This is a genomic window from Spongorhabdus nitratireducens, from assembly GCA_947387575.1.
In the GTDB taxonomy this organism is placed as follows: domain Bacteria; phylum Pseudomonadota; class Gammaproteobacteria; order Pseudomonadales; family Endozoicomonadaceae; genus CANDOC01.
Genome location: CANDOC010000010.1, coordinates 1 through 115,343 on the forward strand (window position 1 = coordinate 1; position 115,343 = coordinate 115,343).

General features: G+C 51.1%; 74 protein-coding genes and 2 tRNA genes (1 of these 76 running past the window's edge). 22 read left to right on the forward strand and 54 right to left on the reverse strand.

Going from position 1 to position 115,343, the window contains the following annotated elements; translation table 11 throughout:
• Positions 1-170 precede the first annotated feature (170 nt).
• From ACYZZ0_RS17540 to ACYZZ0_RS17590, 11 genes are all read right to left on the reverse strand, one after another.
• Positions 171-247 (reverse strand) — tRNA-Arg (locus ACYZZ0_RS17540).
• A gap of 66 nt (positions 248-313) precedes the next feature.
• Positions 314-406 (reverse strand) — tRNA-Ser (locus ACYZZ0_RS17545).
• A 424-nt stretch (positions 407-830) separates the two neighbouring features.
• Positions 831-1,025 (reverse strand): carbon storage regulator CsrA, encoded by a 195-nt coding sequence (gene csrA, locus ACYZZ0_RS17550; protein ID WP_461537948.1) that lies wholly within the window; start codon positions 1,023-1,025, stop codon positions 831-833.
• A gap of 603 nt (positions 1,026-1,628) precedes the next feature.
• Complete coding sequence (locus ACYZZ0_RS17555) at positions 1,629-2,858, reverse strand: aspartate kinase (RefSeq protein WP_461537949.1); 1,230 nt, start codon at positions 2,856-2,858, stop codon at positions 1,629-1,631.
• 177 nt (positions 2,859-3,035) lie between these two features.
• The gene (gene alaS / locus ACYZZ0_RS17560; RefSeq protein WP_461537950.1) at positions 3,036-5,657 is read right to left on the reverse strand and encodes an alanine--tRNA ligase; all 2,622 of its coding nucleotides are present in this window, start codon (positions 5,655-5,657) and stop codon (positions 3,036-3,038) included.
• 158 nt (positions 5,658-5,815) lie between these two features.
• Entirely contained in the window at positions 5,816-6,709 is an 894-nt protein-coding gene (locus tag ACYZZ0_RS17565) for an NAD(P)-dependent oxidoreductase (RefSeq protein WP_461537951.1), read from the reverse strand.
• A 98-nt stretch (positions 6,710-6,807) separates the two neighbouring features.
• Entirely contained in the window at positions 6,808-7,773 is a 966-nt protein-coding gene (nudC, locus tag ACYZZ0_RS17570; protein ID WP_461537952.1) for an NAD(+) diphosphatase, read from the reverse strand.
• A 146-nt stretch (positions 7,774-7,919) separates the two neighbouring features.
• Complete coding sequence (locus ACYZZ0_RS17575; protein WP_461537953.1) at positions 7,920-28,844, reverse strand: tandem-95 repeat protein; 20,925 nt, start codon at positions 28,842-28,844, stop codon at positions 7,920-7,922.
• A 362-nt stretch (positions 28,845-29,206) separates the two neighbouring features.
• Complete coding sequence (locus ACYZZ0_RS17580) at positions 29,207-29,701, reverse strand: regulatory protein RecX (RefSeq protein WP_461537954.1); 495 nt, start codon at positions 29,699-29,701, stop codon at positions 29,207-29,209.
• A 102-nt stretch (positions 29,702-29,803) separates the two neighbouring features.
• A complete protein-coding gene (recA, locus tag ACYZZ0_RS17585) occupies positions 29,804-30,850 on the reverse strand; it encodes a recombinase RecA (protein WP_461537955.1) in 1,047 nt (348 codons plus the stop codon).
• Positions 30,851-30,973: 123 nt separating this feature from the next.
• The gene (locus tag ACYZZ0_RS17590) at positions 30,974-31,462 is read right to left on the reverse strand and encodes a CinA family protein (RefSeq protein WP_461537956.1); all 489 of its coding nucleotides are present in this window, start codon (positions 31,460-31,462) and stop codon (positions 30,974-30,976) included.
• Between the two features lie 194 nt (positions 31,463-31,656).
• Here ACYZZ0_RS17590 and ACYZZ0_RS17595 point away from each other — a divergent pair, with 194 nt between their 5' ends.
• From ACYZZ0_RS17595 to fdxA, 4 genes are all read left to right on the forward strand, one after another.
• A complete protein-coding gene (locus ACYZZ0_RS17595; RefSeq protein ID WP_461537957.1) occupies positions 31,657-33,141 on the forward strand; it encodes a class II fumarate hydratase in 1,485 nt (494 codons plus the stop codon).
• 166 nt (positions 33,142-33,307) lie between these two features.
• A complete protein-coding gene (locus ACYZZ0_RS17600) occupies positions 33,308-35,563 on the forward strand; it encodes a cytochrome-c peroxidase (RefSeq protein WP_461537958.1) in 2,256 nt (751 codons plus the stop codon).
• A 409-nt stretch (positions 35,564-35,972) separates the two neighbouring features.
• Entirely contained in the window at positions 35,973-38,519 is a 2,547-nt protein-coding gene (mutS, locus tag ACYZZ0_RS17605) for a DNA mismatch repair protein MutS (protein ID WP_461538110.1), read from the forward strand.
• A gap of 293 nt (positions 38,520-38,812) precedes the next feature.
• The gene (fdxA, locus tag ACYZZ0_RS17610; protein ID WP_461537959.1) at positions 38,813-39,136 is read left to right on the forward strand and encodes a ferredoxin FdxA; all 324 of its coding nucleotides are present in this window, start codon (positions 38,813-38,815) and stop codon (positions 39,134-39,136) included.
• A 78-nt stretch (positions 39,137-39,214) separates the two neighbouring features.
• Here fdxA and rpoS read toward each other — a convergent pair whose 3' ends face one another.
• The 11 genes from rpoS to ACYZZ0_RS17665 all read right to left on the reverse strand — a co-directional run bounded on the left by rpoS (position 39,215) and on the right by ACYZZ0_RS17665 (position 49,959).
• The gene (gene rpoS, locus ACYZZ0_RS17615) at positions 39,215-40,249 is read right to left on the reverse strand and encodes an RNA polymerase sigma factor RpoS (RefSeq protein ID WP_461537960.1); all 1,035 of its coding nucleotides are present in this window, start codon (positions 40,247-40,249) and stop codon (positions 39,215-39,217) included.
• A 107-nt stretch (positions 40,250-40,356) separates the two neighbouring features.
• A complete protein-coding gene (locus tag ACYZZ0_RS17620) occupies positions 40,357-41,142 on the reverse strand; it encodes a peptidoglycan DD-metalloendopeptidase family protein (protein WP_461537961.1) in 786 nt (261 codons plus the stop codon).
• A gap of 252 nt (positions 41,143-41,394) precedes the next feature.
• A complete protein-coding gene (locus tag ACYZZ0_RS17625; protein WP_461537962.1) occupies positions 41,395-42,333 on the reverse strand; it encodes a DUF368 domain-containing protein in 939 nt (312 codons plus the stop codon).
• Between the two features lie 10 nt (positions 42,334-42,343).
• Positions 42,344-43,033 (reverse strand): protein-L-isoaspartate(D-aspartate) O-methyltransferase, encoded by a 690-nt coding sequence (locus ACYZZ0_RS17630; protein WP_461537963.1) that lies wholly within the window; start codon positions 43,031-43,033, stop codon positions 42,344-42,346.
• 8 nt (positions 43,034-43,041) lie between these two features.
• Positions 43,042-44,118, reverse strand: coding sequence for a tRNA pseudouridine(13) synthase TruD (truD, locus tag ACYZZ0_RS17635; RefSeq protein WP_461537964.1), 1,077 nt, complete (start codon positions 44,116-44,118; stop codon positions 43,042-43,044).
• 75 nt (positions 44,119-44,193) lie between these two features.
• A complete protein-coding gene (ispF, locus tag ACYZZ0_RS17640) occupies positions 44,194-44,673 on the reverse strand; it encodes a 2-C-methyl-D-erythritol 2,4-cyclodiphosphate synthase (protein WP_461537965.1) in 480 nt (159 codons plus the stop codon).
• Complete coding sequence (ispD, locus tag ACYZZ0_RS17645) at positions 44,670-45,485, reverse strand: 2-C-methyl-D-erythritol 4-phosphate cytidylyltransferase (RefSeq protein WP_461537966.1); 816 nt, start codon at positions 45,483-45,485, stop codon at positions 44,670-44,672. Before ispD ends, ispF begins: the two co-directional genes overlap by 4 nt.
• On the reverse strand, positions 45,482-45,760 hold the full coding sequence (locus ACYZZ0_RS17650) for a septum formation initiator family protein (protein WP_461537967.1): 279 nt from the start codon (positions 45,758-45,760) through the stop codon (positions 45,482-45,484). The genes ispD and ACYZZ0_RS17650 overlap by 4 nt, the downstream gene beginning before the upstream one ends.
• Positions 45,761-45,927: 167 nt before the next feature.
• The gene (gene eno, locus ACYZZ0_RS17655) at positions 45,928-47,214 is read right to left on the reverse strand and encodes a phosphopyruvate hydratase (protein WP_461537968.1); all 1,287 of its coding nucleotides are present in this window, start codon (positions 47,212-47,214) and stop codon (positions 45,928-45,930) included.
• 109 nt (positions 47,215-47,323) lie between these two features.
• Positions 47,324-48,175, reverse strand: coding sequence for a 3-deoxy-8-phosphooctulonate synthase (gene kdsA / locus ACYZZ0_RS17660; RefSeq protein ID WP_461537969.1), 852 nt, complete (start codon positions 48,173-48,175; stop codon positions 47,324-47,326).
• A 155-nt stretch (positions 48,176-48,330) separates the two neighbouring features.
• Positions 48,331-49,959 carry a CTP synthase gene (locus tag ACYZZ0_RS17665; protein ID WP_461537970.1) on the reverse strand — a complete coding sequence of 543 codons (1,629 nt, stop codon included), beginning with the start codon at positions 49,957-49,959 and terminating at the stop codon, positions 48,331-48,333.
• Positions 49,960-50,153: 194 nt separating this feature from the next.
• Between ACYZZ0_RS17665 and ACYZZ0_RS17670 the strand changes: the two genes are divergently transcribed.
• The gene (locus ACYZZ0_RS17670) at positions 50,154-51,614 is read left to right on the forward strand and encodes a diacylglycerol/lipid kinase family protein (protein ID WP_461537971.1); all 1,461 of its coding nucleotides are present in this window, start codon (positions 50,154-50,156) and stop codon (positions 51,612-51,614) included.
• Here ACYZZ0_RS17670 and tilS read toward each other — a convergent pair.
• The 19 genes from tilS to rpsB all read right to left on the reverse strand — a co-directional run bounded on the left by tilS (position 51,592) and on the right by rpsB (position 74,149).
• Positions 51,592-52,956, reverse strand: a complete 1,365-nt coding sequence (gene tilS, locus ACYZZ0_RS17675) for a tRNA lysidine(34) synthetase TilS (protein ID WP_461537972.1) — start codon at positions 52,954-52,956, stop codon at positions 51,592-51,594. The genes ACYZZ0_RS17670 and tilS overlap by 23 nt on opposite strands.
• 142 nt (positions 52,957-53,098) lie before the next feature.
• A complete protein-coding gene (gene accA, locus ACYZZ0_RS17680; protein WP_461537973.1) occupies positions 53,099-54,049 on the reverse strand; it encodes an acetyl-CoA carboxylase carboxyl transferase subunit alpha in 951 nt (316 codons plus the stop codon).
• A 119-nt stretch (positions 54,050-54,168) separates the two neighbouring features.
• Complete coding sequence (gene dnaE / locus ACYZZ0_RS17685) at positions 54,169-57,675, reverse strand: DNA polymerase III subunit alpha (RefSeq protein WP_461537974.1); 3,507 nt, start codon at positions 57,673-57,675, stop codon at positions 54,169-54,171.
• Positions 57,676-57,797: 122 nt separating this feature from the next.
• Entirely contained in the window at positions 57,798-58,205 is a 408-nt protein-coding gene (locus ACYZZ0_RS17690; RefSeq protein ID WP_461537975.1) for an acyl-CoA thioesterase, read from the reverse strand.
• 76 nt (positions 58,206-58,281) lie between these two features.
• The gene (gene rnhB, locus ACYZZ0_RS17695; protein WP_461537976.1) at positions 58,282-58,905 is read right to left on the reverse strand and encodes a ribonuclease HII; all 624 of its coding nucleotides are present in this window, start codon (positions 58,903-58,905) and stop codon (positions 58,282-58,284) included.
• Positions 58,895-60,121: a lipid-A-disaccharide synthase gene (gene lpxB / locus ACYZZ0_RS17700; protein ID WP_461537977.1), complete on the reverse strand. Its 1,227-nt coding sequence runs from the start codon at positions 60,119-60,121 to the stop codon at positions 58,895-58,897. The genes rnhB and lpxB overlap by 11 nt, the downstream gene beginning before the upstream one ends.
• Positions 60,122-60,137: 16 nt before the next feature.
• Complete coding sequence (gene lpxA / locus ACYZZ0_RS17705) at positions 60,138-60,908, reverse strand: acyl-ACP--UDP-N-acetylglucosamine O-acyltransferase (protein ID WP_461538111.1); 771 nt, start codon at positions 60,906-60,908, stop codon at positions 60,138-60,140.
• Between the two features lie 17 nt (positions 60,909-60,925).
• Positions 60,926-61,366, reverse strand: a complete 441-nt coding sequence (gene fabZ / locus ACYZZ0_RS17710; RefSeq protein ID WP_461537978.1) for a 3-hydroxyacyl-ACP dehydratase FabZ — start codon at positions 61,364-61,366, stop codon at positions 60,926-60,928.
• Between the two features lie 322 nt (positions 61,367-61,688).
• The gene (lpxD, locus tag ACYZZ0_RS17715) at positions 61,689-62,732 is read right to left on the reverse strand and encodes a UDP-3-O-(3-hydroxymyristoyl)glucosamine N-acyltransferase (RefSeq protein ID WP_461537979.1); all 1,044 of its coding nucleotides are present in this window, start codon (positions 62,730-62,732) and stop codon (positions 61,689-61,691) included.
• 115 nt (positions 62,733-62,847) lie between these two features.
• Positions 62,848-63,360, reverse strand: a complete 513-nt coding sequence (locus ACYZZ0_RS17720) for an OmpH/Skp family outer membrane protein (protein ID WP_461537980.1) — start codon at positions 63,358-63,360, stop codon at positions 62,848-62,850.
• Between the two features lie 62 nt (positions 63,361-63,422).
• Entirely contained in the window at positions 63,423-65,762 is a 2,340-nt protein-coding gene (bamA, locus tag ACYZZ0_RS17725; protein ID WP_461537981.1) for an outer membrane protein assembly factor BamA, read from the reverse strand.
• A 139-nt stretch (positions 65,763-65,901) separates the two neighbouring features.
• A complete protein-coding gene (gene rseP, locus ACYZZ0_RS17730; protein WP_461538112.1) occupies positions 65,902-67,263 on the reverse strand; it encodes a sigma E protease regulator RseP in 1,362 nt (453 codons plus the stop codon).
• Between the two features lie 117 nt (positions 67,264-67,380).
• A complete protein-coding gene (ispC, locus tag ACYZZ0_RS17735) occupies positions 67,381-68,559 on the reverse strand; it encodes a 1-deoxy-D-xylulose-5-phosphate reductoisomerase (protein WP_461537982.1) in 1,179 nt (392 codons plus the stop codon).
• Entirely contained in the window at positions 68,559-69,365 is an 807-nt protein-coding gene (locus tag ACYZZ0_RS17740) for a phosphatidate cytidylyltransferase (protein WP_461537983.1), read from the reverse strand. The genes ispC and ACYZZ0_RS17740 overlap by 1 nt, the downstream gene beginning before the upstream one ends.
• The gene (locus ACYZZ0_RS17745; protein ID WP_461537984.1) at positions 69,359-70,135 is read right to left on the reverse strand and encodes an isoprenyl transferase; all 777 of its coding nucleotides are present in this window, start codon (positions 70,133-70,135) and stop codon (positions 69,359-69,361) included. Before ACYZZ0_RS17745 ends, ACYZZ0_RS17740 begins: the two co-directional genes overlap by 7 nt.
• Positions 70,136-70,418: 283 nt before the next feature.
• Positions 70,419-70,976, reverse strand: a complete 558-nt coding sequence (frr, locus tag ACYZZ0_RS17750; RefSeq protein ID WP_461537985.1) for a ribosome recycling factor — start codon at positions 70,974-70,976, stop codon at positions 70,419-70,421.
• A 275-nt stretch (positions 70,977-71,251) separates the two neighbouring features.
• Positions 71,252-71,977, reverse strand: a complete 726-nt coding sequence (pyrH, locus tag ACYZZ0_RS17755; RefSeq protein ID WP_461537986.1) for a UMP kinase — start codon at positions 71,975-71,977, stop codon at positions 71,252-71,254.
• A 217-nt stretch (positions 71,978-72,194) separates the two neighbouring features.
• Complete coding sequence (gene tsf, locus ACYZZ0_RS17760; protein WP_461537987.1) at positions 72,195-73,052, reverse strand: translation elongation factor Ts; 858 nt, start codon at positions 73,050-73,052, stop codon at positions 72,195-72,197.
• A 326-nt stretch (positions 73,053-73,378) separates the two neighbouring features.
• Positions 73,379-74,149, reverse strand: a complete 771-nt coding sequence (gene rpsB, locus ACYZZ0_RS17765) for a 30S ribosomal protein S2 (RefSeq protein ID WP_461538113.1) — start codon at positions 74,147-74,149, stop codon at positions 73,379-73,381.
• Between the two features lie 322 nt (positions 74,150-74,471).
• Here rpsB and map point away from each other — a divergent pair, with 322 nt between their 5' ends.
• The 4 genes from map (at position 74,472) to ACYZZ0_RS17785 (ending at position 78,966) form a co-directional block, all read left to right on the forward strand.
• The gene (gene map / locus ACYZZ0_RS17770; RefSeq protein WP_461538114.1) at positions 74,472-75,275 is read left to right on the forward strand and encodes a type I methionyl aminopeptidase; all 804 of its coding nucleotides are present in this window, start codon (positions 74,472-74,474) and stop codon (positions 75,273-75,275) included.
• 166 nt (positions 75,276-75,441) lie between these two features.
• Positions 75,442-78,195, forward strand: a complete 2,754-nt coding sequence (glnD, locus tag ACYZZ0_RS17775; protein ID WP_461537988.1) for a [protein-PII] uridylyltransferase — start codon at positions 75,442-75,444, stop codon at positions 78,193-78,195.
• 77 nt (positions 78,196-78,272) lie between these two features.
• Complete coding sequence (locus ACYZZ0_RS17780; protein ID WP_461537989.1) at positions 78,273-78,725, forward strand: DUF3429 domain-containing protein; 453 nt, start codon at positions 78,273-78,275, stop codon at positions 78,723-78,725.
• Positions 78,709-78,966 (forward strand): DUF3081 family protein, encoded by a 258-nt coding sequence (locus tag ACYZZ0_RS17785; protein ID WP_461537990.1) that lies wholly within the window; start codon positions 78,709-78,711, stop codon positions 78,964-78,966. The genes ACYZZ0_RS17780 and ACYZZ0_RS17785 overlap by 17 nt, the downstream gene beginning before the upstream one ends.
• Before the next feature lie 57 nt (positions 78,967-79,023).
• Here the strand turns inward: ACYZZ0_RS17785 and ACYZZ0_RS17790 are convergent, their stop codons facing one another.
• Positions 79,024-79,365, reverse strand: coding sequence for a hypothetical protein (locus ACYZZ0_RS17790; protein ID WP_461537991.1), 342 nt, complete (start codon positions 79,363-79,365; stop codon positions 79,024-79,026).
• Positions 79,366-79,532: 167 nt separating this feature from the next.
• On the reverse strand, positions 79,533-80,120 hold the full coding sequence (locus ACYZZ0_RS17795) for a flavodoxin family protein (protein WP_461537992.1): 588 nt from the start codon (positions 80,118-80,120) through the stop codon (positions 79,533-79,535).
• Between the two features lie 103 nt (positions 80,121-80,223).
• On the opposite strand from ACYZZ0_RS17795, the gene ACYZZ0_RS17800 reads away from it, so the two are divergent.
• The gene (locus ACYZZ0_RS17800) at positions 80,224-81,144 is read left to right on the forward strand and encodes a LysR family transcriptional regulator (protein ID WP_461537993.1); all 921 of its coding nucleotides are present in this window, start codon (positions 80,224-80,226) and stop codon (positions 81,142-81,144) included.
• Positions 81,145-81,185: 41 nt separating this feature from the next.
• Here ACYZZ0_RS17800 and ACYZZ0_RS17805 read toward each other — a convergent pair whose 3' ends face one another.
• The 3 genes from ACYZZ0_RS17805 to ACYZZ0_RS17815 form a co-directional block, all read right to left on the reverse strand.
• On the reverse strand, positions 81,186-81,983 hold the full coding sequence (locus ACYZZ0_RS17805; RefSeq protein WP_461537994.1) for an SDR family NAD(P)-dependent oxidoreductase: 798 nt from the start codon (positions 81,981-81,983) through the stop codon (positions 81,186-81,188).
• Positions 81,984-82,153: 170 nt separating this feature from the next.
• On the reverse strand, positions 82,154-83,716 hold the full coding sequence (locus ACYZZ0_RS17810) for a DHA2 family efflux MFS transporter permease subunit (protein ID WP_461537995.1): 1,563 nt from the start codon (positions 83,714-83,716) through the stop codon (positions 82,154-82,156).
• A gap of 1 nt (position 83,717) precedes the next feature.
• Positions 83,718-84,824, reverse strand: coding sequence for an HlyD family secretion protein (locus ACYZZ0_RS17815; RefSeq protein WP_461537996.1), 1,107 nt, complete (start codon positions 84,822-84,824; stop codon positions 83,718-83,720).
• A gap of 236 nt (positions 84,825-85,060) precedes the next feature.
• On the opposite strand from ACYZZ0_RS17815, the gene ACYZZ0_RS17820 reads away from it, so the two are divergent.
• Positions 85,061-86,008 (forward strand): LysR family transcriptional regulator, encoded by a 948-nt coding sequence (locus tag ACYZZ0_RS17820; RefSeq protein WP_461537997.1) that lies wholly within the window; start codon positions 85,061-85,063, stop codon positions 86,006-86,008.
• Between the two features lie 53 nt (positions 86,009-86,061).
• On the opposite strand, the gene ACYZZ0_RS17825 is transcribed toward ACYZZ0_RS17820, so the two are convergent.
• Positions 86,062-86,883 carry a M48 family metallopeptidase gene (locus tag ACYZZ0_RS17825; protein WP_461537998.1) on the reverse strand — a complete coding sequence of 274 codons (822 nt, stop codon included), beginning with the start codon at positions 86,881-86,883 and terminating at the stop codon, positions 86,062-86,064.
• Positions 86,884-87,134: 251 nt separating this feature from the next.
• On the opposite strand from ACYZZ0_RS17825, the gene ACYZZ0_RS17830 reads away from it, so the two are divergent.
• Positions 87,135-87,899 carry a DeoR/GlpR family DNA-binding transcription regulator gene (locus tag ACYZZ0_RS17830; protein WP_461537999.1) on the forward strand — a complete coding sequence of 255 codons (765 nt, stop codon included), beginning with the start codon at positions 87,135-87,137 and terminating at the stop codon, positions 87,897-87,899.
• A gap of 218 nt (positions 87,900-88,117) precedes the next feature.
• Entirely contained in the window at positions 88,118-89,716 is a 1,599-nt protein-coding gene (gene glpD / locus ACYZZ0_RS17835; RefSeq protein ID WP_461538000.1) for a glycerol-3-phosphate dehydrogenase, read from the forward strand.
• A gap of 47 nt (positions 89,717-89,763) precedes the next feature.
• Here the strand turns inward: glpD and ACYZZ0_RS17840 are convergent, their stop codons facing one another.
• Together ACYZZ0_RS17840 and metE are read right to left on the reverse strand one after the other, a co-directional pair.
• Positions 89,764-91,053, reverse strand: a complete 1,290-nt coding sequence (locus ACYZZ0_RS17840; RefSeq protein WP_461538001.1) for an amino acid permease — start codon at positions 91,051-91,053, stop codon at positions 89,764-89,766.
• A 230-nt stretch (positions 91,054-91,283) separates the two neighbouring features.
• The gene (gene metE, locus ACYZZ0_RS17845) at positions 91,284-93,569 is read right to left on the reverse strand and encodes a 5-methyltetrahydropteroyltriglutamate--homocysteine S-methyltransferase (RefSeq protein ID WP_461538002.1); all 2,286 of its coding nucleotides are present in this window, start codon (positions 93,567-93,569) and stop codon (positions 91,284-91,286) included.
• Positions 93,570-93,686: 117 nt separating this feature from the next.
• On the opposite strand from metE, the gene ACYZZ0_RS17850 reads away from it, so the two are divergent.
• Positions 93,687-94,613: a LysR family transcriptional regulator gene (locus ACYZZ0_RS17850; RefSeq protein WP_461538003.1), complete on the forward strand. Its 927-nt coding sequence runs from the start codon at positions 93,687-93,689 to the stop codon at positions 94,611-94,613.
• A 91-nt stretch (positions 94,614-94,704) separates the two neighbouring features.
• On the opposite strand, the gene ACYZZ0_RS17855 is transcribed toward ACYZZ0_RS17850, so the two are convergent.
• From ACYZZ0_RS17855 to ACYZZ0_RS17870, 4 genes are all read right to left on the reverse strand, one after another.
• On the reverse strand, positions 94,705-97,308 hold the full coding sequence (locus tag ACYZZ0_RS17855) for a TRAP transporter permease (protein ID WP_461538004.1): 2,604 nt from the start codon (positions 97,306-97,308) through the stop codon (positions 94,705-94,707).
• 205 nt (positions 97,309-97,513) lie between these two features.
• Positions 97,514-98,497 (reverse strand): TAXI family TRAP transporter solute-binding subunit, encoded by a 984-nt coding sequence (locus ACYZZ0_RS17860; RefSeq protein WP_461538005.1) that lies wholly within the window; start codon positions 98,495-98,497, stop codon positions 97,514-97,516.
• A 562-nt stretch (positions 98,498-99,059) separates the two neighbouring features.
• Positions 99,060-100,640: an ATP-binding protein gene (locus ACYZZ0_RS17865; protein ID WP_461538006.1), complete on the reverse strand. Its 1,581-nt coding sequence runs from the start codon at positions 100,638-100,640 to the stop codon at positions 99,060-99,062.
• A gap of 17 nt (positions 100,641-100,657) precedes the next feature.
• The gene (locus tag ACYZZ0_RS17870) at positions 100,658-101,407 is read right to left on the reverse strand and encodes a winged helix-turn-helix domain-containing protein (RefSeq protein WP_461538007.1); all 750 of its coding nucleotides are present in this window, start codon (positions 101,405-101,407) and stop codon (positions 100,658-100,660) included.
• Positions 101,408-102,087: 680 nt separating this feature from the next.
• Here ACYZZ0_RS17870 and nrdA point away from each other — a divergent pair.
• The 4 genes from nrdA (at position 102,088) to ygfZ (ending at position 107,138) form a co-directional block, all read left to right on the forward strand.
• On the forward strand, positions 102,088-104,358 hold the full coding sequence (gene nrdA / locus ACYZZ0_RS17875; protein ID WP_461538008.1) for a class 1a ribonucleoside-diphosphate reductase subunit alpha: 2,271 nt from the start codon (positions 102,088-102,090) through the stop codon (positions 104,356-104,358).
• 119 nt (positions 104,359-104,477) lie between these two features.
• Positions 104,478-105,608: a class Ia ribonucleoside-diphosphate reductase subunit beta gene (gene nrdB / locus ACYZZ0_RS17880; protein WP_461538009.1), complete on the forward strand. Its 1,131-nt coding sequence runs from the start codon at positions 104,478-104,480 to the stop codon at positions 105,606-105,608.
• An 81-nt stretch (positions 105,609-105,689) separates the two neighbouring features.
• Positions 105,690-105,980: a class I ribonucleotide reductase maintenance protein YfaE gene (gene yfaE, locus ACYZZ0_RS17885; RefSeq protein ID WP_461538010.1), complete on the forward strand. Its 291-nt coding sequence runs from the start codon at positions 105,690-105,692 to the stop codon at positions 105,978-105,980.
• Between the two features lie 126 nt (positions 105,981-106,106).
• Positions 106,107-107,138, forward strand: coding sequence for a CAF17-like 4Fe-4S cluster assembly/insertion protein YgfZ (gene ygfZ / locus ACYZZ0_RS17890; RefSeq protein WP_461538011.1), 1,032 nt, complete (start codon positions 106,107-106,109; stop codon positions 107,136-107,138).
• 64 nt (positions 107,139-107,202) lie between these two features.
• On the opposite strand, the gene ACYZZ0_RS17895 is transcribed toward ygfZ, so the two are convergent.
• On the reverse strand, positions 107,203-112,917 hold the full coding sequence (locus tag ACYZZ0_RS17895; RefSeq protein WP_461538012.1) for a transporter substrate-binding domain-containing protein: 5,715 nt from the start codon (positions 112,915-112,917) through the stop codon (positions 107,203-107,205).
• Positions 112,918-113,300: 383 nt separating this feature from the next.
• Here ACYZZ0_RS17895 and ACYZZ0_RS17900 point away from each other — a divergent pair, with 383 nt between their 5' ends.
• The 4 genes from ACYZZ0_RS17900 to recC all read left to right on the forward strand — a co-directional run.
• Positions 113,301-113,606: a hypothetical protein gene (locus tag ACYZZ0_RS17900; RefSeq protein WP_461538013.1), complete on the forward strand. Its 306-nt coding sequence runs from the start codon at positions 113,301-113,303 to the stop codon at positions 113,604-113,606.
• 14 nt (positions 113,607-113,620) lie between these two features.
• A complete protein-coding gene (locus ACYZZ0_RS17905) occupies positions 113,621-114,745 on the forward strand; it encodes a DUF1521 domain-containing protein (protein WP_461538014.1) in 1,125 nt (374 codons plus the stop codon).
• Positions 114,746-114,749: 4 nt separating this feature from the next.
• The gene (locus tag ACYZZ0_RS17910) at positions 114,750-115,043 is read left to right on the forward strand and encodes a hypothetical protein (protein ID WP_461538015.1); all 294 of its coding nucleotides are present in this window, start codon (positions 114,750-114,752) and stop codon (positions 115,041-115,043) included.
• Positions 115,044-115,124: 81 nt separating this feature from the next.
• A protein-coding gene (gene recC, locus ACYZZ0_RS17915; protein ID WP_461538016.1) for an exodeoxyribonuclease V subunit gamma crosses the window boundary here: on the forward strand, positions 115,125-115,343 show its 5' end (the start). It continues 3,045 nt past the right edge of the window; the window shows 219 of its 3,264 coding nt (coding positions 1-219); its start codon is at positions 115,125-115,127; its stop codon lies off the right edge, out of view.

A 115,343-nucleotide genomic window follows, 5' to 3' on the forward strand; every position in this document is an offset into this window, starting at 1 on the left:
TCGAACCTCCGACCGCCTGGTTCGTAGCCAGGTACTCTATCCAGCTGAGCTACGAGCGCGCAAAACTTTTTACTTACTAGCTACTGAATCATCCAAATGCACTTTGGCAAGAAGAGATTCAAAGCCCACCACTATATTCTTTAGCAAGGCTATAGCGGTGAGCCCAAAAATGGCGCGCTCGGGAGGATTCGAACCTCCGACCGCCTGGTTCGTAGCCAGGTACTCTATCCAGCTGAGCTACGAGCGCGCTATAGGTTCCGAAGAATAATGTTTTTCGCCATCAAAGCAAGCAGTGAAAACCGAAAGCAATAAATGGCGGTGAGGGAGGGATTCGAACCCTCGATACGGCTACAAACCGTATACTCCCTTAGCAGGGGAGCGCCTTCAGCCACTCGGCCACCTCACCGGAACGGCGCACATAATATACAGAATCAGCCTGAATGCAAAGACTTTTTTCCCGGATCCGAATACCACAGCCAGCCTGCAGCCCTGATCCGTACTCTCTGGATACACCAGCAATTAACAAGCCAGGCTCTCACCACTACAAGACAAGTGACTTATTAATAACAACGACTAACAAATTATTTTAATGGGTGCGCCACAGGACGAGAAAATAAAAAGTGACGATTGATTTCAGCAGCCGGAATCAAGAATGACGGATCATTATTTATGCGGCATTAGAAAGGTAGTATACGGGCGAAAGCAGAACGAATTATCCTGATTTCATATAGAGGAAGACCATATAAAGGAAAAGCGCCATCAGGCGCTTTTCTTCGGTCATTGTTTCTGGAGCAGAAACACTCCGGCTGAATTTAATTTTGAGAAAAAGATCAGACCGCAGTATTGGGGGTGTCACCCTCCCGCTCTTTCTGGATGCGCTGATAAATTTCTTCTCGGTGGACGGCCACTTCTTTGGGCGCATTCACTCCAATCCTGACCTGGTTACCTTTTACGCCCAGGACTGTCACGGTGACGTCATCGCCAACCATTAAGGTTTCTCCAACACGGCGAGTCAGAATCAGCATTACAATCTCCTTATTACATCTCAAAAAGACAATGACCGTTAATCCAGCGTCCAGTGACACACAACCCACTGCCAAAGCAGTACCGCCACTCGCGCGCCTTTATTCGTGCAAAACCTTCCCTTTAAACACCAATATCCAGAGCATTCAAATGAAAAGGCCGGATTACAAAGAACTCAGCACTCAGGGTTATTTCACCCACATCAAGCGCTACCTCAAACCAGCCCTGGTCTCACAACGCATAACCGGATCACGTTCTCACAGCATTCACGTTAAGTGATAATGCAGGTCAGCTCACCCGCTTACAAAACCACAGAACTGCCAACCAAGAGCTACCGATACACAGATACAGCCGCCGCCCTATAGGATAGGGATACACCCATAAAAAGTGATAAAATACGCGCAGCATAGCAAGTTTAGACACCTGCCGCAGCATTTCCATGCGTACTTTTACCAGTAATCGCCCTATTATTGAGTCATCCACAGCCATATAGTTCACTGCATGACCGTGGATTCCAACAAAATATTGCACGCTCGTAGCTCTTGCAAGGCAATTCTGTACTCTGACTCTAAATAGAAACAAAATTACACATGCAGAAGGCTGAATCAGGCCGCTGGCAGCTGGTCCAGCTCAAACGCTGAGTGTAGTGCCCTGACAGCCAGTTCCAGATATTTTTCCGCAATAATAACGGAGACTTTAATTTCCGAAGTCGAAATAATCTGGATGTTAATCCCTTCTTTCGCCAGCGCTTCAAACATCCGGGTCGCCACACCCGCATGGGAACGCATACCAACACCGACAATGGAAACCTTGGCGATCTTGTTATCACCGTCATGTTCCCGGGCACCCAGCTCTTCAACAATCTGCGCTACGACTTCCTGTGCACGCTGGAAATCATTCCGGTGTACAGTGAAGGTAAAGTCGGTGGTGCGATCTTCAGAAACGTTCTGGACAATCATGTCCACTTCAATGTTCGCTGCAGAAACAGGACCAAGGATACGGGATGCAACACCAGGAATATCCGGCACGCCTTTGATGGTCAGTTTGGCTTCATCACGGTTAAACGCAATCCCTGACACCATTGGCTGTTCCATCTCGTCTTCCTCATCAATTGTAATCAGCGTACCGGGGCCTTCCTGGAAACTATGCAACACACGCAGGCGAACATTGTATTTTCCGGCGAATTCAACGGAACGAATCTGTAATACCTTAGAACCCAGACTGGCCATTTCCAGCATTTCTTCAAAGGTAATCTTGTCAAGCCGGCGGGCACCTTCAACCACCCGGGGGTCGGTGGTATAGACGCCGTCTACATCGGTATAAATCTGACATTCATCCGCTTCCAGAGCTGCAGCAAGTGCTACTGCAGTGGTGTCGGAACCACCACGACCTAGCGTGGTAATAGCTCCCTTTTCGGTAACACCCTGAAAGCCGGCAACAACAACGACACGACCGGCATCCAGATCCTTGCGAATATTCTCGGTTTCAATTTTCTGGATACGGGCCTTGGAGTGAGCATCATCGGTGGTAATTGCAATCTGGCTGCCGGTGTAGGAGCGGGCAGAACAACCCAGGGATTCCAGCGCCATGGACAGCAGGGCAATAGTGACCTGCTCACCGGTGGAAACCAGTACGTCGTACTCTCTGGCTTCCGGCTGATCCTGAATCTCGTGAGCAAGGGAAATCAATCGGTTGGTCTCTCCGCTCATGGCAGAAACAACAACAACGACATCATCACCCTGGTCCCTGAACCGCTTGACCTTCTCGGCAATGGCCTTGATGCGCTCTACGGTACCAACCGAAGTACCACCAAATTTTTGTACTAGAAGCGCCATCTTTTTTATAACTTTCTTTATCAATGCCGGGATCGGCAATGTATCACCAATACTCAGCGATGAAAACCATACAGCCCTGTATTTTCAGGGGCTTCAGACCAATTACTCAACAAAACTAATCTTTTTTAACAAAAACGGGGCTTTAAAAGCCCCGTTTTTGTTCACTCCGCGTGTTTACTACAGCTGTTCTGCGACCCAGCTTTCAACACTATCCATAGCGGCCGGCAATGCGGCAGCATCGGATCCGCCACCCTGGGCAAAGTCAGGACGACCACCGCCCTTGCCTCCAACCTGGGTTGCAACCATCTTCAGCAGGTCACCCGCCTTGATGGATTTGGTCAAGTCCTGGGTCACCCCGGCTGCCAGTGCAATCTTGTCACCGTTAACCGCAGCCAGCATCACAACGCCGGAACCCAGTTTGTTCTTCAACTGGTCAACCGTATCACGCAGTGACTTGGGATCAGCACCTTCCTGAATAGTAGCCAGCAGTTTGATACCGCTCACTTCTTTAGCCTGGGATGCCATATCAGCACCGGCTGCAGCAGCCAGTTGCTGCTTCAGTTGCTGCAGTTCTTTTTCCAGCTGGCGGTTGCGCTCCAGTGCAGCACGTACCTTGGATTCAACATTGTCACGGCTGGCTTTAACCATACCGGCAACAGCTTGCAGCCGGTCATCGTTCTGTTCCTGCCACAGCTCAGCGGCTTCACCGGTTACCGCTTCAATACGGCGCACGCCAGACGCAATACCTGACTCGGAAACAATCTTCAGCTGACCGATATCACCGGTGCGCTCAACGTGAGTACCACCACACAGTTCAACAGAGAAGCTGTCTGTACCCATACTCAGCAGACGAACAGTGTCGCCATACTTTTCACCAAACAGTGCCATGGCACCCTTGGCACGAGCAGTGTCCATGTCGGTGACTTCAGTTTCTACGGCAGTGTTCGCACGAATCTGGCTGTTTACCATCCGCTCGACTTCACGCAGCTCTTCCGGCTTGACCGCTTCAAAGTGAGAGAAGTCAAAACGCAGGCGCTCCGGATTTACCAGCGAGCCTTTCTGCTGTACGTGTTCACCCAGCACTCGGCGCAGAGCTTCGTGCAGCAGGTGTGTTGCAGAGTGGTTCAGAGCGGTTGCCGCACGCTGATCAGCATCAACTGTCGCACGCACATTGTCGTCAACACGAATACTGCCTTCGACCACCTCACCCGCGTGCAGGTGGTTGGCACCCTGCTTGGTCGTATCCAGTACCCGGAACTTGCCGCTGCGGGTTACCAGCATACCGGTATCACCGACCTGACCACCGGACTCGGCATAGAACGGCGTCGCAGACAGTACGATAGTCGCCTTCTGGCCTGCTTCAGCCTGCTCAACCGGCTGACCTTCAGCAAACAGCGCGCCGATGGTGTTATCACCTTCCAGCTCGGTATAACCGGTGAACTCGGTTTCACCCTTGATATCCAGCTGATCGTTGTAGTCCAGACCAAACTTGCTGGAGGCACGGGCACGTTCACGCTGGGCTTCCAGCGCTTTTTCAAAACCGTCCTTGTTAACGGTCAGCTGATGCTCGCGGGCAATATCTTCGGTCAGGTCAACCGGGAAGCCGTAGGTGTCATACAGAGTGAAGACGGTATCACCGGAGATCACATCCCCTTCCATTTTGGCGATGCTTTCTTCCAGCAGTTTCATACCCTTGTCCAGGGTACGAGTAAACTGCTCTTCTTCCTTCAGCAGGGTACGTTCGATCTGGGCCTGGTTCTTGACCAGATCCGGATAGGCTTCGCCCATCACCTTGACCAGTGCTGCAACCAGCTTGTGGAAGAAAGCACCTTCAGCACCCAGCTTGTGACCGTGACGGCAGGCACGACGGATAATCCGGCGCAGGGTATAACCACGACCTTCGTTGGACGGCATAACGCCATCGCTGATCAGGAAGCTGCAGGAGCGGATATGGTCAGCAATAACACGCAGCGAGCCTTCGGTAGTGGCAACTCCACCCAGCAGCTTGGACGCATCATTCAGCAGTGACTGGAACAGGTCGATTTCATAGTTACTGTTCACATGCTGCATGACCGCAGCAATACGTTCCAGCCCCATGCCGGTATCAACGGAAGGCTTGGGCAGCGGATCCATCTTTCCATCGGCATGACGGTTGTACTGCATGAAGACGATGTTCCAGATTTCAATGAAACGGTCACCGTCTTCTTCCGGTGTCCCCGGACGACCACCCCAGATATGATCACCGTGATCAAAGAAGATTTCGGTACACGGACCACAGGGGCCGGTATCACCCATTTGCCAGAAGTTGTCAGAAGCGTAGGGAGCGCCCTTGTTGTCACCGATGCGAATAATATCTTCGGCCGGCACACCGATTTCGTTCAGCCAGATGTTATAGGCTTCATCGTCGGATTCATAAACGGTAACGCACAGACGCTCTTTCGGCAGCTTCAGGGTTTCAGTCAGGAAACTCCAAGCATGATGAATGGCTTCTTTTTTGAAGTAGTCGCCGAAGCTGAAGTTACCCAGCATTTCAAAGAAGGTGTGATGACGCGCAGTGTAACCGACATTATCCAGGTCATTGTGCTTGCCGCCGGCACGAACACACTTCTGTGCAGTAGTGGCACGGGTATAGTCGCGCTTTTCACGGCCCAGGAACAGATCCTTGAACTGGTTCATTCCGGCATTGATGAACAGCAGGGTCGGGTCGTCATGAGGAACCAGTGAACTGCTGGCAACTACCTCATGGCCGTTTTCCCTGAAATATTCAAGAAAAGCAGAACGTATTTCATTAGTCTTCATACACAATTCCCACCGGGGGAGAAATCTCGGTTAAGTTGGCAAGCACGGAAGCTCGGGAACCGCTTGATACCGGCATATCCAGCACGTCGGTGAAGCTTCCGCTAAAAAAGTGAGTAGTATATAAGAACCGCCCGTAAAATGGGCGTATTCGGAACGGATCATTTATCGCTGAAATTCAGCGCTTCCAGCCGTGCCAGCAGGCTTGAAGTATCCCATCGACCACCGCCCATGTTCTGGACATCAGCATAGAACTGATCCACCAGCGCGGTCAGTGGTAGTGAAATGCCATTATTGCGGGCTTCTTCCAGGCAGATCGCCAGATCCTTGCGCATCCAGTCTACTGCAAAGCCATGCTCATATTCACCGGCCGCCATGGTCTGGTAACGGTTTTCCATCTGCCAGGACTGGGCTGCGCCTTTGGAAATGACTTCGACTACAGCTTCCGGGTCCAGTCCGGCCTGTCGGGCAAAATTAAGACCTTCGGACAGTCCCTGCACCACACCGGCGATACAGATCTGGTTAACCATTTTGGTTAACTGGCCACTACCAGCGGGGCCCATTAATTTGACCGAACGGGCAAAGCTGTCAATAGCCGGACTAACCTGTTCAAAGATTTCCGGCTGGCCGCCACACATAACCGTCAGCACGCCATTTTCAGCACCGGCTTGCCCCCCGGAAACCGGAGCATCAATAAAGGCCAGTTCATGCTGCTCGGCAGCAACCGCCAGCTCCCGGGCAACTGCCGCAGAAGCGGTAGTGTGATCCACAAAAACAGCGCCTGCTTTCATACTGCTGAACGCACCATCGGCACCCACAGTGACCTGACGGATATCATCATCATTGCCGACACAGGCAAACACGATATCAGCACCTTCTGCTGCAGCTGCCGGAGTGAGTCCCAGTTGGCCGTTATATTCCTTCACCCATTGCTCGGCTTTGGCAGTCGTGCGGTTATAAACACAGACATCGTAACCGTGCTTTACCAGGTGACCTGCCATGGGGTAACCCATTACACCGAGTCCCAAAAAGGCAACTTTCTTTGCTGTTGTCATTCCCTGCCCTCTGTCAGTCAAGTTCGGTGAAGGGAAAATAGCAGGTTAGATCCGCTTTGTATGCACCGTTCTCCTGATTAGAAAGCCTGACAGTTTGCCTATTTCCCGGCGTGATCCTGCAACCAGGAATTAACCAGAAAGCGGGCTATGGAATCCGGGCGAGGCAGTCTGAATTCTGCCGTTTCATCTTCCCACTCCCCAAACTGGCGAACTTCCTCCAGCGAGAACCAGCGCACATCATCCAGCTCTTCTTCATCAATGGTAATCGCGGTGGTTTTCGCTGTGGCGCGATAGGCCACCATAATGGAACCAGGGAAAGGCCAGGGTTGGGAGGCCATATATTTCACCTGATCAACAACGACACCAGACTCTTCCTCAACTTCCCGAACGACCGTTTCCTCCAGACTTTCTCCCGGTTCAACAAAGCCTGCCAATGTTGAGTACACACCTTGAGGTAACCGTTTACTGTGGCCCAGCAGACATTTGGGCTGTTCACCGGGAGCAGGTCTGTTTTCCACCAGCGTAATAATGGCAGGGTCTGTTCGGGGATATATTTCCTTGCCGCATTTATCATTCATACACTGACGCATATGACCACCACGTCGACTCTCTGTATGCGATCCACACCGTCCACAGAAGCGATGGTGTCGATGCCAGTAAAGCATGGCTCTGGAGTAAGCCATCATTGAAGCTTCTCCCTGATCCATTAAAGGGCCAATACGACGCAGGTCATACAGTTCACAATCAGGCTTCACACTTCCCGCATCTGACTCACTCAGACTGGAAAAATCAGCCGCAAAGAAGGGCTGTTCCTGCTCACATAATCCGAGAAAAACAAGATCTCCCAGGTTCGGCTGGGCAGCACGCGCTTCTGCCAGGCTCAACGTCACCAGCTTCGGGGTTGCTTGAGTATCAGGATGGGATACCAGATGCTGATACCGCCACAGTGGAACAATTCGGGCTTCTTTCCGCTGTAACTGCTGTTCACTCCAGCCGGGGGCATTTCTGGCAGCACCGGCTCGATCAAGCTGCATACCGGTATAATTGAGGGCAACAATAGTCATTAAGCACAAAACTCCGCATAGACTGTTTTTTCCAGCTTACGACCATTCAGCAAAGCACAAAAGCATTACATTCTGCAGAATATGAAAAAGCCTTTAATCCACGAGGATTAAAGGCTTTTGATTGGAAGTGGAAGGTTTACCGAATATCAGGGATCAATCTGCAGGTTACCGTCACTTAGCAGGTTATTAAGGATTTCGGCATCATTGGTACCACCGCCGTAACCTGACAAGTCGACACCCTCCAGCTTGATCTTCTGGGTTACCCCGCCATTGGCATCAGGCTTCACTTCAATAGTGGTATTACCATTCTCGAAGTTCAGGCTGAGATAGTCTTCCAGCGGTTCAGTGTCGTCCACCAGCACATCACTAAGATCAAGGATATCGCCACCCTGGCCGGCCTGGAAGTCAGTGATAGTATCTTCGGCAGGCGCTTCGGCCGTCCCCAGATCACCGCTGTTCCAGATAAATGTATCAGCATCATTACCACCGGTGAGAACATCATCACCAGCGCCACCGGTTATCTGGTCACTCTGATCGGTATTAACTGTTTCCTGAGCCACTTGCTCCGTCGTAACAGCTGTCATTCTGACGTTATCAAAGGCAATCTGGGGACCACTGATTTTAACCAGTTCAATGGTAATGGGCTGGCCAACCGCAGGCGAGTTCGCCGCAATTGAAGATCCATTCAGATTCAGGGTCAGTGTTTCGAACTGCCCTTCTGCCGGAGATACTGATCCATCGGAAGCCAGTACTACGCCACCCGCCTTGATTCTTACTTCATAATCAGCCAGACCGGCAACACTCTTGCGGTTACCTATATCAACCTGCAGCTGATAGGTCGTATTGATATTGAAGTTCTCGGACAGTGTCTGAGAGATGGTGCCACCATCGTCATTTATGAAGCCCGCATCGGTACCTTCAGAGGACTGTTCATCAAAGGCATTACTGTCGTAATCGTGAATACCGTTTGAATTCGAACCACTGAAGGTCCATGCACTGGAAGCCGGATTGTGAACATAACTGCTATCGCCCAGCGCCTGACTTTCAAAACTGGAGTCACCAATCGCAATACTGCGTTTGGTTTGCTTGTTGGCAGTAAAGGTTAAGCTGTCATCCCAGCTGTTTCCGGAGCCGGTCATGGTCAGGCCATTCAGGTCACTGCCCTTAAGTGTCCAGGTTCCATCACCGTTATCAGTACCCGCGGAGAGTGATACACCATTGGCAACATCCACAGTTACATCCGGTGTCGGCAGATCATAATAGTCCTGACCCGTTACCAGTTCGGCTCCTGCCGGCAACATATCGTAGAACTGGAACGGTTCTGCGGTGCTGCTGGTGATATCCAGATCGGCACCACCATTACCCTGCCAATAGATCAGCTCTACTTCATAGAGGCCATCCTGTGGTGCTGTAAAGTTACCTGAGCTGGTAGCAACACCCCGTGGTGCAGTGAACTCAGTCACCGTTTCGTTATTGATCTTCAGGCGGAAGCCATCATCAGAGGCCACATTAAAGTCATGTGTGCCTGCTGATAAACGGATATAACCGGTCATCTTCAGGGCAAAAGTCTGGTCAGACATATCCGCGTGACCGGTAATATCATTACCATCACTACCTATGAAGTCTGCCAGTTGATTACTGCCACTTCGATGATAATTAAATTCTGAAGCAGTAAACGTCGCCTTCGGATTGTTATTGGTTACCAGGCTGATAGCCTGATCCAGATTAGAGAACACTGTACTGGTATCGAAAACTTCTGCCTTCAGACCTGTTGCCGCAGGCAGCGTTACTGCACTGGCTGAGGATATAAAGGCCGCATCCAGATTGACGGCAACAGGCTGACCATCATCGCCCTTGATGGTGTCATCACCGGCACCACCAAAGATCAGATCCGCACCATCATCACCCAGCAAGGTATCAGCACCACCTTCGCCTTTGATGGTATCTGCCCGCTCACTACCCTGGATAATATCGTCGTCAGCGGAACCTTTAAGTTCGACATCACCAACCTTGATTACGACTTCAGAGTCATCAATCCGGGCACCATATTGACCGCCCCAGTATTCACTGTCCTTACCACCATGTTCAAAGTAGATTGAGCGAACACCTTCACCATAATTACTGAACACCTTGCTGGCTTCCTGCCAGTTGTCTTTCGCCGTCAGGGTTCCGGTATCATAGGAAGCTATGGTATTGCCACCAGCATCACGCAGCTGGACTTTCAGATAGTAACTGTCATTGGCGTGATCATCTTTATACCAGTCACTGATACTGATATCTGGTGCACTGTCCAGCTGCTCCGCTGTAAAGCCTTTGGCAAGCAAGTCAATTGTCTGCGACTTCTTGTTCCACTGGTATGACGTTCCCCAACTCTTGCCATCACCATCATGACTGGTACCTTCCGTGCCCCAGCCGGCACCACCGTTGGCGATAATATTCCAACCACTGGTACCATTTTGGGCACTGGCATTATTCAGCAAGTTATCAGACAGTGTACCCCTCACATTCAGAGCAAATGACTGAGCATCACTGGATAATGAACCATCACTGACGGTAAACCCGAAACTGGTACCTACATCCTCATCTGATGTCGGCGCTATATATTTCAGCTGATCGATATCAGCCAGGCTGATCACCTGATTAGCGGTTACTGCTGCCCCGTTCAGAGTCAGCGAGCCGGATGCAGGCAGCGTTGTAATAGTGATCGACTGCATGCTGTCGCCACTATCGACATCGGTAAACTTGAAGTCATTCGCATCAAAGCTGTAACTGTCCCCCTGGCGCAACATCAGGTTGCCATCTTCAGTAACCGGTTTGTCATTCACCGCATTAACAGTAATTGACATCGACTCACTGGTTGTCGCCGTATCACCATTACTATCAGTCGATGTTGCAGTAAAGGTCAGATTAATATCATCCGAACTGTCAGCCGGTGGCGTGATTTGCAGACTGGCAGAGTTCCAGCCAGAGATATCAATTGCAGAACCATCGGATGTTACCGTATTGGTACCATCAGTCAGTACCGCACCGGCAGGAGCACCTGTAACTTCAGCTGTCAGGGTTTCTGAACCATCAGTATCAACCAGTGCAAGACCAAGATCAGGCAGGCTCAGTGCTGTATCTTCATCCGTCTCAATCACTTTGTTGATCTTGATGTTATCCAGCTTGAAGTACATGGTGTCCTGATCAAAGCGCAGCTGCGTTGTAGGATCACCACTGGCCTGCAGGCGGATTGTCTTGGTAGACGTCACAGTACCGGATCCTGCGGACTCAGTATAAGTGGCAACTGTCTGACCACCCCATTTCACCCAGATATTGGACGTGTGGTAGGGGTTTTTGTTGTGATACAGGGTAAATGTCAGCTCGTAGGTCTGCACCGAGCTGTCACTGGTATCTACATCACGGAACACTTCACGGCCATTCCAGTTGTATAACTGGTTGTTCTGGAAGGCCGAGCTGCCACTACCATAGGGGTTATGCTCCTGCCAGCCATCCTGGTTGCCACCGTTAAAGTTACTGTTAAGCACTTCGGTACTGATATTGTTCAGCACAGGTGTATCGGCCAGCGCATTGACGTTAAATGTCAGGGTGTTTTCACTGGCCGAGAACTCGGTACCATCATGTACTTTAAAGCCGACATTCGCATAATTATTACCCGCTTCGTTGGCATCAGGGCTGAACACCAGTAACCCGGCATCAATATCCGCCTTACTGATAACCTGATCATCCGTTACCGCAGCACCATTCAGCTTCAGGGAGCCATTGCCTGGTAGAGTCGAGATCTGCACTTGCTGCAGGCTGTCACCAGTATCAATATCAGAGAAGCCAAAGTCACTGGCAGTGACTGTGCGGCTGCCATCTTCATTCAGGGTGAAGCTGGCATCAGCACCTGTCGGTCCGTCATTTACCGGCACCACATTAACGTTGATATTCTGGGTGGAGGTGCTGGTATCTCCACCCACCGATTCAGTCGAAGTTGCCGAAACTGTAATAGTGAAATCAGCATTGGCGTTAGCAACGGGTGTCAGCTGTAACTGATTCAGGTTCCAGCCGGTAACATCAATGGCCGCACCAGTAGAGGTTACAGAGTTAGTGCCATCACCCAGGCCATAGCCGGAAGGTATACCGGACAGGCTTACAGCCAGTGTTTCGGAACCATCGGTATCGGCCAGATCAACCCCGAGATTAAAGGTTGCATTGGTATCTTCATTAACCGTTATGGCACTCAGCTTGTTGATAGCAATATCATCCAGCAACGGACCATAATCGTTGTTCTGCCCCGACCTTTCTTTGAGTTCCAGCTGACCTGAGCTACCACCCTCTGCAGGCAGACGAATAGTAACTGTCTCCCAGCTGCCAGTCGGTTCAATTGTCTGGATAACTTCGCCATTCCAGATGACATCCAGCGTATCCGAGTTTTCACCACTGGGGCGCGATCGCAACTTGAAGGAAACTTCGTGATCAAAGCCTTCACTGGTATCAATGGTATAGCGCAAGGCATCCAGATTATTGGCTGCTGCACCATCATCGTCATCAAGGTCCAGAATCCGGCCATCTCCGCCTGAGGAGTCGGTTACACCATACACACTGGCATTGTTTATTTCCGGGGTATTCTCTGATGACCAGCCTGAGGCCAGTGAACCACTTTCAAAGTCCATACTGGAAACAGTGGTCGAGTCAGCAATTGAAATAACAGGCGCATCAGCATCCGGAGTGACATTGACTGTTATCGTATAGTCATTGTCAGAAACTGCATCTCCATCACTGACCTTGAAGTTAAAGGTTGTTCTGGCATTGCCGCTGACATTTTCAGCCGGAGTATACTTGAGTAACCCGGCATCAATATCAGCTTTACTGATACTCTGGTTTACAGTCACAGCCGCACCATTCAATGTCAGGGTACCTTCAGCTGGCAGTGTCGTAATAACCACCGCTTCGAGTGCATCACCGGAGTCTTCATCACTGAAACTGAAGTTTGCTGCTGTTAATGGCAGTGCAGCATCCTCGCCTGCCGTTACTGTTGCATCGGAGCTGTCAGGAGCATCATTAACGTTGGTGACATAAATGGTATAGCTGCGGCTGTCTGTCAGATAACCATCACTCACCTGAACAGTTACACTGTGACTTCCAGCAGTTTCATGATCAAGCAGCGAGCCATCAGCTACTGTTATTTCACCGGTACTGCTGTTGATAGCAAAACGACCACCGGCATTATCCGTGAGCGAATAAGTCAGGCTGTCCCCATCAGTATCACTGGCCGCAACTGTACCAACAGAGGCCGTGTTCGAACTGTTTTCAGCAATATGCAGAGCATCACCCAGCAAATTGTCCACACTATCAGCCTGATAAAGCGCTTTTACTTCTGCTGCATTCAGGGTGGAATCGAAAATAGACAGCTCATCAACAGAGCCATCCAGAGCGCCATCATTGGACCAGTTGCTCTTACCAACATAGTTGTTGGAACGGGTCATTTCCGGAGGAACCACACCATCCAGGTTTTCTCCCGCCAACTCACCATTCTTGTAGATTCTCATGGCCCCAGAGCTATCGACGGTTGCAGTGATATGCACCCACTCACCCTGGGTAAAGAAGTTTTCTATTTTCAGGACACCATCAGCCGGATAACCTGTGCCATCATAGATCTCAAAGGCGATGGTATTGGTCGTTCCTTCATGGGCAAGAATAATATTGTTATCAGCCGAGCCATTACCAAAATCAACAATACGCGACCAGGACTGGCTGAAGCTGTCGAACTTGACCCAGGTTGAGATGGTCATTTCTCCGCCTGTAGAGATATTGCCAAGATCTCCACCGCCAGAGGAGCCATTCATCTCGAATGCAGTACCGGAACCATTGTGTCCTGTACCAAAACCTGCACTTCCACTCAGGCTTATATCATTACCATTTCCCGAGGTATCGGCTGCTGTATTACCTGAACCATCACTGAAGTTGTAAGCCGCCACCACCGAATCAAACATCGGCAGCTCAGTCAGCTCAGGAGCTACATTAGTTCCGGTTACAGTGACAGTTACTGTATTGACGGAAGATTGCCCCTGACTGTCAGTTACTCTGAAGTCAAAGGTTACATCTTCCGTTTGAACAGATGAGAGGCTTTCAAAGTCTGATCCCGGACTAAAGGTGTAGCTACCGTCAGCATTAACAGTGACCGCTCCTTTAGCAGGTGCAGATTCAAGGCTGTATGTAAGTACCTCTCCTGCATCCAGATCTTTTGCTGACAGTTGTCCGACGATACTTCCTGCATCAGAACCTGAAACATCGCCACTGATGGCTTCCGGCACCCTGTTAACATCAATAGTTAATGATGCGGTAGAGGTATCAGTGCCGTCAGATACGGTATAGGTGAAGACATCCTGAAGAGTGCCTGACTGGTACTCATAATTGAGGGCATTGAGAGCCTGCTCATCCAGTACCCGGTTATAAACCCGGGCTTCATCAATTTCACCAATAAAGGTGCCACTGATAGCATCATTATTTGAGTCATCATGAATACCGTCATGGAATGCCATATCACCATGGCGGGCACCAAAATTAAACTCCTGATGCCCGTTGCTCATCTCTTTGGTACCGGTGCTGACATCGGTAACCGTGTCAGTTAACCGGGTGCCATCAAGATAAGCTGACAGTTCATTATTTCCCAAAACCAGAGACAGGTTGTGGAAGTCATGATCATCAGGTACATCAACCCTGACCCAAGTTCCATCCCAACCAATAGAGCTGTCATAACCACCCACATAAAGCTTGCCCGAATCCATGTAAGCATTCAGACCCCGGGTGGTACCACCTTCTTCGAACAGAATCTGTCTGCCGGAAAGGTCATTGGACTCATCAATTCTGAACGAGAAGTTAATAGTCCGCTCAGAGAATGCCAGCTGATCAATTTCTGCAGAGTCGTTAATTAAGTAAGAGTCACCATTATTTATCAGGTTCAGGCTGCCACCATTGAGCCCGGGGCCATTGGTCGCGGCATCGCCTTTAAGAACACCGGTATCAGTGATTGCATCACCTTCAGCACTGTCGATGGTATTACCATCAAACTTCCAGTGACCAACAAGTCCTGTTTCCAGATCCGGTGTGTCCGGGGTATAGGTCCAGCTACCGTCTGCAGCAATAACCAGATCACCATAATCACCGAAAATAGTGGTTGAACCTGAAATTGCGGTACCGTTAACCTCGGTTACCGTCAGGCTATCACCTTCAATATCCGAATCATTTGCCAACACACTTGCCGAGCCTGATACTGTCGCTCCGGCCACATTGGCATTACCTGAATCACTGTCGTTAGTTAGAACGGCGGCATCATTTACAGGCGTAACATTCAGGGTCCAGGGAATATCTGTTGTCAGAGAGCCGTCAGATGCAGAAATGGTGACCGACAGGCTGCCTACTTCGGCATCATCCGGGGTACCACTGAATGTTCGGGTAGCCGGATCAAAGCTCAACCAGTTTGGCAGTGGGTCACCGTTGGCAAGAGATGCGCTGTAGCTGACTGCATCACCATCTTCATCGGCAAAGGCATTAGCCGGAATGGTGTAACTGAAGGCAGCTTCTTCTGCTGTGGTCTGATTTTCTACAGTGCCCACCAGTTCCGGTGCTTCATTGGTATCTTTCAAGCGGACGGTGTAATCCACTGACGATGCTGTCTGGCCGTCACTAACCTGAACAGTAATAGTGTGGGAAGACGCCACTTCGTAATCCAGCAGACTGCTGTTGGCAACTGTTACTTCACCGGTTGAACTGTTAATACTGAATCGGCCACCAGCGTTATCTGTAAGGCTGAAGCTCAGGCTGTCACCTTCTATATCAGAAGCTGTCACAGTACCTATAACTGTTCCATTAGCAGTGTTTTCAACTGCAGAGAACGGATCAACATTGATACCGGATGAAGTATCCAGGAAGCCAGATGTTACCGCTCCACCATCAATTGAGACGTCACTGATGCCATAACCACCAGAGCCATTCGAGGTCGCCACCAACTGCTGAGTTCCGGCGCTTTCGAAGTACGTTGTTTTTTGCTCGGCAGACAGGTTATTCCAGGTACCCAGATCAGTGTATTTAGCTTCAACAACCTTGATATTGACCGTTCCGTCACCATTATCGGAGATCTGTATCTTGACCCCTTTGCCATAGCCGCCATCAGTTTTGGTTAACCAGACAGTGTCGCCCAGCTCGAACCCTTCCGGCAGGTCGTAGGAGGCAGCATTCTTGTTCGAGATAGATGCACCACCCCAAACAAAATCGATTTGATCAATAACCGCTTCCGGCGTTGTCGGCGCATCATTGACACCGGTGACAGTAATGCCAAAATCAGCTGAGGCACTGAATGAACCATCACTGGCAGTCACCTTCACCTGAATAGTTCCAAGGTCCGGGTCATCCGGCGTACCACTGAAGGTACGGGTGCCAGCATCAAAACTGAGCCAGTTTGGCAGCGGATCACCATTTGCCAGGGTGGCACTGTAAGAGAGGCTGTCGCCATCAATATCACGGAAGGCATTTGAATCGATGGTGTAACTGAAAGCAGACTCTTCTGCTGTAGTCTGATCAGACAATCCGACATAATCCGATTCTGCAGGACCGTTACCTGTAGGCACATAGTCGGCATCATCAGAAATAACGATCTTGTCTACGGCTGCACCATCTTCACGCATCCATAGATTAAGCTGATGAACCCCGGGCGCATCGACTTCGATGGTAATACGCCCATCATTCTCCATGCGATCACCGGTCCACTTGTGACTACCCTCATCGAAGTCAACCCGGTGCCCGGTCGCAATCGCTTCACCATTCAGACCGATATGGGCACTGTCACTTCGACCGTCAGGTGCTTCACCTCGCAGCCAGACATAATAAGTACCGGCAGAGTCGAACTGTATATCGTAGGTAAGCTCTGAACTAAGCCCGGTATAACCCTCATTGAAGCCATCGGCATCATTATTTGCGGTGTTGACCTGCTTGCCACCAGAGGCTGAGCCGTCATTTTCCACAGACCAGCTGTTACCATTTCGAGCAACACTGCTGCTGAAGTTTTCGGCCTCGATAGATACCAGCCCGTTGGACTCGGCAAATACCGGAGCGGGATTGTCATTGACGTTGTTAACTACCAGATTAAAGCTGGCATCTGTTGTCTCACCATCAGCGTCAGCTGCAGTTACTTTCAGGCTCAGGGTGGCAACATCTTCATTGTCCGGTGTACCAGAGAAAGTCCGTGTTGCAGCATCAAAACTCAACCAGTCCGGCAAGGCAGAACCATCACCCTGAGAGGCGATATAAGTCAGAGCATCCCCATCAGCATGGGTAAAGGTATTTTCAGGCACAGTGAAACTCAGTGCTGAATCTTCGTTGACTGACTGATTACCGATCGGATTGGCAACAACCGCATCATCATCCACCGCAGTAACATCAATTGTTGCGGTAGCTGTTGCCTCATCACCGGAAGAACCATCCGACACAGTAAAGCTGAATGCCACATCAGTGCCGTTATAGTCAGCCGCCGGAGTATACGTCCATGTTCCATTGCCGTTATCAGTTACCGTCCCGTGAGCACCATCACCGATAGACACACTGGTCACACTGAGACTGTCACCATCAATATCCGATGCACTGGCCAGCAGCTGGGCCTGGGTAATAACCACGGAGGTATCTTCTGCTGTACTACCCAGATCAACATTGCCTGCAACCGGTGCATCATCAACAGCAGCAACCTGTACAGAAATGGTTTTGTTCACTGTAGAGGTATCACCACCTACTTCCATGGCAGTAACAGCAAGACTCAAATCAAAGTCGGCATGACTGTTTGCCGGTGGCAATACAGAGAGGGAAGCATAATTCCAACCACTAATATCCAGCGAACCACCGGAAACCAGTTCTGAATTGGTACCATCACTGATAGTTGCCCCGGCAGGAATTCCGTTCAGAACCACACCAAGCGTTTCGGAGCCGTCCTGATCGGTCAATGCTGCAGACAGGTTAATTGCTACTGCTGAGTCCTCGTCAGTGTTGTACTGCGGATTGTCATTATCAGTAACATTGGCAACCAGCCTGGGCGCTGTAATATAGGCAGAATAGTTCTGGCCCGAGCCTGACGGATAACGCAATACCAGCTCGGTACTGTCATCACCGGTTGCGGTCAGATTAAATGTCCGGGTTGAGAAGTTGTTCCAGTTAGTCGTCATGGTACCGACTACTTCACCACCCCAGACAACTTCCATATTGCCGTAGATACGCCCCTCAACCTGGAAGGTGAAGCTGTCCACAGCATCATCGGAGGTATCAATGGTTCGGCTGATGCTGGCTCCCGGCCCTATGCCTAGCGCTTTGTTAGTAGAAGAACGGGAGTCACCGACATTGCTCAGGGAACCGCTACCACTCCAGCCCATCATATTATTGGTAGCAACAGCACCATTCTGGAACAGGGTCACTTCAGATGTCGGATAGCTATCAGCATTGGCAAACGATACTGCCGGCGCATCAACCACTCCCGTCACATCAATCGTGGCTGTCGCTGTTGCTTCATCGCCACTGCTGCCGTCACTGACAACAAATGAGAGCGCAACATCTTCCACACTCAGGTTAGCCGCAGGGGTAAAGGTCCATGTGCCATTACCATTATCTGTCACACTACCCTGGGCATTATTATCAATGGTCAGACTGGTAACGCTCAGGCTGTCACCATCAATATCCGAAGAGTTGGCCAGCAACATGGCCTGGGTAATACTGAAGCTGCCATCTTCAACAACACTGCCCAGGTCAACACCGGCAGCAACCGGAGCATCATCGGTACCGGTAACCGTAATTTCAATCGTATGCTGTGTGCCGTCGGCACTGCGCACATTGATGCTGTCAGTGAGCGTTTCACCACTGGCCAGAGACTGAATAGCTGACTGGGTGTTATCTGCTGAATAGGCCCAGTTACCATCGGCATCAATGGCAACCGAACCATAGCTACCGCTGACTGTTTCTGCGGTAAATCCGGTATCAGCAGTATCAACATCGGACACCGAAAGTGTGCCGGATGTCGTCAGGGTTGATGCACCATCTTCGGTAACATCACCTGTATCATCACCGCTGATAACTGCAGCATCCTGAACAGGAACAACATCCACTGAAATTGTCTGTGTCGTTACCGCAGCATCACTATTACTCGTTTCTGTAGACGTGGCCGTCAGTGTAATAGTGAAATCAGTCTCGGCATTCGCTGCCGGAGTAAGCTGCAGCTGTTCCAGGTTCCAGCCCGAGACATCAATTGCTCCACCTGTCGAAGTAACAGTATTGGAACCATCAGCCAGAGAATAACCGGAAGGAAGACCTGCAAGACTGAGCGTAATATTTTCAGAGCCGTCTGTATCAACCGTATCAACAGACAGATCAAAGGTAGCACTTTGATCTTCGTTGATTGTAATCGCACTCAGCTTGTTGATTTTGATATCGTCAAACAGGGCACCATGATCATCAAAGGCTCCGGCACCAGAAATCTCCCTGATTTCAAGCTGGCCACTGTCCTGCCCGTTTGCTGGCAGGCGAATGGTTATATTCTCCCATGCAGCACCCGGTTCAACGGTTTGAATGACGGCACCATTCCAGACAACTTCAAAGGTGTCCGTTCCTTCAGTGTCTGGTCTTGTACGAGTGTGGAATGTCAGCTCATGGTCAAAGCCTTCACTGGTGTCAACGGTATAGCGAAGGGCATCGATATTAGATCCTGCTGATCCTTCATTATCATCAAGATCAAGGATCTTGCCATTGCCTCCCGAGGCATCTGTTACACCATATACGCTGGCATCGTTTATTTCCGGAGCGTTCTCGGATGACCAGCCCGACGCCAGAGTTCCACTTTCGAAGTTCATGGTCGAAAGTGTGGTGCTGTCAGATATTGAAAGAACAGGGGAATCGGCAACAGCGGTAATCGTTAAATCAACCTGGCTGCTTATCGTCGCTGTACCATCACTGATATCAAACGTTAACTGCCCATTGCCAGCCCAGTTGCTGTCCGGAACAACTGTCCATGTCCCATCACCATTATCGGTAACAGAGAACTGACCACTGTTCACTGCCACATTACTGACTGACAGCGTGTCACTATCCGCATCCGTTGTATTAGCCAGCAACTCAGCTTCAGTGAGCGTAAAGCTGTTGTCCTCATTCGCTGTTTTGGTAACAGGGGAAGATGCAATCGGGGCATCATTGGCATCAGCAACATTAAGGGTAAACTGCTGATCAACACTGGCACCAGCACTATCTGTAGACGTTACCGTGACACTGACAGTACCTTCGGATTCATGGTCAAGACTGATACCGTCTTTAAGTTTTAACTGATTACCTGAAACTTCAAACCGGTTGTCACTGACCGTATAAGTATGGGAGTCACCGGCATCAACATCGGTAGTGGACAGGTTACCAACCACACCACCTGCACTGTTTTCAGCAATATTCAGTGAATCGAGGGCAATACTGTCAGGTGTATCGTTGACCGCTGTGACCGTCAGCACAAATTCATCGGATTGGCTGGCTTCGCCATCACTGGCAGTGACCTTGACGGTGATATTGCCAATATCAGCATCATCTGGCGTACCGCTAAAGGTACGGGTTGCAGCATCAAAGGAGAGCCAGTTTGGCAGTGCACTGCCATCCGGCAGAGAAGCCGAGTAGCTGAGCGTATCACCGGTATCCATATCCACAAAAGCGTCAGCAGGCAGGGTGTAGCTGAGTGCAGACTCTTCGGCAACAGTCTGGTCGGCAGGCGCATTGTAATAGTCAGACTCTGCAGGACCATTACCGGACGGGGTATAATCTGGATCCTGCGTCAGAACAATTTTATCAACCGAGATACCGGCTTCCCGAACCCACAGGTTCAGTTGCTGCTGCCCTGCAGCTTCAATGTTGATTGTCGCCCGACCGCTATGGGTCCAGCTGTTAGACTGACCGAAGCCGGTAAAGCCCCAGTTAGTATGGTTATAGTCGCCGTTAACACCTACATGCAGGCTGTCACCACCGTTAAGAACTTCACCTTTCATCCAGACATAGTAAGTGCCCGGGCTGTCAAAATTGATCTCATAGGTCAGCTCTGGACTGTCACCCTCGGTATCGTCACCGGTACGCCACATGCCACTGCTGGGTGCTTCTACCCTTTCACCACCGGAAGTGCCGCCTGCACTCTGAACAGTCCATTCTTTGCCTCCGCGCGGGATATTGCTGTGGAAATTTTCTGCTTCGATAGACACCAGACCACCTGATTCCTGGAACACCTGAATCGGGCCATCATTGACATTGGTTACATCAAGATTGAACTGGGCACTGGTCTCCATACCACCCGGATCTGTAGCCGTTACTTTCAGATTCAGGGTGCCAACATTATCGTTGTCCGGAACACCCGAGAATGTACGAGAGGAGGCATCAAAACTCAGCCAGTCAGGCAAATTACTGCCATCAGCCAGAGAGGCAGAATAAGAAAGACTGTCACCATCAATATCTGTAAAGGTATTTACAGGCACCTGATAAGACAGCGAGGAGTCTTCAGCAACTGACTGGTCACCAATTGCATTAACAACAACCGGAGCATCATTCTCGGGAGAGACATCAATCGTCAGTGTTTTTTCAGTGCTTGAATACAGTCCCAGACGGTCAGCCACATTGAAGGTAAAGCTGGTGTAATCCGCACCATTTTCATTGTTGTTGGAAAGATACTGCAGATTACCCGCCTGAATATCAGACACATCAATCACATCACCGATTCCGACAGCAGCACCGTTAAGCGTCAGACTTCCGGTATCAGGCAGGGATTCAATTCTGATTTCCGAGATATAGTCATTGCTGTTCGGGTCAACAATCGGGAAATCATTCTCGGTAAAGACATAGCTAATATCTTCCCGTGCAGACACTGAGCTGTCAGCAGCATCAGGAGCCAGGTTGTTGTTATTGTTGTATATGGTGTAGTCAACGGTGGTGGTAACCGTACCATCATTAACCGCAACAGTGATCGTATGTGAGGGTGAAACAGCGAAGTCGATCAATGAACTGTCAGCAACCGTTATTTCACCGGTTGAACTGTCAATCGCGTAACGGCCACCTGCATCATTGGTCAGACTGTAAGTCAACGCATCTTGATCACCATCGACAGCATTTGCGGTGGCGATAACTGTACCGTTAGCAAGATCATCAACCGGTACTATAAGGTTGCTGGCAACAACCGCATGCCCATTACCATCAACACCTTCACTGTGCCATGCCAGTTGCAGGCTACCATCTTCCAGTTCAACCATTGAGACATCACTGGCACTGGCTTCAGCGGTTAACGTCGTCTTGCCACCCGCTTCTGTACCATCTGCCAGGAAGCGTTGACCGTATAGACCGTCAGCTTCGTTCCAGGAGATAAACAGAGTACCATCAGTAAGCTGGGTGACAGCGACCTCACCCGCCGATGTTTGACCAAGGTCTACTTCCGAACCGTTAAGCTGGCCATTATTATCCAGACTACGAAGCTTGATCGTACCGGCATCGCTGTAAACAACAGCCATACCACCGTCACTCAGGGTTGTGACGGCCAGCCCTGATTCACTGGCAGTGAAACTGTCGGAACCAACAGCCGTACCGGTATCGTCGTACACACTGACCTTTACTTGATCAGTACGATTATTTCTGACGGTATTGGCCCAGTTGCCATCGTTCAGGGCATTAAGTACAGAGTCAACATCGCCTGCATGGCGACCAATAGATCCAGTGGTAATTACGCCGCTTTTGGCAGAACCTGAACTGTTAAACACCTGCATTTCAGTTCGTGAACCATGCCAGCTGTCATAGGCAGAAACAACATAGTCACCATTGGACAGGGTAATAACATCAGGGTGATGCAGGTTACCGGTCATTGCGGTGCTGTTAGATGAAACAGGCGACCCACTGGCATCAAACCGTTGCACTTCGATCTGCCCACGCCCCCCGGCATTGGTATCAGACCAGGCCACAACAAACGAACCATCGTCATGGACTGCAACATTGGCTGAACCCGTTTTCACCGAGCTGGTATCAACCCGGAATTCAGCTGATTCAGCAACACCATCCTTGTCATACAGACGGCCGATAATCTGCCCTTCACTGCCCTGACTCTTGTCAGTCCAGACTGCCACATAGCCACCGTTCGGGCGTACGGCCAATTCTATCCCTTCCTGATCACCGGTTGTTGCTGTGTTGAGCTGCACAGGTGTTTCAGCTCCGCGGGCTTCAATACTGACAACAGGTGCATCATTCTGGCCGGTAATATCAACACTGACTGTACGAGTGACCGTTGACTGTTCACCATTAGATTCAGTTGCTGTCGCAGTCAACGTCAGATCAAAATCGGTACCACTGTTAGCGGGTGGAGTTACCGTAATAGAAGAGTACTGCCACCCGGTCACATCCAGAGTGCCATCCGTTACTGATGCAGAGTTCGAGCCATCACTGATGGTCACGCCGGTCGGAATATTACTGATCACCAGAGAGTAGGTTTCAGAACCATCAAGATCACCAAACTCGGCCGTCATATTGAGAGGTACGGCTTCATCTTCATTGATGGTAAAGGTCGGATTATCACCCGCAGCAAAAGTCACGACAGGCGTATCGGCTACCGAATCAACCGCAAAGTCGCCTTTAACCCGCAGCAGTTTATCCCCATCAGAAACGGTGTAGGAGAACTTGCCAGTACCGGCCCAGTTAGCAGCCGGCGTCAGTGTCCAGGTACCATCATGATTATCGGTGAAGCTGGCATCACCAAGTTCAACCACGATATCCGAAATCGACAGACTGTCAGCATCATCTGCATCGGCAACATTCGCCAGCAGCTCAGCTTTGGTCAGTACCAGATTCACATCTTCATCAGTAGAGACGCTGACGGTGGGACTGGCCACTGTAACAGTAGGCCCGTCATTACGGCCATGGATAGTTATATCGATATCATGTGTCGTACCGTCGGCAGTACGAACGGTCAGAGTATCGGTAAGCGTATCAACCCGCTTGCCAAGATCGGCATCACTCATGCTGCCATTAACAGCACCATCCGGATGATTACCGGCCCGATCCTCAAGCGCCTGGGACAGGCTGTAGCCGGCAAAATCATAATGAGCGAACAAACCTGACTGGGTTTCCCCGCTCATGGCTGAAGATATTTCAGAAGCAGACAGCGCTCGGTCATAAGTCTGGATATCATCCAGCTCACCATCAAAGGCATTATCCACCCGGCCAAGGTTAGTAAAACCTGTCAGTTTGACGTCTGTCGGGGCGGTATCGGTGTGTATCAGCGCACCGTCTTTATAAAAACGAAACTCTGTGCCTTCCTTGACCCAGGTAATATGACTCCACTCGCCCTGAGTAAAGACATTATTAGCCACACCGGAATGACTGACATTATCGGTACCAAAAGATGACCAGTGCAGACTGCCATCTTCGTAGACATACATCGACGGTGAGCGGCTTGATACACCATTTGGCTCCGAGCCCAGGAATCCATGAAAGTCCGAATCAACAAGGTCAGGCTTGACCCACAGGCTGATAGTAAAGTCATCACTAGGTACAAGATCAGATTCAATGCGAACATAGTCATCCATGCTGCCATTGAGGTTCAGCGTCTGGCTCTGGCTCAGTGACTGAATCGCACTCTGACTATTATCTGCTGAATAGACCCAGTCACCATCACTGTCTATGGTGACCGAACCATAGGTTCCGTTAATGGTTTCAGCCACAAAAGATTGCTCGCCAGCATCCCCGTCATTAACAACCAGAGAACCTGATTTGGTTAGTGTTGAGCCAGCGTCCTCATATACAGAACCGGAGTCATCACCTGTCACCGTTGCAGTATCAGCCACTGGCTGCATATCAACCCGGATAATCTGACGGGTACTGGCTGTATCAGCACCATCCGTCGATGCTGCTGTCACGGTCATATTGAAATCGGTATCGTGATTCGCAACCGGAGTAAATGTCAGTGCAGACAGGTTCCAGTCGGATACATCAACATCAGAACCATCGGTTGTGGCGGCATTGGAGCCATCACTGATACTGAAACCGGAAGGAATTCCACCCAATGTAACAGCAAGAGTTTCAGAACCATCGCTATCTGACAGGGAAGCGGAAAGATCCAGAGTGAAGACAGTATCTTCCCTGTTGCTGATTACCTTGTCGTAGTCGTCAGAGTCACTATCGACCGCACCAATACGGTTCACAGTAATCTGATCCAGCAACGGTCCAACCCCGTTATCCTGGCCGGCTACCTCTCTGATAATCAGCTGTGTATTGTTTAGCCCGATATCTGGCAGTGTGACTTTAACCTCCTGCCAACTGGTGCCGGGGTCAATGGTCTGGATGACTTCACCATTCCAGACCACTTCGATTTCATCAGTACCGTCGTAGTTGCCACGCTGCTTCACCATCAGGGAAACTTCGTGATCATTACCCTGACTGGTATCAATGGTGTAATAGTATGCGTCCGGTGTGCCTGTCTCTGCATCCAGCTCCGCAACCCGGGTACCACTGGAAGAGCTGCCCAGAGGTCCACCGCTACTATGGGTCTCAACACTGTTTTCCGAGGACCAGCCTGCGGCCAGACCAGAATTAAAGTTGGTATGAGAGATCTGGGTCGAACCACCAATGGTCAACACCGGGGCATCGGCTGCTGCTGCAACAGTGATATCAGCCTGAGCACTTGTCGTCAGACTGCCGTCAGACACAGTAAAGGTAATTTGCGAGTTTCCGGACCAGTTACTCTGCGGAGTTACAGTCCAGGTGTTATCGCCATTGTCAGTCACATTAACCTGGCCACTGGCAACAGCAACATTGCTGACGGACAGATTATCTCCATCAACATCAGAGGCATTTTCAAGCAGATCCGCTTTAGTCAGGGTAAAACTCAGGTCTTCCGTAGCGTCTACCGACACAGCGCCGCTGACTTCCGGCCCTTCATTAATATCATTCAGCTGGAAGGTAAGCGGTAAGGGGGTAGAAGTATTTGTGCCATCTGATGCGGTTACATATACGGTATGGCTGGTAGCTGTTTCATAATCAAAATTGGCAGATCCGGCAGCGGTCAAGGTAACCTGACCGGTACTGCTGTCAATGGCAAAATAGCCCTCATCATTACCGCTGGAGATCGCATAACTCAGTGTTTCACCGGTTGTGTCCGGATCAGCACCGGTTACCTGCCCAAGTACCGTACCTTCCGGGCTGTTTTCATTAACGACATTGGAAGACAGAGAGACATTCGGGGCTTCGTCGTTAATATCCGCAAGGTTTACAACCAGGTTAACCGGGGTAGAGGAAAAGTCCCGGTCTGTGGCCATCACCTGCAGGGTATGCGACGTCGCTGTTTCATAATCAATTCCAGCTTCACCGGCCGCAGTAAGCGTCACCTGACCTGTGCTGCTATCAATAGCAAAATAGCCATCATCATTACCACCAGCAATACTGTAGGTAATCGGCTCTACACCGTCCTGATCGGTGTAGCTAACCTGCCCGACAACTGTATTTTCTCCACTGTCTTCAGCTACAGTTGATCCGGTTGCAGCAGCATCCGGGTCATTACTGTTAACGTAGACAACACTTTTCGACGTCGGGTTATAGCCGATACGAGTACCATCAACTTCTACCTTGATGTAATCATTATCAATGGCCGTACCGCCACCCAGCTTCGCAATCGCTTCATTTTCTGTAAACGTGCCGGTGCCCGTTTTATCAAAGTAAATGTAATCATCATCAATGGAGAAATAATCGGGCAGGCTGTTGTAATCGAAGTTATCTGAAGTGAACGCGCTGATATCAATCACATCATACTGATCACCGGATGATGTGAAGTCCCAAATCACATCCAACTCGTCGTCATCCGCCAGAACAAAGGTGTCATTACCACTGCCACCTGTCATGAAGTCCCGACCCTGGCCACCGGAAAGGCTGTCATCACCGACACCACCATCCAGATAGTCACGACCAACACCACCGATCAGGGTATCTTTACCACCCCGCCCATACAGATCCAGCCGCTGGGCTTCTGCTGTTTCGTAGGCACCAGTTTCCTTGTTGTAACCTCCGGTACTATCTGTGTAGCCGGAACCATCAAGGACATCATTACTGTCACCACCATCAACGCGCTCTACGCCGGATGCATGCAGGTCGACAGATACAGACTGGCCTTCATCTTCATTGATATAAACCCGGTCGAAACCAACACCACCATCAACCGTACCATCGGTAAAATCCAGTTTGTCGGCGATGATTTTGTCATTACCTTCACCACCAAACAGGTGGTCTGCACTTTTGGTTTTGCCTAGTCCGTCACCATCCAGAACATCATCACCGGCATTACCATAAAGTGTGTCACTACCTTCACCAGCCTGAACCAGATCACTGTCTGCCTCACCCTGAACTGTCGAGATTGCTCCGCTTCGATCCAGCTGGATATTAGTGCCATCATTCAGACGGATATTGATCAGATCATCGATATCAACCCTTTCACCAAAACGGGCCAGCTGGCTTTCTTCATTAAACTGCCCCTGACCACTGACATCGACAAAAATACCCTTGCCGGTAACTTTTACATAAGAGTGAATATTCTGTGCTGTAGCTTCAGCAGGCAGGACATCTTTCAAATCCAGCAGGTCACGGTTACCTTCACGGCTGGAGAAGTCATAGAGTTTGTCAGATTTGATTTCATCAGCACTGGACTCAAGCGTAAGGGCAAATTCATCTTCGCCCTCACCGCCAATCAGCAGGTTACGGCCTTTACCCGCTTCAATCCGGTCGCTACCAGCACCACCATCCAGAACACCACCGTCGTCGTTACCAACCAGCGTATCGTTACCATCACGACCATAGAGCTTTACTGCATGGTCAGCTTCGGAGGCACTTTGTGCGCTGTTTCTGGCAGCAATGGAAGTGGCATCCAGCTGTTCATCACCGGCACCACCATAAGCTTCCGTAAGGTTATGCTCATCCAGTCGCAAATTAAATTTTTGTCCCCGGCTACTGCGGAGAATACCGGCACCATTACCAAGCCCTGCACCGGCAGCAGGTGTATCCAGCGTCTGGGACAATAATTGTTCGCTGGCAAAAGATTCGCCTTCACCCAGTTGAACCCCGACACTGGGCACAACATCAAGAACCAATGCTGTATTTTCGGCAACATGGACCGTGATGGTATGACTGTCGAAAACACTGTCTTCAGTAAACTCGGCAACCTTGTTGGATTCAGAAAAATTGCCCTGCCCGGTTGGATCTACAAATACAGCGTCTTCAGTGACCTGAACAAAGCTTTCAACATTTTCAGCTGTTATCACCGTGCCGGCAGGCAGCAAGTGACTGATATCTATGGAATCTTGCTGGCCGTTGGTTACTTTGGCTTTTATCGTATCAACAGCATCAGTGCTGGACAGAACATAGCGGTCACTGCCCGCTCCACCATCCAGATAATCTGCTCCTGCGCCACCATCAATGGTATCGTTGCCGGCATGGCCAAGAATGGTATCAGCTGCTGCAGTTCCCTGAAGATTATCGGCCTGGGCTGTTCCGGTTATCGTATTCTCATGACCAGAGTTGTCCGTAATATAATCATGGGCATCAACCAGTGGGATGTTGGCTGTTTCTGTCCAGTTGAAGTCTATTACGGAGTTGGTTGCCGCCACCTGAATGGCTGACATAACACTTAATGGAGGGTTACCCGAGGCAAAACGCGCTATCTGGTTACCTGAAGAGAACTGCCCCTGACCTTCAGTATCAATGTAGATACCATTGGCGTTTATCTTGACGTAGTTCTTCAGCGTTGCTGCTGTAACATCTGCAGGCACAAGGGCAGAGACATCAATAATGTCACTTTGTGGACCGCTCTGGGTAAAGTGGATCGTATCTACAGAGTCGGTATCTGTAAAAACAATACGGTCGCTACCGGCACCACCATTAATGATGTCAGCACCTGATCCACCCCTGATGGTATCATCACCACCATTTCCCTGAATAAAATCATTACCAGTAGTTCCGTTGATGCTCTCCCCATCCCCGGAACCGTTTATCTGGTTATACCCCTGATCCTGTCCTTCGCTCATAGATACATCCCTTACCTATGCAATCCATTCTTGATGCTAACTGTCTTTTAAATAACCAAAGCTTATTCCTTCAAAACCCGGAACCGAATGTGCGTTTGTAATTAAAAATTACTTTTAATTAGCACTGAGTCTATGACTTATACCCTGTCATTAACGCCTGGTTGCGCCGGGTTGCAGTGTTTTAAAAGCCTTTGGCTATGAAAACATATTTCCAAAATGGCAAATCAGAATTAAAAAGCACAAACTCCGCACTTAAACCAATCTGCCGTATGAATAGATGTTAGAGAATCAAAAAAAGGAGAGGGATAACTTTTTAGAATATATATTTAGTGCTTTAAAAAAATACTGAAGAAGCCCAACAATTACTCATCGTGGCCTTCACTCTGTCTCATCGCCTGACGAATATGCTGATAGCTGAATCCACGCTGCTGCAGGTATTTCATCTGCTTCAGTTCTGCCAGCTTGTCTGTTTTGCCCGATGATTTGCCAAAGCGCTTATCAAGCATACGCATGGCCTGTTCAATCCACAGTTCATCATCTGCTACCAGATAATCATTCACCAGAGCTTCATCAACTTCCCGCAGTTTCAGTTCTTGCCGAATCCGCATCGGGCCATACCCCTTGTTCAGCCACTGGCGTACAAAACTCTCGGCAAAACGTTCATCGCTCTGCAGTTTTTCGGCTACCAGTCGGTCCAGCGTCTGCTCTACCAGCTCGAAAGGATATTTCCGTACCAGTCTTACCCGCAGTTCTGCCCGTGAATATTCCCTTCTGGCCAGCAGATTCATGGCAGACAGACGAACTTTCGGCGCGAGCTGTTCGTCACTGTTATCCAAGTCCCGTACATTGATATCCATATACCCTCCTGCACCGGTTACCATAAATAATTCGACGCCGTGTCACGTATATGTGTCACGACGCCGCTTTAGACAGATCAGGCTTGATTATGGGTCAGAATATCAGACCAGCTCACCTTCCGGTGCTTCTGAGGCCTTGGTTTCTTCCCCTTTCTCTGCAGACTGCTGTAGCAGCTCGGCTCGAATCTGACCTTCGATCTCTTCAGCAATTTTTGAGTTATCGGTCAGATACTGTGCCGCATTGGCCTTGCCCTGTCCAATCTTGGAACCCTTATAGGAGTACCAGGCACCCGCCTTCTCAACCAGCTTGAGCTTGACGCCAAGATCGATGACTTCACCCATCCGGTAAATACCCTGACCATACAGAATCTGGAATTCAGCCTGGCGGAAAGGTGGCGATACCTTGTTCTTAACAACCTTGACCCGGGTTTCGTTACCAATCACTTCGTCACCCTGCTTCACCGCACCGGTACGACGAATATCCAAACGGACAGAAGAGTAGAATTTCAGGGCATTACCACCGGTAGTAGTTTCCGGGTTACCGAACATCACACCGATCTTCATTCGAATCTGGTTGATGAAGATAACCAGGCAGTTAGCCTGCTTGATGGAACCGGTAATCTTGCGCAGTGCCTGAGACATCAGACGAGCCTGCAGACCAACGTGAGAATCCCCCATGTCACCTTCGATTTCAGCCTTGGGTACCAGCGCCGCAACCGAGTCAACAACAATCACATCAACAGCGCCGGAGCGCACCAGCATATCCGTGATTTCCAGTGCCTGTTCACCGGTATCCGGCTGGGAAACATACAGGTCGTCGACCTGAACCCCCAGCTTGCCGGCATAATCCGGGTCCAGGGCGTGCTCAGCGTCAACAAAGGCACAGGTGCAACCCTGCTTCTGGGCTTCAGCAATAGCACTCAGGGTCAGAGTGGTTTTACCGGAAGATTCAGGCCCGAAGATCTCGACAATACGGCCTTTCGGCAGACCACCAATGCCCAGAGCAATATCCAGCTGCAGTGAGCCGGTCGAAATGGCAGGAATCGCCTCACGCTTCTGATCTCCCATACGCATCACTGCGCCTTTGCCAAACTGACGTTCAATCTGGCCCAGCGCTGCGGACAGGGCTTTTTTTCTGTTATCGCTCATTTGATCTCCTAGCCTGAAGTCTGACGTTGCAATCTAAAGTAACCGAATGCAGTCTAAAGTTGCCGAAACTGTTGTACAGTATAGTACTGTATAAAAACACAGTGCAAGTTCAAAAAATGCTATTCAGAGCCGTTCCCTGACCCCGGTCAGAGCCTCGGCCACAGCTGCCAGCCTGACTGCCTGCCGGTCACCATCAAAACAAAAGCGTTTCGCTACGGCCGACTGACCTTGAACACCCCATGCAATCCATACAGTACCCACAGGCAAATCATCTGATCCACCATCTGGACCGGCAAGACCGGTTACAGCAATAGATGTACCAACACCCGAATTACGCAGCGCGCCTTCAGCCATCTGCAAGGCGACTTCACGACTGACCGCCCCATACTGTTCAAGTACAGCGGCATCAACACCCAGCATCCGCTCTTTAGTTGCATTGGTATAGGTGACATATGCCCCCCAGAACCACTCGGAACTGCCGGGAACAGCAGTCATAGCCTGAGCAATCCAGCCACCGGTACAGGACTCTGCAGTCACCAGCTGACAACCATGCTGCCGGAGTAAAGCACCGACTTCTGCGGCAAGGGTTTCCACCTGTTGCTGTGTTGCCACTTTAGAACCTCAAAGGTCAAAGGAATTACTGTAAATCGTTTATCTGTCGGGTGGAAGGAAACGACCGACAAAGATGGGGCAACTGTACCCATTATCCGCAAGCACAGCCTGCTGATCATTTTTTCACCTGCAAGCCTTTCGCCAGCCCATTTCCTATCTACCCTGAAAGCTTTTGTTGTACTCAGAGTAGAGATATGAAAACGCTTTCTGATTACAGGCTATTGTGCTCATCTGTCGTCATTTGCTGCGGTATCGCATGCTGGAGTGTCCAGGCCAATGAATCCCCAACCCATGAAACACAGCTTGTGCGAATCGAGACTGACAGCCTGGGAGAGGTCGAGGTTCCGGCCAACGCACTTTATGGAGCCCAGACCCAGCGCGCTATCAATAACTTCCCCGTCAGTGGTCAGCCACTGCCCTTTGTCTTTATTCAGGCCATTGCCGAAATAAAGAAAGCTGCTGCCGATACCAACCGTTCACTGCAACTGCTCCCGAATGATAAGGCTGATGCCATTGTAACAGCAGCAGATGAATTAATTGCCGGAAAACATCAGGACGCTTTCCCGATCGATGTCTACCAGACCGGCTCCGGAACCAGCACAAATATGAATGTGAACGAAGTCATAAGTAACCTGATAAAACGCAGTGGAGGGCCGGAGATTTCACCCAATGATCACGTTAACCTGGGCCAAAGTAGTAATGATGTTGTGCCATCTGCCATTCACCTTTCAACGGCGTTGTTAGTCCACCAGCGACTGTTGCCTGCTCTGGATCATTTGACTGAGATCTTGACCAAACGGAAAACAGAGCTGGACAAGGTCGTGAAAACCGGCCGCACCCATATGATGGATGCCATGCCAGTGACATTTGGTCAGGAAATCAGTGGCTGGCTTGCTCTCGTACAGCAAGACCGGCAACGACTGGAGCAGGTACAGGAGCGACTATATCAGCTGACGCTCGGCGGAACAGCAGTGGGAACCGGCGTAAACACCCACCCGGAATATGCCAGGCGCGTGTGTGAAAACCTCGAACGTAACACCCGCCTACCCTTCAAACCTGTAAACAACTTCTTTGCCGCGCAAAGTGTGCCAGCAACGTCACTCGAGCTGTCTTCTGTTTTAAGAAGTGTGGCCGTCAGCCTGACCAAGATTGCCAATGACCTGAGACTGATGAACAGTGGCCCGCTGGCAGGCTTCGGTGAAATTGAACTGCCGGTATTACAGCCGGGCTCCAGTATTATGCCGGGCAAGGTAAACCCGGTGATATCCGAATCTGTAACCATGGCTTCAGCCCAGATTATCGGACTTGATACCGCAATCGCGATCGCAGCCCAGTCCGGCAATTTTGAACTCAATGTCATGCTGCCGCTGATTGCCAACAATCTGATTACCAGTATTACGCTGGCAACCGGAGCCAGTACCGTTCTGGCAGATAAGGCGCTGGCCGGATTCAGGGTACGGCTGGATATTATTGAGGAAGCCCTGCATCGCAACCCTGTGCTGGTAACAGCACTGAATCCTGTTATTGGTTACCTCAAAGCTGCAGAGATAGCCAAGCAAGCTTACCGGGAGCAACGACCGGTCATTGATGTTGCAAGGGAAAAAACCGGTATGAGTGAGAAAGAACTGAAAGCCTTGCTTGAGCCTCTGCACCTTACAGAAGGCGGAATTCAGAAGTAAGTTAAACGACCTCCGGCCCGGCCGGAGGTTTATCCGACAATTCCCCAATATCTTCTTTGAAAGCACCAGATCGTGCTGTATGATTCTGCGCCCTCAAGGATAAGAATCACTATCATTTGCGATCGTATTAATGAAAACTGCGCCTTCAAAAAAAATACTGGGTTTAATGACACTCGGATTACTGGCCGGATGCCAAGATAACGGCAGCGACTCAACCCCCGCGCCACCTTTATCCTCCTTCCAGATCAGTGGCTCGGTTAGCAGCTCAAGGAATGTGAATGGCGAAACTCTGAAGGCGGTTCAGCCTGCCTCGGGTATTTCCGTTTCAACCACTGTTGCAGATGATGGTTCCTTCAAGCTCACGGTTCCAAAAGGTGCCGTTCGCGACCTGCCGCTGGAATTGACGGTCGAAGTTGACGATTCAGTCTATAAGCTGGTTACCGACAGTGCTGCCATGTTGCAGCAGAAAGCCAGTCAGCAGCAAGCTTCTGTTCAAAGCGCTCAGGCACAGCAGGCTGATACACCTGCGCAAACCGCTACACTGCCAGTCATGGATGTGATGACAACAGCACGGTTTGCCCTGACCGATACCGACCATAACGGCAGCCTGACCCGGGATGAAATCAACAAGGGTAACGAGAAAAGCACTGACGGCGACTTTGAAGCCAGAGCAGAAGAACTCGCAGTCGCCATGCTGGTAACAGAATCCAACAGCTCAACCCTGTTCTACGCTGACAGCTATAAAATGATGACAGCGCTTCAGAGTGAAGAAGAGACAAAAACCTCATTCTTTGCCCTTAACAGTGAAGCTGTCATCACCGCTCAAAAGAAGCTCCATCCTGAACAGGAGCTGATGCCAAACCCGGAAGTCACATCGTTTCTGCGTCTGGGCAATAATGCCTGGCCGGTGCAGAAGCAGGCAGCCAGTTTTACCCAAATGCCCTGGGCCTGTGTTGACGACATTCGCAGAGTATCTTCCAGAAGCTACGGTATTCGCCTGTGGCAAATGACCGACAATGTTCAGCTGCAAACCACCGATGCCATCGACACCACAATCCAGGCTACCAATGACGCCAAACTGTGCCAGCAATCACAATGGAGACTGCCGACACGCACCGAATTTGAAAAGCTGTTTAAAGATGGTGCTGTCCGCTACCCCAAAACATTCCCGTTCCTGAGCGCAGACGCCGGATACTGGGTCACCAACGACTCAGGTGTTGCCGAGGTCATCAGTATCAAGGGCACACCTGAGCAGGATAATGGCCGAATCATGCTGCACTTCTTTGAGCCGGTATCCATGTGGAGCAATCTGCCTGCAGTGGAAACTCCGGTTGATTTGAAAGCCCTGCGTGAAAGCTACTCCAAGCCGCCTGCACAATGGCCCGCCCCGACGGTAACAGAAGGTGCCGAATGGACTGAACTTGGCCTGCGTCCGGCGGTTCCTTTCCCGGAAGACAATCCCTATTCCCCTGAAAAAGTGGCGCTGGGTAAAAAGCTGTTCTTTGATACCCGTCTTTCCAAAGACGACACCGTTTCCTGTGCTTCCTGCCATGATCCGAAAAAAGGCTGGGCCGATGGTATTCGACTGGCGGTCGGTATCAAGGGCCAGACCGGTAGCCGTAATACACCGACCATTCTGAATACCGCCTACTATGACACCCTGTTCCTGGATGGCCGGGTCGGTTCTCTGGAAGAACAGTCACTGCACCCGATCAGTAATCCGATCGAAATGGGCCTGCCTCACAACGAACTGCTGGATAAACTGGTCGCTGTCAAAGAGTATGGTCCGCTATTCAATTCCGCCTTTGGTGATGAAAACGTCACTCTGGAGCGTATTGCACAAGCCATCGCAACATTTGAACGCACCATTATCAGTCAGGAAAATGATTTTGACCGTTTCCTGAAAGGCGATAGCAACGCCCTGACCGACCAGCAGCTGCATGGCCTGCACCTGTTCCGTACCAAGGCCAAGTGCATGAACTGCCACAGCGGTCCGATGATGACCAATAACAAGTTTGAGAATATAGGCCTGACCTATTACGGTCGAAGCCTGGAAGATCGTGGCCGGTTCAAGGTTACCTTCAACCCCGCTGATATGGGCAAATTCCGGGTACCGATACTGCGCGATATCAAGGCAACGGATCCGGGCACACACCTCGGACTGTTCAATGTGGCCAATATCTCCCGCTCCGGTCGTGTTACCGGTATGCTGGCCATGTACAACAACGGTATGACCCGAAACCGCAACGGCAGTTTTCCCCAGTACAAATACAAGTACGAGAAACAGTTCCCGCAAGTCTCCAATCTGATTGAACGACTTGAGATGACTAACGAGGAGTTGCTGGCTCTGAATGCCTTTATGTCAGCAGTGACTGCCGAGATTCGTCAGGATAGTGCTACGCCGGAAGAAATGGGGATTTAATGACCATGCAGGATATCAGGTAGAGCTTCTTGCTGCCCGATATCCATAAATTCGTCTCCGTTCGCTCAACAGCTTCCTTCTGGGTAACTTAAACTCCAACTCAAACAGGTCTCTTCAGCTTTGATGAGACCTGTTTATCCCAAAACACCATCTCTGACTCAGATGCTCACCCGGAGCATTTTCAAACACTTCAAATTTTTGCGTCATGCAGCCCAAAGGCTCATGGTAATATGTCACATATTGCAAAACCGCTGGGGCATAACGACTATCCTGTGCAGGTAAACATCCATTATCAATGGATAGCACATGGATCGGTCTGCATGTTGCCCCGCATATCCCCCAGGAATTCACGAAAAGTCATAAGCCATTGAAAACAGTAGAAAAAGATAAGCCTGTTCGCCATACGCCCATGATGCAGCAATACTTGCGTATCAAACAGGAACACCGGGATCAGCTGGTGTTCTACCGCATGGGTGATTTTTACGAACTGTTTTACGACGACGCTCGTAAAGCATCACAGATTCTGGATATCACCCTGACCGCCCGCGGCCATTCCGGTGGTGAGCCGATTCCCATGGCCGGTATCCCGTTTCATTCGGCGGAAGGTTATCTGGCACGACTGGTGAAACAGGGCGAGTCGGTTGCAATCTGTGAACAGGTTGGCGATCCGGCTACCAGCAAGGGGCCGGTTGAACGCAAGGTGGTGCGGGTTATCACTCCAGGTACTGTCAGTGATGAAGCACTGCTGGAAGAACGGCAGGATAACTGGCTGACAGCGGTGTTTGCCCAACAGCAGCTTTTCGGCCTGGCATCTCTGGATATTACCAGCGGCCGTTTTCAGGTGCTGGAAGTGTCAGGTGAAGAAGCGCTGGCGGGAGAACTGGAGCGATTATCTCCGGCAGAACTGCTGGTATGTGAAGATCAGCAACTGCCGGAATGGATTTTCCGCCGGAGTGGTATTCGCAAGCGTCCGCCCTGGGACTTTGATATGGAAAGCGGGGTGACCGCTTTATGCCGTCAGTTTGGCACCCGTGATCTTTCCGGTTTTGGTGTAGAAGCACTTGATGCAGCGTTGCAGGCTGCAGGCAGCCTGTTGCTCTATGCCCGTGAAACCCAGCGTACTGCCCTGCCCCATATCCAGGGACTGAGTGTCGAGCGCCGGGAAGACAGTGTTATTCTCGATGCTGCGACTCGCAGTAATCTGGAGCTGGATATTAATCTGGCCGGCGGCCGTGACAATACCCTGCTGTCGGTTATGGATCGCACCGCAACAGCCATGGGCAGTCGTTTGCTGTCTCGCTGGCTGCACCGCCCGCTGCGGAATAAAACGACACTGACAGATCGCCAGACTGCTATCAGTCACCTGTTGGAAAACTATCAGTTTGAAGCCGTTCATGAACATCTGCGCGGTATCGGTGATATCGAACGGATTCTGGCCCGGATTGCATTACGCTCTGCCCGCCCGCGCGATCTGGCCCGACTGCGGGATGCGCTGACTATCCTGCCGGAGCTGCAGACCACCATGACCCAGCTGTTTGCACCACGGCTGAATCAACTGGCTGAAGAAATCAGCATCTATCCGGAACTGACCGAGCTACTCACCCGTGCGGTGATTGAAAACCCGCCGGTCGTGATTCGTGATGGTGGCGTGATTGCTGAAGGTTACGATCCCGAACTGGATGAACTGCGCAATATCAGTGAGAACGCCGGCGGCTATCTGCTGGAACTGGAAACCCGGGAGCGGGAACGTACCGGTCTCTCTACCCTCAAGGTGGGTTATAACCGGGTACACGGTTACTACATTGAACTGAGCCGGCGTGAATCCGGTGATGCACCGGTTGACTATATCCGTCGCCAGACTCTGAAAAATGCCGAGCGGTTTATTACCCCGGAACTGAAAACCTTTGAAGACAAGGCACTCAGTAGTAAAAGCCGGGCACTGGCCAGAGAAAAAGCTCTCTACGAAGCGCTACTCGACAAACTGGCAGAGCATATTGCCGAACTGCAAACCAGCGCCGCTGCAATTGCCGAACTGGATGTGCTGGTAAACCTGGCCGAACGTGCCGACAAGCTCAATCTGTGTTGCCCGGAACTGACAACCACACCCGGTATCCAGATTGATGAAGGTCGTCACCCGGTCGTGGAGCAGGTACTGAATGAACCGTTTGTCGCCAATGGCCTGAATCTGAACAACAAACGACGCATGCTGATCATTACCGGCCCCAACATGGGCGGTAAATCGACCTATATGCGTCAGACTGCACTGATTGTGCTGCTGGCCCATATTGGCAGTTTTGTTCCAGCCAGTCATGCCAAGATCGGTTTGATTGATCGCATCTTTACCCGGATTGGTTCATCTGATGATCTGGCCGGGGGCCGCTCGACCTTTATGGTGGAGATGACTGAAACGGCCAACATTCTCAACAATGCCACCCGTAACAGTCTGATACTAATGGATGAAATTGGGCGGGGTACCAGTACCTTTGACGGTCTGTCTCTGGCCTGGGCCTGTGCCGAGCATCTGGCAGAAACGGTGGGTGCATTTACTCTGTTTGCAACCCATTACTTTGAACTGACCCAGTTACCCGGCATCAACAGTTCAGTCAGCAATGTGCATTTGAATGCCACCGAACATGGCGACAGCATTGTCTTTTTGCATGCTGTTCAGGAAGGTCCTGCCAGCCAGAGTTATGGTCTGCAGGTGGCACAGCTGGCCGGCGTTCCCCGTGCAGTCATTACCCAGGCTCGCAGCAAACTGCATGAGCTGGAAAACAAGGATCAACCCGTGAAAGCAACGGCACCTGTAGCTCAGGCTTCGCCAATGCAGAACGATCTGTTTGCTGTTTCTGAACCCAGTCCGGTACTGGAAATTCTGGACGAAGTGGCACCTGATGATATGACGCCGCGGGAAGCACTGGCGCTGGTTTATCAGCTGAAGCAGCTGGCAGGCAACTGATCTGTTCGTTTTCAGCTGAAGTATTTACTGATAGACTGCCCGCTGATTCAGTCGAGTTGGTATATATGTTCCGCTTTTATTGCCTTATAACATTGATTTATAAGGACAAGCGGTCGATAACAACCCGACAGCAATAGCCGGGCAGTCCTTCGCGTCATTTTGTGGCCGAACGGGGCATCGCCCACTAACATCAGGTCGGTCTGATTAATATGCTGGTAGTGTGAACTGCCATACCCCCGAGTTAATCAGACCCGATAAAACCTGAACGACCTTAAGAACGGAGTAAACCAGCCATGGCGTTTGTTGTCGGTGAAAACTGCATCAAGTGCAAATACACAGACTGCGTGGAAGTGTGTCCTGTTGACTGCTTCTATGAAGGGCCGAACTTCCTGGTTATTCACCCGGATGAGTGTATTGATTGCGCACTGTGCGAGCCAGAATGCCCGGCGGCTGCCATTTTCTCCGAGGATGAAGTGCCGGAAGATCAGCAGGAATTTATCGAGCTGAATACCGACTTGGCTGAAGTTTGGCCGAACATCACCGAGAAGAAAGATGCACTGGCAGATGCTGAAGAATGGGATGGTGTGAAGGGTAAACTGGAACACCTCGAACGATAAAAAACCTTTATCGTCAGCATAAAAAACCGCTCATCAGAGCGGTTTTTTGTTTTTAGGCTTTTGTTCTAGAAAGAGCGGTTATTTAAACAGCGATTCGCCACTTAAACCCTGCTTTTCCAGAATGCTGCGCAAGCGCTTGAGAGCTTCAACCTGAATCTGTCTTACCCGTTCACGGGTCAGACCAATTTCCCGGCCCACTTCTTCCAGCGTGCTGGTTTCATAGCCACGCAAACCAAAGCGACGAGCCACTACTTCGCGCTGCTTCTCTGACAGTTCACCCAGCCAGCGATCGAGGCTTTCATTCAGGTCGGTATCCTGCAGCAACTCTGCCGGATCAGCACCGTTATCATCAGAAATAGTATCCAAGATGGACTTGTCGGAATCCGGACCCAGCGGTGTATCGACAGATGTTACCCGCTCATTCAGACCCAGCATCCGCTTGACGTCATCAACCGGCTTGTCCAGCAGCTCGGCAATTTCTTCCGGCGTCGGATCATGATCCAGCTTCTGGGTCAGCTCGCGAGCAGCCCGAAGATAAACATTCAGTTCCTTGACCACATGAATCGGCAGGCGAATGGTTCGGGTCTGGTTCATGATGGCCCGTTCAATGGTCTGCCGAATCCACCAGGTTGCATAGGTGGAGAAACGGAAGCCTCGCTCGGGATCGAATTTTTCCACCGCCCGAATCAGACCAAGGTTTCCTTCCTCGATCAGATCCAGCAGTGACAGTCCGCGATTGACATAGCGGCGGGAAATTTTTACCACCAGTCGCAGATTAGACTCAATCATACGACGGCGACCAGCTTCCACACCCTTGCGCGCAAGACGTGCATAATGCACTTCTTCTTCCGGCGTCAGCAACGGCGAAAAACCGATTTCATTGAGATAAAGCTGGGTAGCATCTACAGACTTGTAGAAAGAAGCATCATCCTCACGCCGCCTGCGTCCGGCGGCAGGATCTGCTGCGGCTGGCGATTCCGTTGCGGCTGCGGCGGCTGCCGGCTGCGCGGTATCACCATTGGCATCATTACCTTCTTCTATCAACCCTGATCCCTGGGTTTCCTGATCTTCAGCACAACTGCTTAGCTCTGCCGCTTCCCTTTTTGGTGTCATAAGAGTCAGTCCTGTCCGAAAAGTCCCACTCGCAGCCGGTTTACCTGATGGATAACACCGACAACCACCAAGTCCTTCTTTTCTAGATTGCCTAACTGCACTGAAACTTAACGTGAAGGCAAGTATGCCAAGGGATTAACAGGCTTGCCATTGCGTCTGATTTCAAAGTGCAACTTAGGCTCATTCGTCCCTGTAGAACCTATTTCGGCTATCTTCTGGCCTGCTTTAACTACCTCCCCCTCACGCACCAGCAACTTGTGGTTGTGAGCATAGGCACTCAGATAGCTCGCATTATGTTTTATGATTATGAGGTTTCCGTATCCGGTAAGACCACTGCCAGCATAAACCACTTGCCCACGTGAAGACGCCTTTACCGGATCGCCGTGTTTTCCCTGAATATCAATTCCCTTGTTAACTTTCCCTTTGGTGGAAAAACGGCCTTTGACTGCTCCCTGCGCCGGCCAACCCCAGACCGGCTTTGCACTTTCCTTGTATGTAGAACTTTGTTTTCGGACTGTGCCAGCCGCTCCTGCAGCTGTATGTTTCTTACTCCCCTCCTTTTTTACCACAGCTTTTTTCGGTGTGGAACCCCTTGAGTGGGACTTGTACCTATTGTTTGTAACATGCTGTACCGGTTTCTTTAGAGTAAGTTTCTGACCGGGGTAAATGGTATAAGAGCCATCGATGTTATTAGCTTTCGCTAATTCCCTGAAGTCACGACCATACAACCAGGCGATAGAAAACAGGGTTTCCCCGGGGCTGACAACGTGTGCACCCCAGGTAACTTCCGGCGGCAGTGTCCGGTCATAAACAGGAACGGATTGCGGACCTGAAGAACATCCTGCCAGCATCAGGCAAAGTGCCATGGCTGCCAGTCTTCTGGTTGTCATCATTGTTCCCGCTCCCCCGGACATAACACCTCTCAATTATTTTCCTTTCCACGTCCTTGCTACAGGCTTTCAAAAGCACTGTTATTAGAGCCTGTTCATAATCTTGTCGTGGGCTGCAAATGCCGATAAAAAACTCAGGTGCTCCGTTTTTCCTCGTTACATAGCACCACTATGCGCCTCAAAAAATCGAAGCACCTGAGTTTTTTCTCAACATTTTCTCTATCCACGAAAGATCATGAACAGGCTCTTACTACTTTATTCCGCACCAAACTTTCGGGCAATATAATCAATCAGCAGTACCATCGCACAGGCACCGATCATCATCGCGACAGATTGAGACAGCATGGAAGGCTCGCCTGTCAGGCGCTCAAAATCCCAAGGCAGAAGATTGTTTTGAATCAGCGGTTTGACCTTGCCGCTTTCAGTCACCACCACTTCGACATTCTGTTTCCATGGCCAGATCTTGTTAAGCGAACCAAACATCAGCCCAATTAAAAACGCCGTCATCACATCATGGAAATGATGCAACAACCAGCTGATCAAACGGGAGAACAGCAACAAGCCAATACCACAGCCCACGGCAAAATAAGACAGTGTTGCAATATCAACTGAACGCACCGCATCGATAACAACTGCATAGAGCCCCATAATCAGCAACATGAAACTGCCGGAAATACCCGGCAATACCATGGCGCAGATTGCTATGGCTCCCCCCATAAACAGGAACAGTGGCGTACCTGGCAGATTGGACGGACTCAGTTCGGTTACCATCACCCCGAAAGCAGTTCCCAGAATCAGCCAGAAAAACAGTGCCGGTTTCCAGGCTTCCACCCGCCGTTTCATCAAAAACGCAGAAACCAGAATCAAACCAAAGAAAAATGACCATAACAGCAGCGGATATGTTTCCAGCAAATGACTGATACCTTTTGCCATGGAAAATACACTCAACAAAATGCCGCCAAACAGGGTCACCAGAAAAGTACCGTTAATCGCTTCCCAGAACCGAGCAAAACCTTCCCGCTTCAGCACCAGCAGCTTTTCCGGACTAAGACTCTTGAGGGAGTCGATCAACTCGTCATAGATGCCAGTAATAAAGGCAACTGTTCCCCCGGAGACACCGGGAACTACATCCGCAGCACCCATGGCCATTCCCTTGAGCAACAGCAGGGGGCCCTTATTCTTTACTTTTGTCATAGTGGTCCGTTCAATTTCCTATACCCTGAAGCATCGGCACAAAGCGCACCGGATCCAGCACTTGTCGCTGTGGCCGCCCCTGTTCATCCTTGGTAATCAGCAATAACACCTGACTGTCATCATCCCCCACCGGAATTACCATTCGGCCACCACACCTGAGCTGATCAAACAGAGTCTGCGGTACGGAAGGCGGAGCAGCGGTAACCAGTATGGCATCAAACGGGGCCTGAGCCCCCCAGCCTTCAAAGCCATCGCCATGACGCAGAAATACGTTATTCAGCCGCAGTTGCCGAAACCGCTCCCGTGCCCGCTCCTGCAGGGGTTTGATCCGTTCAATGGAGTACACCTTCTGTACCATGCCGGACAGCACTGCAGTCTGATAACCGCAGCCGGTACCGACTTCCAGCACAGAATTGACCTGCTTGCCGGCCAGCAGCACTTCGGTCATTCTGGCAACAATATAGGGCTGGGAAATCGTCTGACCCAGACCAATCGGCAGAGCTGTATCCTCATAGGCACGATGGGACAGTGCCTCATCAACAAACAGGTGTCGGGGCACCGTAAAAATGGCATCCAGAACCCGGGGGTCCTTTATTCCCTCGGCTTCAAGCCGACGGATCAACCTTTCCCGGGTGCGCTGGGAGGTCATACCGATACCAACAATTCTTGGATCAGGAGTCTTAGCATAGGACTGTATCATTGGGAGGCTCAATCGTTGTTATTTTTATCTGCAGCATCCCTGAAATCAGGTTCAACCAGTGTAGTCAGCTCGCGCAATACAGCGGTGGCATAGCTGCCACGACGAAGGCTGAATGACAGTAACAGGTCATCACCTTCAAATTGCCATTCAAACGCTGCCGGCATCAGTACCAGTGCCCGGCGCTCCTGATTGAGGCCGGCCATTTCCAGTCCCGAGGTCAGATCCGGATGCCCTTCGGCCAGCTGCTTTTCAGCCTCAGCCACGCTTTCCTGGCTCACAGGTCTGCCACGTCCCCACATAGGGCCGGTCGGCAGCAATTCATGGCTGGCCGCACGTGCTATCGCACTGTCATCAATCCGTTCCGGAAGAATCAGGGTGTCAGAGTCATTAAACATCAGAACATCACCCGGCTGATAGCGGTTCCAGCTATTATCTTCAATTCGTGAAGCCAGATGAAGGTTAAACAGCCAGGAGCGTGCTGCGGACAAATAGATGCTTCGCTTCTGACGGTTGATCCGCTTGCGGCTGATTTCCCCCCGGAACATCGCCAGCGCAGTTTCAACATTCCGGCCTTCATGACCGAAACGCTGCGGACCAAAATAATTGGGCACACCTTTAGTCTTGATATGCTGCAGCCGCTGTTCCAATTGATCGCGGTCACCATTCAGTTCACGCAACCGAATCTGAAAACGGTTACCTGTCAGAGAGCCTGTACGCAGTTTACGATCGTGACGGGCGACCTGCAGAATTCTGATGCCTTCTTCCTGCTGCTCAATTACAGAGAAGTCCGGCTCGTGCTTGCCCGGCAGATGTACTCCAAACCACTGGGTGGTCACACCATGGCGATCCTTCAGCCCTGCATACGTCACTTGACGTGGAGGCACATCAGCCGCAGCAGCCAGCAGTTTGCTGACCCAGGCGGTATTATGACCCGATTTTTCAATCTGGATCAGAATATGTTCACCTTCTCCCGAAGGCTGAAAAGGCAGGATTTCATCTACCCGAAAATCTTCATTACTCTGCTTGAACAGCGCCTGACCTTCCGGGCCACCCCAGGCAAACGCCTGATCCATTTGTATTGTCATGACAACAACATACTCCAGCACATGACACAGTAATTACAGATCTACCGATCTGACTACAGGTATTAATTCTAAACGTCAGTCTTTCTGAACCAGCACGACAGCATGAGCGGCGATACCTTCCTTGCGTCCGGTATAGCCCAGCTTTTCAGTGGTGGTTGCTTTTACATTCACATCTTCAACAGCCAGTTGCAGATCATCTGCAAGGGTGGCACACATTTTATCGATATGCGTCGACAGTCGTGGAGCCTGGGCAATAATCGTCAGATCAATATTCGACGGCTTCATCTTGCGTTCAGCCAGTTGCTGAATCACCTGTCGCAGCAACTCACGACTGTCTATACCCTTGAACTGATCATCGGTATCCGGAAAATGACGACCGATATCACCCAGTCCGGCAGCCCCCAGCAACGCATCGCACAATGCATGAATGGCTACATCACCATCAGAGTGTGCAACCAGACCTTGGTCATGAGGAATTTTCACTCCGCCTAAAACAACAAAGTCACCTTCACCGAAACGATGAACATCAAAGCCGTGTCCAATACGCAAGTTCATACATCTGTCTCCTGAGGTTCTGCTGTTTTTGTAGAAGAGATGGTTGTAGATGATACCGGTGCAGATTTTACTGTTTCTGCTTCCGTATTCTGCTGTCGCGAAAGCAAAAACGCAGCCAGTGCCAGATCTTCCGGACGAGTAATTTTAATATTGTCGGAATGTCCGGTAACCAGCATCGGCGACTGACCGGCCAGCTCTATTGCTGAAGCTTCATCAGTGACGGCAGCACCTGATTCAATGGCATTTCTTAATGCATCATGTAGCGCCTGTTTACGAAACATCTGGGGTGTCATGGCGTGCCACAGCTGGCTGCGGTCAATGGTTTCCCCGGATCTTTTGGAAGCCGCAGGCTGCTCACGCTTGATGGTGTCACTCACCGGGCAGGCCAGCAGTCCACCGGTTTCATCATTACCGGCTTCATTCAGTAACTGCTGTAAATCTCCCAGTCTGACACAGGGACGTGCCGCATCATGTACCATCACCCAGTCATTTGCTGCTGCCAGACCATCCAGTGCGGCCAGACCATTTAAAACTGACAGATAACGTTCAGCGCCACCATCAACGGTCATAATCCGTTCTAATGCCATAACCGGCAGGGAGGCATAAAGGGTATCTTCGGGACTGACCGCAACTACGATCCTCTGAATTTGTGGAAATGCCAGCAGGCGCTGCAATGTGTGCTCAAGTACAGTCTGGTCACCCAGCTTCAGATACTGCTTGGGAAGACTGCTTTTCATGCGGCTGCCAATACCGGCCGCCGGTACCACACACCATACGGCAGGCATCGCATCAGACGACAGAGGTTTACTCACTCTTTTTCCTCGGACAGGATATACAGGGTTTCGCCCCGACGCACCATTCCCAGTTCCATTCGGGCCTGCTGCTCGACACTTTCATAACCTTGCTGCAGCTCAACAACTTCTGCAGCAAGCTGGGCATTCCGCTGGAACAGGCGCTCATTCTCTTGCTTTTGTTCTGCAATCTGGCGCTTTAATCCGTACGCTTCGGCAATGCTGCCCTGCCCCACCCACAAACGGTATTGCAACACCGCCAGCATTGCCAGCAGTCCCAGCATTATGGCTTTCATTATTTTCTGCGTCCTTCTGCCATGGAACCCTGTGTCCGTTGGATTCACCAGCCAAAACGAACAAAGGGGGAGAACTGACGTTCTCCCCCTCTTTTTAACATGAGTTGTTCATTCCCCTGAAGCCATCAGGCCTCAAACCTTCGACCAGAGAGGAACTGAAATCATGCTTAGCGGCTGAATTCGCTGCGGCCACGGTAAGGAGCAGCGTCACCCAGTTGCTCTTCGATGCGCAGCAGCTGGTTGTACTTGGAGACACGGTCAGAACGGCACAGGGAACCGGTCTTGATCTGGCCAGCCGCAGTACCAACAGCCAGATCGGCGATGGTGCTGTCTTCGGTTTCGCCGCTGCGGTGAGAGATTACAGCAGTGTAACCGGCTTCACGCGCCATGCGAATAGCTTCCAGAGTTTCGGTCAGGGTACCGATCTGGTTGAACTTGATCAGGATGGAGTTACCAACGCCCTGGTCAATACCTTCCTTCAGGATGCGGGTATTGGTTACGAACAGGTCGTCACCTACCAGCTGGATGCGCTCACCCAGCTTTTCAGTCTGGTACTTCCAGCCGTCCCAGTCGGACTCGTCCAGACCGTCTTCGATAGAAGCGATCGGGAAGTCGTCGCACAGGCTGGCCAGGAAGTCGCTGAATTCGTTGGCAGAGTATACCTTGCCTTCACCCTTCAGGTCGTACTTGCCGTCCTTGTAGAATTCGGAAGCGGCGCAGTCCAGAGCCAGAGTGACGTCTTCACCCAGTTTGTAACCGGCAGCGGCAACAGCTTCAGCGATAACAGCCAGCGCTTCAGCGTTGGAAGCCAGGTTCGGAGCAAAACCACCTTCGTCACCAACGGCTGTGTTCAGGCCCTTGGCGGACAGTACTTTCTTCAGGTTGTGGAAGATTTCAGCGCCCATGCGCAGAGCTTCCTTGAAGTTAGGCGCGCTGACCGGCTGAACCATGAATTCCTGGATATCAACGTTGTTGTCAGCGTGCTCACCACCGTTGATGATGTTCATCATCGGAACCGGCATGCTGTACTGACCGGCAGTACCGTTCAGCTCAGCGATGTGAGCGTACAGCGGCATGCCCTTTTCAGTCGCAGCAGCTTTAGCTGCAGCCAGGGATACTGCCAGAATGGCGTTGGCGCCCAGTACAGACTTGTTGTCAGTACCGTCCAATTCGATCATGATGCGGTCCAGCGCTTCCTGATCAGTCGCGTCTTTACCCACCAGAGCCGGAGCGATTTTGCTGTTGACGTTGTCAACGGCAGTTTCAACGCCCTTACCCATGTAGCGGTCAGCCTTGTCACGCAGCTCCAGCGCTTCACGGGAACCAGTGGAAGCACCGGAAGGTGCCGCAGCACGACCCATTACACCGGATTCCAGGATTACATCGGCTTCGATAGTCGGGTTGCCACGGGAGTCCATGATTTCCCGGGCAATAATTTTGCTGATTTGTGCCATTTAATTGCTGCTCCGTTTAACACGCCCGGTTATCACTTCAGATCCGGTGCCGATTTCCGGCTTATCCGAATGAGGGGGAGAAGTCATAACCGGAGCAAAAAATTCTATATCAGGCTGTTTCCAGAGAAGGGAAAGATTTCACCAGATCATCTACCGCCTTCATCTGGGTCAGGAATGCTTCAAGCTGAGACAGCTTCAGTGCACTCGGTCCGTCGCAGCGTGCTGCATCAGGATCCGGGTGAGATTCCAGGAACAGACCTGCCAGCCCCAGTGCCATACCAGCCCGCGCCAGTTCGGTCACCTGATGGCGACGACCACCGGAAGCGGCGCCCAGCGGGTCGCGGCACTGCAGGGAGTGAGTTACGTCAAAGATGACCGGTGCACCACCGCTGCACTCTTTCATCGTACGGAAGCCAAGCATGTCGACTACCAGATTATCGTAGCCGAAGCTGCTGCCCCGTTCACATAAAATGATCTTTTCGTTGCCGGCTTCGGCAAACTTTTCAACGATATTGCCCATCTGTCCCGGGCTCAGGAACTGCGGCTTTTTAATATTGATAACCGCATCGGTCTCGGCCATGGCTTTTACCAGATCGGTCTGGCGTGCCAGGAACGCCGGCAGCTGGATCACATCGCAGACTTCTGCTGCAGGCTGGCACTGGGCCGGCTCGTGAACATCGCTGATAACCGGAATATCAAAGGTGCTCTTGATCTCGCTGAGGATCTTCAGGCCTTCTTCCAGACCCGGTCCACGGTAGGAGTGGACAGAAGAGCGGTTGGCCTTGTCAAAGGAGGCCTTGAATACATAGGGGATACCCAGCTTGCCGGTGACTTCGACATAATGCTCGGCAACCTTCAGAGCCATATCCCTGGATTCCAGCACATTCATGCCGCCAAACAGTGTGAATGGCAGATTATTGGCAACCGGAATTGATCCGACCTGAACGGTTTTATCAGACACTTTATTAAAGCTCCCTTCAACAATGCCCAAAGGCTACAACGCCATATGGCGACAGCACCCGAAGGCTGTGTGGGTTCGGATAGGAGGAACTGAAATACGCAGGGCGGTTATTAAACCTGCCCTGCGTGCTGCAATCAAGCCCTGACGGGCGTGAATCAGGCGTTCTTGTGATCCAGCGCAGCATTTACGAAGGATGTGAACAGCCCGTGACCATCCCGCGGCGTGGAAGTGAACTCCGGATGGAACTGACAAGCCACAAACCAGGGGTGGTCTGCCACTTCGACAATTTCTACCAGCGCCTGATCGGCAGAACGACCGGTAATCTGCAGGCCGGCCTGCTCCAGCTGGCTGATGTAGTTATTGTTGACTTCGTAACGGTGACGATGACGTTCAACAATCTGTTCCTGACCATAGGCTTCATGAGCACGGGAACCTTTCACCAGGTTACAGCCCTGGGCACCCAGGCGCATGGTGCCACCCAGGTCAGAGGATTCACTGCGGCTTTCACGCTGACCTTCGGCATCGATCCACTCGGTGATCAGACCGATAACCGGATGCGGATTGCTGGCATCAAATTCAGTACTGCTGGCACCTTCAAGCCCGGCAACGTGACGGGCATATTCAATCACGGCCACCTGCATACCGAGGCAGATTCCCAGGTAAGGTACCTTGTTCTCACGGGCATATTTAACCGCCGCAATCTTGCCTTCCACACCGCGCTGACCGAAGCCACCCGGTACCAGAATGGCATCAACATCTTTTAGCTGATCAACACCTTCGCGCTCGATATTTTCAGAATCAATATAGCGGATAGTAACTTTGGAACGAGTCTTCAGACCGGCATGCTTGACCGCTTCAATCAGAGACTTGTAAGCATCCAGTAGTTCCATGTACTTGCCGACCATGGCAATGGTGATTTCGCGCTGAGGATTCAGATCACGATCCAGCACGTCATCCCACTCACTCAGGTCAGCCGGCTTGGCCTGGGTCAGACCCAGACGCTCAACGATGTACTGGTCCAGACCTTCTTCGTGCAGCATCCGCGGAATACGGTAGATGCTGTCAGCATCGCGCAGGGAAACAACTGCACGCTCTTCCACGTTGGTAAACAGGGAAATCTTGCGGCGGGCAGATTCATCGATGTGCATTTCGGAACGGCAGATCAGCACGTCTGGCTGGAGGCCGATGGAACGCAGCTCTTTTACGGAGTGCTGAGTCGGCTTGGTTTTGATTTCGCCAGCGGTCTTGATGTAAGGCACCAGCGTCAGGTGCATCAGTGCAGCACGGGTAGAACCCAGTTCAACTTTCAGCTGACGCACAGCTTCCAGGAACGGCTGGGATTCGATATCACCGGCAGTACCACCGATTTCCACCAGCGCCACGTCCGCATCTCCGGCTCCCGCCAGTACGCGACGCTTGATCTCATCAGTAATGTGAGGAATAACCTGTACGGTTCCGCCCAGGTAGTCACCGCGGCGCTCCTTGCGCAGCACGGTTTCATAAACCCGACCGGTCGTGAAGTTATTACCCTTCTTCATAGTGGTGCGCACAAAGCGCTCATAGTGCCCCAGGTCGAGGTCGGTTTCAGCGCCATCTTCGGTGACAAAAACCTCACCGTGCTGAAACGGGCTCATGGTACCCGGGTCAACGTTGATATACGGGTCAAGCTTCAGCAGTGTTACCTTCAGACCGCGAGCTTCCAGAATGGCCGCCAGAGAGGCAGAGGCAATACCTTTACCCAATGAGGAAACAACACCGCCGGTGACGAAAATAAAGCGCGTCATTGAAAACCTGTTGAATTATAGAGCTGGGGTTGGCAGGGAATGTACGAGATGGGATCACAGGTTATCAAATTTTGTGGCACGGGTAAAATTTTCGTTAATCCTGAATGTTTCTGTATAGCAGTGTGTTATGACCACAACGCATAGCACTTTCTCTGCCTACACTTCCGGGTAACAAAAAAGTGAGAGAATAAACAATGCGTGCATTTCTGTTGCCGTCGGGAAATGTAATATTCAGAGTCGCAGGCATGTTTTTTTTCTACACGCTGATCTTCGATGTAACAAACGGCTATGCTGCCCTTCTTTTTTCAGCCCAACTGGATACAACGCCCCATGTCTTCACTTCCTCAACCGAAGACGATCCGGCTACTGTGGAGTTCCACGTCCATTCAGAACCCAGGCGTTACGAGATCATTATTACTGATTCCTCTGGAACAGAATTAAGCAAAACAACCTGCACCTCTGTTCTTGGGCTACTCCCTGTCAATGGCACCAAAGCCAGCCTGAGATTTATCACCAGCAAAACACAGTCAGTCCCTGAGAGCCTCTCTCTTTGCTTCAACAACCAAACTGAAGTATCAAAGACATGCACTGCGCTAAACAATCGCCTTTACCCTGAATTGAAAACCGATACTTTCGATCAGCCGTTACAGGAACGAAAAATCGGCGTTGTTTTTAACCCCGCAAGCGGAACGGGTGAAGGGAAAGTCATCTATGAGTGGGTCCAGAAGATCATAGGGGGGCAGGGAGGAGAAGTGCATTGGTGTGAGACATCTCGTGATGGTGAAGAAGTCAAAGCATTTTTAGAGCGAGAAAAAGGCAAGCTTGAAGCTCTTTTGATCATTGGTGGTGATGGAACAGTCAATCAGGTGTTTACCGCTCTTGCAGAATCACACCAACCTGGAGACCCCCTGCTCCATAATCTTGCAATAATTCCTGCCGGCTCGGGTAACGGACTTGCCGCAACAATGGAAACGACAACAGCCCCTCTTGCTTTCAAAAGCTTCCTTTCGGCGCTGCTGACGCCTTCTGCTGCAGGCAGACGAGTACATGCCAAACAGTACACAGTCACATGGTCTGATCAAACTGTACACACCGGTTATTTATTGCTCAGTTTCACCACTGCCGTTGTAGCCGATGTCGATATAGGTTCTGAATGGATGCGATGGCTCGGAGACTGCCGTTTTACCATCAGCGGCATCCGCTTTCTGCTTGTTCCCCGAAATTATCACCTGCAGATTATTACTGACACATCGACTTACCCGGAAGAAGAATATGCCTTCCTTACTGCCATGAATGTGACCCACGCCGGTATCGGTTATCAGCTTGCAAGCGAGGTAAAAGCAGAGGATGAGAATCTTGAACTGACTACAATCACTAGCAGAGAACTGACCAGCTGTGGCACTTTTTGCCGTAGGTGTTCAACCCTGATCAATATGGACAAAGGCGGGCACCTTGATACGCCCTACACCGTTACAGAACAAGTTCGAAGCCTGACTATTCATTCACTAGAACACACCAACAGGTTCGTCGTGGATGGTGAACTGCTGACACCACCACAATCAACAGAGCATATAATCAGGTATTCAGCTGATATTTACCCGGAGAAGATTGAGATAAATCCATCAGCTTATTCTATGACCTTGCTGGTAAATTAGCTGTCGGAGCCCAGTAAAACTGAAGATTACAGCCCTCTTCTGGCTGAACTATTCCAGAGACAAGGCCAACCCCGGGAATTGCGAACAGCTTACCCTGACAATACAGCAAAGGGACTCTGTTCCGCAGCCAGGGTGGCACTCCCGAATCCTGCAGCCAGCGCTTCAGGGTTTTGCTTCCTTTTCGCCCCTGCAGTGCAAATTTACCAGAGCTATCCAGTTCATTTCGGTAATGAATATTTAACTTTGTTTCAGCAACAACATCGCCTTTAAAAGAAAGGAGACCATTTGCGCCAAGATCAAAAGACCGGCTTTGCGCGATACTCCAAACTTTTGTTACCGGAGCGACCTCTGGTTCGACCCTGCACACAACAAGCTGCTTTTTATATCGCCGCACGATGACACCAGCCCAGCAAACTTCTGGCTCGGCATCTTCTCTGGCAACAATCACTTCCTGAAGCATCCGCTCCAGCACTACCCGCGAGGGCATCAGAAAGCCTTGCGAGTCCAGCCAGTATCGCAATACATGCCGCTGCCGAATAACTGAAAGGGACTGCAACTTGTCACAATCAAGCACAATTGCGGGGTCAAGAAACAGCCCTCGTGGAGCGGCGACACAGCGATCAAAATCTCCTCTTACCAGCTCCTGTAGTAACTGAGCAGATTCAGCACAGTCGCGAGATGCTTCCGCCAGTTTCTTTTGCCCTTCCGGCCAGCGGGATTCGAGTAAAGGCAGGATATTCAGTCGCAGAAAGTTGCGATCAAACCGGTCATCACTGTTGGAATCATCTTCAATCCATTGCAGCTGACGCTGTTCCGCTTGAAGACTCAATGACTCCCAGGAACTATTCAACAAGGGGCGCAATATATACCCTGCTCCCAGAGGTCGGATCGCGGGAATACCACTCAAACCACCAATACCGCTGCCTCTGAGCGCTCTGAACAGAAAGGTTTCGGCCTGATCTCTTTGATGATGAGCCTGTAGCAGAAAAGCATTGTCACCAATACTTGACTCAAAAACCCAGTAACGAGCTTCTCGCGCCGCCAGCTCAACGCCATCAGGGCAATGATCCGGAAGTACAACCTTACGAACAACAAGTGAAATATTTCTGTGCGCGCAGAAGCTTTCACAATCCTTAACCCATGCATCAGCCTGCTGGTTAAGACCATGATGCACATGGACAGCTCTCAGCTTTTTCAGCCTGCCTGCATCCCGCAACTGACACATGGCATCCAGCAGAACAGTAGAGTCCATACCGCCACTATAACCGACAACAAAGTCAGCTTGCTGCAGATCAGGTACAAAACGGGAAAGGGTTTGCTCAAGGCGTTGCAAAAAGTCCATTCAACTCGCTACAGAAAACGCAAAAGTACTGAATGTAACAGGAAGGAGGCAGAAAGCCAGTCAGGAACAACTGAGGGAGGACGAATCCGGCTTATTGGCAGCAGGTAGGTAGCCACCAAAAAACCGGAAACAAAATCAGGACTTATACGCGACCGTAGGAGAGCAGACGATCGTAACGACGCTCCAGCAGTTCTTCTTCACTCAGCGCCTTCAGCTCATCAAGAGAGCTGATCAGCTGCTGACGAATATTGTCGGCTGCAGTCATCGGCGCACGGTGAGCACCACCCAGCGGTTCGTCAATGATAGTATCCACCAGACCCAGCTCATGCAGACGATCAGAGGTCATACCCATCGCTTCAGCAGCATCCGCAGCATGATCGGCAGTCTTCCACAGAATGGAAGCACAGCCTTCCGGAGAAATAACCGAGTAAGTGGAATACTGCATCATCATCAGCTTGTCGCAGACACCGATGGCCAGCGCACCGCCGGAACCACCTTCACCGATAACAGTGGAGATAATCGGAGTCTTCAGGCGAGACATTACCCCCAGGTTCCAGGCAATGGCTTCACTCTGGCCACGCTCCTCGGCACCGATACCGGGATAAGCACCCGGCGTATCGATAAAGGTCACGATCGGTATCTTGAAGCGCTCGGCCATCTCCATCAGACGGCAGGCCTTGCGATAACCTTCCGGCTTGGGCATACCGAAGTTACGACGTACCTTGTCGGCAATCTCGCGCCCTTTCTGGTGACCGATAACCATAACCGGCGCACCATCCAGATGAGCAATACCACCTACGATAGCGGCATCATCGGCATAATGACGATCGCCGTGCAGCTCATCGAAGTCAGTGAAAATGTTATAAATATAATCCAGTGTATAAGGACGGCGGGGGTGGCGCGCCAACTGCGCGACCTGCCATGCCGTCAATTTGCTGAAAATATTCTCGGTCAGCGACTGGCACTTACCTTCCAGGTTTTCAATTTCCCGGGAGATATTAAGTTCGGTATCAGAGCCGACCAGTCTCAGCTCTTCTATTTTTGCTTCCAGCTCAGCAATAGGCTGTTCAAATTCGAGATAGTTCGGGTTCATTAGATGTGCACAGAAAAAGGAGCCAAAATCCCTGAAATCGTCACTAAAATACGCAAGCCCGGATGGGCTGTCGAGTTAAAAAGCGTAAGGAGTTGTTACACCTACTATGATCAGGGGCTTTAACCGTAAGTAACCCCTACAGCTTTACGCCCCAGCAACTCCTTCAACCGCTGCAACAGCTCATCATCAGCCTGTATTTTCCAGTTGTCACCGAGTCTCATCCGGGCCGAAGCATCCGGTCTCAGGTATTCAATAACAACCGGCGATTCCCCCCGGTACTCAGATAACAGACTCTCCAGCCGCTGTGAAATTCCCTTATCGCACTGCTCCTGAGTTAACAGCAGTTCAATACCCTGGGAAAAGCGGGCCCGGGCCTCATTAATACTCATCACATTGCGGGCTCTGGCCCGTAATGAGCCAGAGTAGTCGTCATGGCTAACCTCGGCTTCAACCACAATCAGGCTGTCCTTGGTCAACAGATGCTGGAACTGGTTATAGTTGTCAGCAAACAGTGAGACTTCAATCCGCCCGGTGCGATCATCCAGCGTTACAAACGCCATCTTGTCGCCGCGCTTGTTGCGCATGACCCGCAGCCCGACAATCAGGCCGGCAATATTGATCGCATCCCGGCCCGGTTGCAGTGAGCTGATACGGGTACGGACAAAATTACGAATCTCACCTTCATATTCATCAATCGGGTGACCGGTCAGATACAGACCCAGAGTATCCTTCTCACCCCGCAGCCGTTCCTTATCACTCCACTCAAGCGTGCCGGTAAACTTGCCATAGCCTTCTTCCGGTGCAGCCGGGGCCAGATCACCAAACAGATCACCCAGTCCTGCACTCTGGCTGCGGGCTTTCTGCTCTGCAGTTTTAACCGCTTCCTCCATACAGGCGTCAAGAATGGCACGACTGTGATTCAGGTTTCCGCTCTGTCCCTGATCCGGTCCGACATTATCCAGCGCACCGGAACGTACCAACGCCTCCAGACAACGCTTGTTAACCTTGCGGCCATCTACCCGCTGACAAAAGTCGTATAAGTCACGGAACGGGCCGCCACTGGTTCGGGCCTGAACAATCTCCTCAATCGGGCCTTCACCTACGCCCTTGATAGCACCCAAACCATAAACAATATGACCTTCCTCGTTTACACCGAACATGAACTCACCGCTGTTTACATCCGGCGGCAAGACTTTCAGCTTCATGTTGCGGCACTCTTCAATAAAGGTCACCACCTTGTCGGTGTTCTGCATATCAGACGACATTACTGCCGCCATAAACTCGGCAGGATAATGGGCTTTGAGCCACAGGGTCTGATAGGAAACCAGGGCATAGGCGGCAGAGTGCGATTTGTTAAAACCATACCCGGCGAATTTTTCCACCAGGTCGAAGATTTTCATCGCCAGCTCGCCATCAACCCCTTTGGATTTAGCACCCTCTTCGAAAATAGAGCGCTGCTTGGCCATCTCTTCGGGCTTTTTCTTACCCATCGCCCGGCGCAGCATGTCAGCACCACCCAGGGTGTAACCCGCCAGCTCCTGTGCGATCTGCATGACCTGTTCCTGGTACAGGATAATGCCGTAGGTCGGCTCCAGAATTGGCTGCAACCATTCATGCTGGTACTGGGCATCCGGATAAGAGATAGCTTCCCGGCCATGCTTACGGTTAATGAAGTTGTCTACCATGCCTGACTGCAGCGGCCCCGGACGGAACAGGGCCACCAGAGCGATAATATCTTCAAAGCAGTCCGGCTGAAGGCGTTTGATCAGATCCTTCATACCCCGGGATTCAAGCTGAAAGACCGCTGTCGTTTCACTTGATTTCAGCAGGTCATAGGATGTCTTGTCTTCCAGGTTAATCTGCATGATATCCAGCGGCGTTTTGCCTTCACGTTCCAGCCGCGGATTGATCATTTTCAGCGCCCAGTCGATGATGGTCAGGGTTCGCAGGCCAAGAAAGTCAAACTTGACCAGTCCCGCGGTTTCCACATCATTCTTGTCATACTGGGTTACCAGCCCCTGACCGCTTTCATCACAGTACAGCGGCGCAAAATCCGTCAGTTTGGTCGGAGCGATTACCACACCACCGGCGTGTTTACCGACACCCCGGGTCACCCCTTCCAACTTGAGCGCCATATCCCAGATTTCCTGACCAGCCTCATCATTGGCCAGGAATTCCCTGATGGTTTCTTCCTGATCCCAGGCTTTCTGCAGGGTCATACCCACTTCAAACGGAATCATTTTCGACAGTTTATCTGCCAGACCGTAAGACTTGCCCTGCACCCGTGCCACGTCGCGCACGACCGCCTTGGCGGCCATGGTACCAAAGGTAATGATCTGGGAGACTGCGTCCCGACCATAGGTCCGGGCAACATAATCGATAACCTTGTCGCGGTTCTCCATACAGAAGTCGACGTCAAAGTCAGGCATGGAAACCCGTTCAGGGTTCAGGAATCGCTCGAACAGCAGGTCGTATTCAATGGGGTCAAGGTCAGTAATCTTCTGGGCATAGGCCACCAGCGATCCGGCACCGGAACCACGGCCAGGCCCTACCGGAATGCCGTTATCCTTGGCCCACTGGATAAAGTCCATTACGATCAGGAAGTAGCCGGGGAATCCCATCTTGAGGATGATATCCAGCTCAAAATCCAGTCGTTCCCGATACAGCTTATCCTTTTCGGCATACTCCGGATCATCCTTTTTCAGAATCACCTCAAGCCGTTCAGTCAGACCATCGTGAGAAAACTTGCGGAAGAACTCGTCCATGGTCATACCTTCCGGCACCGGGTATTCCGGCAGGAAGTATTTACCCAGCAGCACATCAAGGTTACAGCGTCGTGCAATCTCGACGGTATTTTCAATCGCCTCGGGAATATCGGAAAACAGCTCGACCATCTCTTCCGGTGTTTTCAGATACTGCTCTTCCGAATAGTTTTTCGGACGGCGCGGATCATCCAGCGCCCGGCCTTCACCGATGCAGACTCTTGCTTCGTGAGCCTCGAATTCATCCCGGGTCAGGAACATAACATCATTGGTAGCAACGACCGGGCACTGCATTCTGTCAGCCAGCGCCACAGCAACATGGACATACTCTTCATCCCGTGCCCGACCGGTACGTTGCAACTCAAGGTAAAAACGTCCCGGGAAGACTTCCATCCACTCCTGCAGGCAGTCATCAGCCAGCCCGGGATTACTCCCCATCAGCGCCATGCCCACTTCCCCGAGTTTGCCACCGGAGAGAGCAATAAGGCCTTCTGCTTTCTGTTTCAGCCATTCACGCTTGATCAACGCCTTGCCGTAATGCTGGTTCTGCTGGAAGCTGTCCGAAATCAGTTCCATCAGATTGCTGTAACCTTCCTTGTTCATGGCCAGCAGCACCAGACGAGTGGGCTGCTCCTCGGTATCAATATTCTCCAGCCAGATATCACAACCACAGATTGGCTTGATACCCGCGCCCATCGTGCCTTGGTAGAAACGAACCAGAGAACACATATTGGACTGGTCAGTCAGGGCTACAGCCGCCATGCCCTTGCTCTCAACAGCCTTGATCAGCGGCTTGATACGAACAAGGCCATCCGCCAGGGAAAATTCAGAGTGGATACGCAGGTGAACAAAGGGGACCGACATGGCACAGATACTGGTACAGGAATGGATTAACCAGTGTATCAGAGGATATAGCGGGGCAGGAATACAGAAGGCAAGATTCATTCAAAGCCGGCAGCACCGACTTTGAATGAGCAGAACAGTAATCAGGCTACGGCACAGTCGTGATGTTCAATTTCACGTTCAACCGGAAGCGGCCGTCCTTCATCATCAATGGCGACGTAAGTAAACAGACCTTCTGTCACCTTGATCCGGGAATGGTTATAGGGCATACCCATAGCCCAGACTTCGATTTTGATCTGCATTGAAGTCCGGCCCACTTTAATAATATCGGTGTAACAGCACACAACCTGCCCCACCTTGACCGGCTGATGGAAGCACATGGATTCGACAGCCACCGTCGCTACCCGACTCTGGCTACGTACCTTGCCTGCCATACCACCGGCAATATCCATCTGGGACATCAGCCAGCCGCCGAAAATATCACCATTGGGGTTGGTATCGCCCGGCATTGCCAGAGTGCGAAGTGACAGTTCACCCTGAGGTTGATTCATTAGCATGAAGCTCTACAAAAAGAAGGGAGGTGTCACACATATTAGTCGTGCGACACCCACTCAACAATGCGGGAGATTACGGTGAAACCGGGGCTTCAAGCAGTTGTGCTACCGGTTTGAACGAACGACGGTAGATCGGGGTTGGCCCCAGCTTGCGCAGTGCTTCCAGATGGGTTTTGGTCGGATAGCCTTTGTGGCCGGCAATGCCATAACCCGGATACTGCCGGTCCAGCTCCAGCATTTCCCGGTCACGGGCAACCTTGGCTAGAATCGATGCGGCCGAGATTTCAGCAATACGACCATCACCTTTTACTTCAGCTCGTGCCTCACAAGGGAGCTTCGGGCAACGATTGCCATCGATCAGGGAAAGATCAGGTTTCACTGACAAACCGGCTACCGCACGCTGCATCGCCAGCATAGTCGCATGCAAAATATTGAGCTGATCAATCTCCTCGACTTCTGCCCGGGCTATACACCAGCTCAGTGCCCGCTCCTGAATAATATCGAACAGTGCTTCACGGCGCTTTTCTGATATCTTCTTGGAGTCTGCCAGCCCTTCAATCGGCCGTTCCGGATCCAGAACCACCGCTGCAGTGACCACAGGTCCACAAAGTGGCCCTCTACCTACTTCATCAACACCACAGATAATTTGGGGAGCATTCTGGACTGAATCATCAGTAGCAAACAGATCATGCTGCACTACCAGCACCTCCTTGCGGATTATCTTCAGGAGGACCTGACTGTAATGGAGTCTGATCAACCAGATTCAGCACAGTCTCTGCAGCAACCTGACTGGCGTTACACTTAAGCAGTTTATGCAGCTCCAGAAAACGTTCCTTCAGTTCAGCCCGTTCTTCCCTGTTCTGCAAACTATGCTCAATGGCTTCTGCCAGCCTTTCAGGCGTAGCATCATCCTGAATAATTTCAGGAATCAGGGTTTTTCTGGCCAGCAGGTTTGGCAGTGAATACCACTTGGTTTTCACCAGCCGCTTGGCGATCAGGTAAGTCAGGCGAGCCAGCCGATAGCTGATAACCATCGGTTTCTTGAGCAACATGGCTTCCAGAGCAACAGTACCTGATGCCAGCAGCAAGGTATCTGATGCTGCCATTACATCATGGGACTGCCCTTTTAACAGTTTTACCGGCAGGTCCGGATATTGCTTCAGCATTTCTGCCAACTGGGCATAGCGCTGCTCATTGGCAGCCGGCATTAAAAACCTGAGTTCGGGGTTATGCTGAACCAGCTGTGAGGCTGTCTCCAGAAAAAGAGGAGCCAGTCGTTTAACTTCTCCGCCACGACTGCCAGGCAGAATACCCACAATCGTCTCTTCAGTTGCGAGTTCCAGTTTCTGGCGGGCTGCTGCAGTTTCATCTTCAAGTGGCAGAGAATCTGCGAGCGGGTGACCGACAAAGGTGACCGGAACCTGATGCTCCTTATAGAAATCGATTTCAAAAGGCAGCAATGCCAGCAGATGATCACAGGCTCGACGAATCTTTTTGACCCGACCCTGTCGCCATGCCCATACCGACGGACTGACATAATGCACGGTACGAATACCCTGCTGCTTCAGGCGAAGTTCAAGGCCCAGATTAAAGTCCGGAGCATCAATACCGACAAAGACATCCGGTCGGTTTTCAGCAAAATGCTCAACCAACCTGCGGCGAATGCCAAACAGCTCCTTTATGCGACCAAGAACTTCTACCAGCCCCATAACCGATAAACGTTCCATCGGCACCAGAGACTGAAAACCCTGTTCAATCATCAATGGGCCACCGATACCGGTAAAGCTGGCATCAGGGTATTGTTTCCGGATTGCTGCAATCAGACCTGCACCGAGGATATCGCCGGATGCCTCTCCGGCAACAATACCAATAACAAGCGGACGCTTAGCCTCCTTCACGGGCATCTGGGGCATGGCAGGCTCGGTCATATCAGCGAATAATACCGCGGGTAGAAGCTTTCAGGGATTCTATATACAGCGCAACTTCAGGGATATCGGCATACTGTTCGAGCTGTTCCAGCGCCTCGGTCAGCTTCAACCCCTGACGGTAAACGATCTTATAGGCAGTGCGCAGAGTGCGAATCAGGTCTCTGCTGTAGCCACGACGACGCATACCTTCAAAGTTCATACCCTGGGCTTCTGCCGGGCTGCCTGCAGCCATAACAAACGCAGGTACGTCCTTGAAGATGGTCGCATTACCGGCACTCATGCTGTAGCTGCCAATCTTGCAGAACTGATGCACACCGGTGTAGCCACCCAAAATGACATTGTTTCCGACTTCAACATGTCCGGCCAGAGACGTGTTATTGGCAAAGATATTGTTATCACCAACCATGCAGTCATGAGCCACGTGAACATAAGCCATCAGCAGGTTATTGCTGCCGATACGAGTCAGGCTGTTGTCCTGGATAGTGCCACGATGGATAGTGCAACCTTCTCGAATGGTATTACCGTCACCAATTTCCAAACGGGTCGGTTCACCCTTGTATTTCAGATCCTGGCAGTCTTCTCCAACAGAAGCGAACTGGTAAATCTTGTTATTACGGCCGATTGTGGTTGGTCCCTTGATAACAACATGTGAGTTGATAACGGTACCCGCACCAATCTCAACATCCGGACCAATAAAACTCCACGGACCAATCTGAACGTCATCGGCGATAACGGCACGTTCATCAACAATAGCGCGTGGATCAATATTCATAGAAGAAGACGCCAAGACTACAGTTCCTTTCTGGCACAGGTGATTTCAGCAGAACAGGCGATTTTACCATCAACCCGTGCCTCACAGACAAATTTCCAGATATCGCGACGTTCAGTCACAAAGCGGGCATGAAGATCGAGACGATCCCCCGGAACAACCGGCCGCCGGAAACGTACTTTATCGGCTCCGGCGAAATAATATACGGTATTTTCTTCCCGCTCCGAGCCGCACATGCGGAAACCCAGAATACCGGCCGCCTGGGCCATGGCTTCAATAATCAGCACGCCTGGCATAATCGGGTGATCGGGGAAGTGACCATTGAAATAATCTTCATTGGCAGACACATTCTTGAAGCAGTTGATTTCATTCGCCTCAAGGTCAAGATCGACAACCCGGTCTACCAGAAGAAAGGGATAGCGCTGGGGCAAAAACTTTTTGATTTCCTGAATATCCATCATGATCTGCATATCTTATTGATTTAGCGCTATGAAACCCTGCGCCGAATTCAGCGCCCCTCTGGATACCGCACTTGAGTCAAGCGCCATGGTTCAGAGTGCATCCTTTTACAAACAGGGCCTCAGCAGATGAGAAGACCGGCTGATTTAGCAACCGGCCTATTGGAACAACGTCAAGACCACATTGGCAATGCGTTCTTTCAACATCAGGCCGTAATAAATCACTACAATATTACAACAAATTACGGCTTGCCCTAGTACTCAATGACAATTTGTTTGTTGTATTCCACTGGTGATTCGCCACGGAACATCAACATTCAGGAACTTATTCTTCAGATTTGAGCTCAGCCAATTGCTTTTCAAGCTGCTTGACACGACTGGACATGTCATCCAGTTGTCGAAGGCGTACAACCTGACGTTTCCAGTCCCGGGTAGGCATATGAGCACCGGTACCGGAGGAGTAACTACCCGGCTCGGTAATGGACTTGGTGACCATTGTCATGCCGGAAATATGGCTACCGTCAGCAACTTCAATATGGCCTACCAATCCGGCACCACCTGCAATAGTACAGTGCTTTCCGATTCGGGTGCTGCCGGAAATACCCACACAACCGGCAATGGCAGTATGCTCACCAATGACAACGTTGTGAGCGATCTGAATCAGGTTATCCAGCCGGGCACCTTGCTTGATCACCGTATCATCCAGTGCTCCGCGATCAATGGTGGTATTGGAACCAATCTCTACATCGTCTTCAATAACAACACCACCAATCTGGGCAATCTTGTGCCAGTGACCTTTTTCATTGGCGTGACCAAAACCGTCGGAACCAATAACAGCACCACTGTTAATATAAACCCGTTCCCCAATCACTATGCCGTGGGTCACGGTAACATTGGCACATAGACGACTGTCAGCACCAATTCGGCTGTCACGACCAACGACACAGCCGGCGTCTATACGTACACCGGCAGCTATACTGGCACCAGCTTCAATAACGACATTTGGACCAATACTGGCAAGCGCATCAACTGAAGCCTGCTCATCAATAACTGCAGAAGGGTGAATACCCGGTTCAAAACCGGCATACGCATCAAACAGGTGGGAAGCTTTGGCATAAGCCAGATAGGGGTTGGGTGCTACCAGGGCATTTCCGGAAAACTCACCCGCTACAGCCGGTGACAGTATCACGGCTCCGGCTTTGGTGGTTTCGAGGTGTCCCTTGTATGCAGGATTGGCCAGAAAGCCAAGCTGATCCGCCTGAGCATTCTGCAGTGTCGCCAGCCCTTTAATTTTTAAATCGCCATTCCCGTGCAGCTCGGTGCCGAGCAACTGTGCCAGCTCGGACAACAGAAATTCGGGTTGCTTCATGTAATTTCCGTGACTCATTTACTGAAAAAGAATTTTTCCTCACCCGCAGGAGACGAAAAATTCTTTTTCATTGAACAATCGCTTTGTTACCCGGTTTGCACCGGGTATCAAGGGTTTATTTCTTGGTCTGTTCGTTCAGCTTTACAATCACCTTGCGGGTGATATCCAGATCCGGATTAACATAGCGAACAGCATTTTCTTCCAACACCAGATCCAGCTTTTCAGTGGAGGCTACAGCGTCAATGGCCTGCTGCAGGATCGGACGCAGACGGCCCAGCTCTTCCTGGTCAGCCTGACCTTTTTCAGCCTGGTAGCGACGGGACTGAATCTGGAAGTCTTCAATACTGCGGCGCAGTTCCAGCTCACGCTTGTTCAGCGCTTCCTGACTCAGGGTCGGCGCTTCCTGCTGCAGCTTGGCTTCCATATCCTTGAGGCTTTTCTCCATATTCTGGAGTTCTTTCAGCTTGTCACCAAAGCGTTGCTCGGCAACCTTGGCATAGGCACGGGCGGCGTCGGACTCCATCACAGCCATCTGGCTGTTAATTACACCGATACGTGCTTCAGCAAAAGCGAGGGAAGAAGACAGGCCCAGGGCCAGAACCAAACCGGCAATAATACTACGCAACATTATTCTCCAAATTTCAGGATATGCCTGCTAGCAGACAGTGCCAGCAGGCAACAAGTTCAATATCAGAACGGTACACCCAGCGAGAACTGGAATACCTGGGTTTCGTCATCGTCTTTCTTGTTCAGCGCCTTGGCCAGGTTGAAAGAAAGCGGTCCCATCGGGGTAATCCAGGTCAGGCCAACACCGGCAGAATAACGTAATTCACTCAGTTTGGTTTTGCTGCAGGTCTTGTAGGGAGCCGTAGATTTGGAATCACCTACCTTGCCACAGTTCGAATCAAACACGTTACCCATATCGATAAACGCAGAGGTTCTCAAAGAACGCTGATCCTTGACGAACGGCACCGGGAACAGGACTTCAACGGTACCTTCAACCAGCACGTTACCACCAATTGGATCATGGTCGTCACGCTTCTTGTTCCAGGCACGCGGGCCGAGGGTATTGTCCTTGTAACCACGTACAGAACCAAAACCACCGCTGTAGAAGTTTTCAAAGAACGGATAATCACTGGTGCTGCCATAAGTACCACCGTATCCCAGTCGGGTCGCCAGACGCAGGGTAAACTGCTTGGTCAGGGGACGGAAATACTGGCCACGGTATACCAGCTTGTAGGTATGCAGATCACTGCCAGGAACGCTGGCAGAGAAAGACAGACTCTGGGAGTAACCACGATCCGGCAACAGACCACGGTTCAGTTCAGATTCAGACCACCCCAGATTAACCTTGAAGTTATTGAAGTTCTTGCCTTCCTCTTTCAGGTAATCGGTAATCACCTGGGCAGTATCAGTACCATCATTGATCTTGGTGCCGTCGAAGCCAAAGCCGAAATTAATCGCCTGAGTCTCGGACAGGGGATAACCAAAGCTCATACTGGCGCCCCAGGTATCCGAGGTATAGGTACTGATGTCAGAGTCTTTATAGTTTGAAGCGCTGTAGAAAACGTCGTAACCGCGGCTTACACCATCAACAGTAAAGTAGGGATCGTTGAAGCTGAAACGATACAGCTGGCGTACATCACTCTTGTTCAGTGCTACAGAGACCCGGTTACCGGAGCCCAGGAAGTTCTCCTGGGTAACAGAACCACCCAGCAACAGACCTTCACCCTGAGAGAAACCGACACTGGCAGTCACACTACCTGAAGGTTGTTCTTCAACGGTGTAATTAACATCGATCTGATCGCTGGTTCCCGGAACAGCCGGCGTTTCAACACTGACTTCCTTGAAGAAGCCCAGACGTTCCAGACGCACTTTGGACTGTTCAATCTGTGCAGTATTGGCAGAACCACCTTCCATCTGACGCATTTCCCGACGCAGCACTTCATCATCGGTCTTCAGGTTGCCAGAGAAGTTGATTCGACGAACATAGGCACGACGACCCGGCTCAACGAAGAAGGTCACATCAACCGTTTTATCTTCGTCGTTCTGACGGGGAATAGCGGTGACGTTGGCGAAGGTATAACCCTCGTTACCCAAACGACGGGAAATAAATTCTTCGGTGTTGGTCAGCAACCGGCGGGAGAATGTCTGCCCGGATTTAACCAGGGTCAGCTCACGGATTTCTTCCTCAGGAACAATCAGGTCACCGGCCAGGTTAACTTCATTGATGGTGAATTTATCACCCTCATCAACGTTGATGGTGATGAACACCTGTTCCTTGTCAGGAGAGATCGCAACCTGGGTAGAGGAGATATTGAAGTTGATATAACCGCGGTCCAGATACCAGGAACGCAGTCGCTCGATATCACCGGACAGTTTTTCACGGGAGTATTTGTCGTTATTGGAGTACCAGGACAGCCAATCAGAAGGACTCAGCTCGAACAGATCCAGCAGATCTTCCTTCGGGAACAGGTGAGCGCCCACAATATTCATGTGCTTGATCGCTGCAACCTTGCCTTCTTTTACATCAATAGTGATGCTGACACGGTTACGGGGGCGTGCTTCAACCTTGGTCTCAATGCTGGCACCGTAGCGGCCCTGAGCAACGTACTGGCGCTCAAGCTCGAGCCTGATTGCTTCCAGCGTAGCCTGCTGGAATATTTCACCTTCAGACAGACCGGCTTGCTTCAGACCTTTCAGCAGGTCTTCGCTTTTGATGGCCTTGTTGCCCTTGATGTTAATGTTACTGATGGAAGGTCGCTCAACAACAGAGACAACCAGAACTTCTCCATCCTGACCAAATTCGATATCGGAAAAGTAACCGGTGCGAAACAGTGCTTTGGCAGCACCGGCAACGGCTTTGCCGTCAACATCATCACCCACACTGACCGGCAGCGCATTAAAGACAGTGCCGGCTGACACCCTCTGCAGCCCATCGATACGAATGTCCGAGACGACAAAAGCGTTAGCTACGCTGGCACCGAGTGCCAGAGAGCCGCAAAGCAAAGACAACAGAGATCGCTTCATGGAATCCGTTCTTCCTGACGACAACCAAGTATTCATTTTCAGAGTTAATAAGCGCTGTGCTGCAACACTTTACAGCTATCAAACCATACCCGCATAACAGGCCATTTTTTTACAGCAAGCAAATGTACTCCGCCGACCTTCATAACCGGGCCAGATCGTTATATAGCGCCAGCAACATGAGGGAAACAATGGCAGCAATACCAATGCGTAATCCAATCATCTGCGCCTGTTCAGACAAAGGCTTTCCCCGTACCAGCTCGACCAGGTAATACAACAGATGACCACCATCAAGCACCGGTACCGGCAGCAGGTTCAAAACCCCCAGACTGATACTGAGCATGGCCAGAAAATTAAGAAAGCTTTCCAGACCGGATTTGAATGACGCGCCCGCCACTTTAGCAATCGTTATCGGCCCGCTCAAGTTTTTCACTGAAACCAGCCCCTCAATCATTTTCTTGATCGAGTCAAGTGTCAGGGTTGTCAGCGATACGGTATCCCTTAAAGCAGGTCCAAATGCAGCCAGAGGACCGTACTGCATATTGCGGATCATATCCGGTGGCATCTGCCAGGGCTCGGCGCCGGCACCGATAAAACCGATCACCCGGCCATCACCCAGATCTTTTTCTCCGGGCGTCATTTCCAGCACCAGTGGCAGGTTTTGTCGCTCTATCGCCACCTGAAGCGATTTCAAGGGAGCGGAGCGTACTTGCTCGACCCACTGCACCCAGTCAGCAACGGGCTCACCATTGACGGCAACAATTCGATCACCTGACTGCAAACCTGCTGCTGCTGCCGCGCCATCCGGCAACACCTCGCCAATCACCGCGGGAATGATCGGGCGCCAGGGTTCAAGTCCGAAACGTGAAACAGGATCAGGCTGTTCTTCACCGGTCAACCAGTTGCTTACCGGTACATCATAGGTTGTAACTGCAGCATCGGGATTATCATGGGGACGAACCTGCAGCTGGATATTGCCGGTTTCTCCCAGGGGACGCAGCAATGCCAGATTAACGGCATACCAGGAAGCGGTTTTTTCACCATTGATGGCAACGACTTCCTCTCCCGGCTCGACACCGGCCTGCCACGCCGGAGATTCCTGCCGCACATCACCAATGACAGGAACAACAGTACTTACGCCGAGTACATACATACCCCACAACACGACAATGGCAAGTAGAAAGTTAGCCAGCGGACCGGCAGCAACGATCAACATTCGCTGCCATACAGGTTTGTTATTGAAGGCTTCATGCTGTAGCTCGGGAGGTACTTCACCTTCCCGCTCATCCAGCATTTTGACGTATCCGCCAAGAGGAATCAGGGCAATAACATACTCGGTACCCAGCTTGTCACGCCAGGTATACAAAGCCTTGCCGAAGCCCACGGAAAATCGCAGCACCTTGACACCACAGCGGCGGGCAACCCAGAAATGGCCGAACTCATGAAAGCTGACCAGCAACCCCAGCGCAATAATAAAAGCCAGCAGTGTCTGCAGGTTTTCCATCAATGACTAACAACCTCTTGTTTTTTCGAAGTACCGGTTTTTAGCAAATCAAGATAATGGCACTTCCGGTTATGGCTGACACCTGTAAGGGCAACAACCATAACGCGTCACACCGGGTTATGCCAGCTTCACAATCTGCCGGTCAGCCAGTGAGCGAGCCTTAACATCGGCTTCCAGCACAGAATCCAGACTGGATGCACTGACAAAACTGGCTTCCTGCAGAGTAGCATCAATTACCTGGGCAATATGAGTGAAACCGATACGACCACCCAAAAATGCACTGACAGCCTGCTCATTGGCAGCATTCAGCATCGCTGAAGCGGTGCCACCGGCACTGACTGCATCCTGCGCCAGCTTGAGACAGGGGTAACGCTGAAAGGAAGGTGGCTGGAAATCCATGTGCCCCAGCTTGATCAGATCCAGCGGTGAAACACCGGAATCAATCCGCTCGGGCCATGCCAGCGCATGAGCAATAGGTGTCCGCATATCCGGATTTCCCAGCTGCGCCAGCATTGAGCCATCAACATAATCAACCAGGGAATGGATAATACTCTGGGGATGAACCACAACGTCAACCTGATCAGGACGCGCATTGAACAGCCAGCAGGCTTCAATGACTTCCAGCCCCTTGTTCATCATGGTCGCAGAGTCAACAGAGATCTTGCGTCCCATGGACCAGTTGGGGTGAGCACAGGCCTGCTCAGGTGTCACTCCCTGCAGCTGCTCTACCGGAGTATCCCGGAACGGGCCACCGGATGCAGTCAGCAGAATGCGGCGAACACCGACATTTTCCAGCCCCTGTTGATAGTCACGGGGCATACACTGGAAGATGGCATTGTGTTCACTGTCTATCGGCAGCAGTACAGAACCGGAATCACGCACAGACTGCATAAAGACATCACCGGCCATAACCAGTGCTTCCTTGTTGGCCAGCAGAACCTTCTTGCCTGCTTTGACCGCAGCCAGTGTCGGCAGCAAACCTGCAGCACCGACAATGGCAGCCATAACAGCATCAACCGCACTGTCAGCCGCTACCAGCGCCTGGGATTTCGAGCCGGACAACACCTCGGTTTTCAGCCCTTCGGCCTTGACCGCCTGCTCCAGTCTTGCTGCAGCCTTTTCGTTGGTCAGAACCGCATACTGAGGCTTGAATTCGCGCACCTGCTCCAGCAGTTTCTGATCCTGACTATTGGCTGTCAGAGCAAAAACACTGAATCGTTCCGGGTTACGACGAATGACATCCAGCGTACTGCAACCGATGGATCCGGTTGCACCCAGGACACATATATTTTCCATCAGATAGCCCCTCCCAGAACCAGACAGGCCAGCGAGAATACCGGTACCGCAGCCGCCAAGCTGTCAATCCGGTCCAGTACGCCACCATGCCCGGGCAACAGGTTGCTGCTGTCCTTGATTCCGGCTTCACGCTTGAGCATGCTTTCCAGCAAATCGCCCAGCACTGAAATCAATCCTGTCACCCAGGAAGCCAGCAACAGGATCAACCCGTTTCCAAATGACATTTCAAGATACAAGCCGCCAATAATCGCAAGTACGGTAACTGTCACCATACCGCCAATAAAACCTTCAATGGTTTTACCCGGGCTCACTCGTACCGCCAGTTTGCGACGGCCAAAATTCTTACCGGCAAAATAAGCGCCGATATCAGCTCCCCAGATCACCAGAAACAGATAGGCAATCAACAAGTGCCCCTGGGGGTGAACCTTGAGCTGGTTAAGCCCGACAAAAGCCGGAACCAGCACTGCCAGCATAATTGCCAGTCGTACGATCTTGGTTTGAATCCAGCGGGCGCTGTCAGGATAGGACTTCACCAGCATCAATGCGACAACCCACCAACCCAGTGATGCAATCAGAATAACTGTTGCATCAACCTGTACTGCAAGCCATAACGCAACCGCCGCCAAACCAATGGAAACCGCCCTTCCAATCTGGCTGGAAAATCCAGCCAGCGCTCCCCACTCCCAGGCTGCGACCATCAGAATCAGGGCCACAAACCAGGAAAAACCAACCGGAGGTAACAAAAAGACACCGGCCAGCGCCACAGGCGCCAGCACCAATGCAGTCAAAATTCGCTGCTTTAACACGACTCTGCCTCGATCTGCTCACTGGTCATGCCATAACGCCGCTGACGGCTGCTGTAATCCAGTACAGCGCGCGCCAGTTCTTCGGAGCCAAAGTCTGGCCAGAGCGTATCGGTGAAATAAAACTCGGAATAGGCGCACTGCCACAACAGGAAGTTACTGATGCGTCGTTCGCCACTGGTGCGGATAAGTAAATCAGGATCGGGAATGCCCGCTGTGGTCAGCCTCTCGCCAATCATTTCCGGCTCGATATCTTCTGGCTGAAGACTGCCGGCTTTGACCTTCTGTGCCAGCTGGGATACGGACTGGGCAATGTCCCACTGACCGCCATAATTGGCGGCAACAACCAGGTTGAAACCATCACAATCAGCTGTTGCCTGTTCGGCACGGGTAACATGATCACGAATTTCAGGGCTGAAACGTTCGAGATCTCCAAGAACCTGGAGACGAATATTATTCTTCTTGAGCTTGGTTGTTTCCCGCTGCAGAGCTCTTAAAAACAGCTCCATCAGACCGGAAACCTCATCAGGTGGGCGCTTCCAGTTTTCACTGCTGAAAGCAAACAGAGTGAGGGTTTTGACGCCATACTCGCCGCAGGCCTCAATCACACGTCTCACTGCTTCAACACCTGCTCGGTGTCCTGCCAGTTTTGGCATAAAGCGTCGTTTAGCCCAACGATTATTACCGTCCATGATGATGGCAATATGACGTGGAACTCTGTCCGCTGGTAAATCCTTAACCGCTTCTGAAGCCGGGCGCTCGCTTGTTGTCATGAATACCGTCGAATAACAGGTGAGGATCAACAGCCAAACTATTTAGCTATTGCCGTCTGAATTTATTGACAATCGTTGGCAAAGACAGCCGGAAAAAACCGTATTATCGTCGATAATCTCGCAAACTGCCCTGCAACTCATTTCATCAACGTTGCAGGATTGCAATAAAAAAAGCAACCCGATAGCGCTGTAAACAGCACTGTAAACAGCCCTGCAAAAAGATCGGGTCAGCAACACCGCAGTCAGGCCGGGAACCCCCCGTCCTGACCACACTGACCATCGATCAGATTTCCATCAGCTCGGATTCTTTAACTTCCAGCGCCTTGTCGACAGCAGCAATGTGCTTGTCGGTCAGCTTCTGAATGTCGTCCTGAGCGCGACGATCGTCGTCTTCACTGATTTCTTTTTCTTTCAGCAGCTCTTTGATATCAGCAATGGCATCACGACGAATGTTGCGCACTGCGATACGGCCATTTTCAGCTTCCTGACGTGCCTGGCGAATATAGCCCTTACGGGTTTCCTCTGTCAGCGGCGGCAGCGGAATGCGGATAACTTCACCGGCAGTTGAAGGGTTCAGGCCCAGATCGGATTTCAGAATAGCCTTTTCAATATCTGGCACCATCTGCTTTTCCCATACACGGATAGCCAGGGTACGGGCATCTTCGGTGGTAACGTTAGCTACCTGAGACAGAGGGGTATCTGCACCATAGTAAGAAACCTTGAGGCCATCCAGCAGGCTCGGATGAGCCCGACCGGTACGGATCTTGGCAAATGCAACATTCAGGGATTCAACACTTTTACCCATACGGGTATCCGCATCACCCTTGATTTCATTAATCATCTAATCACCCCCACAACGGTGCAGTGAGAACATCTAAAACCAACCTGAAGGCTCCGTCGAAATACTGCAACAACTGAATACAGCAATAAACGAACAGCCTTCAGACTTTAAAATTGCTGCTTCTGTTATGTCCTGAAAGCTGTCAGGAGAATAACAAAAGCCTGATAAACGGGTTAGCCGGTTATTGTACCGCGAAGTAACGCTCAGAGCAGGACAAACAAGGTTTTTTTTGCGTCCCGTCAGTTCTCGTCAAGGCGCCAGCTATCCTCAAGGCACTAGTTAACCAGTGTACCTTCATCCATACCTACGACAACATTCAACAGCGCGCCGGTTTTGTTCATATTGAACACCCGCACCGGCATCTGATGGTCACGTACCAGACAGATTGCAGTCAGGTCCATCACGCCCAGCTTGCGATCCAGTACTTCGTCATAGCTCAGGCTATCAAACTTGACGGCTTCCGGATTCTTGACCGGGTCAGCATCATAGACACCGTCAACCTTGGTGGCTTTCAGAACGATATCAGCTTCAATTTCAATACCACGCAGGCAGGCAGCAGAGTCAGTGGTAAAGAAAGGATTACCGGTACCGGCAGAGAAAATAACCACATCACCATTATTCAGGTAACGGTCTGCACGACGGCGGTCATAGTGCTCAACCACGCCGCTCATTGGAATAGCAGACATAACCCGGGTATTGATATTGGAACGCTCCAGCGCATCACGCATGGCCAGCGCATTCATAACAGTCGCCAGCATGCCCATGTGGTCTCCGGTAACACGGTCAAGACCGGCTTCACTCAGGGCCGCACCACGGAACAGGTTACCACCACCGATAACCAGACCAACCTGCACCCCGATACCAACCAGCTGACCGATCTCCAGCGCCATCCGGTCCAGCACCTTGGGATCAATACCAAAGCTCTCATCACCCTGCAGGGCTTCACCGCTGAGCTTGAGGAGAATGCGTTTGTGTTTTGGCTGACGGTCGGTCGTTGGCATAACAAAACCCTTCTGTATGGTTTTCCGTGGTCAACTTGCAAAGTTGCCTTTCAGAATACTGTCTGCTTCACCGGATATCCAAATCCGACTCAGGTCTGACTCGAAACAGTATTCTGAAATCAACTCAATGGCATGGGTATTTATGGTGGCGCCACCTGCAAAAACGCCTGATACAACCAAGGCTGCACCAGGCGTTCATCAGAAAGTCAGGGCAGGATTACATGCCAGCCTGAGCGCGTACTTCTGCAGCGAAGTCCACTTCTTCCTTCTCGATGCCTTCACCCACTTCATAGCGGTTGAAGGTCTTGACTACAGCACCAGCGTCTTTAGCCAGAGCACCGATCTTGACGTCCGGGTTCTTGACGAAAGGCTGTTCAACCAGGCTGCTTTCAGCCAGGAATTTGTTGATACGGCCAACGATCATCTTCTCGATGATTTCAGCCGGCTTGCCGCTGCCTTCAGCCTGAGCACGGAAAATGTCTTTTTCCTTCTCAACCAGTTCAGACGGCATGTCTTCCTTGTTTACAACAGCCGGGTTAACAGCCGCTACGTGCATAGCGATGTCTTTAGCCAGCTCAACGTTACCGCCTTCCAGGCTTACCAGAACGCCGATACGGTTGTTGCCGTGAACGTAAGCACCAACAACGTCACCTTCAACCAGTTCAACGCGACGAACGGAGATGTTTTCACCGATTTTCTGAACCAGTGCCAGACGAGCTTCTTCCAGCTCACCTTCCATCAGCGCAGCAACGTCAGCCTGCTTGCGTTCGAAAGCAGCAGCAGTAACTTTTTCTACGAAGCCCAGGAAGTTGTCGTCACGGGCAACGAAGTCAGTTTCACTGTTAACTTCAACCAGTGCGGCGAACTTGCCATCTTCAGCCACTTTAGCAGCGACTACACCTTCAGCAGCGGTACGACCAGCCTTCTTGGCAGCTTTAGCCTGACCGGACTTACGCATTTCTTCGATTGCTTTTTCGATGTCACCATCGACAGCTACCAGCGCCTTTTTGCATTCCATCATGCCCAGGCCGGTACGCTCACGCAGTTCTTTTACCAGTGCAGCGGTAATTGCCATTTTAGTTTCCTCGCCAATATCGCTCTGCTCCGCCTTTTACCCGGTGTCGGTCAGTGACTCCGGTAGACGAAAGCATAAGTTCCCATGCATAAGCTCCCAGCATGGCAGCCCGGGATCACTTGCTATAAATCCGGTCGCTTACAACCGGTCGCTTCATTTATAGCCAGAGAACCCATCACCAAAAACCCATGCATGGAAACTCGGGTATTCGGGTCATGTCATAGCGGGGGCTTCATCAGCAGCAGCGTGTCGCTCCACCTGCCCCGCTATCACGACAAAAGGGGTGACGGAAAACCGACCACCCCTTGAGTCACCTCAGACTGTAATTAGCCTTCGGATTTTTCTTCAGCAGCAGCTTCTTCAGCAACAACTTCTTCAGCAGCAACTTCAGCTACGTCTTCAGCAGCAGTGCGGGACGCTTCGCGACCAGCAACAACAGCGTCAGCAACGTGCTTGGCGTACAGCTGGATAGCACGGATAGCGTCGTCGTTACCCGGGATCACGTAGTCAACGCCGTCAGGGTTGCTGTTGGTATCAACAACACCGATTACCGGGATACCCAGACGGTTAGCTTCAGTGATAGCGATACGCTCGTGCTCAACGTCGATAACGAACATCGCGTCAGGCAGGCTGCCCATGTCCTTGATACCACCCAGGGAACGATCCAGCTTTTCCAGATCACGGGTACGCATCAGGGCTTCTTTCTTGGTCAGCTTTTCGAAAGTACCATCGGTGCTCTGAGCTTCCAGATCCTTCAGACGACGAATGGACTGACGGATGGTCTTGTAGTTGGTCAGCATGCCGCCCAACCAGCGATGGTTAACGAAAGGCATGCCACAACGAGCAGCTTCTTCCTGAACGATTTTGCTCGCAGCACGCTTGGTACCAACGAACATAACCTTGTTCTTGTTTTCAGCCAGCTTCTGGATGAAAGCCAGAGACTCGTTGAAGGCCGGAACGGTCTTCTCGAGGTTGATGATGTGAATCTTGTTACGAGCACCGAAGATGAACTGACGCATCTTTGGGTTCCAGTAACGGGTCTGGTGTCCGAAGTGAACACCGGCCTTCAGCATATCGCGCATGCTAGCCTGAATCATACCAATCTCCTGATGGGGTTTGGCCTCCATGTATCCCATGTGTCCGACTGCATTACCTTTATGTTTCAAGCACTTAACGGCTCAAAACCCGGCAACCCAGCACCCCGGAGCATGTGTCGATACATGTGTGGTTTAAAGTAAGGGTCTAATTCCGCAGAGCTGCTTTTCTGCCATTACCGAAGGCAAGGACAAATGAAGTCACTCAGCGGGCGCGCATTTATACCATACTCTCAACCCGAAAACCAAGAATGGTATATTCACTCACAATAGCTGTGGTATCGCCTGTTACTGCCCGGATCTGTTACTATGCTGGGATTTTAACATTACGAACGCCACGCAGCGTCCCTTCAGAATCATGGCTGTTATCATCAAAACCCCCGAAGAAATCGAAAAGATGCGTGTCGCCGGCCGCATGGCCGCCGAAGTGCTGGAAATGATCGAGCCGCATGTGCAGCCCGGCATCTCTACCGGCGAACTGGACCGCATCTGTCATGACTATATTGTCAATGTCCAGAAGGCCATTCCGGCACCGCTGAATTATCACGGTTTTCCCAAATCCATCTGTACCTCTATTAATGAGGTGATCTGTCACGGCATTCCCAACGACAAAAAGAAGCTGAAGTCCGGCGATATCATCAATATTGATATCACTGTGATTAAAGACGGTTACCACGGTGACACCAGCATGATGTTCTGTGTCGGTCAGGTACCGGAGCTGTGGCAGAAGCTGTGCCGCGTAACCCGCGAATGCATGATCAAGGGTATCGAGCAGGTCAAACCGGGTGCACATCTGGGTGATATCGGTTATGCCATTGCCAAACATGCCCATGCCCATAACTTTTCTGTAGTAGAAGAGTACTGTGGCCACGGTATCGGCAAGGTATTTCACGAAGAGCCACAAGTACTGCATTACGGCAAGGCCGGCACCGGCATTATTCTGGAAGAAGGTATGACCTTCACCATCGAGCCGATGATCAACCTGGGCACCAAGCAGTCCAAGCTGAAGCCGGACGGCTGGACCGCAGTGACCAAGGACAAGAAACCTTCTGCCCAGTGGGAACACACTCTGGTCGTCACTGCCGACGGGTTTGAAATACTGACGCTGCGCAAGGGCGAAACTATTTAATTAGCTATCTAATCAGCTAGCTAGTCATTCTTACCTTATGCCCGCAGCTATCCCTGCTGCGGGCTGTTTCTTCCTGTTTCCCCATCAAAGCAACTAGCCAGCACCAGTCTCTGGCTTTAGCATTACAGTGTTTTAATTCCATCGGCTTCGGGGGAGGCCAAAATCCGTGCCCAGACACACGCTGACCGAGTCCCAGAAAGATGAGCTGTTCAATGCCAGCCAGTTCCGGGCGGAAATGACATTATCCCGCAGTCCGCTGCCGGCCTATCGTAAATACCTTAAAAAAGCTGAAACCCTGATGCATCAGTGGTTTGACCGGAATTTACCGATTCAGACGCTGGTGCGCGGACGGGCCTGGCTGATGGATCAGTTTCTGGCCTCGGGCTGGAACCACCTGTTCGGACAGGATGCCGGTATCGCACTGCTGGCCGTCGGCGGTTATGGCCGGGCAGAACTGCACCCGCATTCCGATATTGATATTCTGATCCTGCTCGACGTCGAACCCGATACAAAACAACAGGAAAATATTGGCCAGTTTCTGACCCTGTTGTGGGATATCGGTCTCAAGGTGGGTTCCAGCGTACGTACACTGGATGAAAGCCAGGCGCTGGCCGAGCAAGATCTCACCATTATTACCAACCTGATCGAATCCCGCACCATTGCCGGCCCTACCAAGCTGCATCGAAAAATGCTGAACCGCATTTCCAAAAAGATTATGTGGGACAGTAAACGTTTTCTGCAGGCTAAATATGAAGAGCAGCGGGAACGGCACCGCAAATTCAACGACACCGAATACAACCTTGAGCCGAACCTGAAAAGTTCTCCCGGAGGCCTGCGTGATCTGCATATGATCAGCTGGGTACTGCGTCGGCACTTTATGGGTTCACGGGGCATCATCAAGGCTCTGGAAGACCATGGTCAGCCACTTTCCAACCTGTACATGCTGCATGAGAAAGGATTGCTGACCCAATCCGAATACCGGATTCAGGAACGTGCCAAGGAGTTCTTATGGAAAGTGCGCTGGGGTCTGCACCGGTTAGCGGGACGCTGTGAGGACCGGCTGCTGTTCGACTATCAACGTGCACTGGCAACCGAGTTCGGTTATGAAGATCGGGAAGGCAGCCTAGCTGTTGAGCAATTTATGCAGCATTACTTTCGTTGTGTGATGCACCTTGGCACCTTTAATGAACTACTGCTGCAACATTTCGATGATGAAATTCTGAACGCCGGCAATACTTCCAAAGTCCGGGTCATTAATGAACGCTTTCAGGTGCGGAACAACTACATCGAAATTGTTCACCCGGAAGTTTTTCAGCAACACCCCCCGGCCCTTCTGGAAATGTTTGTGCTGATGACTCAGGACTCCAGCATTCTGGGTGCGCGGGCAGCGACATTACGACAATTGCGCGAAGACCGGCATCTGGTTAATTCCGAATTCCGTGATGATCCTCGCAATGTGGCCCTGTTTATGGAGTTGATGCGGGCACCCTACGGTCTGACAATCGGTCTGCGTCGTTTGGTACGCCACGGCATACTCCCTCGTTACCTGCCAGAATTTTCCGGGCTGGTCGGGCAGATGCAGCATGACTTGTTCCATATTTATACCGTCGATGCCCACACCCTGTTGACGGTTAAGTTTTTGCGCAGTTTCAGTTACAAGGAAAACCGGGCCAGGTTCCCAATCGCTTCAAAGATCGTCCGTCAAATGGACAAACCGGAGCTGCTCTACCTTGCCGGCCTTTATCATGATATTGGCAAGGGGCGTGGCGGTGATCATTCGGATCTCGGCGCTCAGGATGCTGCTGATTTTGCCAAGCGGCATTATCTGACACAAAAAGAGACCGACTTACTGGTCTGGCTGGTACGAAACCATTTGATTATGTCCACCACTGCCCAGCGCAAGGACTTATCCGACCCCGAAGTTATTTATGCCTTTGCCAGTCAGGTCAAGACCCGTGAACGGCTGGACTTTTTATATGCACTCACTGTCGCAGATATTAATGCCACCAGCCCCAAACTCTGGAATGGCTGGCGGGCCAGCCTGCTACGTCAGCTTTATGCCGAAACCAAACGGATGCTGCGGTTAGGCCTGAGCAAGGCAGAGGATCGTGAGAAACATATCGAGCAACATCAGCAGGCAGCACTGGAAGAGCTACGCGAATGTGGCCATGATGCCGCGGGTATCAAGAAGATATGGCAGGCACTGGAAGATGATTACTTTCTGCAGCACAGCAGCGAAGAAATTGCCTGGCATACAGATGCACTGCTGAACCGTTCCCGAACAACGGAAAGCGGGCCACTGGTTCTGTTGCGAGAAACAACCGAGCGGGAGCATGAAGGTGGAACAATGGTGTTTGTCTGTGCCGATGACCGCCCTCACCTTTTTGCTGCTTGTGCAGCGGCACTGGATCAGCTGAATCTGAGCATTCACGACGCACGAATCTTTACCTCAGAACGTGGTTACAGTCTGGACAGCTTTGTTGTACTGGAAACCGATAACACGCCGGTCGGCAATAACCCGGAGCGCATTCACGAAATCAAGCAGCGAATGCAATCTGCCTTGCAGGATCCCGACAACTTCCCTGATCTGATTCGGCGCCGGACACCGAGGCAGCTGAAACATTTTGCCTACCCCCCAAAAATCATTATTACCCATGAGCCACATAACAACCGTACGGTACTTGAAGTACACGCTACCGACCGTCCGGGTCTGCTGGCACTGATTGGCCGGACATTTATGGAGCTCGGGTTGCTGCTGCAAAATGCCAAAATTATCACCCTGGGCGAAAAGGTAGAGGATGTGTTCTTTATCACCGATATGGCAGGACAACCGATTCACAGCCCGGATCAGTGCAAGGATATTCAGGATACCCTGACAGAAAAACTGCTGAACTTTGCCCGACAGGACCATATTGGATGATGGGGGCGTCATAACAGCTACTGCTTCACACAAAAAACTGAGGTAGGCTGAAAAGAATACTCAGGGAAGAGATAATAATGACAAGGATCCCCTTTTACAGCCTGCTGGCGCTGGCCGGAACCCTTCCGTTTATCTGCTGGGTGGTGTTCCGGTTGCACCATATTGAATACATTCCCTACATCGGCCATATGAGTATTGCCGGTACTATTTATACCAGCCTGATTATTGCCTTTATGGCCGGCACCCTGTGGGGAAACAGTCTCCATGTGGCAGGCCGCTCAGGTAAGATGATGCTGCTCTTCAGCAACATTCTTGCGCTGACACCCTGGATCGCAACCCTGATTTTGCCTTTGGGTGTCTATTTGCTGGCGACCTTTGCTATTTGTTTCCTGCTCTTACTGGGGGGCGATTGGGCACTGGTTCGAAAGGGACAGATTTCCGTCAACTATTTTATGACGCGTCTTGTGATTACCACTATCGTAGTTATTACACTGGTAATTCTGGGAGTCAGCTATGGAACGGCAGCTTGATATAACCGATATTCTGAGGGCCTTTGAAATTATCAGAAGCAAGGGCAAACCGTTGGGGGACGAGTACTTTTATAACGGGCTGTTTGTTCAATCTTCCTATGACGGGTATACAGTCGTTATTCGTAACCAGCAGGTTAAACTGACCATAGGCTTTCATAACACCCTGAAATTTCAGGGTGGCAGTGACCAGGATAAGGATGCATTTGCCCGGTCTTTGCTCACCATCTCTCAGGAAAAATAAAAGCAGGCCGTTATCGGGGGAAGATCACGGGCCTGCTTCAACGGATCCAGAACTACGTTAGCCCAGCTGATCGACCATCACCGCATTGGAATAGACGAGACAATCATCTTCTACCCGGTTAGCGACCAAATGAAAATGTCCCCGCTCACCTCTAGGGCTCAGATAAACTCTCAATCGACAGTCTTTTAACTGGCCGCAGTCATCGGATGTCTGTAGCTCCATTGTTGACATATCAATGGGGACTATTATTTCTGAATGGTTTGACTGCTGCAGCTCTTCTTCGGCCTGCTCCAGCAGTTTGTGGCAGTGCTCATCAACCCGAAAATGTATCGCATCAACCGGGCATGCCTGTGTGGAATCTTCCGCCTTGCACCAGCCTTCAAGTGTCAGTGTGTTCATGTGGCTGCACCTCCATTTACTACGGCGTAATCAATAAAGTATAGACGGCAGGAGACAGCATTTATGACAAGATGAGTTAAGCAGATCAGGGTTATATAAAAACAGCATATTGCATCCCATGCCGAAAGACTGGCGTCTTTCGGCAGCAAAAATAAAAGCCAACTATTTCATTGCCATCGAATGACAGCATTAGCAACACGCTTGCCCAGCTCCTGAGCTGTCAAATGGTCACTTTTGGGAGGTGTTACATCAGCACCTTCATCCGCATTACTCTGAGCCATTGCCCCCAGAAAGCTGCCAATACGATTAAGGTCTTCTTCGCTGCCCGTACTGCTGTTATTACCAGGCAAGACACCCAGCCCCACCCAGATCATGCCGTGCTGAGCCGCAAACACACTCATCTGTATCAAGGTGTTCAGCTTGTCCCCACTCCGGGCTGCAGATGTTGTAAATCCGGCAGCAATCTTGTTTTCCCAGCCACGCTGGAACCAGACTTTAGAGCTTTCATCCATAAACATCTTGAACGGACCACTAACACTGCCCATGTAGGTAGGGGACCCAAAAATCAGTGCATCTGACTGATCCAGCTGTTCCCAGTCAATATTATTGAGGTCGGCAACATTAACCGTAGCCACCTCTGCTCCTTCAGTTTCAGCGCCTAATGCAACAGAACGAGCCAGTACTTCTGTATGCCCATAGCCTGAGTGATAAACGACTGTAATTTTATGCTTGGAAGCAGCCTGCGGGCTTGTCATGAAAATATCCTTTCCGGGTTAATTGGCTTTAGTAAGCAATCTTGCCCTTCGCACCTTAAGGAAGTATTTTTCATGCGTACAATGCATTATTGGCATACTAACCATGCGTGAAGTGAATCTACGCTCTATCGATCTCAACCTGCTTGTTGTCCTTCAGGTATTACTGGACACACAGCATATTTCCCGGGCAGCAGAGCAACTACATATGAGCCAGCCTGCTGTCAGTCGCGCCTTGCAGCGTTTGAGAGTGACCTTTTCTGATCCGTTACTGGTTCGAACATCACATGGCTATGATCTGACCGAACGAGCCCGAAGCATCCAGTCTGAAATTGGCTCGCTGCTACAACAGGTGCGCCAGCTTGTAACACCACCGGTATTCGATCCGGCCACTTCCAGGCGCTGCCTTCGAATCACAGGAATGGATTTTGAAACCTCACTGTATCTACCGAAGCTAACCCGCTTCTTGCATCAGCAGGCTCCGGAAATGAGTCTGGAAATATTAAGACAGCGGGACAATCCTTTTGAGCGTATTGATAAAGGTGAGTGCCACTTTCTGTTGAGCGGTATGCTTCCCCGTGACGAAAAAGATCACCCTTACGAACTTTTACTGGACTCAATGCATTCAGCTTGTGTGATGCATCGAGATAATCCTCTTGCTGACAAACCGATCACAGTAGACAGTTATGCTGCGGCACTACATGGCATTATCAATATTACCGGCTCAGGGCCTGGCCATATGGATCAGATTCTCGGCAGGACTGGACGACAGAGAAAGATTGTTCTGCGGCTGGCCAGTTTTATTTCGGTCGGTGATTTTTGCGACGGGACTAATCTGGTTTTCACCCTGCCCCGTCGACTGGCAGAAAGAATCACAAACGAGCGTCGCTCACTCGTGATGCGAGAGCTGCCGGAAGAGCTTCGAGGGGATCAAATCCGGTTTTACTTATACTGGCATAGCCGCGACCACCATGATCCCATGTGCCAGTGGATACGCAAGGTTCTGCCTGCTGTACTGGTTTCCTGAAGATACAGTTAACAGGCAGAACAAGGAAGGTCAGAAAAAACTTACAGGGCGCGAATAATGCCACCCTCAACCCGCAGAGACTGACCATTCATTGCACGGTTACTGGTCAGATAAACGGTAGCCTTGGCCACTTCCTCGACAGCAACAAAACGCTGCAGCAGTGAAGTCGGCTCATGATCAGCAAAGTAGTTGCTAATCAGTTCTTCAGTGGACTTGCCTTCTTTTTCAGCCAACGTGTCAAAGTAGTTTTCGACACCTTCAGTCCAGGTCGGGCCCGGCAGAACCGAGTTGATCGTTACATTCTTGCTTTTGGTCAGTTCGGACAGCGCACGGGAAAGCGACAACAGCGCTGTTTTGGTGACAGAGTAATGCACCATCTGTCCCAGTGGTTTAATCGCACACTCGGAAGAAATATTGACGATACGGCCAAAATCACGCTCCAGCATTTCCGGCAATAGCGCACGAGACAAACGCACCGCACTCAGAATATTCACATTGAAGTAATGCATCCATTCATCATCACTGATGTCCTCGAATGCCTTCACTTCAAAAATGCCGGTGTTATTAACCAGAATATCGACCCCGCCTTCAGACTTCAGCTGTGAAATCAGAGCATCAGACTGTTCGGCACTGGACAAATCTGCCGCAGCAACTTTTGCCCGGCCTGCAGCATCACACTCTGCCGCCAGCTCATCAGCAATCACCTGGCAACGCTCAGCACTGCGGCCATTAATATAAACAACAGCGCCTTCTTTCAGGTAGGCAGTAGCCACTGCTTTACCAATACCACTGGTAGAACCGGTAACCAGAACGCGTTTACCTGCCAGTTCGAGATCCATAACAACACCACCAACAAGATTGGAAAACGGCTGAAGTGTAGGGACTTAGTTCGATAATAGGAAATAAGTTATTGTGATGACTTTAATAATACTTTGTTATCAAAAGTTCAGGCTTATCATGGAAGATAAGCCCGAATATCAGCATTCAAATATTATTGATCAGGCTGGCATCAGTTTTGTTTCTGAGATGCTTCAGCCCCCATCCCCAGCACAGCAAGAACCCCCAGCCCCAGAAATACAGCAACAACAAGAAATGCATCACTGAACGCCATAATGCCACCTTCGCGGGCCACCTGTTGCATAATCAGTGCAAGGTCTTGCTGATGAGTCAGGTTTGGAAGCAGCTCCTGCAACCGGCTAATGTAGTCCAGTGTCGTTTGACTGTAGGGTGATAAACCCTCAGCAATCCTCACTTCATGAAAAGTGGTGCGACGATCAATCATGGTCGACAGCAGTGCGATCCCCATAGCTCCAGCCAGATTACGGCTGGTATTGAAGACACTGGAAGCCGAAGGAATATCTTTCATCTCCAGCCGGGATGTCGTCAATACAGACAACGGAATCATAATAAAGGGCTGACCTATAGCTCTGATAACCAGACTCAACCTGAACTGATCACCGGAATAGTCCATAGTCATAAACGAGTTCATCAGCGCGCTGCCAGCAAACATCATTAACCCAAACAGACATAACCAGCGTTTGTCGAGGCGGGTCATCAGGGCTGGTAACAGAGGAATCAACAACAACTGTGGTATGCCGCCCCATAGCATGACCTCACCAATACTGAGTGAGTCGTAGCCCTGAATCTGCGACAGATACATCGGCAACAGAAACACCGAGCCATACATCGCCAGCCCCATCGAACTGTTAGCGAGAGTTCCCAACAAGAACTGCCGCTGCCCCAAAATTCTGAGGTTTAGCAGAGGGTCACGACGGGTCAGCTGGTAATAGACAAACATCGATAGAGCAATACTGGAGATAAAAGCCATCAATACGATTTCGTGCGACTCAAACCAGTTATTGCGGTTGCCATCTTCCAGTACATACTCCAGCGTTGCCAATCCAATAGACAGACTGATGATGCCCGGCCAGTCGGCATTTTTCAGTCGTTCCAGTCGCATGGGCTCTGAATCCAGAGCATATCGCAACATGGAAAAAACCATCAGCCCGGGCAGGAAGTTAATATAGAAAATCAGATGCCAGCTGAAATGTTCGGTTAACCAGCCACCCAGTGTCGGCCCAACGGAAGGTGCAAAGACAGAAGCAAATGAAAACAACGCCATACCCGCAGGCTGCTGTGATGTTGGTAACCGGGTCCGAATCAAACTGAATGCCAGCGGAATCAGGGGTGCCACTGCAACCCCCTGCAGCACCCGGAACAGAATCATCGAGTTAAGGCTCCAGGCCAGCCCACAAAGCGCGGAAGCCACCACAAAACCGGAAACACTCCAGAGCAGATACCGACGCAGACCAAACACACTGGCCAGCCAGGCACTGAGCGGAATCATCACGATTTCCGCAATCATATAGGAGGTGGAAATCCACGATCCTTCCGACACAGTCGCCGACAATGAACCCTGAATATCGGCCAGTGACGAGTTGATAATCTGGATATCCAGAATGGCAATAAAAGCACCCAGCACCATGCCGAAAACGGCAATCCAGTCCCGTTGCGATGCTTTTATTTCAATATCAGCAGTTGTCGCAGGCTCCGCAGCCACACTTGCAGACATTTCAGAGTCCTGCCAGTTGCTGGCTGTCTGCAGCGACAGATGTCTGGTTATTCTGTGTCACCACAAGCGCTTTGATATCAACCGACGCTGCACGGGTATCAACCGTTGCAACAACTGACATACCCGCCCGCAATTTACCCGCCAACGGCTGATCAGCCGGAATCACAATCTTGACCGGAATACGCTGCACAATCTTGGTGAAGTTACCGGTCGCATTTTCCGGCGGTAACAGACTGAAACGGGCACCACTGGCAGGCCACAGGCTATCGATATAACCGGTGACAGGCTCACCCGGGAACGCATCAATTTCCAGTGTTACCGGCTGACCTACCTGCATACTTCCAATCTGGGTTTCCTTGAAGTTGGCTGTCACCCAGACCGTGTCACTGTCTACCAGACTGAACAGGACCGAACCATTTTTCAGTAACTGGCCATCTTTTACCTGACGCTGACCGATAATGCCGGTACGCGGTGCACGAATAATAGTTTCATTCAGTTTCTGCTGAGCAATAGCCAGACCGGTTTTAGATTCCTGTAAAGACGCCTGGGCTGCATTTACCTGACTATCAATAACCGCCAGCTGACGTCGGGTTGATTCCAGACTGGCTTTTCGAGCCTGCAAAGTAGCGCCGGCTTTGCGTTCCGCTGCCCGGGCATCATCCAGTGCATCACGGGAAGAAGCACCCTTTTTGAACAATCGGCTAATCCGCTCCAGGTCGGCAACGGCCAGATCTCGATCCGCTTTGGACGCACTCAACTCGGCAATCGCAACTTCAATTCTGGACTGCTGCAACTGGCGCTGTGAATGCAGCTGGGTAATAGCCGCTTCTGCAGATGCCACCTCGGCCTGATGCTCGTTAACCTTGAGCCGGTAATCAACATCCTCAATCCGGGCCAGCACATCACCTTCCTCAACTCGCTGATTATCCTGAATCCAACCAGCTTCAGCGTAACCGGCCTGTTTGGTACTGATATAAACGATATCTGACTGCAGATAGGCATTGTCAGTGCTTTCCATAAAGCGCCCTGCCTGCCACCAGTAACCTCCGGTACCTGCTGCAACGGCAGCGACAAGCCCAAGTACAACCAGCTTTTTGATATTTGGCATCTGACTACTCTGAGTTAATAGCGCCCGGCAAGTGAAAACAGCGCCAGTATTGAAAGACAAGACTGCACGAATACACCAGCCAGATTCAGCGGCGTTTATTCACAGCAGAGGGAAAACGGTAAGAAAGAACCAGCATCAAATGGATAAACGAAAGCCAGCCCTGAAGATTTTGAAAAATGCTACCATTGTTGCCTGAAATAGATTAGCCAGCTTTTTTTCAACACAGCGTTCCATTCATGCAACAAAGCCACGATCTTAATGAAGCCCTGATTTTTGTCAGTATTGTTGAAGCCGGCAGTATGACAGCCGCAGCCGAACGTCTGGGTATGCAGAAATCAACTGTCAGTCGCCGCCTGTCAGCTATGGAGCAACGCATAGGTGTTCGTCTGCTACAGCGCTCCACCCGAAAAAATGTGCTGACAGAAATTGGCGAAGGTCATTACCAGCGCTGTCGCCAGATCGTTCAGGCCTTCAAGGAAGCTGAAAACATCCTGCAAACTCACAAGGAGGAACCCTCCGGAAAACTAAACGTGGTTGTACCTATCGAGGTAGGACAGTTATTCTTCGCCCGCTTTCTGGGTGCATTTGTACAACGCTGGCCAAAAGTCTCGCTCAATGTCGAATTATCCAATCGCCGGATTGATTTCAGGGAGGAAGATATCGATCTGGCGCTCGGGTTACAGCCACCCAATGACCAGAACCTGGTGTGCCGGCAGATAAAGGCTTCACCTTCACGCCTTGTGGCTTCGCCGCGCTATGTTCAGGCCCGACAAATAAGACATCCGTCAGATATTACAGCCATGAACTGTATTGCCATGAATTCAGCTCATATGGAGCATCAGTTCGACTGGATCTTTACCCGGAAGCAGGAGTCGGTTTCTGTCGACGTTAACAGTAATCTGAGCTTTAACAACATAACAGCTGTCCGAGAAGCCACGATTGCCGGTGCAGGTATTGCCCTGCTGCCGGAGCTGATTGTCGAGAAATCACTGCAGCAAAAAGAGCTGCTGTTGTTATTGCCCGAATGGTCACTGCCTGACCGTTATATTTATGCTATTTATCCGCCGCGACACTTTATGCCACTGGCTCTGCGCACCTTGCTGGATGAAATATCGGCTGATATTCAGAATTCAGAGCACGGTTATCCCGGCACTATCCAGCATGAGCAAACCCGAACCAAATAGCTGGAGAGTGTTCATAAACCTTGTTTATGAACACTCTCACGACCGGACAGGTGTCAGGTACGGTTGGCAGACGACTTATAGAGTGGAAGCACCTTTGGAATATTATGCTTTAATCCTTCAATACGAGTAGACGTCGAGGGGTGCGTACTCAAGAATTCGGGCGGGCGTTGACCGCCTCCCTTACTCATTTTCTGCCACAGGGATACTGCGGCTTCCGGGTCATAGCCAGCACGGGCCATAAGCTCCAACCCGATCAGGTCGGCTTCTGCTTCAGCTGTTCTGCTGTTGGGCAAAGTAATGGCGACATCAGCCACCTGACGTGCCAGGTTCATATGATCCTGCTCCAGCCCTGCCGCGGCACCTACTGCCATCAACCCAAAATTAACCGCATAAGCCCGGGACATGGATTCTCGACCATGTTCCCGCAGTGCGTGAGCCATTTCATGACCCATAATGGCGGCGATTTCTGCATCAGAAAGGTTCAGTTTTTTGATAATGCCACTGTAAAACATGATCTTGCCACCCGGCATACAGTAGGCATTCAGTTCATCTTTTTGCAGCAGGTTAACCTCCCACTTCCACTGTTTGGCATCACGACGGAAAGTGCCAACCTGCGCCACCAACCGGTCGGCAATCTTGTTCAGTCGTGCAACGGTTGCTGCATCACGATTGAGGGTTCGTTTCTGCTCTGCTTCAGCCAGCTGTTCCTTATAAGCCTGCGATGACATCTGGTCGACCTGTCTGGTACTCAGCAGCATAAACATCGACTGCTCACGCCCGACCCCGACGGCTCCACCCGACGTTGTACTGACCGACTGGCACCCAGCGACAAGCGAAAGCACACCGGCCATAGCAATAATTGCAAGTTTCTTCATACCACGATCCTTTCGGAATACCCCTTTATTTTGTAATGACACTATTTACTAATGTTGTTTTTGTGAAATGTTCAAGCGGCTGATAACAAAAATATTGTCTGCTTTTATTCAAAACGCCTGCTCTTTTGTTGTTGGTCGCTTGTTGATTATTATTTGACTGTCCTACCTTACTATTCCATAGCCGGCAGGTCACTCCACCAGGAGTCCGTTCCTGGTACTTGATACAATCAACATACAGGCAGTCAGGCACAATGGGTCAGCAAACACGCCAGGAAGCGATTTTAAAATATGTCACGGAGTGTGGCTTCGTCAGCATTGACGATCTGGCACAAAGGTTTCACGTCACCCCGCAAACCATTCGCCGGGATATTCAGCATCTGGCCGATGAACAAAAGCTGAAGCGCCTGCACGGCGGTGTGCAGGCACTACAGACCAGCACGGTTAACACCGCCTACCGCACCCGTCAGCAATGGCAGCGTCAGGAAAAACATCTGATAGCACAGACAGTAGCCCGTAATATTCCTGACCACTGCTCGCTGTTTCTCAATATCGGCACCACCACCGAGGCCATTGCCAGAGAGCTGCAACATCATAAAGGGCTGCGAATTATCACCAATAATATGAATGTGGCCGCGATTCTCAGTGAAAAAGATGACTTCAGCATATTGATTGCCGGAGGCAATGTCCGCAACGATGGCGGCATTGTAGGCCAGTCCACTAGCCACTTTATTGAACAGTTCCGGACTGATTTTGCTATTACCGGTGTCAGCGGAATTGCTCTCGACGGAGCCCTGCTGGATTTTGATTATCAGGAAGTGCTGGTGACTCGCACCATGCTGGCCCAGGCCCAGACCCGGCTGCTGGCGGCTGATTACAGCAAGTTCGGACGTAACGCACTGGTTCAGCTGGGGTCTCTGTCCAGTATTGATCAACTCTACACAGACCAGACGCCACCCGATGAGATCGTCGAACTAGCCAAAGGCAGTATCGATATCATAACCCCGGCTTCAGCCTGATATAGCTCAAAATCAGATTTTACCTCCTCACTCTGAACTCCAGCCAATGAGGCTGGAGCCTTCATTTTTTCCCTGTTTCTTCAGTCTGCACATTGCAAAAATGTTCATTACAGCTGATCATTTAGCTATAGATTTTCATTTTTGAACATTTTTTTCATTATTGAATCTAAGTTAAAGCCAGAAGATTGCTGACTCGTAATAATAATCCGGAGAGTATCGTGCAGACCTTATCCGAACCGTCTATTCCTTCTCCTCAGAATTCCGGACCAACAGCCCGGTTTTTACAGCAGGCCTCTGAGGGTACTGTTGAGGGCGCAATGCCTGAAACAGCACTGGACCTGCTGGTTATTGGCGGAGGAATTAACGGTACAGGAATCGCCAGAGATGCCGCAGGACGCGGGCTTTCTGTTCTACTGTGCGAACAGTCTGATCTGGCTTCAGCCACATCCTCTGCCAGTAGCAAACTGATTCATGGCGGGCTGCGCTATCTGGAACATCATGAATTCCGGCTGGTCAGCGAGGCACTGAAGGAACGGGAAGTATTACTCGGCTTGGCCCCTCATCTGGTCAAACCCATGCGGTTTATTCTGCCTCACGCTCCTCACCTGCGCCCGGCCTGGATGATCAGAATCGGTCTGTTTCTGTATGATTTTCTGGCCCGTCGTAAAACACTGCCCGGTAGCAAGGGCCTGAAATTCAACGATGACTCACCCTTGAAACCGGCTTTCCGAAAAGGTTTCGAATACTCTGACTGCTGGGTTGACGATGCACGACTGGTGGTCAGCAATGCTATCGATATTGCTGAACTGGGCGGCACCGTATTGAACCGCACCCGGTGTGTCTCGGCAGTCAGGGAAGCAGAAGTCTGGAAAGTTACTCTGGAAGACTGCCTCACCTCACAGCAACATACGGTCTACAGCAAGGGGCTGGTCAATGCGGCAGGACCATGGGTAGCGAAAGTCATCAATAACAGCCTGCAGCAGAAGTCCCGCTATGGTATTCGCCTGATCAAGGGCAGCCATATCATCGTACCCCGCATGCACAAGGGTGACCGGGCCTATATTCTGCAAAACAAGGATCGTCGTATTGTTTTTGTGATCCCCTATCTCGAAAATCATACGGTTATCGGCACCACCGATGTGGAATATCAGGGTGATCCTTCCGATGTCACTATCTCGGCAGAAGAGACACAATACCTGCTTGATGTCGTTAATGATCACTTCCGGACTCAGCTGGAAACCGGGGATATTGTGAGCTCCTATTCAGGTGTGCGCCCTCTGTGTGATGATGAGTCCAACGACCCCTCAGCTATCACCCGAGACTACACCGTTACTGTCGAAGATATGGAAGGCCACACGCCACTACTCAATGTTTTTGGTGGCAAACTGACGACCTATCGAAAGCTGGGTGAAGCCGCACTGGAACAGCTGCGCCCCTACTATCCATGGATGCAGCCGAAATGGACTGCAACAGAACCGCTTCCCGGTGGAGATCTGGGAACAGCAACTTTCGGCCAGTTTCTGCGTAATCTGAAGCGGAACTATCACTGGCTACCACCGCACCTCTGTCGTCAGTATGCAACTCGTTATGGCAAGCGCTGCCTGAAATTGCTGGAGAACACACATTCACTCAATGATCTGGGTGATTACTTCGGCGGTGGACTATATGCCCGTGAAATAGACTACCTGGTCAGAAACGAATGGGCGATGAGCGCCGATGATATTCTGTGGCGGCGTACCAAGGCAGGTCTGGAATTCAGTTCAGAGCAGAAAGCAAAACTGGAAGATTACCTGAAGCATCATCATTCACTGGAATAAAGTGAAAACAGAGACTTATTCAAGAAAGGTCAAAGGGAGCGAGCGGTCTATCCACCGCTCCACCATGAAAACAGAAACCCGCTGACAGCAATACCACCCATTACCACAATAAAAATATCCAGCAGGGGCTGCCGACATTCTTTCAGCTTCGGCACCCGATAATGGGCATACACCGGCATAAAGAACAGAATAGCGCCCAGTACCGGCACCACGACTACTTCGATCATGGCAATCACACTCCAGTTCATGCACGCCGCCAACCAGGTCGAAAGAAAAACAAACAGAATCGATAATCTGCAGGTTGCGGCATGACCCAGTGCCAGCTTCCTTTTATTTACCTGCTGGGTTATTAACCCCTGAACGCCCTCCAGGGTTCCGAGATAAACCCCGACAAACGAGCTGGCAATCGCCATAAAGCTGAGAACAGGAGCAATAACCGAGAAAAACAGATGTCCTTCCCGGTTTGCCAGCACACTGAGTACCGGTAGATTCTTTTCCCGAGCCAGTTCCACTTCTGCTGGCGTCAGCGTCAGAATGCAGGAAAATACAAACAGTAGAATAACGACCAGTAACAGGCAGGTGTTACGCCAGATAATCTGGCTGGTTTTGCGCCGACTGGCAGCAATCCCGCCAGGCATATGACGATAGGCTTCAGCCAAGGATGAGCAGACCGGAGAGTGATTAAAAGAAAACACCAGTAAGGGTGTCGTCAGGAATAGTGCAATTACAAAATCCTTCGTCGAGATGGAACGCTGAAACACAGCCGTACTCCACTCCGGAATCAGATACAGGGAAAGCAATACCAGAAACACCACCAGCGGAAAAACCAGCAGCTCTACTGCTCGCAGCATCCATTGTTCTTTGGCATGGGTGACCAGCATCAGAGCTACGACCAGCACCAGACTCAAACCCACTCTTCCCGGTGGTTCCCAGCCCAGCTGATACTCCACAAATGACTGCACCACATTGGTCAGGCCAATCCCGTACATCAACATAATGGGGTAAATCGCCAGAAAATAGGCAAATGTCAGCCAGCGTCCACTGCCGCGACCAAAGTGCTCAATTACGGTATGAGTGATATTGCCGCCAGAATGAGTACCACTCAGGCAGAACCGGGTCAGATTCCGGTGTGCCAGCCAGATCATGGGGCCAGTAATCAGACTCAGCAGGATCAGTGGCCAGATACCACCGGAGGCCGCCCCCAGCGGCAGATACAAAATTCCGGCACCAACCGCAGTGCCAAATAAATTGAACATCCAGCCGGTATCCCTGGCTGTCCACTTTTCATTTGCGGCAGACTGTTGTTCAACTAAAGATGCTTCGCTTGTTTCAGCCATAGAGTTCTCCTGACTGAAACTATAGATGCACAGCCCAACACAATGGTTCAATCCTGCAATTTTATGTTGAAGTGGTGTGAATTAACGCTGCACATAAATCATTAATACCCGCACAGGAGATGTTACGGATTAATCATGCAGTTAGCGCATTTCGAAAAGGTCGAACGACAAGCTGGCCAAGGAGCTACTGCTCTCATGACCAGCTTTAACTTCAGGGCTTATTGACCAGTTCAGGAGGCACTACGCAAGCGAGTTGCCACGTTAACCATTGCAGCAAGGGATTTGCGTACTTCATCCCAGCCTCGGGTTTTCAGGCCACAATCCGGATTGACCCACAACCTTTCAACCGGAATTCGCTCGGCAGCCTTGTTCAACAAACTGTACATCCAGTTTTCATCAGCCACATTAGGCGAGTGAATATCATAGACACCGGGACCAATCGCATTGGGATACTGGAAAGCTTCAAAAGCATCCAGCAGCTCCATATCCGAGCGAGAGGTTTCAATGGTGATCACGTCCGCATCCAGTGCAGCGATATACTCAATGATATCGTTGAATTCGCTGTAACACATATGGGTGTGAATCTGGGTTGAGTCCTTGGCTACACCGGCAGCAATACGGAAGCTTTCAACGGCCCATGACAGATATTCAGGCCATTTTTCCTTACGTAATGGCAAACCTTCCCGTAGAGCCGGTTCATCTATCTGGATAACAGAGATGCCTGCCGTCTCCAGATCAGCCACTTCATCCCTTAATGCCAGCGCCAGCTGCTGAGCAGAGACTTTTCTGTCGACATCTTCCCGGGGGAAAGACCAACACAGGATGGTTACCGGACCGGTCAGCATGCCTTTAACCGGCTTTTCGGTCAGGCTCTGGGCATAGCAGGACCAATTCACTGTCATAGCCGCCTTGCGGGCAATATCGCCTACGATAATGGGTGGTTTGACGCAGCGGGAACCATAACTCTGCACCCAGCCCAGACGGGTAAAGGCAAAACCTTCCAGCAGTTCACCGAAGTACTCCACCATATCATTGCGTTCCGGTTCACCGTGAACCAGAACATCCAGTCCCAGTGTTTCCTGCTCACGAATAACCTGACTGATTTCAGCCTGCATCCGCTCGACATAATCATCTTCATCCAGCTTGCCACTCCGATACTGACTTCTCGCCCGTCGAATATCGGCAGTCTGGGGAAACGAGCCGATTGTAGTGGTAGGCCAGGCGGGTAGCTGCAGCTTTTGTTGCTGCTGTTGTGCTCGTACCTCAAAGCCGGATGAACGTTTAGCCTGTTCCGGTGCAATATCGTTAACCCGCTGCTGCACCTCAGGCCGATGTACCCGGGATGATTGCTGACGCTGGGTAACAACCTGATCGCTGGCACTCAGGTGAGCCAGCACAGATGCAGATTCATCACCTTCGAGCAAGTTCGCCAGGGTACTCACTTCTTCAACTTTTTGGGCTGCAAATGCCAACCAGCCTTTCAGTTCATTATCCAGCTCAGTTTCCTGCGCAACATCTACCGGAACATGAAGCAGAGAGCAACTTGGTGCAAGCCATAACCGGTCTCCCAAACGCTGCTTTGTCTCTTTAAGCTCATCACTGATAGCGCGCAAATCCGTTCGCCAGATATTACGTCCGTTAACGACACCGGCTGAAAGGATTTTGTAAGGTGAAAGCTGATCAACCACTGTTTGCAGCTGCAGTGGAGCTCTTACCAGATCAATATGCAGCCCTTCTACCGGCAGGCTGCAGGCCAATCCCAGGTTGTCACCCAGCTCACCAAAATAAGAAGCCAGCAGGATTTTTACACTGCACGACTGAAGTCTGTTATAGGCAAACTCGTAACCATCTCGCCAGTCCTGTGGCAAGTCCAGCACCAGTGCCGGCTCATCCAGCTGAACCCACTCAACTCCGGCAGCAGCAATCTGCTCCAGCAGATCACTGTAGACAGCAACCAGCGGCTCCAGCAGTGACAGCTTGTCCAGCGTTTCATCACGTGATTTTCCCAGCCAGAGGTAAGTCAGCGGTCCAGGCAATACAACCTTGATACGGTGACCTGCATCCTGAGCCTCTTTAATTTCACTCAGTAGCGCGTCGGAGTTAAGACTGAAGCTCTGCTTCGATTCAAATTCGGGCACAATATAGTGATAGTTGGTATCAAACCATTTGGTCATCTCACAGGCGGCAGTGGCTTTCCCTGAAGGCGCCCGTCCACGGGCCATACGGAAATAACAATCCAGATCAGGGGCTTCTCCTTCACCCAGCCCGAAGCGCTCCGGCACCACACCCAGCAGGCAGCTAAGATTCAGCATGGTGTCATACCAGGCAAAATCGCCTACCGGCACCAGATCAATACCGGCATCAGCCTGCTGCTTCCAGTTTTCAGCTCGCAGCTGCTTGCCGACAGCCAGCAACTCTTGCTGTGGCATATCACCGGCCCAATAGGCTTCAACCGCTTTTTTCAGTTCCCGGCGGGCACCAATACGTGGATAGCCCAGAGTATGTGTTGTGGTCATGAAGAATTCCCTGTTCCTGAGTGCAGCAGAGGGGCGCGTGCATCATGGATCACATTGTGGAAAACACTTAGACTTGAATCAAACTCATAAAATTAATATAAAAATTGAGAAAAATTCATGATAGAGCGACGACATCTGCACACGCTAACTACGCTCAGGGACAGCGGCAGCCTGATTGAAGCGGCCCAGCGATTACATCTCACCCAATCTGCCCTGTCTCACCAGCTGAAAGACCTGGAGCAGAGGCTGAATCTGCAATTGTTTGTCAGGAAGTCCCGCCCGCTGCGTTTTACTACTGCAGGCCAGCGATTGCTCGCTCTGGCAGATTCAGTCCTCCCCCAATTCAGACAAACCGAAAGAGAGCTGCTTCGGCTCAGTCAGGGTGAAACCGGCCGACTGCATATTGCGATTGAATGCCACAGCTGTTTCCAGTGGCTGATGCCGGCTATTGACGCATTTCGTGATCACTGGCCGGATGTTGAAATGGATCTTGCCAGTGGTTTCAACTTCGCGCCGCTGCCCGCTTTAACCCGGGGTGATCTGGATCTGGTGGTCACTTCAAACCCGCAATCACTGCCGGGAATCTCTTATATCCCCCTGTTCAGCTATGAAGTACTGCTAGCTGTTTCCCATCGTCACCCATTGGCTGAATCAACTTTTATTCAGGCTCAGGATTTGGCTGCGGAAACCCTGATCAGTTACCCGGTAGAACGTGAACGGCTGGATATCTTTACCCAACTGCTTGATCCTGCTGGCATTGAGCCTGCTGCCATCCGTACTGCGGAACTGACCGTTATGATGTTACAGCTGGTTGCCAGTGGTCGTGGCGTTTGCGCCCTGCCCAACTGGGCTTTGGCTGAACACAGCGACAAGCGGTTTATCCGGGCACTGCCGTTGGGAGAGAAAGGTATCTGGACTACATTGTATGCGGCAGTGAGAGAGGATCAGCTTGAAATGTCGTTTATGAGGGATTTTCTCGGTATTGCCAAGGATATCTGCTTTTCCAGTCTGACCGGTGTTCGGCCGGCATCAAAAACAGTCTAGACAGTGCTTGAAACAGAAAAGCCCGCATCATTGCGTAATGATGCGGGCTTTTCTGTTTTAGCAATCAGAGATTCAGAAACAAAGCAGACTATCAGGCCAGCTCGGCATCCGGCACAACCTGGCGCTTGCGACGACGCTGAATCATAATAACCAGCGCAATCAGCAACAGTGCAGGCAGATAGAACCACTGCGCAGCAACACGGTCATTTTCGACCTGAACCGCGACAATCTGCTGATCAAAGTCCAGTCCGGCTTTAGCCGCAGGACTGCCAAAGGTCACCATATCGATCAGGGTTTTACCTTCATCGTCATACAGAGCCAAGCCGGCATCAGCCAGACGCTGTTCACCATCAGCGGCATCGGAAACCGGCAACAACACGACACTTTCCACCTGGTTGCCGTCAAAGTCTTCACTGCTGACGATCAGACGCAGATCAGAACCAGCCGGCAGTTTTTCAACGACTTCTGTAATCGCCCCGCCCGCATGGGACTCGAACGGCTCTTCAATCTGGTTCAGCCAGAAATCCGGACGTACCAGAGTGAATGCAACCAGCACCAGAATCAGAGATTCCAGCTTGGTGTTACGAGCCACAAAGAAGCCCTGAACACCAGCCGCAAACAGGCACATGGCTGCCAGCGTAATGCCAAAGATCAGCGCCGCATGCCAGAAGCTGTCGATACCCACCAGAATGATGTCGGTATTGAAGATAAACATCAGTGGCAGTACAGCTGTCAGCATCGCGTAGCCAAAAGCCTGAACCCCGGTCTTGATCGGGTCTGCTCCGGAAATCGCGGATGCCGCAAAGGCTGCCAGACCAACAGGCGGGGTAATATCTGCCATGATACCGAAGTAGAACACATACAGATGGACAGCAATCAGCGGTACAACCAGACCGTGCTGCGCACCCAGCTCAATAACAACCGGTGCCATCAGGCTGGAAACCACAATGTAGTTTGCAGTTGTCGGCAGGCCCATACCCAGAATCAGACTGATAAAGGCAATCAGCAACAGCATTGCAATCAGACTGCCACCGGCCAGCCATTCAACAAAGGCGGTCATTACTGGCCCCAGACCGGTCAGGGTTACTGCACCTACAACAACACCAGCCGCAGCAGTCGCCACACCGATACCGATCATGTTACGGGCACCGGTTTCCAGTCCGGCAACCAGATCAGCAAAACCTTCTCTGAAACCGCTGGCAAGATCACTGTGATTTCGGAAGAAACCAAACAGTGGCTTCTGGGTCAGCAGAATAAACATCATGAATGCTGTCGCATAAAATGCAGACAGGCCTGGAGACAGACGCTCAACCATCAGGCACCAGATCAGTACCGCAACCGGCAGCAGGAAATGCAGACCGGACTTAACCACCGGACCCAGTTCAGGCAGCTTTTCAACCGGGTTATTCGGATCGTCTTCTTCCAGATCAGGATAAGCTGATGAGAATTTGATCAGCCCGATATAGGCAATCAGAATGCCGACAGCAATCAGTGGCATTGCTGCTGCACCGGCCATCATCTTGATAAAGCTCAGTGCGTAATAGATGACACCGGCAACAATCAGCAGGCTGGAAATGGTAATACCATTACGCAACAGGCGCTGTTTCCAGGGCGCAAGCACACCGGCACGGGGCAGACCTTTCAGATCAGCTTTCAGCGCTTCCAGATGAATGATGTACAGGAAAGTAATGTAAGCCGCTACCGCAGGGACAAAGGCATGCTTGATGACATCAACATAGGGAATGCCGACATACTCAACCATCAGAAATGCCGCAGCACCCATGATAGGCGGCATGATCTGACCATAACAGCTGGAGGCTACTTCAACGGCACCTGCCTTGTGTGCCGGGAAACCCATACGCTTCATCAACGGAATGGTAAAGGTACCGGTAGTTACCACGTTGGCAATGGAGGAGCCGGAGATCAGGCCGGTCATACCGGAGGCCAGTACTGCCGCCTTGGCCGGACCACCGCGATAGTGACCCAACATGGCAAAGGCCATCTTGATGAAATAGTTACCGGCACCTGCTCTTTCCAGCAACGCTCCAAACAGTACAAACAGGAATACGAAACTGGTCGAAACACCCAGCGCAATACCGAACACGCCCTCGGTCGACAGCCACAGGTGGCTGGCTGCTTTGGACAGTGAAGCGCCACGGTGGGAGATAACTTCCGGCATATAGGGACCGGCAAAAATATAAACCAGGAATACACCGGCAACGATCATCAGCGGTGGTCCCAGCGCCCGGCGGGTACTTTCCAGCAGCAGCACCATACCGGCAACGGCCGTTACGACATCCAGAGTGATCGGTGCACCCGGACGGGTAACCAGTTCACTATAAAATGAAAACAGATAGCTGGCAGAGAAAGCGCCAACCAAGGCAAATATCCAGTCCTGCACCGGTACCTTGTTACGCGGCGAGGAACTTAATGCCGGAAAGGCAGTAAATGCCAGAAAGACAGCGAACGCCAGATGAATGGCCCGCGCCTGGGTATCATTGAGGATACCGAAATTCAGTGCAAACGGCAGTGGTGAGGCATACCACAGCTGGAACAGTGACCAGACAATCGCAACACCGGCAATCAGCCGGCCGGCCATACCTGCCGGGTGTCTTGCTCCGGAATCGGCTTCCAGCGCCATTGCTTGCAGCGCTTCCTGATCCGGCTGATCCTGAGTTGTATGAGTATTTTGCATTATCTGTAAACTCTTCCATTTAAAAAACAGGCTTACAAGATCATCTTTCAGATCCGACTGCTTTCAGCCTGCAGTTTCGGGAAAGACTCCCTGAGTCCAGCCGAACTGTGAAAATGGCAGCATTCCAGTAGATGAATAAGAGGAACGAAGCAACCCGGACTTAAACGTCCAGGTTGCAACGATGTCATGCCTGACAGGACAAGACTTAGTTCAGCAGACCTGCTTCACGGAAGTAACGGGCAGCACCCGGGTGCAGCGGTGCAGTGTTACCGTCGCTTACCATGTCTTTCGGATCCAGGCTGGCAAAAGCCGGGTGCAGACGCTTGAAGCGGTCGAAGTTTTCAAATACGGACTTGGTCAGCTGGTAGATGCTTTCTTCGTCAGCACCGACAGAAGTTACGAAGGTAGCCTTAGCACCCAGAGTCGGGATATCGGCATCGTTACCCTTGTACAGGCCACCCGGCACCTTGTAGGAAACCAGGTAGGACTTCTCGGCAACCATATCACGGGTAGCCTTGTCATCAGCCGCTACAATGTTGGCATCACAGGAAGTAGTCGCTTCCTGGATCGCACCATTGGGGTGACCGGCAAAGTAAACCATGGCGTCAATCTTGTTATCACACAGCGCCTGAGCCTGCTCTGCAGCCTTCAGCTCGGATACCAGCTTGAACGCATCCATGGTCCAGCCTTTCTGAGCCATCAGCGCTTCCATTGTGGCGCGCTGACCGGAACCCGGGTTGCCCACGTTGACACGCTTGCCCTTCAGATCTTCAAAGGTTTTGATGTCGGCATCTTTACGCGCTACGACAGTAAAGGCTTCGGTGTATACGGAGAAGACAGAACGCAGGTCCTTGTATTCACCTTTCGCCTTGAAAGCACCTTCGCCGTTCCAGGCGTTGAACTGCTGGTCAGACTGGGCAACACCCAGGTCCAGCTCGCCGGCACGAATGGTGTTGATGTTGTAAACAGAGCCACCGGTTGCTTCAACGGAGCAGCGGATGCCGTGTTGCTTGGTACCCCGGTTTACCAGCTTGCACATGGCGCTGCCAGTCGGGTAGTAAACGCCGGTCACACCGCCAGTACCGATGGAAACGTGAGTGGTCTGTGCCGCAGCTTGGGCACCGCCGGACAGTGCAAGTGCAGAAGCAAGGGAAAAAGCAGCACACAAAGGTGTCATCAGCTTACGCATACAGCATGGCTCCTTGGTCGTGTTTATTGTGTTCTGAAGTCGTTATTGTATTGAGGCCCAAAAACTACGCCGAAATACTAATGATCCCGACAGGGCTCAAAATGGTGTCACCGAATAAACGTCAGTCGCAGAATAATTAACTGCCAGCTGTACCAACGCAGACAACGGATTGCGGTGGTGACATGGTTTGCATCTGTGCATTTACCATTATTCAGCTAGTAGACAGCACATCAGGCGGGAGCAACTATATTGAAACTACGTACAAAAGTCGAACTTGCCGCAAAACAAAAAAGAACCTTTCAGAACAAAAAAGAACCCCTCACAACCCGACAAAAAAGTGACAAAACCTGAACAGAAAAACGATTTTAAGCGCAAGATACTAACCAAATCACGAACTTTAAACGCATAAAAACCAAAATAAAATCGTGTTCGAATGTCTTTCAACAGGAAAACAAAACAGGTGAAAATTTGATCAACATCAAATAGAAGAGTGCTACCGACATTCTAAAAAACAAGAAGTCGGCAGCTTTTATAGAAATTTTAGCCAGAAAATGATGGTTTTTTAACGTTGTCGACGTGGCCACACCAGACTGAAACGTGCACCGCCCAGATTACTCTGACCTACCAATGCACGACCGTTATGCCAGAGCATGATCCGGCGCACAATGGAAAGTCCCAAACCATAGCCTCCGGAAGCTCGCGTCCTGCTGTCATCAAGACGGGCAAACGGAGTAAAGATCCGGTCCCAGTGTTCCTCCGGAATACCAGGTCCGTCGTCGTCCACATCAACACGACAGGTATCCTGACTGACGGTAAACTTCACCTCAATTCGGGAGTTGGCATAACGACAGGCATTCCCTACCAGGTTCTGAATCGCCCGATGCAGGTAGCGCTGTTCAATATCCGCCCGGCGCTTGGTTTCAAGCGAACGGCAGGGAATGTAAACAACCTCTATTTTATCCTGCTGGCGACCATGCTCGGTGACGACCTGAGATACGACCTTGTCCACATCAACCCGGCGGAAATGGATTGTCGGGGCACCCTGCTCCAGGTTGGCATAGGTCAGGATTTCATCAACCAGCTTGTCCAGCTCTTCGATATCCTGATCCATGCCATCGAGCTGACGCTCCATCTCTTCCCGGCTTTCGGCATCAGCTACCATCGCCAGTCCGAAACGTAACCGTGCAACCGGCGTCCGAAGCTCGTGGGATACAGCCCTGATCATCTCTTTCTGGATACTCAGCAAACGCTGAATATGGCTGGCCATTCCATTAAAGGCCATTGCCAGCCGGCCCACAGAGTCTTCACCGTGCAGGTTGACCCGTACATCCAGATCACCACGGGAAATTCGGGTAGCGGCCCGTTCCATTTTTCGCAGCCGTTGCTCCAGCCCACGTACCAGAATATAGATAGCCACACTGATAGAGGTCAGCACAAACAGTGCCAGTGTGCCTAACAGCTTGACCGGATACAGATCAAACAGTGGCAATGAACCCAGCTGTAATACCTTGGCGTCAGGTAAAGTACCAAACAGTGTCGCCGAACGACCTGTTTCATCAACCTTCATCACAATCGAGCCTTTGCTCAGCAACTCCCGTTGTGAAAACTCCAGCTCCAGCCGGTTCAGGGGCATCAGTTGCAATGGATAGTCAAAGAGTTGTGCCTGCTGCTGTAACCAGTTCTGCCTCTCGCTTGCAGGCAGGGCTTGCAACAATTCACGCAACAGCTTCAGGGTACCGTGAAAGATCTGGTCAGAAAGGAAGGTAATCTGTCCTTCCAGTACCGACTCAGGGGACAGCTGAACCCAGAATCTCGCACTGCGCTCACCGGAGTGGTGCAACACGATACTGCCGGAATCCAGCAGCTGCTGTTCATCCTGAGTTAACACACCGGGTTCAGGTTGGGTTCGGTGAAAGGCAATTCCCAGTTCCTCTCCCCAGCGGGTCAGCCAGTCAGCCTGCTCGGCTGCCGATTTGTCAGCCAGTTGCCGCACCAGCAGAGTAACCGGAGGAACAACAGTTTCCTCCTGATACTCGGCGATACGGTGGCTATTAATAATGGTAATGCCCAGCCCCGAAAGGATGGATACCAGCACCAGGGTAAATAACAGGCCGGCATAAATACGAAGAAAGACACTGCTCACAGCGGGAACTCCGGTGATTATTCAGCGGAGTCACGTACAAACAGATAGCCTTTGCTACGAACCGTCTTGATCAGGCGGGGGTGCATCGGGTCATCACCGATCTTTGGCCGGATACGGGAGACCCGAACATCAATGGAGCGATCCTGACCATCGTACTCAATGCCACGCAGCTGGGAGAAGATCTCTTCCCGGCTCAGCACTCGACCGGCATTGCTGCACAGCAGCCACAGCAGATCAAACTCGGCACTGGTCAGATCAACACTCTTTTCATTCAGCCAGGCTTCACGCATGGCACTGTCTACGACCAGACCACCAAACACCAGCCGGGCAGACTCTTTCGATGCAACCGGGTCGGTGCCACTCTGGGTCCGGCGCAACAGGGCACGGATCCGGGCCAGCAGCACTCGCGGGTGTACCGGCTTGGCAACATAGTCATCAGCCCCCATTTCCAGACCCAGTACTTCATCAAGGTCATCGGTACGAGCAGTCAGCATCAGAATCGGGCCATGAAAATCAGGCCGTACCCGACGGCAAATGGAAACCCCGTCTTCATTCGGCAGCATCAGATCCAGTACGACCAGATCCGGCTGTTCATTCAATATCCGCTCAACGGCCTTTCCGCCGTCACCTTCTACCGCGACAGACATACCGTTGTTTTCAAGGTATTCCCGGGTCAGATTGGCCAGTCGCTCATCGTCCTCGATGATCAGAATTCGGCCGTTTTCGGCTGCTTCTGCCACAATATTTTCCTGTTTCAGGGAGTTCATACTTCTTGCTCCGGCATATTACCTGTAACTGTTACAGTGCCATTTACCGGATTCTCTTAACCGACTGCGTACTCTACCAGCACAGACGGTGCTGAACCATCGCATTTATATCAGACCGCGATTTCTATCGGATAATTCCCGGGGCAGGCTTGAAGCCATTTGTCAGAAAAGCCACTTCCGAAAGGTGTCCAAAATACAAAAAACAGCAAATAGAAAATTACTTTTATTCAGGTAAAAACAATTAGGTATTTATATCTTTGACCAATCAATACAGTTGCTTTTTTTTATGACCGCAGCTTCACGCAACTTCAGGTTTGCAAACACTTACACGGAGATTTCAGACCACTGACCTACACAAGATTGACCACTTTGGCAAGGGTTGCGAACATGCCAATACCGCATTATCTTGTGTTTATAGATTCAAAGTACACCACATATAGTGGTATCAGCAGCAGCCCGCACAATATCAGGGACTATGGTATTCAGGCTGGCCGGTCGTCTGCATCACTAACCGGATGAAGGATTGACATGGAGCTGTTGACCCGTACTTGCCCACCCGACTCGTCGAGTTACCTCTCGCCGGTCAACCCCAATTTAACGGTATCGGAAGCGTGACCCTGGCGCGGTCTGGAGCTGTTTGCTGCCAGAAAAGCCAGGCGGGGTCAGTTAACGGAGATTTCATGAACAAAAATATTCAGGTCACCAAACGTAATGGCGAGAAGGAACCTCTCGATCTGGAGAAAATTCACCGTGTCGTGATGTGGGCGGCAGAAGGACTGGAAAACGTATCTGTCTCGGAAGTCGAGCTGAAGTCTCACATTCAGTTTTACGATGGCATCAAGTCTACCGATATTCACGAAACCCTGATCAAGTCAGCTGCGGACCTGATTTCCGAAGCCTCTCCTGACTATCAGTATCTGGCCGCCCGGCTGGCCATTTTCCACCTGCGCAAGAAAGCCTACAACCAGTTTGAGCCGCCCAACCTGTATCACCACGTGGTGAAAATGGTTGAGCTGCAGAAGTATGACCAGCATCTGCTGGATGACTACAGCGAAGCCGAGTTCGAAGCGATGAACGGCTTTCTTGATCACAGCCGGGATATGAACTTCAGCTATGCCGCAGTAAAACAGCTGGAAGGCAAGTATCTGGTACAGAACCGGGTATCCGGCGAGTACTTTGAAAGTCCGCAGTTCCTTTATATGCTGATTGGCGCCTGTCTGTTCTCCGGCTATCCGAAAGATACCCGGATGGACTACGTCAAGCGCTTCTATGATGCCGTGTCCACTTTCCGCTTATCTCTGCCAACGCCAATTATGGCCGGTGTCCGGACGCCGACCCGTCAGTTCAGTTCCTGTGTACTGATCGAGTGTGGTGATTCACTGGATTCCATCAATGCCACCTCCAGCGCTATCGTTAAATATGTCAGCCAACGCGCAGGTATCGGTATTAATGCCGGTCGCATTCGGGCCATCGGCAGCCCGATCCGCAGCGGCGAGGCTTTCCATACCGGCTGCATTCCGTTCTACAAGCATTTCCAGACCGCGGTCAAGTCCTGCTCCCAGGGTGGGGTTCGTGGTGGTGCAGCAACCCTGTTCTACCCTCTGTGGCACTTTGAAGTTGAAAACCTGCTGGTACTGAAAAACAACCGCGGGGTTGAAGAGAACCGGGTGCGTCATTTGGACTACGGGGTTCAGTTCAACCAGCTGATGTACCGTCGGCTCATCGAAGGCGGCAATATTACCCTGTTCTCACCCAGCGATGTGCCAGGAATGTATGATGCCTTCTTTGAGGATCAGGAAAAATTCGAAGAGCTATATGCCAAGTACGAACAGGATCCGGCCATTCGCAAGAAGACCCTGAAAGCGGTAGAGCTGTTCTCCCTGTTTGCCCAGGAACGGGCCAGTACTGGTCGGATCTATCTACAGAACGTCGATCACTGTAATACCCACAGCCCGTTTGACCCGAAAGTTGCTCCGGTACGCCAGAGCAACCTGTGTCTTGAAATCGCGCTGCCTACCAAGCCGCTGAATGATTTCAACGATCCGGATGGCGAGATTGCCCTGTGTACGCTGGCTGCATTCAACCTGGGTGCACTGAAGTCTCTGGATGAGCTGGAAGAGCTGTCCGACCTGATTGTCCGTGCACTGGACAGCCTGCTGGACTATCAGGATTACCCGGTTCAGGCAGCCTATAACTCCACCATGGGTCGCCGGCCTCTGGGGGTCGGCATTATCAACTTTGCCAACTACCTGGCCCAGCATGGCGTTAAATATTCCGATGGTTCTGCCAACGATCTGACTCACCGTACTTTTGAGGCGATCCAGTACTTCCTGCTGAAAGCATCCAACGGTCTGGCAAAAGAAAAAGGCACCTGCTCCAAGTTCAATGAAACCACATACAGTCAGGGCATCCTGCCGATAGATACCTATAAGCGCGAAATTGATGAAATTTGCAGCGAATCACTGCATCTGGACTGGGAAGCACTACGCCAGGATATCGCCAGCCACGGTCTGCGCAACTCGACCCTGACTGCGCTGATGCCTTCGGAGACCTCATCCCAGATTTCCAATGCCACCAACGGCATTGAGCCGCCACGAGGCTATATCAGCGTCAAGGCCAGCAAGGACGGTATTCTGAAGCAGGTCGTACCGCAGTATGACGAGTTGCGCGATAACTATGAGCTGCTGTGGCAGATCCCGGACAACACCGGTTACCTGCAACTGGTTGCCATTATGCAGAAGTTTGTTGACCAGACCATTTCCGCCAACACCAGTTACGACCCGGCCCGGTTCGAAGGCGGCAAGGTACCGATGAAACTGATGCTGAAAGATTTGCTGACCGCGTACCGTCTTGGTGTGAAGACCTTGTACTACCACAACACCCGGGATGGTGCCGAAGACAAGCAGGACGATCTGGACGATGGCTGTGCCGGTGGCGCCTGCAAGATCTAGCTGTAAACAGCACGTCAGCGACAGGGATTAAGCCGTCGCTGACACCAACCGCCCGACTGCAGTCTCAGACAACTGAAGCTTTCGGGGAAACAGAACCAACGATTAACGCTTGATGCGCAATGGCATATACCACATTCAACCAGAACAGTTTTGATGCGACGCAGGAACCCATGTTCTTTGGCCAGAACGTGAATGTGTCCCGCTACGACATTCAAAAATACAATATCTTCGAAAAGCTGATTGAAAAGCAGCTGTCGTTTTTCTGGCGACCGGAGGAAATTGACCTATCCAACGACCGCAAGGATTTCATGCATCTGCCAGAGCATGAACGCCATATCTTTCTCAGTAACCTGAAGTACCAGACTCTGCTGGACTCGGTGCAGGGACGCTCGCCCAATGTTGCCCTGCTGCCAATTGTTTCACTGCCAGAGCTGGAAACCTGGATCGAAACCTGGGCCTTCAGTGAAACCATTCATTCCCGCTCGTATACCCATATTATGCGGAATGTAGTCACCGAGCCGGGTGAAGTATTTGACGACATTATCAGCAATGAAGCCATTACCAGCCGGGCGACGGCAATCACCCAGCACTACGATGAGCTGATTGAGGCCGTAACCCTGTATCAGACGCTGGGTGAAGGCACTCATACCATCAATGGTGAAACCGTCGAAATATCCGTCCGGGATCTTAAGCGCAAGCTCTACCTGACTCTGATGTCAGTCAATGTGCTGGAAGCCATCCGTTTCTATGTCAGCTTTGCCTGCAGTTTTGCCTTTGCCGAGCGGGGCACCATGGAAGGTAATGCCAAGGTTATCAAGCTGATTGCCCGTGACGAAGCTCTGCACCTGACCGGCACCCAGCATATGCTGCAGCTGATGGCTGAAGGCAAAGATGATCCGGAAATGGCCGAGATTGCCCGGGAGTTGAAACCGGAAGCTGAAGCCATCTTTATCGCCGCTGCCGAGCAGGAAAAAGAGTGGGCGGAATATCTGTTCAAGGACGGTTCAATGATTGGCCTGAACAAGGATATTCTGAGCCAGTACGTTGAGTACATTACCAACCAGCGAATGCAGGCCATCGGTTTCGATATGCCGTTCAAAATTCGCCAGAACCCGCTGCCATGGATGAACAGCTGGCTGGTCAGCGACAACGTCCAGGTTGCACCCCAAGAGGTTGAAATCAGCTCTTATCTGGTCAGCCAGATCGATAGCGATGTAGACACCGGTGATTTCAGCGACTTTGCGCTGTAAGAAGTTGTCTCCGGCCTGGGATTCCCGGCCCGCAGTGACAGGGCGGGCCGGAACAGACAAGCACTATGAAGGATCAAGGCTATGACTCATATCGTCAAGGTTGCAGAAGGATACAGCTTCATTCCACGGGAGGAACAGACACTGCTTGAGGCACTGGAAGCCCAGGACATTGAAGTTGAATACCAGTGCCGTCAGGGCTTTTGCGGCTCCTGCCAGGTCAAGCTGATCGACGGCAAGATTGAATACACCGAAGCACCGGTCGCCTTTGTTTCGGAAGGACGCATTTTACCCTGCTGCTGCCGGGCCAGCTCCGATATCATTATCGAAGTTCCCATGACTGAAATTCCACCTGCTACCGGCACTGACAACTAACTCGTCCAGCTCTGATCTGACATCATCTCTAGCCACATAAGTATTTTGGTTTATTATGTGGCTCAAAATACCCGAATTTCATTGCAGTAAAAGGCTCGCTGTCAGCAACAGCCTTCGGAATCGTTTATGCAAACAACAGCTTCAGATAATCCCCTGTTCAGTTTTATTAATCCTTCTGATCTTGCTTCCAGTGCTGAAGACGTGTCTTCACAAGCCGGCATCCTTACGCCGTTAACAGAGCGCAGCCTGTTATCTGCCCAAGGTCCTGATACCGAACGCTTCCTGCAAGGCCAGTTCACCTGCAATGTTGCCCGCCTTGAAAGTAATACCAGCAGACCTGGTGCCTGCTGTAATCACAAGGGACGGATGCTGGCGAGTTTTCGCCTGATTCATTCCGGCGATCGTTACCTGCTCAGTCTGCCACTGCAGCAGGGTCAGGCTTTGCAAAGCCATCTGCAAAAGTATGGTGTGTTCTTTAAAAGTGAAATGTCATTGTTAAGTGACAGCTTCGGCGCCTTAGGGGTTGCCGGTGACAGCGCAGCAGCTGCGCTGGAAGCAATGGGAATAGCACTGCCCATTGAAGAAAATCATACAACAGAAAGTGAGCACGGCATTCTGGTTCGTCTCCCCGGAAGCTTGCCCCGGTTTGAATTGTGGGTTCCGGCTGACCGGCTGGAACAGAGCTGGAACACCCTTAACCAGAGCCTGAAGCCGGTAGAACCCGGGCACTGGGAGTTGCTGAATATTCAGTCAGGGCTGGCAGAAGTCAGCACGGAAACCCGTGAAGCTTATATTCCGCAGCATTTTAACTTGCCATCCGTAGGCGGCGTCAGCTTCAAGAAGGGTTGTTATACCGGCCAGGAAATTGTGGCCCGAATGCAGAACCTCGGCAAACTGAAAAGCCGACTGTTCAGACTTCAGCTGGAAAACGACAGTGCACCGGCTATTAATGAAGCGCTGGTAAACGCTGACCAAAAAAGCATTGGTGAGATTGTTGCCAGAGCCTGGAACCCGGCCAACAATAGCTGGGAGTTGCTGGCAGTGATTCGGGAAGATGCAGCGGACAGCAAGAATGTGTTTACCAAAGACGCTGTTCCTCTGTCGGTTCTCCAACTACCTTACGCAATCGATCAAAAAACTGATCTGCAACGGGACTAGGGAACGTTTTGGATGATTCCGGTATGACCCGGAATCATCCACTTCTCTCTGAGTTACAAGCCTATCACTCTGACAGGTTGCTGTGAGCATTTAGCAGCAACAACGCCTCATCAAAGTCATAGCTGTCTATAAGGTGCTTCAACTGTTGCGCAGGCGTTTTACCAATTCTTGCAGCAAGAGCGGCTTCTATCGAATCGAAACGATCGACGACCTCAGCATCTCCCTCTGTCAAAGCTGCCTGCAGCTCAATTAAGTCACCGTCGGATAAGGGCGCTACAGCAGCCTGTTGTTCACTCGGAGAGATTGTTTCTTGTTCAAACGCTCGTAACCAGGCTTCCAGATCTGTCAGCAGTGTATCCAGGTCAGTTTCAAGCTGAGCCAGCAGCGTCTGGTTTTCCGGTTGTTTTTCCAGACGTGCAGCCAGTGCAGCAACATCATTGGCACCTACAGTTGCCGATGCACCTTTAATCGCGTGAGCTTCTCTGGATAGCAGATTCAAATCTTCCCGGTGCTGCATCAATAGCTGCAATCGGGTGCGGTGATCCTTACAATACTGTCCCAGCACCTGCCGGTAACGCTCACTGTTACCCATCATTCTGCCGAGCCCTGCACTGGCATCCAGTCCATTGATACAGATACAAGGTTGAGAATTCAGTTCTTCGGTCTGATTCTCTGCATGACACACAGAGTTTCCACCCAGCCAGGTCCGCAGTACTTTTTCCAACTGGTCCGGATCCAGAGGCTTGGTAATATGATCATTCATACCTGCTTCAAGTGATTTCTCTCTGTCACCACTCATCGCATGGGCTGTCATGGCAATAATTGGCAGTTCCCGGAAGGCTTCGATTTGTCTTAACCTGCGGGTGGCCTCATGACCATCCATAACCGGCATCTGGATATCCATAAAGACCAGATCAAAGCATGTCTGCTGAATCAACTCCAGTGCATCAAGGCCATTGCAGGCAACCGTGACATCGATGCCCATTGAATGCAGCAGCTCACTCGCAACCTGTTGGTTGATCTCATTATCTTCCACCAGCAAGACTCTGGCATTAGACAGGAATTCTGTAGCAGCTGATTGCCCCTGGGGTACAGGTAATGTCAACTGGCCTGCGGCGGCATAAGCCGAATGGATGGCTCTTGCCAAACTTCGGGTTAACACCGGCTTGATCAGCAGCGCATCAAAACCATTAGCGGAAAGATTGGCACCATGCTCAAGGCCATTAAATGCCATAAGCACAAAACGTGTGCGATCCGGCATTTCACAGTCACATTGACGTATAGCCTGGCGCAGACTGGAGGGGTCAGCATCCTGCAAGGTACTGTCGATCAATACCACGTCGGGGCAGAACATATACTGACCAATCGCCTGTTCCGCTTCACGAATAGACGAAACCGTAACAGACTCCACACCGATATTTCGACAGATAGCATCCAGCCGACGGCGCACCAGTTCACTGTCCTCTACCACCAGCAATTTTCTGCAGGCTGAAGGCATTAGCTCAGCAGGGTTATAGGGTGTTGCTGTCTCCGCAACATGCAGCACAGCAGTAAAGGTGAAAGTACTTCCCTGTCCTGGCTCGGAAGTAACACCAATTTCCCCGCCCATCATCTTGACCAGACGCTGGCAAATAGCCAGCCCCAGTCCAGTACCACCAAACCGGCGAGTTGTTGAACTGTCCACCTGAGAGAACGTCTCAAACAACATCGGCAGCTTTTCGGCACTGATACCAATGCCGGTATCCGATACGCCAAAACTCAGTGTCACCTTGTCCCCAGCCTGACTGACGCGTGCGACACTGACACAGATCTCGCCCTGCTCGGTAAATTTCAGAGCATTATGAGTCAGATTCAGCAGCACCTGACCGATACGTAGTGAGTCACCTACCAGTAATCTGGGTACATCAGCAGCAATATCGAACAAGACTTCCAGCTGCTTTTCATCAACCTTTACACCGATCAGACTGGAAAGGTGCTCAAACACATCGTCCAGATTGAATTCCGCAGACTCCATATCCAGCTTGCCCGCTTCGATCTTGGAGAAGTCCAGAATGTCATTAAGGATACCCAGCAAAGAACTGGCAGACTGCTGTATCTTGCCTACATAATCATGCTGACGCTGATCCAGATGAGTCTGTAATACCAGATGACTCAGCCCCATGATTGCATTCATCGGGGTGCGAATTTCGTGGCTCATATTGGCCAGAAATTCACTCTTGGCCCGGTTGGCCTGATCAGCCGCTTCCTTGGCCTGACGCAGTGTTTCTTCAGCCTGCTTGCGATCTCGAATATTACGACCGAAAGCGACAACATAACCTTCACCTTCATATTCCATGTAACTGGCTGTCAATTCGACCGGATAAATTTCACCGTGACGAGCCCGATGCTGGGTTTCCAGCGTCATAACCTTGCGGCTCATCAACTCCTGCCAGAAACTCTGCCAGCCTTCTTCATCATAGTCCGGCCAGATATCCGTAATCTGACGTTGATTCAGCTCATCAGGGGTGTAGTCAAGAAGCAGGCAAAGTGCTTTGTTGAAGTATTTAAATCCACCATTCTGGCGACACCACAGAATAAGGTCAGCGGCATGATCCAGCGAGAAGCGTGACATCATCAACTCACGCTCCCACTCCCGCTCACGGGTAATATCCGCCATCGTGCCAATGGCTCGGAATGGGCGGCCATCGGCATGGCGAATAACCACCTTACCTTTGGTCTGCACGGTAGCGAAGCTGCCATCTTTGCGTCTCAGGCGGAACTCAGCCTGATAAGGCTCATCACTGGCTGCTGACTTTTCATTCAGGAAGGCTGTTACCCGATCCTTGTCGTCAGAGTGAATCAATCTTCGCCAGCTGGAGAAGGAGCCGGTCTGATCATCCGGTTGATAGCCCAGAATCTGCTGATAGCGGGGGCTGAGATACATCTGCTGGTTTTCCAGATCCCAATCCCACAAGCCATCTGTTGTGGCTTCCATCGCTAACTGATAACGCTCCTCACTGGCTCGCAAGGCATCTTCAGCCTGCTTGCGAGCTCTGGCAATCGCAATCAGTTCACCTACACGACGGAGGAGTACAATATCATCGGCTGACCAGATACGATCAGAGCGGTTAGACATCTGGGCAATACAGCCAACTGCAGAGCCTGCCAGCATCATCGGCACATGCAGCACAGCGCCTATCGACTGTTGCTCCATAAAACCGCAAAGCTTTTGCTCTTCAGCACTGTCCAGTTCAATCCGCCGAATCTGACAGGTCCGCCCATGTCGCGGCTCTCGTCCCAACGGACTGCCCTGCACCGAACTCAGGTAATTGATATCGCCTTCAGCCAGAGGCTGACCATTACGACTCCACTGCTGGGCCAGATTAATTTCACCACTGGCCTGAAACTGCAGGATATACATGTGATCACCCTGCATAAACATTGCTACAGCTTCCAGTGCATGCTTGATGGCTTCATCCAGTGGCGTATCCATAAACTGCCGTGTAACACGACTCAGTAATCGGTCAGCCTGAGCCCTGAGCCTGAGTGCTGCCTCAACCTGCTCCCTGCGGGAAATTTCCCGGGAAAGGCGACGGTTCCAGTAAATAATCAGAATCAGCAGGAACAACAGCGAGATCAGACCGATAGTTAATTCTTTACGAGGTACCCAGGCACCCAGTTCGATTAGCATCCATTTCTGTTCTATGGCCCGCCGCTCATCGACCGTAATATTTTCAATGGCCTTGTTAAGCAATGAAACCAGCTCTGGTTGTCCCTTGCGGACACCAAGGCGCAGCGAGCTGGCATAATCCAGCTCAATCGCCATACGCAGATTGGTAATTTTGGCGCGTTCAATCAGATAACTGGCAGATGCCAGATCCATAATGGTCGCATCTGTCTGTCCCAGAGCCACCAACTTCAGTGCCTGTCCAGGTTCATCAGCTAAAACAAAATTGACGTCTTTCAGGCGGTTGGATACATAATCAGTAACCGGCATGCCGGAAACCACACTGACTTTCTTGCCGGACAGGTCACCCAGAGTACTGATAGTGTCGTCCGTCTCCCGGGTGATGACTACATTGGGCACTTCCATATAGGGCACGGTAAAGTCCATGAACCGACCCTGTTCTTCACTCATGTAGGCAACCGGCAGAATCTCGGTTTGCCCCTGATAGATCGCAATTTGCGCTTCAGCCCAGCTGGATGCCCAGTCCTGGGTAAACTGAATCCCCAGTTTGTCTTCGAGCAGACGCATATAATCGGCGCTGACACCTGCCATGGTGCCGTCCTGAGTCATAAACTCCATTGGTGGCATATTGCGCAATGCCATCAATCGCAATACAGGATGATCTTCCAGCCAGCGTCGTTCTCCGGGGGTAAGCTTGATCTGCATATTCTGCTGACCGTAGTAACGGTTCACCGGGTCAAATACCCACCGTTCTTCAAGCCGGGTCAGCTCAGCCTGGCTGATGGCATTGAAGCCATCATTAATTACCGGCAGCAGCTTTCGACTTCGCTCTACTTCCATCGCAGCAGCAATGTATGAGCGCACCAGAATACTGTCGCTTTGTGATACATCGCCAATCAAGCCTCGACGACTGAGCAGGTTGGATATAGCAACCGGCTCGGCCAGAATACCCTGCACTTCATCTCCAAGCAGGCCACTCAGCAAATCATCCCGGTTACCATACTGGCGAATATCGATTTCCGGCATCCAGTGGCGAATCAGCACATCAGAAGAGTTTCCACTGACGACTCCAACCACCATATCATCCAGCTCACTCAGCCCTTGCAAGACTCCCCGGGACTGAAGCTGAAACAGGCTGGAAACCATCACATAAAAAGGCTGGGAATATTGCCAGTTATCACTGCGCTCCTTGAGGGATGACATATCGCCGACAACATCAAGCCGGCCTTCTTTCAGGGCCTGCTGATTATCGAAGCTGTCTGCCATATGAAACCGGATCGGGTAGCCCGTCTTTTCCTGCCACAGTTTCCAGATATCAACAAACAATCCGGCAGGTTCGCCCAATGAGTTGATAAATGAAAACGGGGCGGCATCCATATCCAGTCCGATCCGCAGGGCATCAGCCGGGGCACTGTCTGCTTTGTGCAGCCAGTTATCACGGATCTCCAATCGCTCTTCCCGGGAAATTTTCAGCATTCCCCGCTGTACCAGACGGGACAGATGGCTGCGCTGGGCATCTACCCCGACTTTCATTGGCTGTCTGAAATCCAGCAGGATCTCTTCCAGATCATCCTGAATCGCTCTCATTCCCAGCAGATAGCCCAGTTTCAGGCGGGAGCCGGCAATAGCTCTTACTTTCCCGCGCATAAAGCTGTCAATCAGCTCCTGATCACTGGCAAACGAGACAATCTGGGTTCGAGGCTGGTGTAACTGGATCAGGGTCTGTGCCTGACTGCCGGCAACAACCCCCAAGGGTGCAGCACCATCGACAACATCAGCCTGAGAGATATCCTGCCTGGGATCCAGATACATCACCGTATCCAGCGTCCCAAGTAATGCGGTGGTATCCAGTAGCGGGCTGTCAGCCTTCTCGGCATCAACTACGGCAATTACATCCACCCTGCCATCACGCAACCGGTTCAGCGCCTCTGCTGTACCCATTGCCACAAAACGCACGGGGATACCGGTACGGACAGACCACAGACGCCAGATATCAATGACGGCGCCCTTGGCCTGACCTTTTTCACTGCTGAACATGATTGGTACATTACCGGGCTCATAGGCAATCACCAGCGGCTGGTACTGGTAACGCAGCAACCGTTCATCAGCCATGCCTTTTCCCCCGCTGAGGGAAAAAAGAAAGGCAACTAAAACTGGCAGGATAAACTGGCGCAAACAACTCATCAGCGAATCAAACACAAAAAGATCAGAATGGATAATGGCTCACATCTGATAAAGAGGGTGGAAATCCCCTCCTAAATCTGAGCGAACAGCACTTTTAATTCATTTTAACGATATAAACTACTTTTTATATTGCGTTAACACCTTACCAGCGCATTTTCCCTGTCAGGAAACTGGTATCAGAGGCCGCTATAGTCTTAGCTTTAAAGGTAAAGGAGGAATTTCAACAGATTCCGAAAGGCTTGGATAGCAGTCTGTCGGATGTTCTTCTTTTCAAGAGAGCATTTCAGGGAAGTGTTTAGGGAAAAGTACCGATGCCCATCAACTGTGACATCGTCAAGGAAGAAGATTTACCAGCCAACAAGCAGCTGCGTGAGTCAAAGTCACTCATTCAGAAGACCATGCAATTGCTGCAGAAATCCACATCTGCCATTTCCCGGTACGGTATAAACCCGGAGCAGGCCGATCGCATTCTTGCTGAATCCGAATGGCCTGATGAAAGTCAGCAGGTCATCAAAGAAGAATATGCCAAGTTGAAGGCTGACCTTAAAGGACCTGAAGCCAAGAAGAAACCACGCCGCAAGCCTCGCTCAGGCATGCTTGGCAAAAGGATGATCTAACAGGAGTTGGTGAAATGAGCCTGGGCCCGATAAACCCTTCAACAGGACAACCTCTTCCCGTCTCAGGCGGAGCTTCCGTCGATGGTATCAAGAGCCAGGGTGAAGGCGGTCTTGGGGCCTACGATCCACAAACCGCCCTGATGATTGTCAATATCAAGCGTCATAACCTGATACACGGTAACCTCCAGTCCCAGATTGGTGCGTTCCAGCAAATGAACGCCAAAATGGAAAAGCTGGGACAATTGCAAGCTTCTCTATCCGAAGCCAGCCTGCAGACACCCGAATTCACAGAAACCACCTGGTCCAGCTCCAAAGCTGATAATGGTGACCATAAGATTGATCTGGGTGACGGCTATAAAATAACCGTAAAGGATAACGATAACGCCACCTGGATTCTTGAAGATGCAGACGGCAATCAGACCAAAATCTGGGGTGACCCCCATATCAACTATGGTAACGACAGCAGCAAGCGCGATGCAGACTTCAAAGGCACCATTTCCTTAATGCTGGATAATGGTACCAAAATCACCATTGATACCATCCCCGCTGCTGAAGCAGGCCGTCCGGATCTGGGCGATCAGACCTTTTCAGAAAAGCTGACAATCACCCAGGCTAACCAAGTCATGGTTGTTGATAACATCATGTCCGGTGCCGGTACACCAACGATAACAGGTCCAAGTCTGGAAAATGCTCGCCAGATTGATGACCAGACCAACGATGGTGTTATTCTACGAGAAGGCGATAAAGGTGTTGGTCATTTTGTAGATGTCACAGGTCAGAAAGTCACCGGATATTTTGCCCAGACCACCGTTATAAATGAGCACAAAGACCAGCATGACGAGCCAGTAGTCAGCGTGGACATGCTGGATTTTGCCCGCAGCGTAGGAATTGACACAACATTTACCGACCCTTCTACCGGCCAGAAAGTTGAATCAGACGGTTTCATGACGAAGGAGCAGATCAAGATTTTCAAGGAACGGGTCAAAGGCAAGCAGGAATCATTCGGTAATGTGACCCAGCTTCAGACTGTTAAAATCCAGTCCTGGTTTAACAAACTGAATCAGTCTATTGAAATGGCCTCGAACGTCGAGTCCAAGAGCCACAACAGCAAGAACACCCTCATTGGTAACCTGAGATAACGTCATGAGCAAGAAAGAAAACACCGACGAGTTCGATCTCCAGGCACAGGTTGATGCCACTAACAAACTGCTCGCGGAAGCTCAGAGTGCGTTCGCCCGTCAAGCCAAACTGCAGCAACAACTTGGTTTAAATCCTGCTGCTGCCGAGGTTTATGAAGAAAAGCTGCAACCCAGTGAAGTTGCCATGCAGCAGGCACTCTCTCTTGCAGCCTCTCAGGGTGGCAAACCTGAAAAGAAAGGCAAGCGCAAGCGTAACAGTGGACTGCTTAAAGCAGTTACCCGTCAGGGGCGGATTTAACGACTCCAAGCCACTACAACACTTGCCCTGCCCCCATAGCTTCACAGACAATATTCCGTCTCACCGTAGCGGAATATCCCAGTGCTTACAGTCCACCACTCCAATCAGCTGGATGTCCTCAAAGACCTGCTTGTCAGCCTGATTCAACGTGATCCGATTCAGGATCCCTTCACCGATGAACAGATTCTGGTACAGAGCCCCGGCATGGCCCAATGGCTGCGCCTGGAGTTGGCAAAATCACTGGGTATTGCTGCAGGTACTGCATTTCCGCTTCCAGCCAGTTTTATCTGGGAAATGTTT

What these genes read in the sequence shown, in the direction of transcription:
- ACYZZ0_RS17855 (WP_461538004.1), bottom strand. Translation starts at nt 97,308, where the DNA reads ATGCAAAATACTCATACAACTCAGGATCAGCCGGATCAGGAAGCGCTG.
- metE (WP_461538002.1), bottom strand. Translation starts at nt 93,569, where the DNA reads ATGACCACAACACATACTCTGGGCTATCCACGTATTGGTGCCCGCCGG.
- ACYZZ0_RS17745 (WP_461537984.1), bottom strand. Translation starts at nt 70,135, where the DNA reads ATGACAACAAGCGAGCGCCCGGCTTCAGAAGCGGTTAAGGATTTACCA.
- nrdA (WP_461538008.1), top strand. Translation starts at nt 102,088, where the DNA reads ATGAACAAAAATATTCAGGTCACCAAACGTAATGGCGAGAAGGAACCT.
- ACYZZ0_RS17810 (WP_461537995.1), bottom strand. Translation starts at nt 83,716, where the DNA reads ATGTCTGCAAGTGTGGCTGCGGAGCCTGCGACAACTGCTGATATTGAA.
- nudC (WP_461537952.1), bottom strand. Translation starts at nt 7,773, where the DNA reads ATGACTATTGTTGCCCTCAATTATACCGGTATGCAGCTTGATCGAGCC.
- eno (WP_461537968.1), bottom strand. Translation starts at nt 47,214, where the DNA reads ATGGCACAAATCAGCAAAATTATTGCCCGGGAAATCATGGACTCCCGT.
- accA (WP_461537973.1), bottom strand. Translation starts at nt 54,049, where the DNA reads ATGAACCCGAACTATCTCGAATTTGAACAGCCTATTGCTGAGCTGGAA.
- tsf (WP_461537987.1), bottom strand. Translation starts at nt 73,052, where the DNA reads ATGGCAATTACCGCTGCACTGGTAAAAGAACTGCGTGAGCGTACCGGC.
- recA (WP_461537955.1), bottom strand. Translation starts at nt 30,850, where the DNA reads ATGAGCGATAACAGAAAAAAAGCCCTGTCCGCAGCGCTGGGCCAGATT.
- fabZ (WP_461537978.1), bottom strand. Translation starts at nt 61,366, where the DNA reads ATGATGGATATTCAGGAAATCAAAAAGTTTTTGCCCCAGCGCTATCCC.
- ACYZZ0_RS17720 (WP_461537980.1), bottom strand. Translation starts at nt 63,360, where the DNA reads ATGTTGCGTAGTATTATTGCCGGTTTGGTTCTGGCCCTGGGCCTGTCT.
- ACYZZ0_RS17900 (WP_461538013.1), top strand. Translation starts at nt 113,301, where the DNA reads ATGCCCATCAACTGTGACATCGTCAAGGAAGAAGATTTACCAGCCAAC.
- ACYZZ0_RS17895 (WP_461538012.1), bottom strand. Translation starts at nt 112,917, where the DNA reads ATGGCTGATGAACGGTTGCTGCGTTACCAGTACCAGCCGCTGGTGATT.
- ACYZZ0_RS17905 (WP_461538014.1), top strand. Translation starts at nt 113,621, where the DNA reads ATGAGCCTGGGCCCGATAAACCCTTCAACAGGACAACCTCTTCCCGTC.
- lpxB (WP_461537977.1), bottom strand. Translation starts at nt 60,121, where the DNA reads ATGCCCCAGATGCCCGTGAAGGAGGCTAAGCGTCCGCTTGTTATTGGT.
- ACYZZ0_RS17625 (WP_461537962.1), bottom strand. Translation starts at nt 42,333, where the DNA reads ATGACAAAAGTAAAGAATAAGGGCCCCCTGCTGTTGCTCAAGGGAATG.
- dnaE (WP_461537974.1), bottom strand. Translation starts at nt 57,675, where the DNA reads ATGTCGGTCCCCTTTGTTCACCTGCGTATCCACTCTGAATTTTCCCTG.
- lpxA (WP_461538111.1), bottom strand. Translation starts at nt 60,908, where the DNA reads ATGAATATTGATCCACGCGCTATTGTTGATGAACGTGCCGTTATCGCC.
- ACYZZ0_RS17815 (WP_461537996.1), bottom strand. Translation starts at nt 84,824, where the DNA reads ATGCCAAATATCAAAAAGCTGGTTGTACTTGGGCTTGTCGCTGCCGTT.
- ACYZZ0_RS17580 (WP_461537954.1), bottom strand. Translation starts at nt 29,701, where the DNA reads ATGGATATCAATGTACGGGACTTGGATAACAGTGACGAACAGCTCGCG.
- bamA (WP_461537981.1), bottom strand. Translation starts at nt 65,762, where the DNA reads ATGAAGCGATCTCTGTTGTCTTTGCTTTGCGGCTCTCTGGCACTCGGT.
- rpsB (WP_461538113.1), bottom strand. Translation starts at nt 74,149, where the DNA reads ATGATTCAGGCTAGCATGCGCGATATGCTGAAGGCCGGTGTTCACTTC.
- ispC (WP_461537982.1), bottom strand. Translation starts at nt 68,559, where the DNA reads ATGGAAAATATATGTGTCCTGGGTGCAACCGGATCCATCGGTTGCAGT.
- pyrH (WP_461537986.1), bottom strand. Translation starts at nt 71,977, where the DNA reads ATGCCAACGACCGACCGTCAGCCAAAACACAAACGCATTCTCCTCAAG.
- nrdB (WP_461538009.1), top strand. Translation starts at nt 104,478, where the DNA reads ATGGCATATACCACATTCAACCAGAACAGTTTTGATGCGACGCAGGAA.
- ACYZZ0_RS17575 (WP_461537953.1), bottom strand. Translation starts at nt 28,844, where the DNA reads ATGAGCGAAGGACAGGATCAGGGGTATAACCAGATAAACGGTTCCGGG.
- ACYZZ0_RS17600 (WP_461537958.1), top strand. Translation starts at nt 33,308, where the DNA reads ATGACACTCGGATTACTGGCCGGATGCCAAGATAACGGCAGCGACTCA.
- ACYZZ0_RS17555 (WP_461537949.1), bottom strand. Translation starts at nt 2,858, where the DNA reads ATGGCGCTTCTAGTACAAAAATTTGGTGGTACTTCGGTTGGTACCGTA.
- ygfZ (WP_461538011.1), top strand. Translation starts at nt 106,107, where the DNA reads ATGCAAACAACAGCTTCAGATAATCCCCTGTTCAGTTTTATTAATCCT.
- ACYZZ0_RS17780 (WP_461537989.1), top strand. Translation starts at nt 78,273, where the DNA reads ATGACAAGGATCCCCTTTTACAGCCTGCTGGCGCTGGCCGGAACCCTT.
- ACYZZ0_RS17850 (WP_461538003.1), top strand. Translation starts at nt 93,687, where the DNA reads ATGATAGAGCGACGACATCTGCACACGCTAACTACGCTCAGGGACAGC.
- ACYZZ0_RS17790 (WP_461537991.1), bottom strand. Translation starts at nt 79,365, where the DNA reads ATGAACACACTGACACTTGAAGGCTGGTGCAAGGCGGAAGATTCCACA.
- ACYZZ0_RS17805 (WP_461537994.1), bottom strand. Translation starts at nt 81,983, where the DNA reads ATGGATCTCGAACTGGCAGGTAAACGCGTTCTGGTTACCGGTTCTACC.
- lpxD (WP_461537979.1), bottom strand. Translation starts at nt 62,732, where the DNA reads ATGAAGCAACCCGAATTTCTGTTGTCCGAGCTGGCACAGTTGCTCGGC.
- rpoS (WP_461537960.1), bottom strand. Translation starts at nt 40,249, where the DNA reads ATGACACCAAAAAGGGAAGCGGCAGAGCTAAGCAGTTGTGCTGAAGAT.
- csrA (WP_461537948.1), bottom strand. Translation starts at nt 1,025, where the DNA reads ATGCTGATTCTGACTCGCCGTGTTGGAGAAACCTTAATGGTTGGCGAT.
- frr (WP_461537985.1), bottom strand. Translation starts at nt 70,976, where the DNA reads ATGATTAATGAAATCAAGGGTGATGCGGATACCCGTATGGGTAAAAGT.
- tilS (WP_461537972.1), bottom strand. Translation starts at nt 52,956, where the DNA reads ATGGACTTTTTGCAACGCCTTGAGCAAACCCTTTCCCGTTTTGTACCT.
- fdxA (WP_461537959.1), top strand. Translation starts at nt 38,813, where the DNA reads ATGGCGTTTGTTGTCGGTGAAAACTGCATCAAGTGCAAATACACAGAC.
- mutS (WP_461538110.1), top strand. Translation starts at nt 35,973, where the DNA reads ATGATGCAGCAATACTTGCGTATCAAACAGGAACACCGGGATCAGCTG.
- ispF (WP_461537965.1), bottom strand. Translation starts at nt 44,673, where the DNA reads ATGAACTTGCGTATTGGACACGGCTTTGATGTTCATCGTTTCGGTGAA.
- ACYZZ0_RS17840 (WP_461538001.1), bottom strand. Translation starts at nt 91,053, where the DNA reads ATGGCTGAAACAAGCGAAGCATCTTTAGTTGAACAACAGTCTGCCGCA.
- rseP (WP_461538112.1), bottom strand. Translation starts at nt 67,263, where the DNA reads ATGGAAAACCTGCAGACACTGCTGGCTTTTATTATTGCGCTGGGGTTG.
- yfaE (WP_461538010.1), top strand. Translation starts at nt 105,690, where the DNA reads ATGACTCATATCGTCAAGGTTGCAGAAGGATACAGCTTCATTCCACGG.
- ACYZZ0_RS17820 (WP_461537997.1), top strand. Translation starts at nt 85,061, where the DNA reads ATGCAACAAAGCCACGATCTTAATGAAGCCCTGATTTTTGTCAGTATT.
- ACYZZ0_RS17690 (WP_461537975.1), bottom strand. Translation starts at nt 58,205, where the DNA reads ATGAATCAACCTCAGGGTGAACTGTCACTTCGCACTCTGGCAATGCCG.
- ACYZZ0_RS17785 (WP_461537990.1), top strand. Translation starts at nt 78,709, where the DNA reads ATGGAACGGCAGCTTGATATAACCGATATTCTGAGGGCCTTTGAAATT.
- ACYZZ0_RS17665 (WP_461537970.1), bottom strand. Translation starts at nt 49,959, where the DNA reads ATGACGCGCTTTATTTTCGTCACCGGCGGTGTTGTTTCCTCATTGGGT.
- ACYZZ0_RS17595 (WP_461537957.1), top strand. Translation starts at nt 31,657, where the DNA reads ATGAAAACGCTTTCTGATTACAGGCTATTGTGCTCATCTGTCGTCATT.
- ACYZZ0_RS17800 (WP_461537993.1), top strand. Translation starts at nt 80,224, where the DNA reads ATGCGTGAAGTGAATCTACGCTCTATCGATCTCAACCTGCTTGTTGTC.
- ACYZZ0_RS17650 (WP_461537967.1), bottom strand. Translation starts at nt 45,760, where the DNA reads ATGAAAGCCATAATGCTGGGACTGCTGGCAATGCTGGCGGTGTTGCAA.
- ACYZZ0_RS17620 (WP_461537961.1), bottom strand. Translation starts at nt 41,142, where the DNA reads ATGATGACAACCAGAAGACTGGCAGCCATGGCACTTTGCCTGATGCTG.
- ACYZZ0_RS17630 (WP_461537963.1), bottom strand. Translation starts at nt 43,033, where the DNA reads ATGATACAGTCCTATGCTAAGACTCCTGATCCAAGAATTGTTGGTATC.
- ACYZZ0_RS17910 (WP_461538015.1), top strand. Translation starts at nt 114,750, where the DNA reads ATGAGCAAGAAAGAAAACACCGACGAGTTCGATCTCCAGGCACAGGTT.
- ACYZZ0_RS17860 (WP_461538005.1), bottom strand. Translation starts at nt 98,497, where the DNA reads ATGCGTAAGCTGATGACACCTTTGTGTGCTGCTTTTTCCCTTGCTTCT.
- ACYZZ0_RS17870 (WP_461538007.1), bottom strand. Translation starts at nt 101,407, where the DNA reads ATGAACTCCCTGAAACAGGAAAATATTGTGGCAGAAGCAGCCGAAAAC.
- alaS (WP_461537950.1), bottom strand. Translation starts at nt 5,657, where the DNA reads ATGAAGACTAATGAAATACGTTCTGCTTTTCTTGAATATTTCAGGGAA.
- ACYZZ0_RS17795 (WP_461537992.1), bottom strand. Translation starts at nt 80,120, where the DNA reads ATGACAAGCCCGCAGGCTGCTTCCAAGCATAAAATTACAGTCGTTTAT.
- truD (WP_461537964.1), bottom strand. Translation starts at nt 44,118, where the DNA reads ATGACAATACAAATGGATCAGGCGTTTGCCTGGGGTGGCCCGGAAGGT.
- ACYZZ0_RS17825 (WP_461537998.1), bottom strand. Translation starts at nt 86,883, where the DNA reads ATGAAGAAACTTGCAATTATTGCTATGGCCGGTGTGCTTTCGCTTGTC.
- ACYZZ0_RS17830 (WP_461537999.1), top strand. Translation starts at nt 87,135, where the DNA reads ATGGGTCAGCAAACACGCCAGGAAGCGATTTTAAAATATGTCACGGAG.
- ACYZZ0_RS17670 (WP_461537971.1), top strand. Translation starts at nt 50,154, where the DNA reads ATGCGTGCATTTCTGTTGCCGTCGGGAAATGTAATATTCAGAGTCGCA.
- ACYZZ0_RS17565 (WP_461537951.1), bottom strand. Translation starts at nt 6,709, where the DNA reads ATGACAACAGCAAAGAAAGTTGCCTTTTTGGGACTCGGTGTAATGGGT.